This is a genomic window from Pseudomonas syringae pv. cilantro, assembly GCF_001293775.1.
Taxonomy (GTDB): domain Bacteria; phylum Pseudomonadota; class Gammaproteobacteria; order Pseudomonadales; family Pseudomonadaceae; genus Aquipseudomonas; species Aquipseudomonas syringae_P.
Genome location: NZ_LGLN01000086.1, coordinates 57,672 through 159,335, shown reverse-complemented (window position 1 = coordinate 159,335; position 101,664 = coordinate 57,672). Strand labels below are relative to the sequence as shown.

Genomic DNA, 101,664 nt, shown 5'->3' with positions numbered 1-101,664 from the left:
GAGCCACTGCCAGTGGTGCGCTGGCCGAAACCGCTCCAGTCATCGATAACCGTCGGCCCCTCGCTGTCATGCGGGACAAACGCCAGTTGCTGCACGCCGTTGTCGTCAACCACCGAGGTGGGGATACGTTGCGCGTACAGCGCGCCGGTTGCGTAAAACTTGCGGCCGTTGATGCGATAGCCGTCGCCATCGCGGGTCAGGCGCGTGGTACGGTCATGTGCCGTTTTAGTGCCCAGTTCGGCCAGCGCATTGCCGAAACGCACGCCCGCCAGCGCCTCGGCATACAGCCGCGCCTGTTGCTGTGGGCTGCCGTTCACGCGCAGCACTTCAAGGGCGTAAAAATGGTTCTGCGGAATCTGCCCCAGCGAGCCGTCGGCTTCGGAAATCAGCTGGATCACCCTGCTCAGCGTCACGTTGGAGACGCCTGCGCCGCCAAAGGCTTTCGGGACGCTGATGCCCCATAAACCGGACTGACTGAACAGGTCGAGTTCAGCATGGGGCAAACGGCGCTCGCGGTCGCGCTGGGCGCTTTGGGCCCTGAACTGCAGTGCCAGCTCGCTCGCCACCTGCAGGGCCTGAACGTCACTGGTAATCAGCGCAGCATGGTCGCGCGCCTGTGGGTTGAAACTCATGAAAAGTGTTCTCCAGTGGTCTGGTTCAGATCCAGGAATGGCGAGCGGGCAGGGTGCCGTTCAGGTGCCAGGTGCCGACCGCGTGATATTTCCAGCGCACCGGGTCGTGCAGGGTGTGAACGCGTGCGTTACGCCAGTGGCGGTCGAGATTGAACTCGGCAAGCGTTGCGCGGCTGCCCGCCAGCTCGAACAGCTTCTCGCTGGCCAGCAGGGCGATTTCGGTGGTCAGCACCTTGGCGCGTGCCACGGCAATCGACGCGCGCGCGGCCGAGTGTTCATCGATGGGCGCAGCGTTGATCTCATCCAGTTCCTGACCCGCCTTGCGCAACAAGGCCTCAGCCGCATGCAGTTCGAGTTTCAGCTTGCCGATGTCGGCGATCACGTACAGGTCGTCGCTGGCGCGCTCGACTTTGGCATCGATCCACGGACGGGACTTCTCGCGGACAAAGGTAATCGCATCATCGATCGCGCCGCGAGCAATGCCCGCATCGATGGCCGCCTGAATCAGCTGCGACACCGCGCCCTGTATGTTCGGTGTCAGCGCCAGACGCCAGTTATCGACGACCTGCTCGGCATCTACTGCCACATTGTCGAGCAACACCGTGCCGCTCGCCGTGGTGCGTTGCCCGAAACCCGACCAGTCATCGACAATGCGCAGCCCCGGCGTGCCGCGTTTGACGAAGGCCATGACCTGCCGACCTTGATCGTCCAGCGCCTTGACCGCTACCCAGTGCGCAAACAAGGCGCCGGTGGAATAGAACTTCTGGCCATTGATGATGAAACGGTCGCCGTCGGCGGTGATCCGTGCTTTGAGTTCCAGGGTGTTTTTTGTGCCGCGTTCAGGCCCGGCATTGCCGATCCGCCAGCCGTCCAGCACGCTCTGGAACAGCGTACGTTTCTGCTGCTCGGTGGCGCTGCTGTGCAGCAGGTGCAGAATGCCGAACTGGTTTTGCGGGATCTGCCCCAGCGCCGGGTCGGCCGCGGAGATGATCCGGAAGACCTCTGCCACGGTGACGAAGGACACTTGTGGCCCGCCATAGGCCCGCGGGATGGAAATACTGCCCAGGCCGCTGCGGGTGAACTGTTCGATTTCAGCCCACGGCAACGCGCGTTGCCGGTCACGATGGGCGGCATTGAGCCGCGCTGTTGCGGCCAGTTGATGAGCTGCTGTTATGGCCTCGGCATCGTTTTGCAACACCGAGGCCGGTAGCAGGCGAGGAGCGACGTCTGGCTCTTGTGAAGCCGTGACGGTGTGGGCCGTTACGTTCGCCGGATCAGACTCGCGTCGCTCACCGGCATTCGATGTAGCCCTGGGCTTATCCACGGGGGTAGTTGTGAAAGGGACCATCGGAACCTCGGAGAAATAGGCCGCAGTGAATGCGGCTGGAAAATCACGATGTCCGGTGGTCCGGTCTATATACCCTAAGCGTGTATCAAATTTTTTAAAACGCGATTTTTGGAATAAGCATAGACAGCATTTGTCATCCGCCGATTCAGCACCTGAGTGGCAGTGCTGCGTTATTCATCGGGCCGGGCCACCCGGTAGCTGGATTCTTATTTCCCGTGGCGGTGCCCACAGCGAGTTGTTTCCGACCCGGTCGATGATGCAGTAAGTCACTTCCAGCAGTTGCTCGTCACCGCCCTCCATGATCAGCGCGGGTGGTATGACCAGGTCGACAGGCTCGCCTACGTCCTCAGCGGTCAGCGGGGGCAGGTCCATGCGCACATCCCCCCAGCGCACTGTGATTTCGTCATGGACCGCCATGTTCAGGTAGGGCTCGATGGCCATTGGCAAACCTGCATCCAGATGTCGTTGAGATAATCCGCGTCGCACTACCGAAGGCGCGACATGCAAGGGGGCCAGGCTCTGATTTTCTTCCGCATTCGCGCTGACCAGTCGACCGCCGGGTGCATCCAGTTTGACCCATAGTTTGCGGCACGGTGATGTCAGCGGTGTTCCACCCACTTTCATGATTCTGTAGTAAGTTCGTGCCTTGCCATTTTGAAGAAAACTTTCTGGCACACGTAGGACAATAGCGTTGTAAATGTCGGATGCTGTTAAAATTTTCGACGCCACGTAACAGCCGTCCCAGAACAATTCGATCAGGTCGCCTTCATCCATATTGCAGTACGGCTCGACATGAACCATGAGGTTAGAAGCGATACGTACACCGATGCCGTGCCGGCTGGCCTGTGGCAGGGAAGGGGGTAGCAGGTCCGAAGGGCTGTTTTTGCAAGTTGTGCGACTCATATCAATGTGCTCCTGCTAATCAATAATCAAAGTAAAGAATCGTCATAAGTTGCCATGTTTAACAAAAAATAAAGCCCGTTTAAGGCTGCGAGATAAGTACCTTAAATGTTCAAGTCATGGCAAACATTACAAACTGTCAGGGTTTTAAGCTTGAAGTTTTGGCGATGTGCAAAATGAGCGATTAGAGTGAGCTAATGTGCTTTGAGTGCACTTGTCAATATAAGGCGACGACTTAATAACGTTTTACTGAAAAAACGGATAATTCCTACATGTTATAGTTGGAGCTGTTTACTGCCGGGTAAACGACTGTCCTACTACAAAGTGTCATGCGTGATGAATCTGCGTCTCTACGGATAAACGCACTGCGCAAGCAGCCTTCCGGCAAGCGTTGCAAACGTCTGGCGCGAATTACCCAGACGAGAGGGCACCCTTGTCGGGTTTCATTAATTCGATGATTTTTCCGAAAATTTCGCAGGAACTCAGCAAGGATTCTGAACGATTAGTCCTTTCTGAAATGTAAGAAAAAAGCAGCGCCGACGAATCGGGGCTGCTTTTTGTAAGAAGAATGTAGGATCAGGCCCGCGTGCGCTCCAGAAACTGCCTGGTCCGTTCTTCTTGCGGATGGGCAAATAGCGCCTTGGCTTCGCCTTGCTCCACGATCACGCCCTTGTCGATGAAGATCACCCGGTTGGCGACCTCTCGTGCAAAGCTCATTTCATGGGTGACGATCACCATGGTGCGTTTTTCTTCTGCCAGCGAACGGATGGTGGTCAGTACTTCGCCGACCAGTTCAGGGTCCAGCGCCGACGTTGGTTCGTCGAACAGAATCACCTGCGGTTCCATCGCCAGCGCCCGGGCAATCGCCACGCGCTGCTGTTGTCCACCGGAAAGTCGGCGCGGGTAGGCGTCTTCTTTGCCGGTCAGGCCGACTTTGGCGAGTAATTGCCGACCCCGCGCCTCTGCTGTTTCGCGAGCGATCTTCTTGACCACCAGTGGGCCCTCGATGACGTTCTCCAGCGCAGTGCGGTGCGGAAACAGATTGAAGTTCTGAAACACGAACCCGACCTGCTGGCGCAACTGGCGGATCAGGCCTTGCTGCTGGCTCACAGGCCGCGCGCCATCAATCTCGATGTCGCCAACCTTGATCCTGCCGCTGTCAGGCGTCTCCAGCAGGTTCAGGCAACGCAGCAGGGTGGTCTTGCCCGAGCCGCTGGGGCCGATGATGGCAACGACTTCGCCAGCCTCGATGCGCAGATCGATGCCCTTGAGCACCTGATTGCCTTTGAATGACTTGGTGAGTTTTTCAACCACGATCATGTGTCAGGACTCCAGATCATGCCGGTTGACCCTCGCTTCGAGCCTGTTTTGCAGGTACGAAAGCGCAGTGGCAAGGATCCAGTAGATCAGTGCGGCGGCCAGGTACATGGTGAAAATTTCCAAGGTGCGTGCGGTGATCAACTGCGCCTGGCGGAACAGCTCGGGCACCTGAATGGTGGCGGCCAGCGCGGTGTCCTTGACCAGCGAAATGAAACTGTTACCCAACGGCGGCAGCGCGGTGCGTGCCGCTTGCGGCAGGATCGCCCGACGCAGGGTCTGCCAGCGGGTCATGCCGATACTTGCAGCCGCTTCCCACTGGCCGCGCTCGATGGAGCTGATGGCGGAGCGGAGAATCTCGCAGGCGTAGGCGGCCATGTTCAGCGAAAAGCCGATCAGCGCTGCGGTCAGTGGATCAAGTTCGATGCCCAGTTCCGGCAGCCCGTAATAGATCAGGAACAGCTGCACCAGCAACGGCGTGCCGCGAAAGAATGACACGTAGATACGCGCCAGCCAGTTCAGCGGTTTGAAACGCGACAGGCGCATCAGCGCCAGGCCGAAGCCCAGCACCAATCCGCAAAACATCCCGCCCAGGCTGAGGAATACCGTGTAGTACGCGCCCTTGAGCAGAAAGGGCGCGGAATCCAGCGCGAGCTGAAGGCTCTCTTCGATCATTGGGTGACGTCAGCGTTGAAGTACTTCTCCGACAGTTTTTTCAGCGTGCCCTCGGCGCGCAGCTTGTCGAGGGCCTGGTTGATGGCAGCCTGCAACTCTGGCTCGCCTTTACGCAGAGCAATGCCGGACTCCTGGCGGGAGAATGCAGCGCCAGCGGGTGCAAGCTTGCCTTTGGTCTTGGCTGCGATTTCCAGGGCGGCCAGTCGGTCAACGAGGATCGCGTCGATACGGCCTACGCTCAGGTCCTGAATCTTGGTCGGGTCATCTTCGTAGGTTTTTACCACGGCGCCCGGTACGTTTTCCTTCAACCACTGCTCATAGTTGGTGCCCAGGCCCACGCCGACCTTTTTGCCGGTCAGGTCCTGAGCCGATTTGATAGCGTCTGCATTCTTCTTCAGAACCAGTGCCTGAATGCCGGAAACGGTATAGGGCTGGGAGAAATCGTATTTTTTCTTGCGCTCGTCGGAGATCGTGACCTGGTTGATCACCACGTCCAGACGCTTGGAATCCAGCGCGGCCAGAATACCGTCCCATTTGGACGGTTGCACCTTGGCTTTCACACCCAGCTCTTTGGCCAGCGCTTCGGAGAGTTCAACCTCAAAGCCGGTGAGCTTGCCTTTCTCGTCAACGAAGCTGAACGGTGGATAAGTGCCTTCGAGGCCCACATTCAGCGTGCCGCTATCCTTGATTTTCTGCAGTTGCTCACCGGCCACGGCTTGCCCGGCGATACCGGAACCGAGCATCAGGCTCAGTGCCGAAAAAAGAAACGTGCGACGAATGGCGGAAATGTTCATGCGAGCCCCTGTTGGTGTGGAGGTGTCTGGTCATCTCTGACCGGACCGAAGCGACTTGGTGCTGATTATTCAGCTCTTTTCAAGCAATTACGGCAGTGACGCGCGCCGCCGGGCGCGACTATATCGCCAACTGCTTATGAAGAAAAATAACTAAAAGAGCGTTTTCTGTATGGGTTTGGCATAACGGGAGCGTCAATGACTGAACGCGTCCGGGTACGCAAACAACGCAGGCGCGCCGCCGGTGTGCAGGAAGATCAACGGCCCGTCATTGAAACGCTGACGGCCGATGCCATCCAGCAAGCCGGACATGGCTTTACCCGTGTAGACCGGGTCGAGCAGCAAGCCTTCATGGCTGGCCACCAGCTTTATCGCCGACAGCGTACCGGCGTTCGGCTCGCCATAGCGCGGCGCGAAATATTCGTCCCACAACTCGACTTTGAAGCTTTCCGGCAGCGCGATGTTCAACAGCTCGGCGGTGCGCTCGGCCAGGCCTTGTACTTTTGGCAACTGGGCTTCTTCACTGCGCGACACGGTGACGCCGATGACCGGCAATTGCGGCAGCTCGTGCGCCAGCGCCAATGCCAGACCGCTGTGCGTGCCTGCGCTGCCGGACGCCAGCACAACCGCGGCGAAATCGATGCCGGTCTGCTTGATCTGCTCGGCCAGTTCCAGACCAGCGCGCACGTAACCCAAAGTACCGATCGGGCTAGAGCCGCCGATCGGCACCAGGTAAGGATTTTTGCCGCTGGAGCGCAGGCGAGCGGCCAGTGCGTGCAACTGGTCGTCGGCATTGTCGAGGTTTTCGACCAGCTCTACCCGCGCATCGAACAGCTCCAGCAGCAGGCGGTTGCCGTTGTGCAGGTAGTTGGGGTCTTCGGTGCCGATGGGATTTTCCAGCAAGGCCACGCAGCCCATGCCCAGTCTGGCCGCCAGCGCAGCGGTCTGGCGCACGTGGTTGGACTGGATCGCGCCAGCAGTGATCAACGTGTCGGCACCCTGGGCCAGCGCGTCGGCGGCCAGGTACTCGAGCTTGCGGGCCTTGTTGCCACCCAGCGCCAGGGTCGTGGTGTCATCGCGCTTGATGTAAATATCGCGGTCGGCCCACGTCGACAGGCGTTCGAGTTTCTCCAGGGCCGTCGGCGCGCTGATCAGGTCCAGACGATTGAAGCGGGCGAGCTGATGTTTGATCATGGTGATAGGTAAGCCGTGTAAAGAGTCATCGGACTATAGGCAGACGTATCCTGCACGGCAACTTCTCTGTGCTTATGGTCTGATCAGGCTGCTCCTACAGAAATTGTTGTTCTTTCCGTCTGAATGTTTGCCGTAGAGTGAGGGCATCAATGGCCGTACTGTCGGTCGACACCCTTTGCATCAAGGAGAGATCAGCGTGAGCGATATTCCACAAGCCTCCGCCGACGGCCGTTCCAGCCATTGGCAGTTGCAGCGGATCGTCAGCCAGCTGCGCGGTGCGCGTGAAGACTGGCGCGCGCGCAACCGGCGCGTGAGCGGCGAACACGGCGGGCGCGAGCTGCCATCGCGCGCGGCGATGGGCGATATTCTCGAAGCCCTGAGCGGGGCGTTATTCCCGATGCGCCTGGGGCCGGTCGACCTGCGCGAAGAGAGCGAAGATTTCTATGTCGGGCACACGCTGGACGTCGCGCTCAACGCGCTGCTGGCCCAGGCGCGCCTTGAGTTGCGCTACGTCGCCCATCAGCAGGGTGGAGACCTGAAGAGCATCGATGCCCATGCGCTGGAGCTGATTCAGGATTTCGCCACGGCCTTGCCGGGCATTCGTCTGCTGCTGGACACCGACGTGCTGGCCGCGTATCACGGCGACCCGGCGGCGCGCAGTGTCGATGAAGTGCTGCTCTGCTATCCGGGCATTCTGGCGGTGATCCATCATCGTCTGGCGCACCACCTGTACCGGGCCGGTTTGCCATTACTGGCGCGCATCAGCTCGGAAATCGCCCACTCGGCCACCGGCATCGACATTCACCCCGGCGCGCAGATCGGGCCGAGCTTCTTTATCGATCACGGGACCGGCGTGGTGATTGGCGAAACCGCCATCATCGGCGAACGCGTGCGCATCTATCAGGCCGTGACGCTGGGTGCCAAGCGCTTCCCCTCAGACGAGGACGGCCAGTTGCAGAAGGGCCATGCACGGCATCCGATTGTCGAAGACGACGTGGTGATCTACGCCGGGGCGACCATTCTGGGTCGCATCACTATTGGCAAGGGTTCGACCATCGGCGGTAACGTGTGGCTGACCCGCAGCGTACCGGCAGATTGCAACCTGACTCAGGCCAACCTTTTGCAGCAGGACCACTGCTCGAAAAAGTGATAGCTGGCTGAGTGTCAGATGACCTTGACCGCCCGCCCGATGAACTGAATCGGGCCTGTCGGTTTGCCGATTGGCGAGCCGGTGGATTTTTCCAGTGTCAGCTCGAACAGCTGGTTGGCCTGTAGCGGCGGCAGCTTGTCCAGCGCGATCTTGAGGCTTTGCCCCGGTTTGACCAGCCCGAGGGACACCGGGCCTTGCCAGTCGTCACCCTTGGTCCAGAATTCCAGCGCCTTGTCCGCCGGGACTTCGGTCACGCCCAGCGGAATCAGCTGAATTTCCTGCGAATTGCCGGCCTGCACGACCCAGCCGGGCGACTTGTCTTGCGGTCCGACCAGAACCACCAGGTAGGAAGGCTGCGCAGGTGCGCGGGTCAACAACGTCATGCCCAGCACCAGCGACGCCGCCAGTCCGGCCCCGGCCAGCCCGCGCCAGACCGACAGATTGTCCCACCAGCGCACGCGCTGCCGGTGTGCAGGTTTGGCGGGCGCGGTCATCTCCAGCAGGTTGCGTTCAATGCGCCCCCACAAGCCGGGCGATGGCGTGACCGGCTCAGCCAGTTCGGTCAGGGGCAGCAGGCGCTGCTCCCAGGCGTCGATGGCTGCCTGCAAGTCAGGCTCGCGGGACAGGCGACGCTGTACGTGGAGCCTTTCCTGCGCCGACAGGGTGCCGAGCACATACTCGCCAGCCAGATCGTGAATGTTGTCGTCTAAAGGCCGGGTCATCCCATGCACTCCCGCAAAGCCGTCAGGCTGCGCTTGATCCAGGCTTTGACCGTACCCAATGGCGCGCCGATTTTCTGCGCGATTTCCTGATGCGAATAACCGTCCACGTAAGCATGAAGCACACAATTTCTTCTGACCGGCTCCAGTTGCTCCATGCATGCCGTAATCCTTCCTGGATTGACCCGCCAATCGAAGGCATCACTGGTTTCCTGCCAACCTTCCAGCGTCGCCGGTGGGTGATGATCCTGGTTTTCATCATCGTCGACCCGCACTTCGCGCGCTGTGTTGCGCAAGCGGTTGAGCGCCAGGTGTCGGGTTACGCTGAATATCCAGCCGCGTGCCGAGCCACGAGCGGCATCGAAGCTGGACGCATGCGTCCAGATTTTCAGAAAGGCATCGTGCACGATGTCCTCGGCCAGCGCGCTGTCACGCACCAGTCGCTGGGCAACGCCGAGCAATCGGGCGCTTTCCTGTTGATAGAGACGCTGCAGCGCCTGCTTCTCACCGCGAGCGCAGGCCTGCAACGTAGCTTCGTAATCAAAGAGAGATTCGTGCGAGGACAAGATGATCCGCCATCAATGGAAGATTACTGCCCCGCTGATAGTGCGAGGCTCCCGCGCAGCAGCATAGCTCACTGTTGCGCGGTCACCTGATTAATGCCGCGATCAGCTTGCGGTCCAGAACAGGTAGTCCGCCTGATACTTGACCACTTCCTTCGCGCCCTTGTTGCTTTCTGCGCAGGCTTTGGCCGGTGCCACTCCGCCTTTCAGGGCGACACGCTGAATGTACGTCACGCCAGTCATTGCGCCTTTGCCTTCGGCCGGGTTGGCCTTGACCAGTTGATAAGGCAGGTTGCCAGCGCTCGACGGAGCCACCGCAACCTGAGTGCCGGTCACTTTGGAGCCGTCTTTGGCTTCCCAGGTAGCAGGCGGGCCGTAGTAGGTGCCGACCTGCTTGCCGGTCTTGTCATTGAGCACGGCTTTGGGGCCGACAAAAGCCCACTCCATTTCGTTAGGCATGTTGGCTTTGGCGCGGCACTCGTAGGTAATTTCGCCAACCCCGGTGGTCGTCATGCCGACTTTGTTGCCGGCCGGCACACGGACGCTCTCGGGGAGGTCGGTCTGAGCCATGGCAACGGACGACAGGCAAGTGAAGGCCAGGGTAGTACCTGCAAGGCAGAGCAAGCGTTTTGCGTTCATGCAGAAATCTCCAGATTGTTTAACCGCGCTCAGCAACTCGAAGTGGCTGCTGACTGTACTACCCGCGAGAAATGCATCTGGATGCAGTGATTTGAAAATATTTTTTCAGTGCCGGCTGAAACGGCTGCGCAGCAGCACAATCCCGGCAATCGCTGCCAGGCCCGAACCGATCAGCACGCCGACTTTTACCTCGTCGATCAGGTGTTGATCGCCGGGGAAAGCCAGGTTGCCGATGAACAGGCTCATGGTGAAACCGATGCCGCAGAGGATCGCCACGCCATACAGTTGCACCCAGTTGCTGCCTTCCGGCAAGGTCGCCAGCCCGGCACGAATCGCCAGCACGGCGGCGAGGAACACGCCGATCTGCTTGCCGATGAACAGGCCCAGTGCAACGCCCAGCGGCACCGGGTCGATCAGGTTGCCCAGGGTGATACCGGACAGCGACACGCCGGCATTGGCAAAGCCGAAAATCGGCACCACCGCGAAGGCCACCCAGTAATGCATCTTTTCTTCAAGGAACAGCAGCGGCGAGCGGGCTTCCTCTTCGGGCTTGCCCATCGGGATGCACAACGCCAGCGCAACACCGGCCAGCGTGGCGTGAACGCCGGATTGCAGGACAAAAAACCACAGCAGCGCGCCGAGCAGCAGGTAGGGCAGCAGGCGGCGGACGTTCAGACGGTTCAACGCGATCAGCACGGCCAGGGTCACGAACGCCGCAGCCAGCATCGGCAGGTTCAGGCCGGAGCTGTAGAAGAACGCGATGATGGTCACCGCGCCCAGGTCATCGAGAATCGCCAGTGCCGCCAGAAAGACTTTCAGCGACGTTGGCACGCGATTGCCCAGCAGCGACAGCACGCCGAGGGCGAACGCGATGTCGGTGGCCGCCGGGATCGCCCAGCCGCTGAGGGTCTGCGGGTTGCCCAGGTTGATGGCGATGTAGATCAGCGCGGGCACCAGCATGCCGCCCGCCGCTGCGAAGCCGGGCAAGGCGCGTTGCCCCCAGGTCGCCAGGCCACCGGCCAGCACTTCGCGTTTGATTTCCAGGCCAACCATCAAGAAGAAGATCGCCATCAAGCCGTCGTTGATCCACAGCTCGACCGACAGGCCCAGCCAGACGCTGTGCAGCATCGAGAAGTAATCGGCAGAAAGCGCAGAATTGGCGACGATCAGCGCGGCCAGTGCCGCTGCCATCAAGACAATACCGCCTGCTGATTCAGAGGCCAGAAAACTGGCGAGAACGGCAATGGCGCGGGGTGTTTCCCGGTGTGGAGCTTGAGTCATGGTCGTCCTTGAAGCGGAAAGCTGTTTTTTGTTGTGGCATCAGGAATGCGTTTACTGCCCCGTGGGGCTGAGTTCGATCAGGCAGCAACGGCTGACGCGGGGTGATTGCAGTTCGATTTCCAGCAAGCCGTCGGGGTTGTCCACCTGCGCGCAATCATGTTTGCCGAGGACCTCCCACGCTTGACCGTTGACGCTGATCGCCACCTGCTCGGCCACGCTGAACAGCACGAAGGTGCTGGCTGAGCTGAACAGCCGTTGCGGATGGCGCACATCGATCCAGTGCAGGCGTGCAGTATAGCGGTGTGCAGCATAGATCAGGTTGAAGTCGCGAATCGGCCCGTCGAGCAGTGTACAGTTGACTTCACTGTCGCCACTGAATGCAAATGGATCGGACGGCAACAGCGGGCGACTGGCCATACCGTCCACGGTCAGCGTCATGCCCGCTCCCTGCAGCACAGTAATGATGCGTTGATAACCCGCAAACACCGAGAAGCTGCCTGAGGTCTCGATGTCGGCAATCGACAGCCGCCAGCCGAAGCCGTCCATGTCCTGACCCGCATCGCGAGCGATCTCTTCAGTGCTGCCACCACCGTTCTTCCACGGCATGCGCGGGTAGTCGGCAGCACGCAAAATACGGGTCTGGCTCATTTGGTAAAACGTCCTTCGAGGCGATGACGGGAACCGGGGTGGATCAGGCGCGCCGCAGTGACGGGCTGGCGGCCGGACCAGGTGCGGCGGCGAATCAACAGGCAGGGTTCACCCGCATCGATCTGCAGCAGCCTGCACTCGTCGGCTTCGGCCAGAATCGCTTCAACCACGTGCTCGCCCTCGGTCAGCGGTGCGACTTGTGACAGATAGGCGTAGGGCGTCTGCAAGGTGAAATCCTGCTTGAGGTAGTCCGGCGCGACCTGAGCGTTCACGAACCGGTCTTCGATCTGCACCGGAATGTCATTTTCGAAATGCACGATCAGCGAATGAAACACCTTCTGGCCTTCACGCATGTCCAGCGCCAGTGCGCGCTCCGAGCCTGCGGCTTCCTCTTTGAGCACCATTACCTTGCAGGTATGGCGATGGCCGCGCGCGGCAATTTCGTCCGCGATGTTATGCACCTCGAACAGCGCCGACTGGCTCTTCGGTTCGGCGACAAACGTGCCGACGCCCTGCATGCGCACCAGCAGGCCTTCGGCGGTCAGCTCGCGCAGCGCCCGGTTGATGGTCATGCGGCTGAAACCCAGCTGCGTCACCAATTCGCTTTCCGACGGCACGCGGTGGTGCGGCGGCCAGGTGCCGTTTTGAATCTGCAGGGCAATCATGTGTTTGACGCGGGCGTACAAGGGTGCGGGACTGTCGCCCATCTGGGCTGCCAGGGGAGATGCGGCGGGCGGAGTCGACACGGGTGAGTCCTTGTTCGAGATGATTCAAATGCAGCAAAGCGTCAACGCTAACCATTAAGCAGGGACTCGGCAAGCGTGCGAACGGTTTACCGGTCGCTTGAACGTCTGTATATGTATATACAAATTACAGTGATGAGGTGTGAAGTCAATGTCAGCCTTCTTTGCCGAGCGTGCGTTACTCCCCGACGGCTGGGCCAGCAATGTGCGTCTGGAGGTCAGCCAGGAAGGTCTATTGACCCGCGTTGAAGCCCATGCAGACCGGCAGGGTGCTGAAACCGTCAGCGGTCCGTTGTTGCCCGGCATGCCGAACCTGCATTCGCATGCGTTCCAGCGGGCGATGGCCGGGCTGGCCGAAGTCGCGGGCAACCCCAACGACAGCTTCTGGACCTGGCGTGACTTGATGTACCGCCTTGTCGGACGCATCAGCCCGCAGCAACTGGGAGTGATCGCGCGTCAGCTGTACATCGAGATGCTCAAGGGTGGTTACACCTCGGTGGCGGAATTTCATTACGTGCATCAGGACCTGGACGGCAAACCCTACGCAGACCCTGCCGAACTGGCCCTGCAGATCAGCCAGGCGGCGGGTTCGGTGGGTATTGGCCTGACCTTGCTGCCAGTGCTTTACAGCTACTCCGGGTTTGGCGGGCTGGCGCCGAATGAGGCTCAGCGCCGGTTTATCCACAGCACCGACAGTTATCTGGAGTTGCAGGCGCGTTTGCGACCGCTGTTGGCGGCGCAGCCTGCTCAGAGGCTTGGCCTGTGCTTTCACTCGTTGCGCGCGGTCACTCCGCAGCAGATCAGTGAAGTGCTTGTCGCCAGCGACCCGCAGTGCCCGGTGCACATTCATATTGCCGAGCAGCAGAAGGAAGTGGACGATTGCCTGAGCTGGAGCGGTCGGCGTCCGTTGCAATGGTTGTATGAAAATATTTCTGTGGATAACCGCTGGTGCCTGGTCCACGCGACGCACGCGGACGCGGATGAAGTGCAACTGATGGCGCAGAGCGGCGCCGTCGCGGGATTGTGTCTGACCACCGAGGCGAATCTCGGGGACGGGATCTTTCCGGCAGTGGATTACATTGCGCAGGGCGGGCTTTGGGGGATCGGTTCCGACAGCCACGTGTCGCTCCGCGTGGTCGAGGAACTGCGCTGGCTGGAATACGGGCAGCGCTTGCGTGACCAGCGTCGTAACCGGTTGTATCGCAGTGACCAGCCCATGGTCGGCCGCACGCTGTACGACGCCGCCCTGGCCGGGGGCGCGCAGGCGCTGGGTCAGCCGCTCGGCAAACTGCAAGCCGGGCAACGCGCCGACTGGCTGGTGCTGGATGGCAACGACCCGTACATCGCCACGGCTTCCGGCGACGCAATCCTCAACCGCTGGCTATTTGCCGGCAGCGACCGACAGATTCGCGACGTGGCGGTAAACGGGCGCTGGGTCATCCGCGAAGGAAGACACGCCGCAGAAGAACAAAGCAACCGCGAGTTTGCGCAAGTGCTGAGGGAATTGCTGGGCTGATGCGAGAGAGGACGCCGAGCGTCCAGAACGGCATGCGACGCAGGGCGTCGCACGATGATCAACTGAGTGTTCGCTTACTTTTCAGCCTTGCCAATCTTCGAGTCATCCTCGCGCCAGATCAGGCGTGAGGTGTCGTAGCCTTGCTGGCGGGCTTTGCTCAGCATGTTTTCCTTGTCTGCCTGAGACACGACAGGCGTGCGCGACAGCAGCCACAGGTATTTGCGATCCGGGTTGCCGACCACTGCGGTGCGGTAGCCTTCGCTGACGTCCAGAATCCAGTAGTCACCCTTGGCGACGCCCGGCAGCAGGCGCGAGAACCAGTTGTCAAACACTACCCACAGCTTGTCGGTCTTGCCCGGAACCTGCGGCGACGCTGTGCCGGTGGCTTCTTCCCACTTGCCTTCAATCGTGCGGCAGCGGTTGGTTACCGCAATATTGCCGTCATCCTTGAGCGCATACAGCGCTTCGGACTGGGCACACTTGCGCTGGAAGAACATCGGCAAACGGGCGATCTCGTACCAAGTGCCCTGATACTGTTTGAGGTCGACGCCATCAACCGTCTTCGGCTCGAGGTTGTCAGCCGAGTGGGCGAAACCGATGGCCAGAAAGCTGGCCATGACAAAAATGCCGAAACGTACCAATACCTTGATCATGTGTTATTTCAGACCCTGACCCGAGAACAGTACAACCTTGTCTGCCGCGTACTGCACGCTGATAAAGGTGTTCTGGTCGCCCCATGTGCAACTGGACATTCCCAGTGCGCCGGAACATTCGGTCGGGCTGCCCAGCAAAGACTCAACCTGAGCCTTCGGCATGCCAGCGGAAATCTTCGAATAGTTTTCTTGAGTGATCTTGCTGCAGGCAGCCAGCAGCACGCAGAACGAAAGTAACGCGACAGAGCGCAAGGACATGGATGTAACTCCTGAACGGAAGGGGGTCGCGTCGCAATGCAGGCTGATTCAGTCTGGCGCTGGCGCAATACCGCAAGCTTAGAAGATGAAAAGGGGATCTGGTTCCCGAGTCGGGAAAGGATTTGTGCCGTGTAGCAACCCGATGGCCCGCAGCCTTGCGCTGTGGGCACGGCCAGAATGCTCATTTACCTGAGTATTCGCTGGCTTGCAGGCGATTCGACCAAGCCGAATCGCCGTTCATGCATGAGCAGACGCTATTACTCTTTGTGATAGGCCGTGACGCGTTCGACTTCCTGTTTGGAGCCCAGGTAAACCGCCACACGCTGGTGCAGGCCCTCCGGCTGGATGTCGAGAATACGCTGGTGGCCATCTGTCGACGCGCCGCCTGCCTGTTCCACCAGGAACGACATCGGATTGGCTTCGTACATCAAGCGCAGTTTGCCCGGCTTGGACGGTTCGCGGCTGTCGCGCGGGTACATGAACAGGCCGCCACGGGTCAGGATGCGATGCACATCGCCAACCATCGCTGCTACCCAGCGCATGTTGTAATTCTTGTTCAACGGACCGTCTTCACCGGCCAGCAACTCGTTCACGTAGCGCTGCACCGGAGCTTCCCAGTGACGCTGGTTGGACATGTTGATGGCGAACTCCTGAGTGGCCTCAGGGATTTTGATGTCTTCGTGAGTCAGCACGAAGCTGCCCATTTCGCGGTCCAGCGTGAAGCCTTTGACGCCGTCGCCCAGGGTCAGCACCAGCATGGTTTGCGGGCCGTAGATCGCGTAACCGGCAGCCACCTGCTCGGTGCCGGGCTGCATGAAGGCTTTTTCGTTCAGCGGCTCGTTCTGGGTCAAGTACTGGTTAGGGCAGCGCAGAACCGAGAAGATGGTGCCGACCGGTGCGTTGATGTCGATGTTCGACGAGCCGTCCAGCGGGTCGAACACCAGCAGGTACGCGCCTTTCGGGTATTTGCCCGGGATCTGGTAGGCGTTGTCCATTTCTTCGGACGCCATGCCGGCCAGATGACCGCCCCATTCGTTGGCTTCGAGCAGGATCTCGTTGGAGATCACGTCGAGCTTCTTCTGCACTTCACCCTGTACGTTTTCGGTACCCATGCTGCCCAATACGCCACCCAGCGCGCCCTTGGAGACCGCGTGGCTGATTTCCTTGCAAGCGCGCGCCACAACTTCGATCAGGAAGCGCAGATCGGCAGGGGTGTTGTTGCTGCGGGTCTGCTCAATCAAGTAACGACTTAGTGTGACGCGGGACATGGATAGCTCCGAAAATAGGGGGTATGAAAACCCGGGCAGTTTAACGCGAGTGGCGACGTAATACTGCTATCAGACTGGTTGATGACTGTTTCAGTTCAGATGTCGGGCAAACCGAAGCAGACGAGCCGTGCGTTTCAGCGTTTCGACGCACGCAAGGTGCTCAACGCCATCCAGCCCAGAAACAGCACGCCCACCACCAGAATCGCCCACAGCCCCATGCGTTTGAAGTCAGCACTTTGCTGCGCCGCTGGCGGTGCCGCTGTCATGTCGGCGACGGCTGCCGCGGCGGGTTGCGCGGTGCCGATCAGGGCAAGCTTTTGCGGGCTGAAATCAGGGATCAGAGTCGCTAGCGACAGGTTCACCGCCTTGGCCGTCGGGTTGCCGACCGCCAGTGTGAACGGTCCGTTGCCGCGTGCCAGAAATACCACCTCGGTCGCCGGTACGGCCACGCTCAACAGCGGAGCCTCGCTGCCCAGACCGCCACCGCGGTCATCCACCACCAGCTTGAGCTGCTGGACGATCCGCCCGGACAGTTGCAGTTGATCCTGCAAGACATCGCTGTTGTTTTGTGACAGGCGATACAACAGACCGCTGCTGACCGGTTGCCATGGCTGTCTGGCATCGACACGTCCATAAAGAATTGCAGGCGCCAGGCTGTTGGGCTGGGCAATATCGACTTTCACGCGCCCTATCGGCAAACCTGCCGGCAACTGCCAGACGTATTCGTTGGGGCTTTCGACAGTGCCTTTGACCGGCGGCGACCAGGTCAGTGGCGGTGTCGGGTTGTCGCTGCTGGCGCTCAGCAGGTGGGCAGAAATCAGCAGTGGCGCACTGTGCGTCGCGCGCCACAGCAGGCGCAGATAACGCGCACTTTGACCAGGCAGGCCAACTTCGCGCTGCTCGACCACTTCATCGGCAAACGACAGGCGTGCAACTTGCCCCTCGCCCCAGTCGCGCCAATGCTGCAGGTCGTCGCTGGCCTCGATGCTGAAGTGCTGGAAGCCTTCGCGCTCCGTGCTCCAGTCGATAATCAGTTGTTCCAGTGGCGCCTTGATGGCGCTGGTGTCCAGCAGCCAGCCGCGCAGCACTTCTTCGCCGGCCTCGATGTCGCTCTGCGGCTGGACTTCGATCACGCTGCCGTTGCTCGAGCGTTCGATGCGAATCACCGGCACAGCGTCGCCTGCTTCCTGAGTGCTGTACAGCGCAAACCATTTGACCTCGATGGGCGCGGGCTCTTGCTCGCGCGCAGGCTCACGCGGCGTGATCGCGTAGGCCTGCGGCTGTCCCTCGGCGTTGAACACGCGAACGTCACCCAGATCAGCCTGTCGCGCATTCAGTTGCACGGCAAGCGGCAATTCAATGCGATACCACGGCCCCTCGCCGCTGAGTGTCAGCGGTGTCTGACTGGCAAAATCCGCCGGTTTGTCCTGAGCGCTGGCGCTGATCGCCGCACACAGGGCAAGGCCAAGCACGGCGACTTTCATGGCAGGATGACTCAAGAACGGCTTCCTCATGGTGTATCAGGCGCGGCAGTCGGGCCGGGCCCTGGATCTGCGCCAACGTTATGCGCAGGACGTTTCGGCGGCAAGGGTGCGAAATATCCCACCACCAGTAGCAAAATGCCAACACCGATGAACGAGACGATGCGCTCCATGCCGCCGCGATTGCTCAGTTCGACGAAGAACAGCTTGATCACCACCACCCCGATCAACGCTGCGCCGCCCAGCCACAACTCGCGGTTGGCGCGCACATGGCCGCCGATCATCAAGGCCAGCGCCATCAGCGTCCAGACGATCGACAACCCGGCCTGAACGCGCATCGACGCCAGCAGATCCTCGCTGGACCACGCTACATCGGCCCAATGCCGGGCGGTGCGCATGACCATGGCCGTGACCAGTGCGAACAGCGATGCGCCTGCCAGCAACAGGGTGTGATTGCGCTGGTGCGTCAGGTACTTGCGCATCCACAGGCACACGCCGGCCAGCGCCAGCAACAGGCCGATTTCCAGCGGATTGAGCAGCGGCACATAAGGCAGCGGGTCGGCCGCGCCATCGCTGAACAGGTTCGCCAGCCAGAACCACGCCAGCATCAGGATCGCCAGTGGCGCAGCAGCGCCGACATGATAGGCCTCGGGGCAGGCTTTCACCGGCCATGGCCAGTTACGGCCGGAACTCATCGCCAGCAGGAACAGGCTTGGCAGAATCGCCCAGCCCAGCCAGCGCCAGGCGTTGTAGTACTCGGACAATTGCAGCAGGCCAAAACGCAGCTCCAGCGCCAGTACGCAGAGCAACAGCAGGCAGCCAGCGGTATGGGCGACCCGTTTTGCAAAGAGCGATTGCAGGTCTGCCAGGTGGCGCAGGGTCAGCAGATGCACGATGAACACCACGCTCCACGCCAGCCAGCCGCCGCTGGCCGCCGGGTTGTCCTGCCTGTCGAGCGAGAACAGCAGCAGCGGTGCGCAGACGGGCGTGAGTACGCTGCACAGTGCGGCCAGGTCAGTCCAGCGCAAACGCCTGGCGAGTGCGGCCCAGAGCGCCACGCTGAGTGCGAGTGCGATCAGCAGCGCTGCGGTCTGGAAGTGCGCTGGCGCGTACAGATCCACAGCGCTGACCAGCGACACCATCCACCAGAGCGTGCCCCAGATGACCAGCACTGCTCTGGCGCGGTTGGGCGCCATCAGCGTCATAGCGTTGAAATGGAACACGCACCAGGCGCTGATCAACGCCGCGACAGCCAGAATCATCGGTGTCCAGTAGTCGCCCGCGAAGGCCTGCGTCGAACTGTCGCTGATCAGAATGGCGCTGGCCCCCAGTTGCAACAGCAGGCCGAACACCTGAGCCAGCCTGCGTTGCTGGCGCAAGCCCAGCCAGAACACCGCTGCGCCTTCCACCGCCCAGGCACTGGTCGTCCATTGCGAGCCGAGGCCTAGGGGGATGGCCAGCGTTGCAAACACCACGCCCAGCGCCAGGCAGGTTTCCATCAGTAAAACGGTGCGGCCGGGCGCGCGCGTGGTCAGCCAGCGCGCCAGCGCCATGTAGATCAGGCCCAGCGTGAGCGCGCTGAATGCGGCGCCAAACTCAAGGTGCTCGACCAGCGCGTATTGCAGGCCGAAACCGACGATCGGCGTGCCGAACAGCAGTGTGCCGTCGACGTAATCACCTTGGCGCGCCGACCAGCGCAGCAGGTTTTTGCGGGTCCCGTCTGGCGGCGGGTCGCCGAGCTCCAGTAGCGTGCGGCGGGCGAACAACAGGCCGATGGCCAGGTACATCAGGAAAAACAGAATCAAGAACGGTTCGGTGCTCCAGAACAGTTCGGGCGTATAGGCGCTGATGCCCCAAGCAAAGCCGATGCCGAACGTTCCGAAGAAGCCGATCAGGTTAAGGATGCGCCAGGCCTTGAACCAGGCAATGGCGATGATGCCGACGTTGAGCAGGGCAAAGTAGCTGAACAGCGAAACGTGGCTGCCTTGCCCGGTCGAGGCCAGAAGCGGTGCCGCAAATCCGCCGAGCGCGCCAGCGCAGGCCAGTGCCAGGGAATTCTGGGTCAGCGCGAGAATGGCCGAGAAGGTGGTGATTGCCACCAGCAGGACAAAGCCCGGTGCAGGGTCCAGCAGGGCATGCAGTTTCATCGCGGCAAACACCGTCAGGTACAAAACGCCGATGCCGGTGCCTTGCAGCATCAATGCGTAAGGCCCGTTGCGCAGCCGCAGCCACCACCCCAGCCCGAGCAATGCCAGCGCACTGGCGGCGACCCCGGCATAGCGCGCTTGAATCGGCACGACCAGGCCTTCGGTGGCGTAACGCAGCAGAAAAGCCAGGCCGAGAAACAGCACGACCACGCCGACCCGCAGGACCGTGTTGCCGCCCAGCAACCAGTTCCTGGCGCGCTCGATGGCACTGTCCAGCAGATTGGGTTTTGCCGGGCGTGATGGCTGAGCAATTGCTGTGGCAGGTTCGGCAGCAGGCGTTGCCTGTGGCTCGTCCGGCAGGTCCCAGATCAGCTCGGGACCTTCGGTGGGTGCGGCGAGAATGACGGCGTCCAGCGGCAACGGCGCGTTGTCCCGAGCCGGCGGCACGCCAGGCACTGACTGACGTTCGAGCGCATTCAGGCGCTGCTGGAGGGTGTCGATGTCTTTGCGGGTGGCGAGTAGCTGTCGCGACTGGTCAGCAGCCTGGCTGCCCAGCACGCGCATGCGAATGCCCGCCCAGACTGCCCCGCCCATGAGCGCGCCAATCAGCGCACCGGTCCACTCGTCGTAACTCAACGAGTAGCCCAGCAGCGCACCGCCCATCACCAGACAAATCCAGAGCACGCGACGACATCCTTTTCGAGGGGTGAATGTTTATCGTCGGCAGTATATAGGGGCGGGCGGACATCGTTTGTAATGTTTTATGTGGCCCGCAGGCACGAGAGTTTTGGCAGGACGAAGACCCTTGTGGGAGTGAGCCGGACGACGCTTCGCTCCCACAAGACTTGCGTATAACGCTCAGCGCTGGGTCAGTCCAGCGCCTTCCAGATATCCCCGGCGTATTCACGAATGGTCCGGTCCGAGGAGAACCAGCCCATGCGTGCGGTGTTTAGCACCGCCGAGCGCCACCATTCCTTGGAATCGTGCCAGCGTTCTTCGACCTTGGCCTGAGCGGCCCAGTACGAATCGAAGTCAGCACAGACCAGGAAGCGGTCGTACGCCAGCAACTGATCGACCAGCCCGACATAACGGTTCGGATCATCCGGCGAGAACACCCCGCCACGAATCGCCTGCAATACGTCGTTCAGGCGTCCCGATGCAGCCACGTCGGCATATGCACTGAAGTCGCCGGCCTGCTTGCGGGCTTCGACCTGTTGCGAGGTCATGCCGAAGATGAACATGTGCTCCAGCCCGACCTGCTCGCTCATTTCCACGTTGGCGCCGTCCAGCGTGCCGATGGTCAGCGCGCCATTGAGGCCGAACTTCATGTTGCTGGTGCCCGACGCCTCCAGGCCCGCTGTGGAAATCTGCTCGGAAAGGTCGGCGGCCGGGATGATGCTCTCCGCCAGGCTGACGTTGTAGTTGGGCATGAACACCACTTTCAGCAAACCACGCACCGTCGGGTCGCTGTTTACGGTCCGCGCGATGTCGTTGGTCAGCTTGATGATCAGCTTGGCCGAGTGATAGCTGGCTGCCGCCTTGCCCGCGAAGATTTTCACGCGCGGTACCCAGTCCGTACCCGGCTCGGCACGAATGGCCTGATACAGCGCCACGGTGTGGAACAAGTTCAATAGCTGGCGCTTGTATTCGTGGATACGTTTGACCTGAACGTCGAACATCGCCGCCGGATTGACTGCGATACCCAGGCGTTCGTGAATGATCGCGGCCAGTGCGCGTTTGCTGTGCAAGCGCTGATCAGCCATCTGCTTGCGGAACGACGACTGTTCGGCGAACGGTTCGAGTTCTTTGAGACGGGTCTCGGCGTTGTCCAGCACATCTTCACCCAGCGCCTCGACAAGCATTTCGGTGAGCTTCGGGTTGGCCTGGAACAGCCAGCGGCGGAAGGTAATGCCGTTGGTTTTGTTGTTGATCCGGTCCGGGTAGATCTTGTGCAGCTCGGCGAACACGGTCTTGCGCATCAGTTGCGTGTGCAACGCCGAAACGCCGTTGACGCTGTGCGAACCGAGAAACGCAAGGTTGCCCATGCGCACGCGGCGGCCGTTGTCTTCTTCGATCAGCGACACCGCACGCAGCACGTTGACGTCGTCGACACCTTTGGCGCGCAGCGTATCGATATGTTGCGCGTTGATCAGGTAGATGATCTGCATGTGGCGCGGCAGCATGCGCTCCATCAGGCCGACCGACCAGGTTTCCAGTGCTTCCGGCAGCAGCGTGTGGTTGGTGTAACCGAGGGTGCCGACGGTGATTTTCCAGGCGGTGTCCCACGGAATATTGTGGTTGTCGATCAACTGACGCATCAGCTCGGCCACGGCAATCGACGGGTGCGTGTCGTTCATCTGGATCGCAGCGTGCTCGGCCAGGTCGGTCAGCGTCGCGTGCTGGTTCAGGTGGCGACGCAGCAAATCCTGCAGCGATGCCGAAACGAAGAAGTACTCCTGACGCAGGCGCAGTTCCTGACCGGCCTCGGTCGCGTCGTTCGGGTACAGCACGCGGGAAATACTTTCTGCACGGACCACTTCGGCAACGGCGCCAAAGTGGTCGCCCGCGTTGAAGCGTTCCAGGTGCAGGTCTTCTACCGCGCGGGCGCGCCATAGACGCAGGGTGTTGACGCTCTTGCCGCGCCAGCCCACCACGGGAGTGTCGTAAGCAATGGCCCGCACCGTTTCGCCCGGACGCCAGACCTGACGCGATTCACCGGTTTCGCTCGGAACGGTATCGACGCTGCCGCCGAAGCCGATGGAGTACACCACTTCCGGACGCTCGAATTCCCACGGGTTGCCGAAGTCCAGCCAGTTTTCGGTCTGCTCCTGTTGCCAGCCGTCGACGATGCCCTGACGAAACAGGCCGTGCTCGTAACGAATCCCGTAACCGTGACCGGCAATGCCGAGGGTCGACATGCTTTCCATGAAGCACGCCGCCAGGCGACCCAGGCCGCCGTTACCCAATGCTGCGTCGGGCTCGAGCAAGCGAATACGCTCAATGTCCACGCCCAGCTCGGTCAAGGCTTCGCGGGCGATCTCCAGCAGACCGAGGTTGCTCAGGCTGTCGTACAGCAGCCTGCCGATCAGGAATTCCAGCGAGAGGTAGTAAACCCGCTTCTGAACCTTGCGATAGATATGGCGCGTGTGATCCATCCAGTGCTCGACCATGTGGTCGCGGGCAGCAAGGGCGGTCGCTTCAAACCAGTCATGCTCAAACGCATGGTCGGGGTCCTTGCCCACCGAATAGGTGAGTTTGGCGAGCACAGCGGCGCGAAAAGCAGCCACATCAGCGTCACGAACAAGTGGTTCCTGAGACATCGATACAACCTCAAGTAGTCTGACGAATGGGAGATGGGATTCTTAGACTGTAGGCGTGTCGTCAGTTATTTCCTGTAAATAAAGAAATAATTCGGTTTACGACTCACGCTTCGACCCAGCCTGACTGTTCTGGTTCGCTATTCGGGCAAATTGGCAAAACGCTTGCATTGATTGTTCCATGTTAATCAATGACGTGCAGCATGCTGATTCTTCGTTTCGGGTTTATGATGCCCGACGGCAGGACATCAGAAGCCTCTTGACTGGACTTATGGAGCACTTATGCAGACTTTGTACCCGCAGATCAAACCCTACGCCCGGCACGATCTGGCCGTGGAACAACCGCATGTGCTCTACGTCGACGAAAGCGGCTCGCCTGAAGGTCTGCCAGTGGTGTTTATCCACGGCGGCCCGGGTTCCGGGTGCGATGCGCACAGCCGCTGCTATTTCGATCCGAATCTATACCGCATCGTCACGTTCGACCAGCGCGGTTGCGGCCGCTCCACGCCGCATGCCAGCCTGGAAAACAACACCACCTGGAAACTGGTCGAAGACCTCGAAGTGATTCGCGAGCACCTGGGCATTGAAAAGTGGGTGCTGTTCGGCGGTTCGTGGGGCTCGACCCTGGCGCTGGCTTACGCTCAGACTCATCCGGATCGCGTGCATGCCATGATTCTGCGTGGCGTGTTTCTCGCCCGTCAGCAGGAAATCGACTGGTTCTATCAGGCCGGTGCCAGCCGCCTGTTCCCGGATTACTGGCAGGATTACGTCGCGCCGATCCCGGCCGATGAGCGCCACGATCTCTTGTCCGCCTTCCACAAGCGCCTCACCGGCCCGGACCAGATCGCCCAGATGCATGCCGCCAAGGCCTGGTCTACCTGGGAAGGCCGTTGCGCAACCTTGCGCCCCAACCCACAGGTGGTTGACCGCTTCACCGATCCGCATCGGGCGCTGTCCATCGCGCGCATCGAATGCCACTACTTCATGAACAAGGCGTTTCTGGAAGAAAATCAGCTGATTCGCGACATGCCGAAAATCGCCCACCTGCCGGCGATCATCGTCCACGGGCGCTACGACGTCATCTGCCCGCTTGATAACGCCTGGGAACTGCACCAGAACTGGCCTGGCAGCGAGCTGCAAGTGATTCGCGAAGCGGGGCATTCGGCGTCCGAGCCAGGTATCGCCGACGCGCTGGTGCGTGCCGCAGCGCAGGTGGCGCAGAATCTTCTCGATTTGCCTCCTGAAGAAGCCTGATCGCTTTACTGGGTTGTTTGTTTACCAAGTCTGGAAGTCTTTATGAAAGGTTTGTTGCAGCGCGTGCGCAGTGCGCGCGTCGAGGTCGGAACGGAGGTGGTCGGCGCTATCGATCAGGGCATTCTGGTGTTGGTGGGCATCGAGCCTCAAGACACCCGGGCCAGTGCCGATAAGTTGCTGCACAAGCTGCTCAATTATCGGGTGTTCAGCGACGCCGACGGCAAGATGAACCTGTCGTTGCGTGATGTGAACGGCGGATTGCTGCTGGTTTCGCAGTTCACACTGGCTGCTGACACCAAAAGCGGATTGCGCGCCGGGTTCTCGAAAGCTGCTGCTCCAGCGCTGGGTGCCGAACTGTTCGACTATTTACTGAGCCAGGCCAGAATTGCGCATCCGGTCGTGGCGGCGGGCCAGTTTGGTGCAGATATGCAGGTGCACCTGATAAATGATGGCCCTGTGACATTCCTGTTTGAAACATAAGCTACGATTTCATCGTTACACCGGGCGAATTCATCGTTCGTTCAGGAAATAAATACTTTGTCATACCTGATGCGTTGTAACGCGAGCTACTGGATAATCGCGCGCTGCGGGGACCGACACTGGTTGGTCCATTTGGTATGACAAAAGCGGTTCTGACGCCGGTTGGGGAATCATTAAGCCCATTTGGAGTCGGAACAATGCTCGCCAACCCGGCATTCGATAGCTGGCCGTTGGTTTTTTCATCTGTTTTCGGCGAGGGTTGCTCGTGATTGTTAGTCCCTGTGATGCTCCAAAGACACCCGTCAAGCGGTTGCGCAGTGCGCTTCTGGCAAGCTCTGCCCTTGTCTGCCTGTTCAGTGCAGGCCAGCTCTGGGCGTTCAGTCTTGATGATGTAGCGGCGAAGGCCAAAGAAATGGCCGGGCAGAAGTTCGAGGCTCCGAGGAGCAATCTCCCGAACGAACTGCGCGAAATGAAATTCGCTGACTATCAGAAGATCCGCTTCCGTGATGACAAGGCCGAGTGGGCGGGCGACAAGACGCCGTTCAAAGTGTCTTTCTACCACCAGGGCATGCATTTCGACACGCCGGTCAAAATCAACGAAGTGACCGCGACCAGCGTCGACGAAATCAAATACGACGCGAACCGTTTCGATTTCGGCGATCTGAAAATCGACCCGAAATCCACCGAGAAACTGGGTTACGCCGGTTTCCGTGTCCTGTATCCGATCAACAAGGATGACAAGCAGGACGAAGTCATGACCATGCTGGGCGCGAGCTACTTCCGCGTGATCGGCAAGGGGCAGGTCTACGGTCTGTCTGCGCGTGGCCTGGCAATCGACACTGCACTGCCGTCCGGCGAAGAGTTCCCGCGCTTCAAGGAATTCTGGATCGAGAAGCCTGGCCCGGATGACAACCATCTGGTGATCTTCGCACTGCTCGATTCGCCGCGTGCCACCGGTGCGTACCAGATGACCCTGCGTCCGGGCACCAACACCCTGGTTGACGTAAAATCGCGCATGTTCCTGCGTGACAAGGTCACCAAACTGGGTGTGGCGCCACTGACCAGTATGTTCCTGTTCGGTGCCAACCAGCCTTCGCGTGTGCCTAACTTCCGCCGCGAGCTGCACGACTCCAGCGGCCTGTCGATTCAGGCAGCCAATGGCCAGTGGCTGTGGCGTCCGCTGAACAACCCTAAACACCTTTCCGTCAGCAGCTTCTCGGTCGAGAACCCGCGTGGTTTCGGTCTGCTGCAACGCGGCCGCGACTTCAGTCAGTACGAAGACCTCGATGACCGCTACGACAAGCGCCCAAGCGCCTGGATCGAGCCAAAAGGCGACTGGGGCAAAGGGACTGTCGATCTGGTCGAGATTCCGACTGCCGACGAAACCAACGACAACATTGTTGCGTTCTGGAAGCCTGACACTCTGCCTGCTCCAGGCGAGCAGATGAACTTCGATTACCGTCTGCACTGGACCATGCAGGAAAACTCGATCCACTCGCCGGATCTGGGCTGGGTCAAGCAGACTCAACGCTCCATCGGTGACGTGCGTCAGTCCAACCTGGTGCGTCAGCCGGACGGCAGCCTCGCGTTCCTCGTCGACTTCGTCGGCCCGGTACTGGCAGCCTTGCCGGAAGACAAGACCATTCGTAGCCAGGTGACTACCGACGACAACGTCGAGCTGGTTGAAAACAACCTGCGTTACAACCCGGTCACCAAGGGCTATCGCCTGACCCTGCGGGTCAAGGTCAAGGACGCTGGCAAGCCCACCGAGATGAGCGCTTACCTGCTGCGCGAGATCCCTGCCGAACCGGGCAAGGAACCTGCGCTGCTGGTTGCTGATAAAGCCGACGACAAGAAAGCCGCTTCCAGGGAAGCCGCCAAGCCGACTGCGGTCAAGGAAGCTGCTACCAAGGAGACTGCCAGCAAGGAGTCCGCCAACGACCAGGTAGAAATTGCCAAGGCCGATGCGCCGAAGTCTGAAGCCGCCAAGTCCGAGACCACCAAAGCTGAAGCGGGCAAGGCTGATGCAGCCAAAGCCGACGCAGCCAAGGGTGATGTTGCCAAGGCTGATGTAGCCAAGGACAAGGACGGTAAAGAGATCCAGCAGCCTGAAACCGAGGCCGCGCCCACCCATCCAGAACCGGCCAAGACGTTGCAAGTCATGACCGAGACCTGGAGTTATCAGTTGCCGAGCGATGAGTAATTCTCTACCGGTGCCAGTGTCTCTGAACGAGTACCTGGCGCATTTACCGATGAGCGACGAGCAGCGGGCAGAACTTGCCGGCTGCAAGACCTTCGCCGAGTTGCATGAACGCCTGTCGGCACAGCCGCTGAACGACCCGGCCGAGGCCGCTCAGGCTTCGGTGGGCCGTCGCCTGCTGTTGTCCACAGCGGACGAGTTGCAGGACGCCGAGATGCTCGACGTCGATGCGAGCGGGCGTTTGCGCCTCAAGGCCACGCCGCCGATCAACCGGACCAAGGTTGTGCCAGAGCCATGGCGCACCAACATTCTGGTGCGCGGCTGGCGGCGCCTGACTGGCAAGAAAAACCCGCCCAAGCCGGATCACAGCGATCTGCCTCGGGATTTGCCGAAGGCTCGCTGGCGTACCGTCGGTTCGATCCGTCGCTATATTCTGCTGATCCTCATGCTGGGTCAGACGATTGTGGCGGGCTCGTACATGAAAGGCATTCTGCCGTATCAGGGCTGGTCGCTGGTTTCGCTGGATGAAATCACCCGTCAGACCTTCGTGCAGACTGCTTTGCAGGTCCTGCCTTATGCCTTGCAGACCAGTATTCTGTTGCTGTTCGGCATTCTGTTCTGCTGGGTATCGGCCGGTTTCTGGACTGCGCTGATGGGCTTTCTGGAATTGCTTACCGGGCGCGACAAATATCGCATCTCCGGTGCCAGCCCCGGTAACGAGCCGATCGAAAAGGGCGCACGTACCGCGCTGGTCATGCCGATCTGCAACGAAGACGTACCCCGGGTGTTCGCCGGTTTGCGCGCGACGTTCGAATCGGTAGCGGCCACGGGTGACCTGGATCGTTTCGATTTCTTCGTGCTCAGCGACACCAACGAAACCGACATCGCCGTTGCCGAGCAACAGGCCTGGCTGGACGTATGCCGCGAGACCAAGGGCTTTGGCAAGATCTTCTATCGCCGCCGCCGTCGTCGCGTAAAACGTAAAAGCGGCAACCTCGACGACTTCTGCCGTCGCTGGGGCAGCGAATACCGCTACATGGTCGTGCTGGATGCCGACAGCGTCATGAGCGGTGAATGCCTGACCAGCCTGGTTCGTCTGATGGAAGCCACGCCAGACGCCGGTATCATCCAGACTGCGCCGCGCGCGTCGGGCATGGACACGCTGTATGCTCGTATGCAGCAGTTTGCGACCCGCGTCTACGGTCCGCTGTTCACGGCCGGTCTGCACTTCTGGCAGCTGGGTGAATCCCACTACTGGGGTCACAACGCTATCATTCGCATGAAGCCGTTCATCGAGCACTGCGCCCTGGCGCCGCTGCCCGGTAAAGGTGCGTTCGCCGGTGCGATTCTGTCTCACGACTTCGTCGAAGCTGCGCTGATGCGCCGTGCCGGCTGGGGCGTGTGGATTGCCTACGATCTGCCGGGCAGTTACGAAGAACTGCCACCGAACCTGCTGGACGAACTCAAGCGTGACCGTCGCTGGTGCCACGGTAACCTGATGAACTTCCGCCTGTTCCTGGTCAAGGGCATGCACCCGGTTCACCGTGCGGTGTTCCTGACCGGTGTGATGTCATATCTGTCGGCGCCGTTGTGGTTCTTCTTCCTCGTGTTGTCCACAGCCCTGCTGGCAGTGAACACCCTGATGGAGCCGACCTACTTCCTTGAGCCGCGCCAGCTGTATCCGTTGTGGCCACAATGGCATCCGGAACGAGCCGTTGCATTGTTCTCGACCACCATCGTTCTGCTGTTCCTGCCTAAACTGCTCAGCGTCATTCTGATCTGGGCGAAGGGCGCGAAAGGCTTTGGTGGCAAGTTCAAGGTTACTGTTTCGATGCTGCTGGAAATGCTCTTCTCGGTGCTGCTGGCCCCGGTACGCATGCTGTTCCACACCCGTTTCGTACTGGCTGCCTTCCTGGGCTGGGCCGCGACCTGGAATTCGCCGCAACGCGACGATGACTCCACGCCGTGGACCGAAGCGGTCAAGCGTCATGGTCCGCAAACATTGCTGGGTGCATGCTGGGCACTGCTGGTGTTCTGGCTGAACCCGAGCTTTCTGTGGTGGCTGGCGCCAATCGTGGTGTCGTTGATGCTGTCGATTCCTGTGTCGGTGATTTCCAGCCGGACCGGTCTGGGCCTCAAGGCGCGTGACGAGAAATTCTTCCTGATTCCTGAAGAATTCGAGCCACCGCAAGAGCTGATCTCCACCGATCAGTACACTCACGAGAACCGTTGGCACGCGCTGAAACACGGCTTCATTCGGGCGGTGGTCGATCCTCGTCAGAATGCGCTGGCGTGCGCTCTGGCAACCTCGCGTCACCGTCAGGCTCAGCCGATTGAAGTGGTGCGCATGGAGCGCGTCGATCATGCGCTCAAGGTCGGCCCAGAAAAACTCGATAATCAGGAACGCCTGATGCTGTTGAGCGACCCGGTGGCCCTTGGCCGCCTGCACGAGCGCGTCTGGAGCGAAGGTCATGAAGAGTGGCTGGCCGCGTGGAGAGCTTCCATCGAAGCCGATCCGCACGCGCCACTGCTGCCGTTGCAGCCTTTCGACAAAGCCTCAGAGCCGGCACTGGCCTAAAAACCGTCCGGCAACGAAAAACCCTTGAAGCACTGCTTCAGGGGTTTTTTATTGGGCTCGTCACGGTGATTGGCGTCGCACGATAGTCGAGTGATCGTTTCTCCCTCTCCAGTGGGAGCGGACTTGTCCGCGAAGACGGTCGTGAATGACGCTCTGCCTCATAGCCCCATCAATTCACCTTGAATTTCCCCACCAGTCCTTGAAGATGTGTGCCCAGTCGGGCCAGTTCGACGCTGGATGCTGCGGTTTGTTCGCTGGCAGCGGCGGTCTGATCGGAGATGTCGCGCACGCTGATGACGTTGCGGTTGATCTGTTCGGCGACCACGCTTTGTTCTTCGCTGGCGGTGGCGATCTGTTCGTTCATGTGCTGAATGGTCGCCACCGTGCGGGTAATTTCCTCCAGGGCACTGCCCGCGCGGCGGCTCAGTTCGACCGTGCTGTCGGTCAGGCTGCGGCTGCTGTCCAGGGTGCTGGCAACCTGCTGGGTACCGGTCTGTAGCGTGGCGATCAACTCCTCTATTTCCTCCGTGGATTTCTGGGTTCGCTGTGCCAGCCCGCGCACCTCATCGGCCACCACGGCAAACCCCCGCCCGGCTTCACCCGCTCGGGCTGCTTCAATGGCCGCATTCAGGGCCAGCAGGTTGGTTTGCTGTGAAACCGACTTGATAACGTCAAGAACGCCAACGATCTTGCCGCTTTCCTGCTTGAGCTGATTCATGGACTGGGTGGAGTTGACCATCTCGCGCGCCAGTTGCTCGATCTGCGTGATTGCGCGTCCGACCACTTCATCGCCGCTGCGCGCCTGTTGGTCTGCCTGAACAGCCGCCTGGGATGCCTCCTGTGCACTGCGCGCCACCTCTTGCACGGTTGCGGCCATTTCATTCATGGCGGTTGCCACCAGATCCGTTTCGTCCTTCTGGCTGTTGACCCCCGAACAGGTCTGTTCAGTGACGGCTGAAAGCTGCTCGGCTGCGCTGGCGATCTGCGTGACGCCATCACTGATGCCACCAATCAACTCGCGCAGGCTGACCGTCATGGTCTGCATACTGCGCTGCAACTGACCCATCTCGTCGCGACGCTCTACTGACATATCCCGGCTCAGGTCGCCTTGAGCGATACGTGCTGCGGCAATCAGTGTTTGTTGCAGCGGAACGGTGATTTGTCGGGTCATGACCCATGCCGCCAGCAATCCGATCAGCAATGCCAGGCTTGCCACACTGGTCAGCATCGTTCTGGAGTTTGCCGCTTCGCTGTCACGTTGCGCGGTTTGCAGAAGGGTCAGCGCGGCCACAGATTCCAGCAGCTTTTCACCGAGGTTTTCCATGGACTCCTGATCCGCCTCGGCCTTGGTCTGTATCTGTTTGAACTCGCTCAGGCTGTCCCGATAACCTTTAAGCGCCTCGGTGGCGGGTATCAGCCCTTGAAGCGGATCGTTACCCTGGTTTTGAGCGATCTGCTCGACCTCCTTGAGCGCTTCGTCGATGGCGGTAATGGCGGCGGTTTCATCTGCATCTTTGGTGGTAAAGGTGTAAGCCTGCACCTGATAACGCGCGACCTGAATCTGCTGCCTCAGTTGCGAAATATTGGTGAATTCTTCCATGCGCTCGCTGCTGTCCTGCTCCTGGCTCACGCTCTTGAGCACTTCGGTTTCGACCTGCGCGACAGCCTGCAAGGCTTGCTCTGACTTTTGATCCAGGCGCTGACGTATCTTGTCGCGGGTTTGCCGATTGCTGCGAACGTCGGCGAAGGATTTCTCCAGTTCGCTCACCGCCTGAAGCTGCCCATTAAGCAGGGTGATGGTTGCCTGCTCCGTGCTCAGTCGGTGCAGCGATGTCAGGTGGGTTTTCATTTCGTCGAGTTTTTTTATCACCTGCGCTGTCGTCTCCGGGGTTTTTTGCACCCGATCAGTGATCCTGTCGGCGCGCAGGTCTTTGGTGAGGCTGGTGAGTTGTGAGACGTCCGAAAGCGACTCGGAGCGGTCGATCATGGTGTACAGGCCATGCCAGCCGGTAAGTGTGATGATCAGCGTCAGTAACAGCACCAGGCCGAAACCCAAGGCCAGTTTGAATCTGACGTTCATGTTGCCGAGCGCGTGATTGATCAGTCGGAACATTGGAATCTCCTGCAATGAGCGAACGAAAGCAGGTCCCGTATGAGTCAGGACGTGCGTTGTGAGCGCATCGGCATGGCGATCCATTGTTTGACCTGAGAAGGTCGTAGGAGATTTCCGAGAAGAAACGAGGGGTGACAGGCGTCACATTTAGCGAAGGCAGTCAGGCCCGTGCTCGCAAATAGCACGGGCCTGATGCGCTTGATCAGACGGTAAAGCGGCTCACCAGGATTTGCAGATGGTTGCCCAAGCGTGCCAGTTCGACGCTGGACGCGGCGGTTTCTTCGCTGGCTGACGAGGTCTGTTCCGAAATGTCGCGCACATTGATGATGCTGCGGTTGATCTCTTCGGCCGTGGCGCTCTGCTGCTCGGCGGCGGCAGCGATTTGCTGATTCATCGACTGGATCGCCGAAACGGTTTTGGTGATGTTTTCCAATGAGCTACCGGCCCGACGGGTCAGTTCCACGCTGCTGCCGCTCAGTTCACGGCTGCTGTCCATGACCGTTGCGGCCTGCTGGGTGCCGCTTTGCAGGCTGGCAATCAGCGCCTCGATCTCTTCAGTGGACTTCTGAGTGCGTTGCGCCAGGCTACGTACTTCGTCGGCGACCACGGCAAACCCGCGACCCGCTTCGCCGGCCCGGGCAGCTTCAATGGCGGCGTTCAAGGCCAGCAGGTTGGTCTGTTGTGCAACTGACTTGATAACGTCCAGCACGCTGCCGATCTTCTCGCTTTCCTGTTTCAGAGCGCCCATCGCTTCGCTGGAGTTGCCCACGGCTACCGCAAGACGTTCGATTTGCGCAATCGCCTCATTGACCACTCGTTCGCCATCACGAGCCTGCTGGTCAGCGGCGACGGCTGCTTCAGAGGCCTCTTCGGCGTTGCGCGCGACTTCCTGAACCGTTGCGGTCATTTCATGCATGGCCGTGGCCACCTGATCGGTCTCGACCTTCTGGCTGTTGACCCCGGCACTGGTCTGCTCGGTCACGGCTGACAGTTCTTCTGCGGCGCTGGCGATCTGCGTCACACCATCGCGAATCCCGCCGACCAGCTCACGCAGGCTGACGGTCATGCGTTGAATGGTGCTTTGCAGCTTGCCCAGTTCGTCTTTGCGATCAACTTGCAGGTTGCGACTCAGGTCGCCAGACGCGACGCGCTCTACCACCTCAAGGGTTTCCTTGAGCGGCGTGGTGATCTGGCGAGTGATGATCCACGCCGCCATAATGCTCAACACCAGCGCGAGAAGGGTAGCCACGGCGATCATCATGACTGACTGTTCGCTGTCGGCATCCCGGCTTTTGTTTTGTCGGGTGATCATGTCATTGCTGATCGCCAGCATGTCTGCGCCCTCGGCAGTCATCCTGTCCAGTGCGGCCTTACTGGCGGCCTGCGCGTCGCGATATTGCCCCATGGCTTCGCGATAGCCCTTGAGCCCGGCCACCGCCTGCTGCAGCAGTGCCTGGTATTCAGCAGCAAGGTCACTGGTCAGCGTATTGATTCCGGTGACCGCATCATCGATGGCCTGATTGGCATTCTTTTCAAAGTCGGGACGGCCGCTGTAGGTGTAACCGCGGACCTGGAAGCGCGCTTGTTGAATCAGCTTGCTGACGCCGACGATGCGATTGAAGGCGAGGATGTTGTCCGCTTTGAGCAACTCCGCTTCGACCTTGTCGGCCTGATCCACCGCTTTGTCGGCGTTGGCGCCCATCCGGGTGCGGCTGGCCTCGCGAGTGTCGATGGCGTCGGTCATGTCCTTGAACGACTGGCGATACTCGCGGGTGGTCTGAATCTGGCGATCCAGAAGCTGAATGTTTTCAGGAGAGCGCAACAGGTTTCGGGCGACCAGCAGGGCGGCGTCGAGTTGGTCGAGCGTGGTTCTGACGGTGGCTGCGGTCTCTGTGTCATACAGATCCTCATAGCGCATGCGGTCGATGCGCAACTGAAGTGTCAGCTCGTTGATCTCGGCAATGGCCGTCACGCGATCACCCCGATCGATCAGCGCCTGGTTGCTGAACCAGGCGGTGGCAGAAATCATCAGGGTCATTGCCAGCACCAGGCCAAAGCCCACTGCCAGTTTCAGGCTGACGCTCGCATTAGCGAGACTTCGAGATAACCCACGAGACATGACTGTTCCTTTGTCTGTTATTGATTCATTCCATCTGCATCGGCCGCGCGCCCTCTAACTGAAGCGATTTAGTCGATGTAAAAGAACTCAGAACAGACGCGCGAGAAGGGCCGTGACAGCGGTTTCGACACGCAGAATGCGTTCGCCCAGTTGCACGGGTTGTAATCCGGACTGACGCAACAGGTCGACTTCATATGGAATCCAGCCGCCTTCGGGGCCGATCGCGAGGGTAACCGGGCCCGTGACCGCACGTGGGCAGGCAGGGAAGTCACCCGGATGGCCGACCAACCCCAGCGTGTCAGCAGCCAGTTGTGGCAGACGGTCTTCGACAAAGGGTTTGAAGCGCTTTTCGATGATGATGTCGGGCAGTACGCTGTCGCGCGCCTGTTCCAGACCGAGAATCAACTGCTCGCGGATGGCAGCCGGTTCCAGGAAGGGCGTCTGCCAGAAGCTTTTTTCAACCCGATAACTGTTCAGCAGCACCACTCTGGGGACGCCCATGGTCGCGACGGTCTGAAACACCCGACGCAACATCTTGGGACGCGGCAGCGCCAGCAGCAGGGTCAGCGGCAGTTTTACGGGCGGCTCGCTGTCCAGCACCACGCGCAGTTCGGCTTCATGGGCTTCAAGGCGCAGCAGTTCGGCATTGCCCAGCAGGCCGTTGATGCGGCCGACCCGCACGCTGTCGCCGACCTCGGCGCGATGCACCTCTTGCATGTGCTTGAGGCGCCGGTCGCGCAGGATTACCCGGTCGGCCGCAATGAAGTCGGCCTCTTCGAGCAACAGCAGGTTCACGGCGTGGTCGCGGGTGGCTGATCTGGCTTGTCAGTGTCTTCTACTTCATCGTCCGGGTGCTCGCCGCGCTTCTTGATCATCGTGCTGCACAAGATGCCCAGTTCGAACAGTAACCACATCGGTACGGCCAGCAGGGTCTGCGAGAAGATGTCCGGCGGGGTCAGAATCATGCCGACCACAAAGCAGCCAATGACCACGTAAGGACGGATCTTCTTCAGGTATTTCACGTCGACAATGCCGATCCACACCAGCAACACCACGGCCACCGGGATTTCGAAGGCCACGCCAAAGGCGAAGAACAACGTCATTACGAAGTCAAGGTAGCTGGCGATATCCGTCATCATCGACACGCCTTCCGGGGTAACGCTGGCGAAGAAGTGGAAAATGATCGGGAAGACCAGAAAGTAGGCGAATGCCATGCCCGCGTAGAACAGGATGATGCTGGAGACCAGCAGCGGAATGGCCACACGCTTTTCATGCTTGTACAGGCCCGGCGCGATGAAGCCCCAGATCTGATGCAGGATGACCGGCATCGACAGAAACAGCGCGACCATCATGGTCAGCTTGAACGGCGTGATGAACGGTGAGGCCACGTCGGTGGCGATCATCGTTGCGCCTTCAGGCAGGTAGACGCGCAGCGGGGCCGACACCAGGGTGTAGATCTTCTGTGTGAAGTAGAACAGACCGGCAAAAATCAGGAACACTGCCGCAACACAACGCAACAGACGTGTACGCAGCTCGGTGAGGTGCGAGATCAGCGGCATTTGCTGATCGTTTTCCGGGATATCAGCGCTCATGGGGCTCGCGGTGGCAATGACGAATCGTGGACGGGAGGCGTCGGAGGCGGCGCAGAAGCGTCAGTCGGCGTCGCGGTTTTCTCCAGCGACAGCCCTGCTTTCGGTGCCGCAGGTTCTGCGGGACCGACCTCGTGGTGAGCGGTGGCTGCGGGTTCCGCCGGTGCTGACGATGCTGGTGCTGGTGCTGGCGCCGGGCTTACCGGTTCGTAAGGGGTCTCGGGGTGCTGATTCTGAGCGAACATTTTTCGCGCTTCATCTTCAAGCGAAAGAATGTGCTCGTTGTGCAGCTGCCGACGAATTTCGTCGGCACCGATTTCACGTTCAACTTCCTGTTTGATCGCATTGAAGCTGCGCTTCAGGCGGCCGATCCATAAGCCTGCGGTGCGTGCCGCACCCGGCAGACGCTCGGGACCCAGCACCAGCAAGGCAACCAGGCCGACAAGCAGCAGTTCAGAGAAGCTGATACCGAACATGGGCTTAAACCTGGTCTTTGCGAATCGGCTCGTCGACTTTGTGCGCTTGCGCGTCGATGGTGTGCGGCTGATTCAGAGGCGAGCCCTGAGGAGCCGGTTGGGCCTGCTGCGGCTGGGGAGCCGGTTGCTCTTCCGGTTTGTCATCGTCGTGCATGGCCTTGCGAAAGCCTTTGATCGACTCGCCGACGTCACTGCCCAGGCCCTTGAGTTTCTTGGTCCCGAAAACCAGTACTACGACGATCAGGATGACGATCCAGTGTTTCCAGTCAAAAATACCCATGAAACAGTCCTCGTAGAAGATTTCAAGCTTGAAAGGGGTAAGCGTTATTCTGCCGTGCGAGCGGCTTTTTCGGCGTGTCCGGACAGCCCGAACCGGCGATCCAGCTCATCGAGCACGGCCTGCGGATGCTGACCCAGTGCGGCGAGCATCACCATGCTGTGAAACCACAGGTCAGCCGTTTCGTAGATCACGTCGCTGCAGTCACCGCTGACCGCAGCGTCTTTGGCGGCGATGATCGTTTCAATCGACTCCTCGCCCAGCTTTTCCAGAATCTTGTTGAGGCCCTTGTGGTACAGGCTGGCGACGTAAGAGCTGTCGGCGGCTGCATCTTTGCGCGATTCCAGCACCTCCGCCAGGCGGGACAACGTATCAGTCATGTTCAGTGGCCTGCAGGGTAAATAGCATCAGGATCTTTCAGGACCGGGTCTACGGTCTTCCAGCCTGAGTGTTCATAAACACGGTAGAAGCAACTTTCGCGGCCGGTATGGCAAGCGATGCCGCCGATCTGCTCGACCATCAGGATAATGACGTCGGCGTCACAGTCGAGGCGCAGTTCATGCAGCTTTTGCACATGACCCGATTCTTCACCCTTGCGCCAGAGTTTGCCACGCGAACGCGACCAATAGATTGCACGATTCTCGGATGCCGTCAGGCTCAGCGCCTCGCGGTTCATCCAGGCCATCATCAGTACCCGGCCGGTCTTGTGATCCTGAGCGATTGCAGGCACCAGACCGTCGCTGTTCCAGTGAATCTCGTCCAGCCAGTCTTTCATATCTACTCCGGCAGCCGGACTTCAGGCCCGGCGGATTGAACAGTGTGCCAGCGCCATACGCTGCTGGCTATCGGCGAACGATCAGATACAGCCCGGCGATCAACATGATCGCGGCCGGCCAGGCAGCCAGCGTCAGCAACTGCGTGGCGGCCTCGCTCATCACCCAGCCCTGTATCGCGCCACCCACCAGCAATCCCGCACCGATCAGCCGCAAGACCGGCTCGTCCTTGCGCTCGTGCCAGGGGCGTGGCGGGTCCGAAGCATGTGGGCGGGACATGCGCTCCAGCAGGTCGCGCGTCATGCCCGCAATGTGCGGCAGTTGCTCGACCTGCGATTGCAGGTTGCCCAGCAGCGTTTTCGGACTGACCCGCTCACGCATCCAGCGCTCCAGATACGGCTGCGCGGTGCTCCACAGGTCCAGCTCCGGGTACAGCTGACGACCCAGCCCTTCGATGTTGAGCAGGGTCTTTTGCAGCAGCACCAGTTGCGGCTGGACTTCCATGTTGAAGCGGCGCGCGGTCTGGAACAGGCGCATCAGTACCTGACCAAAGGAAATATCCTTGAGCGGCTTCTCGAAAATCGGCTCGCAGACCGTGCGGATGGCCGCTTCGAATTCGTTGAGCTTGGTCTCGGCCGGGACCCAGCCCGAATCGATGTGCAGCTGCGCGACCCGACGATAATCGCGTTTGAAGAAGGCAAACAGGTTACGCGCCAGATAATCCTGATCTTCCGGGGTCAGGCTGCCGACGATGCCGCAGTCGATGGCAATGTATTTCGGGCTCCACGGATTCACCGTGCTGACGAAAATGTTGCCGGGGTGCATGTCGGCGTGGAAGAAGCTGTCTCGGAAAATCTGCGTGAAAAAGATCTCGACGCCACGTTCGGCGAGCATTTTCATGTCGGTGCGCTGATCGGCCAGCCCGGCCATGTCGGTCACCTGAAGGCCGTAGATGCGCTCCATGACCAGCACTTTCGGACGGCACCAGTCCCAATAGACCTGCGGCACGTACAGCAGATCGGAACCTTCGAAGTTACGCCGCAACTGGCTGGAGTTGGCCGCTTCGCGCAGCAGATCCAGCTCGTCGTAGATGGTCTTTTCGTAGTCCATCACCACCTGCACCGGGTGCAGCAGGCGTGCATCGGCGGATACGCGTTCCGCGATGCGGGCGAGAATGAACAGCCACGCCATGTCCTGGCCGATGATCGGCTTGAGCCCCGGCCGCACGACCTTGACCACAACCTCTTCGCCGGTCTTCAGGCAGGCCGCATGCACCTGTGCCACCGACGCCGACGCCAGCGGTGTTTCGTCGAAACGGCTGAACACGTCGCAGATCCGCGCGCCCAGCTGCTCTTCGATCAGCTTGATCGCCAGTTGCTGGTCGAACGGCGGGACGCGGTCCTGGAGCAGCATCAGCTCGTCGGCAATGTCTTCGGGCAGCAGATCGCGCCGCGTAGACAGCAATTGCCCGAACTTGATGAAGATCGGCCCGAGGTCTTGCAGCGCCAGGCGGAAACGCACGCCACGGCTCAGCTCGGACTTGCGCCGCGGCAGCCAGCGCCAGGGCAGCACGAAGCGCACCGCGAGCATCCACCACGGCAGGGGCAGGGCGAACAACAGGTCATCGAGACGATAGCGGATAACGACACGTTGAATGCGAAACAGACGGCGTACGGCAAGCAGCTTCATGCGTTATCGCTGGTGTTGAGGGAGTGGGCAAGGCGTGCAAAGCGCGCCTCGAGACGTTCCAGATCCAGTTTGATCTGATCGAGTTCGGCAAAACGTGCTTCGGCTTCGTGCTTGCCTACCAGCGTGCGCGATTCTTCGCTCAGGTAGTCGGCCACATTCTGCCTCAGGCTGGCAGCACTTTCACGTGTCCAGCGGCTGCTGTTGCGCAAGTGGCTGCTGAATACCTGACTGGCCACCGGGCCCATCCATCTGGAGAGTTCGTGCTCCCAGTCAAGTTCGAGGTCTTGAAGAATGCCCACCAGTTCCAGCAGCACGCCGCTGTCCCCGTCGAGCTCGACGTCAGGGCCGTGCAACACCGCCGTCTTGTCCTTGCTCAAGGCCAGACGCAGCAGGCTGGAAGCGGGGGCGCGCAGGGTGCAGTCGGCATCGGCCGCCCATTCAGGGGCCAGCAGCAGGCCTTCATCGCTCGGCAGGATAAACAGTTTCAGGGACGGATCGCGGCAATCGACCGCAATGACGTGCCCGGTCAGGCGCGCCATCCGCGGCAGCGCGGTGCTGTCAAGGCGCAACACCCGATTGATCCCGTGCTCGATGCTGGCGAGCAGCCCCCGAAGCAACATCAGGGTTTGATACCGCGATGCAGGGCGACGATGCCGGAAGTCATGTTGTGATAGGTCACACGGTCAAAACCGGCTTCGACCATCATCGACTTGAGCGTTTCCTGATTGGGATGCATGCGAATCGATTCGGCCAGATAGCGGTAGCTTTCTGCGTCATTGGTGACCAGCTTGCCCATCAACGGCATGAAGGCGAACGAGTAGGCATCATAGGCCTTGGTCATCAGCTTGTTGGTCGGCTTGGAAAACTCCAGCACCAGCAGGCGGCCGCCTGGCTTGAGCACGCGTAGCATGGAGCGCAGCGCGTCTTCCTTGTGCGTCACGTTGCGCAAGCCGAAGGCGATGGTCACGCAGTCGAAGTGGTTATCCGGAAAGGGCAGCTTTTCGGCGTCTGCCTGGACGAATTCCACATTGCCAGCAACGCCGAGGTCGAGCAGACGGTCGCGACCGACCTTGAGCATGGAGGCGTTGATGTCAGCCAGCACCACATGGCCGGTCGGGCCGACCAGCTTCGAGAACTTGCGGGTCAGGTCGCCTGTGCCTCCGGCGATGTCCAGTACACGGTTGCCGACGCGAACGCCTGAAAGCTCGATGGCAAAACGTTTCCACAGGCGGTGCATGCCACCCGACAGAAGGTCGTTCATCAGGTCGTACTTGGCCGCAACCGAGTGGAAAACCTCAGCGACTTTTTCTGCCTTCTGGCTTTCCGGCACATGTTTGTAACCGAAGTGAGTCGTAGGTTCGGCATCGCTGCCTTTGCGCTGATCGTTCATATCGCTTCACCGGAATAGAGTGCGGATCATTCTAATCGCCAAGGCCGGCTTTGTCTTGACAAGGCTCACCAGCAACGCTTTCTTGGATGCGGGCGGATGTATATAGTTGCGCCGCATTTCATCCGACGATCAAGGAACTCCCCATGGCCAAGATAACCGTTGAACGCCCGCATACGCTGGGCCTGGAAAAGGCCCGTGAGAAGGCCGATCAACTGGTCGAGAAGCTGGCGGAAAAATACGGCCTGGCCCACGAATGGGCCGGCGATACAGTGAAACTGGAAGGCAAGGGCGCCAAAGGCCGGGTCGATGTCGAAGAAGCGCTTATTCGCATCAACATCGAGCTGAACTTCATCCTTTCGACGATGAGCGGTTCGATCAAGACCGAAGTCGAGCGCGTGCTGGACAAGGCACTGGCTGCCTGAGCCCGGCTCTAGGGTCTGTTCCCGTTTCATCGCGGCTCGCGATGAAACGGGAACAGACCCTAGGGTGAGCATTCTAATTTTTCTCCGTAGCGTGGTGCTCATGCCCTTTGCAAGGGCGGTTCCTTCAACTTTCGGGCATGAGGTGCACCATGGCCAACGCGAACACGAAGAAAAAAATCGAAGACGAGCAGGCATCCACGCCCACTGATGTGCGGTTGTACGCGCGCAAGATATGGCTGGGGGGGGGGGGGGGGGNTACGCGCGCAAGATATGGCTGGCCGGGCTCGGTGCCTATGCCCGGGTCAATGAGGAAGGCTCGCAATACGTCAAAGAGCTGATCAAGGCTGGCGAAGAAACCGAGAAAGACGTCCGCAAAACCGTTGACGCACAAAGGCTTGCCGCCAACAGCGATATCGATTCGGTCAAAGGCGAAGTGTCTTGCGCCAAGGGGCGTGTCGAGGCTCGACTCGACAGAATCGAGAGCGCTTTCGACCGTCGCGTCGCAAAGGCCTTGAACCGGATCGGTATCCCGTCTAAACATGATGTAGACACGCTCTCTGCCAAGCTCGACGAGCTCACGGCATTGCTTGATCGTGTCGGGCCTAAAAAGCTCGAACGCGCCGGGCCACAACGGCTCAAACGTTCCGAGTCTGGACAATAAGGAGAGCAGGATGGCTGGCAAGAAGAAGATCGACAAAGAAGGCAGCTCATGGATTGGCGAGGTTGAAAAATACTCTCGGCAGATCTGGCTGGCGGGGCTGGGTGCTTATTCCAAGATAAGCAACGACGGCAGCAAGCTGTTCGAGACGCTGGTCAAGGACGGTGAAAAGGCCGAGAAACTGACCAAGGTCGAAGCGCAGAAGCAGCTGGACGATGTCAAGGACACGGCCAGGTCGGCCAAATCCCGCGTCGGCGATGTGAAAGACCTCGCGCTCGGCAAGTGGAGTGAGCTGGAAGGGGCGTTTGACAAACGCCTCAACAGCGCGATTTCGCGCCTGGGTGTACCGAGCCGCAATGAAGTTAAATCGTTGCACAGCAAGGTCGATCAGTTGACCCGGCAGATCGAGTTGTTGACCGGCGAGAAAGCCAAGCCTGTTGCATCGAGCACGCCAGCCGCCAAACCGGCGCCGAAATCTGCGGCCAAACCGTTGGTCAAGGCCGCCGCCAAAAGCGTCGCTAAAACAGCGGACAAGGCAGCAGCTAAAACCGCAGCGGCCAAACCTGCTGTGAAGAAAGCAGCGGCCAAGCCGGTAGGCGCGGCCAACAAGGCGGCGACGGCAACCGCCAGTAAAGCCAAGGCAGCAGCCAAACCTGCCGCCGCTAAAAAACCTGCGGCCAGAAAACCGGCTGCCAAGCCAGCCGCATCGGCAACTCCGTCCACCAAACCGACTGCCGCCCCCGCGCCGTCGGCGGCACCGGAAACGCCAGCCAGCCAGTCCTGATAATCGGCTGCAACATCGAAGCCCGGCCTTTCAAACAGGCCGGGCTTTTTATTGTTTCAGACGTACACTCAAGACCGGACGCTCCGCGTCCGATCTTGAGCAGGCGGCGCGGCGCGAGATGTGTCCAGGAGAACGCTTGTGGTACCCACCTCTACCCACTCAGATACTCCATCGCCAACCGCTCCGCCGTATGCCTTGAAGCCGGCAGCAGGTGTGGCGTCACCAGCATCATGATCTGGTAAACCACGACTCGCACTTCACCCTCACGGCCCAGAATGCGCTGGTAGTCCAGGGAGAACAGCAGGGTCATGGTGATCTGTTCCACCAGTTGCCCCAGCGCCTGCGTTTCGCTGACCAGCTGCCCTTGGGATTTCAGGCGCGCCAGCAGCGAGGCCAGGGTGCGTTTGAGTGAGTTGAGCAGATTGCGGATGCCCCGCGCCAGTTTGGGCAGCCGCCCCGCGAGATTGGACAGGTCTTGAAACAGAAACCGATAGTGCGCCAGCCGCTCGACGATCAGGTGCAGGAACATCCAGTAATCTTCGGCCTCGAGCCGGGCATCCGATGGCGGGTCGAGCAGCGGCGCCAGCTCGCTCTGAAAGCGCTCGAACAGCCCCAGAATCAAAGGCTCTTTGCCATGAAAGTGGTAATACAGATTGCCGGGGCTGATGCCCATTTCATTGGCAATCTCCAGCGTCGACACGTTGGGCTCGCCCTGCTGATTGAACAGTGTCAGTGCACATTCAAGGATACGGTCGCAGGTCTTCATCCGGTCTTCTTGTTCGAGAGTCTGAGATCCGTGAGCCGGGCCAGGCCCGGGTCATCGGGTTCTGGGTGGCACGGGCTGCGGGTGCATGACCGCGCGCTGCCGCTCCTGCTGTAAAAACCCCATGATGATCGGCGCCACGGCCTCGGCCCGAGTGATCAAAAACAGATGCCCGTCATCAATGATGTGCAGCTCGGCATTGGGTATTCGCCAGGCCAGCAGGCGCATGTTGACCAGCGGGATCAGCGGATCATCATCGCCGGCCAGCACCAGCGTTGGTTGATGGATCTTGTGCAGCCAGTGCACGCTGGTCCAGCCCATCCCCGCGAACAGTTGCCAGTAATAACCCAGCTTGCCGGACGAGCGCACCTTGGCCGCATGGTTGGCGGCCAGATGGGGATCACGTCGAAACGCCCCGCCATAGATTTCCGGCGCGATGCGAATCACATGCGACGGCTGGATATAGCGCCGAGGGCTGGCCATCAGCCACAGCACTCGTGGCTTGCCCGGCACCATCGCCATGCCCGCAGAAGTCGCCGCCAGCACCAGTTTCTTGCAGCGCTCGGGGTAGTCATGGGCGAACTGCTGAGCCAGCGCACCGCCCCATGACACGCCAATGGCGTTGACCTGTCCGTAATTCAGGTAGTCGAGCATGCGCGCTGCCAGCTTCGCCAGGCCGGGAAAACGGTAGGGACGCCGGGGCGTCGATGAGCCGCCCACCCCGGGCACATCGAACGCGATGACTTCCAGGTCCGGGTCCAGCGCGTCGACAAACGGAAACACCAACTCCAGGTTGGCGCCGATGCCGTTGAAGATCAGCAGGGGCGTCAGATGATTCTTGCCCGGACGCACCGCCGTACGGATGGTGTGCCCGTTCAGATCGATGGAGCGAAACACAAACGGTTGCGACATGCGTGAAGCCCTGTTGGTTAACCCGCTGAAAACGCAGCCTAGCGTTCGTGAACATAAGTCCCGGGCGCTGCCTGGGCTGGCGGGAACGCCTTGTTACCGAGCGCGGCCGGGGCCTTTTTCAGTTTGCCCGAGCGCGCGGCCAGCCAGTCTTGCCAGTGCAGCCACCAGGAATCCGTGTGTTTGGTGGCGTTTTCCTGCCAGACCGCCGGATCTTCAGGCAGCTCGTCGTGGGTCATGTAACGCGATTTTGGGTTGCCCGGCGGGTTGAGGATGCTCTGGATATGGCCGCTGCTGGACAGCACGAACTCCGTCTTGCCGCCAAACAGGCGCGCCGATTTGTAACAGGACACCCACGGCGTGATGTGGTCGTTGGTGCCTGCCAGACAGAACACATCGGCCGTGACCTGCTTGAGATCGATGGGCGTGCCGCAGACCTCCAGCGCATTGGCGCGGGTCAGCGGATTATTCTTGAACATCTCGATCAGATCACCATGAAAAGCGGCGGGCAGGCGCGTGGTGTCGTTGTTCCAGAACAGGATGTCGAACACCGGCGGCTCGTTGCCCAGCAGGTAGTTGTTGACCCAGTAATTCCAGATCAGATCGTTGGGGCGCATCCAGGCGAACACCTTGGCCATGTCGCGACCTTCCAGCACGCCAGCCTGATAGGAGTGGCGCTTGGCGCTCTCCAGCGTCTGCTCGTCGACGAACAACGCCACTTCGGTGTCCAGCGTGGTATCGAGCACGCTGACCAGCAGCGTCATGGCATTGACCTTCTTTTCGCCCAGCGCGGCGTAATGCCCCAGCAGCGCCGTACAGGTGATGCCGCCCGAGCAGGCACCGAGCATATTGATATCTTTGCTGCCGGTGATCGCCAGCACTACATCGACCGCTTCCTTGAGCGCCTCGATGTAGGTCGACAGTCCCCATTCACGTTGCACCTTGGTCGGGTTGCGCCAGCTGATGATGAACGTCTGCACGTTACTGCGCAGGCAAAACCGCGCCAGGCTCTTTTCCGGGCTAAGGTCGAAAACGTAAAACTTGTTGATCTGCGGCGGGATCACCAGCAGCGGACGCTCGTGGACCTGTTCGGTGATCGGTGTGTACTGAATCAGCTCCAGCACCTCATTGCGAAACACCACCGAACCTTCGGTGATACCCAGGTTCTTGCCGACCTCGAAGGCATCCATATTGACCTGGCTCGGCATTCCGCCGTTATTGACCATGTCCTTGGCCAGGTTCGACAAGCCATCAAGCAGGCTTTTGCCGCCGGTGTCGAAAAAGCGCTTCACGGCTGCCGGATTGACTGCGGAATTGGTCGGCGACATGGCTTCGGTCATCAGGTTGATGACGAAGTGCGCGCGGCTGATGTCCTGCGGGGTGAGGCTGCTGCCGCCGATCCAGTCATGCAGTTCCTTGCGCCAGGCCAGGTACGTCTGCAGATAGCGACGATACAGCGGGTTCTGGCTCCAGGCCGGATCATTGAAGCGACGATCTTCCGGGGTCGGTTGCAAGGCCGACTTGCCGAACAGCACGCTTCTGAGTTCGGCGCCCAGATGCGCTACGTGCCTGATGCTATGGATGGGTTGTTTGAAGGCTTGGCGCAGCACCATGCGGGCGGTGCTCAGCAGATCCTTGCGCTGCAGGCCCACCACCGGGTTAAGACCCAGGGTGTGCTCGGATGCCTGGCGTTGCAGGTCATCGTCTTTCGGGTTACTCATCTACGACGCTCCGTTGTCTTGAGACGAACACTGACATTCCTTGCCTGTGAACCAGTGACACAGGCGTGTTAGCCGGTACTACTGCTCGTGTGACTTGCCGACAGCCTTTGCATCAATCCGATGCAGGCGCTTGCCACACCTATTGGTTACGCGAGATTTCAGAAAATCGCAAGCAGCGTCGATCATTGACCGCTGCGAGGATCAGAGCATCAGCTTGATGACGTGCTCGGAAGGGTCGCGGGATTTGCCGGCTTTCTCGAGCGCCTGCAAGTAGTCGTCCCACAGAGAAGCCTGGCGTCTGGCCAGTTGGTACAGGTAATCCCAGGTAAACAGGCCGCTGTCGTGGCCGTCGTCGAAGGTCAGCTTCAGCGCGTACTGACCCGCAGGCTCGACCTTGGTCAGCCCGACGCCCAACTTGCCGAATTGCAGAATCGGCTTGCCATGCCCCTGAACCTCGGCAGACGGCGAATGCACGCGCAGAAACTCGGCAGGCAGGTGATATTCCTCATCCGGCGCGTATTTCAGGGTCAGGGTCCTGGAGGCTTTGTGCAACTGAATGGCGGTGGGGAGCATTGGTAACTGCCTCAAGTTTCAAGGGGCGAGCTTCAGGCTTCAAGCAAAAGCAAAAGCAAAAAAGCTGCAAGAGTGAAAGACTCTTGCAGCTTGCAGCTTGCAGCTTGCAGCTTGCAGCTTGCAGCTTGCAGCTCTAGAGAATATAGCGCGACAGGTCTTCGTTTTCCGCCAGGTCGCCCAGGTGGCTGTTGACGTATTCGGCGTCGATTTCGATCGGTGCTGCGTCCGGGCTGATGGCCAGGTCGCCTGCGCTGAACGAGACTTCCTCCAGCAGACGCTCAAGCAGCGTGTGCAGGCGGCGAGCGCCGATGTTTTCGGTCTTTTCGTTGACTTGCCAGGCGATCTCGGCCAGGCGCTTGATGCCTTCCGGCTTGAACTCGATCTGCAGGCCTTCGGTTTTCAGCAGTTCGCGATACTGCTCGGTGAGCGAAGCGTGCGGCTCGCTGAGAATGCGTTCGAAATCCTGCGGCGACAACGCCTTGAGTTCGACGCGGATTGGCAGGCGGCCTTGCAACTCAGGCACCAGATCGCTCGGTTTGCTCAGGTGAAACGCACCGGACGCGATGAACAGGATGTGGTCGGTCTTGACCATGCCCAGCTTGGTGTTCACGGTGCAACCTTCGATCAGCGGCAGCAAATCACGCTGTACACCCTCGCGCGACACATCGACGCCGCCCGAATTGCCGCGCTTGGCGACTTTGTCGATCTCGTCGATGAACACGATGCCGTGCTGCTCGACAGCTTCCAGTGCCTTGGCTTTCAGTTCTTCTTCATTGACCAGACGGCCAGCTTCTTCTTCGCGCACCAGCTTGAGCGCTTCCTTGACCTTGAGTTTGCGGCTCTTGGTCTTGCCCTTGCCCATGTTGGCAAACAGGCTCTGCAGCTGATTGGTCATTTCTTCCATGCCGGGCGGCGCGGAAATATCGACACCTAGGGTCTCGTTGATGTCGATCTCGATTTCCTTGTCATCCAGCTGGCCTTCGCGCAGGCGCTTGCGGAACAGCTGACGTGTATTGGAATCGCTGCTCTGTGCCGGGTCTTCGTTGAAACCCACTCGCGCAGGCGGCAACAGGGCATCGAGGATGCGTTGTTCGGCCGCATCTTCAGCGCGGTGTCGAACCTTGACGATTTCCTGCTCGCGCAGAAGCTTGATCGCTGCATCAGCCAGATCGCGGATGATCGACTCTACATCGCGGCCAACATAGCCCACCTCGGTGAACTTGGTCGCTTCGACCTTGATGAACGGCGCGTTGGCGAGTTTGGCCAGGCGACGGGCGATTTCGGTTTTGCCGACACCGGTCGGGCCGATCATCAGGATGTTCTTGGGTGTCACTTCAACGCGCAGTTCTTCGGGTAACTGCATGCGCCGCCAGCGATTGCGCAGAGCAATGGCGACGGCGCGCTTGGCATCGTCCTGGCCGATGATATGGCGGTTGAGTTCGTGGACGATTTCGCGGGGAGTCATGGACATGGTTATTCACGGTCCTCTGGCACAGCAAAGCCGATGGGGCCGCAACGCGTGCGGCCCGGCAAGGGCTCAGCCGGCGAGGTCCTGCTCCTCAATGGTGATGTTGTGGTTGGTGAACACGCAGATATCGCCGGCGATATGCAATGAAGTTTCGGCGATTTCGCGGGCTGACAGATCGGTCTTGAGCAGCAGGGCGCGCGCGGCGGCCTGAGCAAATGCTCCGCCGGAACCCATGGCAATCAGGCCATCCTCGGGTTCGACGACGTCACCATTGCCGGTGATGATCAGCGAGGCGTCCTTGTTGGCCACCGCCAGCATGGCTTCAAGACGGCTCAACGAGCGATCGGTACGCCAGTCCTTGGCCAGTTCGACAGCTGCACGAACCAGATGCCCCTGGTGTTTTTCCAGCTGGGCCTCAAAGCGCTCGAACAGCGTGAATGCGTCGGCGGTCGCGCCAGCAAATCCGGCGATCACTTCACCGTGATACAGGCGGCGCACCTTCTTGGCGTTGCCTTTCATGACGGTGTTGCCCAGGGAAACCTGGCCGTCGCCAGCCATGACGACTTTGCCGTGACGGCGCACTGATACGATGGTGGTCAAGGGGAGAGTCTCCACACTGCGGGGCGAAAATGCCCTGATGCAAACTCATATGGGGGTGGGGGTGGGGATTTCAACCGTTGGGGTGAAGTTGGGAATGATTGGGCGCGGTGCTGCGCAGCCTTAAGGTTATCGCTCCCACGCTGCGCGTGGTAGCGCCGTTCTGGACGCTCTGCGTCCGCTTCACACGCTCTTCGATCAGCCCGGTTTCCCGGGCTAACCCACAATTGCGTTACTTGAGCTTCTCGTCCGCGCGGAACATGGTGCGTATCCCGCGCACGGCCTGGCGGATGCGGTCCTGGTTTTCGATCAGCGCAAACCGCACATGATCGTCGCCGTATTCACCAAAACCGACACCTGGTGAAACACAAACCTTGGCCTCGGCCAGCAATTTCTTGGCGAACTCCAGCGAGCCCAGGTGCGCGTAAACTTCCGGAATCTTTGCCCAGACATACATCGACGCCTTGGGGTTCTCGACCATCCAGCCCAGCTCATGCAGGCCCTTGACCAGCACGTTGCGGCGCTGGCGATACTGTTCGGCGATGTCGAGCACGCATTGCTGATCGCCTTCCAGCGCGGCAATCGCGGCGACCTGCAGCGGCGTGAAGGTGCCGTAGTCGTGATAACTCTTTATACGCCCCAGTGCGTTGACCAGTTCCGGGTTGCCGACCATGAAGCCAATCCGCCAGCCCGCCATGTTATAGCTCTTGGACAGGGTGAAGAACTCGACCGCAATGTCTTTGGCGCCCGGCACCTGCATGATCGACGGGGCTTTCCAGCCGTCGTAGACAATGTCGGCATACGCCAGGTCATGCACCACCAGCACGTCGTACTGCTTGGCCAGCGCCACCACGCGCTCGAAGAAATCCAGCTCCACGCATTGCGCGGTCGGGTTGGACGGGAAGCCCAGAATCATCATTTTCGGCTTGGGAATCGAGCCGCGAATGGCTTTTTCCAGTTCAGCGAAGAAATCCACGCCCGGCACCAGCGGCACCGACCGCACTTGGGCGCCGGCAATCACGGCACCATAGATGTGGATCGGGTAGCTCGGGTTCGGCACCAGCACCGTATCGCCCTGATCCAGCGTGGCAAGCATCAGATGCGCCAGGCCTTCCTTGGAACCGATGGTGACGATGGCTTCGCTTTCGGGGTCGATGTCGACCTCGTAGCGCTTCTTGTACCAGTTGGAAATGGCCCGGCGCAGGCGTGGAATCCCGCGCGAAGTGGAGTAACCGTGGGTGTCTTCGCGCTGGGCGACGGTGACCAGTTTTTCGACAATGTGCGGCGGCGTCGGCCCGTCGGGGTTGCCCATGCTCAAGTCGATAATGTCCTCACCACGGCGTCGAGCAGCCATTTTCAGCTCGGCGGTGATGTTGAACACGTAAGGGGGGAGTCGATCGATGCGCGCAAAGCGGCGCGGCGAACCTTGGTCGGCCATGGTTATCTCGCAAACGTAAGCGCCCGGAACCGTCCGAGCGACGCGGCCACATGAGGCGGCCTGGCGAAGAAGATAAAGGCGCGGCGCGCATTTTGTCCACCGCGATTTACAGCGTATTGCCGGTGGCGATATTCGGACCCCATCGAATGACCCGGCGGTGTAGAATCGGCGCTATTCATCGCCAGTCATCCCCCGGCGGGTTTATGAGCTCAGGCCGAGTACACGGTGATCCCGTGGCGTTCGGTTTCTTCGCTGCCTGCGGTCACTGCCGCACGCCCGCGACGTCAATAGAAGCTCACTCCCTTCCTGATCAGCCTTATTTTTGCCGGAGTGCTCCAATGCCTGATTACCGCTCGAAAACGTCTACCCACGGCCGCAACATGGCCGGCGCCCGTGCCCTGTGGCGCGCCACGGGCATGAAGGACGAAGATTTCAAGAAACCGATCATCGCCATCGCCAACTCCTTCACCCAGTTCGTACCGGGCCACGTCCACCTCAAGGACATGGGCCAGCTGGTCGCCCGTGAAGTCGAACGCGCCGGTGGCGTGGCCAAGGAATTCAACACCATTGCGGTCGACGACGGCATCGCCATGGGCCACGACGGTATGCTCTATTCGCTGCCAAGCCGCGAGATCATTGCCGATTCCGTGGAATACATGGTCAACGCGCATTGCGCTGATGCCATTGTGTGCATTTCCAACTGCGACAAGATCACCCCCGGCATGCTGATGGCGGCCCTGCGCCTGAATATCCCGGTGGTCTTCGTGTCTGGCGGGCCGATGGAAGCAGGCAAGACCAAACTGGCCAGCCACGGTCTGGACCTGGTCGACGCGATGGTCATCGCTGCCGACTCCACCGCCAGTGACGAAAAAGTCGCCGAGTACGAGCGCAGCGCCTGCCCGACGTGCGGTTCGTGCTCGGGTATGTTCACCGCCAACTCGATGAACTGCCTGACCGAAGCGCTTGGCCTGGCCTTGCCGGGCAATGGTTCGGCACTTGCCACCCACAGCGACCGCGAGCAACTGTTCCTGCAGGCCGGCCGCACCATCGTTGACCTGTGCCGGCAGTACTACAAGGAAAACGACGAGTCGGTGTTGCCGCGCAACATCGCCAACTTCAAAGCGTTCGAAAACGCCATGACGCTGGACATCGCCATGGGCGGCTCGACCAACACCATCCTGCACTTGCTGGCTGCCGCTCAGGAAGCCGAGATCGACTTCGACCTGCGCCACATCGACCGTCTGTCCCGCAAGGTTCCGCAGCTGTGCAAAGTCGCGCCGAACATCCAGAAATACCACATGGAAGACGTACACCGCGCGGGCGGGATCTTCAGCATCCTCGGCGAGTTGGCGCGTGGCGGCTTGCTGCATACCGACCTGCCGACCGTGCACAGCAAGACCCTGGCCGAAGGCATCGCCAAATGGGACATCACCCAGACTGACGACGAAGCGGTGCATACGTTCTTCAAGGCAGGCCCGGCCGGCATCCCGACGCAGACCGCGTTCAGCCAGTCGACCCGTTGGGAAAGCCTGGATGACGACCGTGAAAACGGCTGCATCCGTAGCGTCGAACATGCCTATTCGCAGGAAGGTGGGCTGGCCGTGCTGTACGGCAACATCGCGCTGGATGGCTGTGTGGTGAAGACTGCGGGTGTCGACGAGTCGATCCATGTCTTCGAAGGCAATGCCAAGATCTTCGAAAGCCAGGATAGCGCCGTGCGCGGGATTCTCGCTGACGAAGTGAAGGCGGGCGACATCGTCATCATCCGTTACGAAGGTCCGAAAGGCGGTCCAGGCATGCAGGAAATGCTCTACCCGACCTCGTACCTGAAGTCCAAAGGGCTGGGTAAAGACTGTGCGTTGCTGACTGACGGCCGTTTCTCGGGCGGTACGTCTGGCCTGTCCATCGGCCACGCCTCGCCGGAAGCCGCGGCGGGCGGTGCGATTGGTCTGGTCCGCGATGGCGACAAAGTGCTGATCGACATCCCCAATCGCTCGATCAACCTGCTGATCGACGACGCAGAGATGGCCGAGCGTCGCGCCGAACAGGACAAGAAAGGCTGGAAGCCGGTCGAGTCGCGCCCGCGCAAAGTGACCACCGCCCTCAAGGCCTACGCCCTGCTGGCGACCAGCGCCGACAAGGGCGCGGTGCGTGACAAGGCGTTGCTGGACAAACTGGTGCCATAACGTTCGGCGACGCAGCGAAAACACCCCGCCAGTCGGGGTGTTTTTTTGTCTGAAGAGTGTGAGCGGCGGATAGGCGCAGTGGTATTTCTGACAGGTGCCAGGCGCGTTTCAGCGCTATACAGTGGACCAATACCTGCGGACGACTTATTGCCGTGAACTGCTATCAGTTGTTATGGAGAGCGCTATGAAAGTGTGGCTAGTGACACCGATATTGTTCATGAGTATTTGCCTCGGCGCATACGCACTCGATTCAACAGACGCTGTCCAGAACGAAACAGCGCCGCCCGCCGATGATACTGCTCAAGTTGCGCCGCCTCAGGACGTGGATACGGCGGTACAGGTACGCAATAACAGTACGTTCGCGATCTACGTCATACAGAAGGGCGTGAAGCAGGAAGTGGCGAGCAAAGGCACCTACATCGTCAGTAGCGCCGCCACTTACCCACTGAGTATTACGCCTGTCTGTGGCACACCGAGCATAAAGTTTGTGACATTTACCGGAAAATCCGGCGCATGCACGTTTGCCAGTTGCCTCATCGTTCAGTAGTGCGACAGAAGGTTGATCCAGGTAAGGCTCACTTCCTGTCAGCAATCACCCCGATCAACACCAGCACCACCAACAGCACCGGCGCCAGGCTGTAGTTGTTGAACTGGCTGAGGCCGCGCACGACCCAGGGCGTGGCGTAGATCAGTGCTGCGCCGCTGCCGACCGCGCAGAGCAGGGCGATGAGCGGGATGCGCAGGGCGCCGGTCATGCTGCTGATGCGCTGTTCGATCCAGCCTTTGATGTCTGCGCCGAACAGCACCAGCAGGCAGCCCACCAGTGCCAGGGCGATTTCCGAAAGATTGCTGCGACTCCAGCGCGAAACGGTGGCGAGCAAATCGAGTACGAAATCCATGCAGGGTCCTTAGATCAGAAAGTATTGCAGCAGGTCGTTGAGGAACAGTTGGCCTTGTGGCGTCGCGGCCAGGCGTGCCGGATCTTCATGCAGCAGGCCTTTTTGTTCGGCTTGCCGGCGTGCCTCGGCGAGCGAATCGAGGCTTAGACCCGTTCTTTCCCGAAATAACGCAGCGTCCACACCATTTGTCAGTCGTAACGCGTTCATCAGGAATTCGAACGGCAATTCGTCCAGCGGCAACAGCTTCGAGCCCGCCTGAAACGGCTTGTCCGGATTCAGGTAATCCTTCGGTAAGCGGGTTTTCCAGGTGCGAATAATGCGCCCGTCCGGGTGGCTCAGTTTGCCGTGTGCGCCTGCGCCGATGCCGATGAAATCACCGAACGCCCAATAGTTGAGGTTATGCCGCGCCGGTTTACCGGGTTGCGCATAGGCCGACACTTCGTACTGCGCGTACCCCTGAGTGGCCAGCAACTGCTGTCCGGTTTCCTGAATATCCCAAAGAATGTCGTCTTCCGGCAAAACCGGCGGCTGATTCCAGAAGACGGTGTTGGGTTCCAGCGTCAGTTGATACCAGGATAAGTGTGTCGGCGCGAGGGCGATGGCCTGGCGCAGATCTTCCAGCGCTTCGTCCTGAGACTGGTCTGGCAAACCGTGCATCATGTCCAGGTTGAAATTGTCGAAACCGGCCTGGCGCGCCATGTCGGCGGCGCGAATCGCCTCGTCGCCGTTGTGGATACGGCCCAGCGCCTTGAGTTTGGATTCCTGAAAGCTCTGAATGCCGATCGACAGCCGATTGATCCCCAGACCGCGATAGGCGCTGAACTTGGCCTGTTCGAAAGTGCCGGGGTTGGCTTCCAGCGTGATCTCGATATCGCTGGCAAAGCGGATGCGCTGTTCGACGCCTCGCAGCAGACGGCCCAGCGCGTCGGCGCTGAACAGGCTCGGCGTGCCGCCACCGAAGAAAATCGATTGCAGTTCGCGGCCGTAGAGGTGCGGCAGGTCCAGGTCCAGGTCGGCGAGCAGCGCGTCGACGTATTCCTGCTCTGGCAGCACCGGGCTGGCAGTGTGCGAGTTGAAATCGCAGTACGGGCATTTGCGCACGCACCACGGGATATGGATATACAGCGACAACGGAGGCAGGTGCGGCAGTGCAGGGCGCGGGCTCTCTGACGAGAAACCGTTCTCGCCGAGAAACAGCGGCTGCGCAGGCGAATCGTCGGTCATTGCAGACCCAGGCGTTCGCGCAACAGGACCATGGCGCGGGCACGATGGCTCAGCTGGTTTTTCTCGCTCGGACCCAGTTCGGCACTCGAGCAGTTACGCTCCGGCACCCAGAACAACGGGTCGTAGCCAAAACCGTGCTCGCCGCTGGCAGCGTGCAGAATGCGCCCGTGCCACAGGCCTTCACAGAGGATCGGCAATGGGTCGTCGGCGTGGCGTACCAGCGCCAATACGCACACGAACTGCGCACCACGCTGGTCGTCCGGCACGTCTTTCAGCGCCTCCAGCAGTTTGGCGTTGTTGGCGGCATCGCCCTGGCCGTCGGCATAGCGAGCGGAATAGATGCCCGGTGCACCGCCGAGAAAGTCCACCGCCAGCCCCGAGTCGTCGGCCAGCGCAGGCAGCCCGGACAGACGCGAAGCGTTGCGCGCCTTGAGGATCGCGTTCTCGACGAACGACAGACCGGTCTCTTCCGGCTCCACGAGGCTGAACTCGCTGACCGAGCGCAGCGTGACACTGCCGCCGAGCATGGCCTGGAGTTCCTTGAGTTTGCCGCCGTTGTGGCTGGCCAGTACGAGTTGAGTGAGGTTCATCATTGGCCTGTCGTGGTGCGTGAAAACGATCGGTTAAATGGCAATCTGGTGGTCCGTCAGCCCTGGGCTGGTGACCCGGTAGATGCCGATTTCGCCGAGCAGATTGGGCCACAGTTTGCTGGCCCAGCCGTGACGGTGTTGCTGATCGACCGCCAGCCTGTCGAGCACCTGAGCATCCCGCTCGCGGCACAACTCTTCAAAGTCGCCGAAGGTGCAGAAGTGAATGTTCGGCGTGTTGTACCAGGTGTAAGGCAGGAACTCGGACACCGGCATGCGGCCTTTGCTGGCCAGATACCAGCGGCAGCGCCAGTGGCCGAAGTTCGGGAAAGTGATGATGCACTGGCGACCGACGCGCAGCATTTCGTCGAGAATTCTGTCTGGGTAATGCACAGCTTGCAGGGCCTGGGTCATGACCACCACGTCGAAGCTGTTGCTGGCAAAATTGCCCAGCCCCTTGTCGAGGTCCTGTTCGATGACATTGATGCCTTTGGCCACGCATTCGGCGATGTTCGCCGCGTCGTTTTCCAGCCCGTAGCCGGTGACTTGCTTGTTATCACGCAGCCAGGTCAGCAATTCGCCGTCGCCGCAGCCCAGATCGAGCACGCGGCTGCCTGCGGGAATCCATTCCTGGATGATTTCCAGATCGGCTCTCATGACGTCCTCACAACGAAATTCGGTTCATGTAATTACCGAAAGCCTGCAAGTAGCGCGGAATCGGGATCAGGAAGGCGTCGTGCCCTTGAGGCGCGTCGATTTCCAGGTAGCAGACGTCCTTGCGGGCCGCCATCAGCGCGTCCACCAGCTCCCGCGAGCGGGCCGGCGAGAAGCGCCAGTCGGTGGTGAACGACATCACGCAGAACTTCGCTGTAGCATTGGCGAATGTCTTGGCCAGGTCGTCGTTGAAGTTGGCGGCCGGGTCGAAGTAATCCAGCGCTTTGGTCATCAACAGGTAGGTATTGGCGTCGAAACGCCCGGAAAACTCTTCACCCTGATAACGCAGGTAGCTTTCGACCTGAAACTCGACGCTGTGGAAATCGTAATTGAGCTTTTCGCTCTTCAGGCCACGGCCGAATTTCTCGCCCATCGAGTCGTCCGAAAGGTAGGTGATGTGCCCGACCATTCGCGCCAGCATCAGGCCGCGTTTGGGGATCACGCCGCGCTCCTGAAACGAGCCGCCGTGGAATTCCGGGTCGGTGAGAATCGCCTGGCGCGCCACTTCGTTGAAGGCGATGTTCTGCGCCGAGAGCTTGGGTGCCGAGGCGATTGCCAGACAGTGACGCACGCGGTCCGGGTAGCTGATGGTCCATTGCAGCGCCTGCATGCCGCCCAGACTGCCGCCGATCACCGCTGCCCATTGCTCGATGCCCAGCACATCGGCCAGCCGGGCCTGACTGTTGACCCAGTCTTCCACGGTCACGACCGGGAAATTGGCTCCGAACGGCTTGCCGGTGTCCGGGTCGATGCTGCTCGGGCCGGTGGAGCCATTGCAGCCGCCCAGATTGTTGAGGCTGACGACGAAAAATTTGCGGGTGTCGACCGGCTTGCCTGGGCCGATGCAACTGTCCCACCAGCCGGGCTTGCGGTCATCGGCGCTGTGAAAGCCTGCGGCATGATGATGCCCTGACAGCGCATGACAGATCAGCACGGCATTGCTGCGTGCGGCGTTGAGTTGACCGTAGGTTTCGTAAATCAGGTCATAGGCTGGCAACGAACGACCACAGGCCAGCGCCAGAGGCTCGCTGAAATGCGCCGTTTGTGGTGTGACCAGTCCGACAGAATCGTGGGGGAATACCGTGGGCATCGACCCTGCTCTCGCGTGAATGAGGCGTAAGTCTAAAGACCGCAGGGTGCAGCGGCAATAAGGGATGTTGTGAGGCGCAAATCAACGGCACGATAATTGAACGCCTTCGCGGACAAGTCCGCTCCCACGGCCTTCGGCCAGAATCAAAAGCAAACGTGTGTCTAGCGCTGAGCGTGAGAGCGAGATATACGTTTACATCAACAACCGCAACACATCCGGCATGCCGCTCATGGCAGCCAGGTTGTTGATGACCAGCATATCCAGCAGTTTGAGCACCAGGAACGCGAGGATCGGCGAGATATCCAGGCCGCCCAGATTCGGGACGATCTTGCGGAACGGCGCCAGCGCGGGTTCGCAGATCTGGTTGATCAGCTCTGCGCCGGGATTGTGGCTGGCCGGGGCGACCCACGACAGGATCACGCTGATAATCAGGGCAAAGAAGAAGATCTTCAGGAACAGCGCGGTCACGCCAATGATCGACCAGATCAGCAGAGACAGCGGGTCACCGGTGGTACCGAACATCAGCAGCAAGGTCAGCGCCATCAGGATCATCTGCACGATGATTGCCAGCACCAGCGAAGACATGTCCAGCCCGAACAGGCTGGGAATGATCCGGCGTAGCGGCTTGAGCAGCGGTTGCGTGGCGCGCACGATGAACTGGCACAGCGGGTTGTAGAAATTGGCCCGTACCAGTTGCAGCACGAAGCGCATCAGAACGATCAGCAGGTACAGACTGCCGAGCGTTTGCAGGACGTAAATTGCAGCGGTGTTCAATCCGATCATCAATCTGCTCCAGAAAAAGCCTAAATTATTTGCCCAGTTGTTCAGCCAGTTCGGCTGCACGGTGATCGGCGGCGCTCAGCGCGGTTTCCACCAGCTGTTCAAAACCGCCCGCCTGGAATGCTTTGATCGCAGCTTCCGTGGTCCCGCCCGGCGAGGTCACACGGCGACGCAATTCTCCTGCACCCAACTCACTGCCGGAGGCCATCAAGGCCGAACCCAGCGCCGTTTGCAGGGTGAGTTTTCTGGCGATGTCTTCCGGCAGACCCAGCTTCACGCCCGCTGCCGTCATCGCTTCCATCATCAAAAAGAAATACGCAGGACCGCTGCCGGACACCGCCGTGACCGCATCCACCTGTTTTTCCTGCTCGACCCAGACCGCCACGCCGACCGCCGACAGCAACTGCTCGGCCTGCTCATGTTGCGCTGACGTTACGTTGTGGGTCGCGTACAGCCCGCTGGCACCCTGGCGCAGTAGTGACGGCGTATTGGGCATGCAGCGCACAACGGGGCGCTCGCCCAGCCATTGGGTCAGGCTGGCGCAGGTGATCCCGGCCGCAACCGACACGATCAACTGATCAGGCTCAAGGCTGGATTTCAGCGCCTGGCAGACGTTTTTCATCATCTGCGGCTTGACCGCCAGCACCACGACGTCGGCGCCTTTGACGGCTTCGGCATTGTCAGCGAATACCTTGATGCCGTGCTCGGTGGTAATCCGCTCGCGGGTTTCGGCGCCCGGCGCGCTGGCGCAGATCAGTGACGCTTCGACGCCTTGCGCGCGCAGGCCGCCGATCAGGCTGGCAGCCATGTTTCCGGCGCCGACAAAGGCGATACGAGTCTTGCTCATGACAGGTTCCCTGTGTGCAAATTCGGTGTGTGCAACGTTACGGCTGCCCATAGTCGCGGGCGCCAAAAAGGGCAGTGCCGATGCGCACCCAGGTTGCGCCTTGTGCGATGGCGGCTTCCAGATCGTGGCTCATGCCCATGGACAGTGTGTCGAGCGGCAAACCCAACTGCGCCTGCAAGGTGCGCACAGCGGCAAACGAAGCTGCCTGCTCGTCAGGGTCATCCGTCGGTTCGGGAATCGCCATCAGCCCGCGCAGCTTCAGCCGCGGCAGGGCGCTGATGGCGGCGGCCAGATCCGGCAGGTCCTGAGGCGTACAGCCCGACTTGCTGGCTTCGCCGCTGACATTCACCTGAATGCAGATATTCAACGGCTCAAGCCCCTCGGGGCGCTGCTCGGACAGGCGTTGCGCGATTTTCAGGCGGTCCACTGAATGCACCCAGGCGAAGTTTTCGGCGATAGCGCGCGTCTTGTTCGATTGAATGGGGCCGATGAAGTGCCAGCACAAGGGCAAGTCGCTCAGTTCTGCCTGTTTTGCCAACGCTTCCTGCAAATAATTTTCGCCAAAGTCGCGCAGGCCTGCGGTGTAAGCTTCACGCAGGTCGCTGGCAGGCTTGGTTTTACTCACCGCCAGCAGGCCGATGGACGCCGGATCGCGGTCAGTTGCGAGGGCGGCGTCGCGAATTCGTTGTTCGAGCGTTGAAATGTTCGCTGCTATCGTGGACATTGATTTGCGCCAGTCAGGCTAAGGTCTGCGGCATTCTATGTGATTGAGGAGCTGTATGGATATTACCGAGCTGCTGGCCTTCAGTGCCAAACAGGGCGCGTCGGACTTGCACCTCTCTGCAGGTCTGCCGCCGATGATCCGCGTCGATGGCGATGTGCGGCGTATTAACCTGCCCCCGCTGGACGCGAAGGAGGTCAAGGCGCTGATCTACGACATCATGAACGACAAGCAGCGTCAGGATTTCGAAGAGCGCCTGGAAACCGACTTTTCCTTCGAAGTGCCGGGTGTGGCGCGGTTCCGGGTCAACGCGTTCAACCAGAATCGCGGTGCCGGCGCGGTATTCCGGACCATTCCCTCAAAAATCCTGAGCATGGAAGACTTGGGCATGGGCAATGTGTTTCGGAAGATTACCGACGTGGCGCGGGGGCTGATTCTGGTCACCGGGCCGACCGGTTCGGGCAAGTCGACGACCCTCGCGGCGATGATCGACTACCTCAATTGCAACAAGCATCACCATATCCTGACCATCGAAGACCCGATCGAATTCGTTCACGAGTCCAAGAAATGCCTGGTCAACCAGCGCGAGGTGCACCGCGACACACTGGGCTTCTCGGAAGCCCTGCGCTCGGCCTTGCGCGAGGACCCGGACGTGATTCTGGTCGGCGAGATGCGCGATCTGGAAACCATTCGTCTGGCGTTGACCGCTGCGGAAACCGGTCACCTGGTGTTCGGTACGCTGCACACCACCTCGGCGGCGAAGACCATCGACCGGATCGTGGACGTCTTCCCGGCCCAGGAAAAATCGATGATTCGTTCGATGCTGTCTGAATCGCTGCACGCCGTGGTCTCCCAGGCACTGCTCAAGAAGGTTGGCGGCGGACGCGTGGCAGCGCATGAAATCATGATGGGTACCCCGGCGATTCGTAACCTGATTCGCGAGGACAAGGTGGCGCAGATGTATTCGTCGATCCAGACCGGCGGCTCATTGGGCATGCAGACGCTGGATATGTGCCTGGCAGATCTGGTCAAGAAAGGTCTGATCACCCGCGAAAGCGCACGCGAGCGGGCCAAGGTGCCGGATAATTTCTGACTGAAGCCAGCCGCAATGAAAAAAGGGGTCCTGAACGAATTCAGGGCCCCTTTTTCTGGTGCGTCAGCCTGGTCAGGCGATCAGCGCTGGACGACGCGCATCTGCCCCGGCTGCTTCGGCAACACGCGCTTGGCGATCTTGTAGTGACTGTTCCAGTACGGTTTGTTCAGCGTATCGACAGTCACGGCCTTGCCATGGCGCGGCGCATGAACGAACTTGTTGTCGCCCAGGTAAATGGCGACATGGTTGATGTTGCGGCTCTTGATGTTGAAGAACAGCAGATCACCCGGTTTCAGGTCCTTGCGATCCACCGTCTGACCGTGGCCTTGGGCCATGGCGTTGGAGGTGCGCGGCAGATCGACTTCACGCACGTCCGTGTAGGCATATTTGACCAGACCGCTGCAATCCAGCCCTTTGCCGGGCGTGGTGCCGCCCCAGCGATAAGGCGTCCCGACAGCCTGCAAGGCGCGTTTTACAACCGCATTGCCCTGTTTGGCCGGGGCAGAGGTCTGTAAGGCAGCCTTGTTGGCGTTCTTGCGTGACAGTGGCTTCTGCAGGGGGTGCGTGCTGTCAGTCTGGATACGGGGGGTTGTGGCTTCCTGAGGTGCATTGCGAGTCGCGAGTGCCGGTGAAGAATGACTTTTGGCGGTGTAGCCCGTGAAGCTCGCAGGAAGTTGTTGCTCACGATTGGTGGCGTGGGCGGCCAGTGGCATAAATAGGCAAATGGTTAGCCATGTCTTGAAGAAAGGACGCATTTGGCAAGGCTCATAGTGGTCAGCGCGCAACTTTATAACAGCTTTTTCGGAAAATCTGACCCCATTTGTCGAGTGCGTCACACTGGCATCGTTACGTTTTATGCGACAGACTCTTTCTCTTTTGCCGCTAATCCCTTTAGCGACAAGGGTTTGGCGGCGAAAAACTGCCTCGACTGCCATACGTCGGAATGGCGAAACCAAGTCACAAATTTGTTATGTATTTTTTTCTATCAGCGCAAAGAGGGTAAAAATGAACGGCTATCGATCTGATACACACAGCAAGGTGATGGGGTACCTGATGTGGATTTTCGGGTTTCTCGGGGCGCATCGTTTCTACTATGGCAAGCCGGTAACCGGGACTATCTGGTTCTTCACCTTTGGTCTGTTCGGCATAGGCTGGCTGATCGATCTGTTCCTGATCCCGTCGATGGACCGCGAAGCCGACCTGCGCTTCACACCGGGCGCCACCGATTACAGCGTAGCGTGGGTGCTGCTGACCTTCCTCGGCCTGTTCGGCGTCCACCGCATGTACCAGGGCAAGTGGATCACCGGCGTGATTTACCTGTTTACCGGCGGGTTGTTTCTGCTGGGCATCCTGTATGACTTCTGGACAATGAACGACCAGATCTCGATGAAGAACGCCCGACGCGGGTGAGGCTTGCTCAGGGGCGGATGTAGGAACAACTGGCTTTAAACCACCCCTGAAACCGATCACCTCGGCTGTGTCTGGTGCACCGAGGCGGCTGGTTTTGCTGCCGGTTCCCGGCAGTTCGCGGACAAGNTTCGCGAAGGGGTCTTTATGATCGCCGAGAATGCATCGAATGCATCACCGTCTTCGCGAACAAGTTCGCTCCCACAGAGGCCTCGCCCGCCGCTGGTCAGAGCGTGGAGGGCGGTGGCTTGCCTCAACGGCTGTAGCTGATTCGTCCATCCACCAGGGTGTAGCGCACCGAGCCCGGCAGGCAGTGGCCGATGAAGGGGCAGTTCTCGCCTTTGGAGAGCCAGGTTTCTCCGGCCAGGGTCGAGGCGGCAGGATCGAACAGCACGATGTCCGCTGGCGATCCGGCGCTCAGTTTGCCGGCTGGCAGGCGCAGGGCGTCAGCCGGGCCGCTGCTCAGGCGGGCGAGCAGGGTCGGCAGGTCCAGCAAGCCGTCTTCGACCAGCGTCATCGCCAGTGGCAGCAACAATTCCACACTGCTGATGCCCGGCTCGGTCGCGCCGAACGGGGCCAGCTTGGCGTCGCGTTCGTGGGGCTGGTGATGACTCGATATCGCCTGAATGACCCCCGATTTCACCGCCTCACGCAGGCCTTCGCGGTCAGCGCGAGTGCGCAGCGGCGGCTGGACGTGATACAGGCTGGAGAAATCGATCAGTGCTTCATCGGTCAGGATCAACTGGTACAGCGCCACATCTGCCGTCACCGGCAGCCCACGTGCCTGTGCCTGGGCGATCAGCGCTGCACCGCGTGCGCTGGTCAACTGGCTGAAATGCGCGCGCACGCCGCTTTGCTCGACCAGCAACAGGTCGCGAGCCAGCGCCACGGTCTCGGCCGTTTCAGGAATGCCCGCCAAGCCCAGAAAGCTCGCGGTCGGGCCTTCATGGGCCAGGCCGCCTTCGGCCAGGTCGCGGTCTTGCGAATTGAAAATCACGGTCAGGTCGAACGTCGCCGCGTACTCCAGCGCCCGGCACAGTGTGCGGGTATTACTGAAGCTGTTCAGGCCGTTACCGAATGCCACGCAGCCTGCGTCGCGCAGGGCGATCAGTTCTGCCAGCTGTTCGCCTTCCAGGCCCTTGCTCAGCGCGCCGACCGGGAACACCTTGCTGAAACCGGCTTCGCGCGCGCGGTCGAGGATCAGTTCGGCCACCGCCGAGGTGTCGAGCACCGGCTTGGTAAGTGGTGGGCAGCACACGCTGGTCACGCCGCCTGCAGCTGCAGCGCGGGTTTCGCTGGCGATGCTGCCTTTACGGCTGTAACCCGGCTCGCGCAGCGAAACGTTGAGGTCGACCAGCCCGGGGGCGGCCACCAGCCCGCTGGCGTCGATAGTCTGAACCGGTTGAAAACCGGTCGGTGCCGCGCCAATGGCGGCAAGTTTGCCTGCTTCGATGTGCAGGTCGGTAATCTGATCCAGCCCGCTGACCGGGTCGATGACGCGAGCGCCGAGGATGCTGAGCTTCACTGGGCGTTCTCCTGCTCGAATTGTCGTTGTGCGTTTTGCCCGCTCATGGCCATGGACAGCACTGCCATGCGCACGGCAATGCCGTAGGTCACCTGATTGAGAATCACCGAATGCGCTCCATCGGCCACCGCCGATTCAATTTCCACGCCGCGGTTGATCGGGCCGGGGTGCATGACAATCGCGTCCGGCCTGGCCACGGCCAGCCGCGCGGTGGTCAGCCCGAACAGGCGATAGAATTCGCCCTCGCTGGGCAGCAGGCCGCCGGTCATGCGCTCGCGTTGCAGGCGCAGCATGATCACTACGTCGACGTCCTTCAAGCCTTCGTTGAGGTCGGTATAGACCTTGACGCCGTACTGCTCGACGCCGACCGGCAGCAAAGTTTTCGGCCCGATTACGCGGATGTCCGGGCAGCCCAGCGCCTTGAGCGCGAGCATGTTGGAGCGCGCTACACGGGAGTGCAGGATGTCGCCGACGATGGCCACCGAGAGGTTTTCGAAGCCGCCTTTGTGGCGACGAATCGTCAACATATCGAGCATGCCCTGGGTCGGGTGCGCATGGCGGCCGTCACCGCCGTTGATGATCGCCACGTCCGGGCACACGTGCTCGGCAATGAAATGCGCTGCGCCCGAATCGGCATGGCGCACGACAAACATGTCGGCAGCCATCGCTTCTAGGTTGCGCAGGGTGTCGAACAGCGTTTCGCCCTTGCTGGTGGACGAGGTCGAGACGTTCAGGGTGATCACGTCGGCCGACAGGCGCTGGGCCGCCAGTTCGAAGGTGGTGCGGGTGCGTGTGGAGTTTTCGAAGAACACGTTGCACACCGTCTTGCCGCGCAACAGCGGGACCTTCTTCACCGCTCGGGCGCCGACCTCCAGGAACGAGTCAGCCGTGTCGAGGATTTCGGTAAGCAGCTCGCGGGGCAAGCCGTCCAGAGACAGAAAATGGCGCAGCTGGCCCAGATGGTTGAGCTGCAGCGGGCGCTTGGCGTCGAGAGGCGTCATCGCAATGGACTCTTTAAAGGGCGGTGGAGAGGTCTTGAAGCTCGAGCGCCATTGGCTCGGGGCCAGACAGCTTGATGCGTTCGTGCGGTGCCAGCGACAGTGTCGCCCCGACCACATTCGGGCGGATCGGCAGTTCCGCGGCGTCCAGGTCCAGCAGGCAGACCAGCATGACGCTGGCCGGGCGGCCGTAATCGAACAGTTCGTTGAGCGCGGCGCGAATGGTCCGGCCGCTCATCAGCACGTCGTCGATCAACACCAGATGCTGCCCTTCGATCTCGAACGGCAGTTCCGACGGGCGCACTTGCGGGTGCAGGCCGTTCTGGCTGAAATCATCGCGGTAGAACGAGACGTCCAGGGTGCCGAGCGGCGAAGGGTTGTCCAGCTCTTTGAGCAGCGCCTGAGCGACCCACACGCCTCCCGTGCGAATACCAATGAAACGAGGGTCGCTGATGCCGCGCTTGCTCAGGTGAGCGTTCAGGTCAGTGGCCATCTGACGAATCAGTTCGGCGGGATTGGGCAGGCTCATGGTTGCTCCTCTGAGGCTCGGGCAGCGTCCGTCCCAGACTGTGTAAAACTACTGCGCTTGGCAATGCTGCGTTAAAAACAGGCGAAAAATGCTCATTTGGAACACCTGGTGTCGGTCGCGACCCCGGCCGTTTTTCGCCTGTTTTTGCCTTGTCTTGCCTTCGCTCGTGACGTTTTTACACAGTCTGGTCCTTGGCGCGTTGCTCAAGCGATAACGTCTGATCCGGATATCTCGAAGCGACAGGGACTGTAAAAGTCACACATTCAATAATTCTGGGTGCTCGTCGAGCCAGCCTTGCAGCAGCAGTGCAGCGGCGATGGCGTCCACCGGATTGTCCCGGTAACTGCCTTTCTGACCGCCGCGTGCCATGCGCTCGCCTTTGGCCTCGAAGGTCGTCAGGCGCTCGTCGTGGGTATAGACCGTGACGCCGAAGCGCCCGTTGAGTCTGCGCGAAAACTTTTCTGCGCGCGCGCTCATCTCGCTGGGCGTGCCGTCCATGTTCAATGGCAGGCCGACAACGATGGCGTCAGGTTTCCATTCGGTAATCAGCGCCTGCACCTTGTCCCAGTCCGGCACGCCGTTCTGCGCCTTGAGCGTGCAGAGCTCGCGTGCCTGACCGGTGATCGCCTGGCCGACGGCAACGCCGATCTGTTTGGTGCCGTAATCAATCCCCAGCAGTAAGCGCAAAGCGGCCATCAGGCGTGACCTGCCTGGGTCGAGATCAGGCTGAGATTGACGCCGAGACGTCTGGCGGCGGCATCGAGACGTTGCTCGCTGTTGACATCGAACAGAATCGCCGGGTCGAACGAACAGGTCAGCCAGGCGTTGTCGGCCATTTCGGCATCCAGCTGGCCGGCGTCCCATCCGGCATAGCCGAGGGTGATCACATTTTGATCAGGCCCGTAGCCGTCAGCGATGGAAAACAGCACGTCCTGCGAGGTGGACAGCGAGATTCCGCCGGGCAGCGCGACCGTGGCCTGAAACAGCTGGCCGCTGGGGTGCAGGACGAAGCCGCGATCAGTCTGCACCGGGCCGCCGGAATGGATGACGATTTCCTCGCAGCGTTTCGGTGCTGGCAGCTCCGGTCGCAGCTGTTCGAGCACATCCGCCAGGGTCAGGCTTTGCGGGCGGTTGATCACCAGCCCCATTGCGCCATTGGCGTTGTGCTCGACAACGTAGGTCAAGGTCTGAGCAAAGTTCTCGTCGTGCATGTGCGGCATGGCGATCAGGAACTGGTGCTTGAGATAACTCGGGGAGACGTTTTTCATGAGTCCTAGTGTGGCGTCGTGTTACTGACCTGACAACTGGCACTTATACGTGTAGAGCACCGGTTGGCAAAAATGTCAGTTGCTGGAGAGCTTGTCGCCGCGTGCAAATTTCCAGGTGCGAATGATCTCGAGCCGATCGATGTCTGCCAGATCGCCGGTGAACGGCGCAAAAGGCGCAGCCAGACGCACGATTCGCTGTGCGGCTTGATCCAGCAGCGGTTGCCCGGAGGATTCCAGCACCAGCACTTCGTACAGCGAGCCGTCGCGATTGATCGACACAAGAAGTCGCAAATTGCCGTAGATCTGCTGGCGGCGAGCTTCCTCAGGATAGTTCAGGTTGCCGACCCGTTCGACCTTTTTGCGCCAATCGTCCTTGTACCAGGCGCCTTTGTCGCGCATGGTCGAGGCTGCATTCAGCCGGTGGATCTTCGGCCGCTTGGCGTAAGCCTGCTGCTCGTTCGAGAGTTCGGCTTCAAGGCTGGCGATCTCGTTGCTCAGCTCCGAGCTGTCAAACGTCGGCGCAGCCTTGGTGGTCGGGTCGGGCTTGACCTCTTCGCGCTTGGCGACGGTTTTCTGCGGGCTTGGCGCGCTGGTGGAAACCGCAGTCTTCGGCGCTTCCTGCTTGACCACCGGCTTGCTGGCCGGTGGCGGGGTGACCTTGTTGACCTTGGTGTCCTGATACGGTGCCAGCTCGGTGGTCTTGAGCGTTTCGGCCTTGTCCAGCGTGCCGCTGCCCTGCTGATCGTCCTGCGCCAGATAATCCGCCTGTTTGGGCTTTTCGTCGCTTTTGAACGTGGCGAGGGTGATTTCCAGCGTCTGCGAGATCTGCTCCGGCTTGACGTAGGTAAAGCCCACGCCAAGGATGATCACCAAGTGGATCAGCGCCGCGATCAGCAGGGTAAAACCCAGGCGATCAGCGGGGCGCACACCGACGTTGGAGAGTTCGAGGGGAAGCTCGTTTCGGGCCATGGATGTCATCGGCGGTTCAGCATCTCGTCAGCCTGCATGTCAAAATCCGTGTCGTGTCACAGGTGGCGCATGATAACGCAATGTGCGGTTTGGCTTCTGACGAAGGAACGCCGCTCGTCTTCGCGGACAAGCGAAACGTCGCCCTGTCCGCTCCCACAAAAGCCCCATCTCCTGGGGCTTAACCCTTGCGCGCTTGCAGCTTCTTGTCGATTGCATCCATCAGCAGGCCGCCGATGTTGGTGCCGAATGCGTTGTCGATTTCGCGAATGCAGGTCGGGCTGGTGACGTTGATTTCGGTCAGGTGCTCGCCGATCACGTCGAGGCCGACGAACAGCAGGCCTTTTTCACGCAGGGTCGGGCCAATCTGTTCGGCGATCCAGCGATCCTTGTCGGTCAACGGGCGGGCTTCGCCACGGCCGCCAGCGGCAAGGTTGCCACGCGTCTCGCCGGCCGCGGGGATGCGCGCCAGGCAGTACGGCACCGGCTCGCCATCGACCATCAGGATGCGTTTGTCGCCGTCCTTGATGGCCGGCAGGTAACCCTGCGCCATGATCTGCTGGGTGCCGTGGGCGGTCAGGGTTTCGAGGATCACCGAGAGGTTCGGGTCGCCCGCGCGATGGCGGAAGATCGACGCGCCGCCCATGCCGTCCAGCGGCTTGAGGATCACGTCACCGTGCTGTTCGGCGAATTCACGGATGATGTCCGCGCGGCGGCTGACCAGCGTCGGCGGCGTGCACTGCGGAAACAGTGTGGCGAACAGCTTCTCGTTGCAGTCGCGCAGGCTCTGCGGCTTGTTGACCACCAGCACGCCAGCGCGCTCGGCCTGCTCCAGCAGGTAAGTGGTGTAGACGAATTCCATGTCGAACGGCGGGTCCTTGCGCATCAGGATCACGTCCAGATCGTCGAGACCTGCGTCGACTTCGGCTTCGAATTCGAACCACTTGGCCGGATCGGCAAACACCTTGAGCGGCTTCATGCGCCCGCGGGCCTGGCCGGCGTTCTGGTAAAGGTCTTTCTGTTCCATATAGAACAGCGACCAGCCGCGTTCCTGTGCGGCAAGGAGCATGGCCAGCGAGCTATCCTTTTTATAGGAGATGCGCTCAATGGGGTCCATGACAATCCCTAGGCGAACGCTCATGGGCAATATCCTCTGATCGGTAAGGGCCGCAACGGCCATAAAATTGGCATCAGGGTGGCGCTCCGAGTGCTCCCGGTCAAGAGGCAGGCCTGCCACGGTGCGCTTTATGGATTGCGTCTGGAGAGTGTGCTAAAAAGGCTCGGCATCCGGTCTTCGGTCCCTGTGGATCAATGAAGCGATACCGTCAGGCTCTCAGTGCCTCGCAGAATGCGCAAAAAATTCGCTGCGGCGATGGAAGAGCAGCTTATGGAACAACACGCCTCCGCCTTGAAAGTCATGGTCATCGATGACTCGAAGACCATCCGCCGCACCGCCGAAACGCTGCTCAGAAACGCAGGCTGCGAAGTCATCACTGCGATAGACGGTTTCGACGCGCTGGCCAAGATTGCCGATAACCACCCGCGAATCATATTCGTCGATATCATGATGCCGCGTCTGGACGGCTATCAGACCTGCGCGCTGATCAAGAACAACCGGGCATTCAAGTCGACGCCGGTCATTATGCTGTCGTCGAAGGACGGGCTGTTCGACAAGGCCAAGGGGCGGATTGTCGGTTCCGATCAGTTTTTGACCAAGCCTTTCAACAAGGAAGAACTGCTCAGCGCCATCAAGGCTCATGTGCCGGGTTTCGTTGCAGCAGAACAACATCTATCGTGACGCCCGCGCCTGATGTCGCGCGCTCGTAATCTGACGGGGAACACCCATGGCTCGAATATTGATCGTCGATGATTCGCCGACTGAAATGTACAAACTCACCGGCATGCTGGAAAAGCACGGTCACGAAGTGCTGAAAGCCGAGAACGGTGCTGACGGCGTGGCGCTGGCCCGTCAGGAAAAGCCTGACGCTGTATTGATGGACATCGTCATGCCGGGTCTCAACGGCTTTCAGGCCACGCGCCAACTGACCAAAGATGCCGACACCAGCAATATTCCGGTGATCATGATCACCACCAAGGATCAGGAAACCGACAAGGTCTGGGGCAAACGCCAGGGTGCGCGGGATTACCTGACCAAGCCGGTGGATGAAGAAACCCTGATGAAAACCCTGAACGCGGTGCTGGCCGGCTGATTGCCGGGATTACCATGGCTGAGCCTCGTACCGCCTTTGAACTGCTGCTGGACATGGATCGGCGTTGCCGTTCGCTGGCGGCCGGGCTGCCGTTGCAGGAAGCCCATCAGCAGGACTGGATCGGCATTGGTTTTCGCATGGGCGAGCAGCGTTTTGTGGCGCCTATCGGCGAAATCGCCGAAATTCTCCATGAACCCCGTTATGCCGCCATGCCGGGCGTGAAACCCTGGGTGGTAGGCGTCGCCAACCTGCGTGGCCGGCTGCTGCCGATCATGGACCTGTGCGGCTTCTTCGGTCATGAGATGGTGCCGGTCCGCAGGCAGCGGCGGGTACTGGTGGTCGAACACAGCGATGTGTTCACCGGCTTGCTGGTGGATGAGGTGTTCGGCATGCAACGCTTCAGTCAGCCGAGCCTCATACCCCAGATACCGCAAGACGTGGAACAGCGCATGGTGCCGTTTCTGCGCGGGCAATTCATTCGCGAGCAGGTCTGGCAGGTGTTCAGCCCGTGGGCGGTCGTGCAGTCCGAAGATTTCAGGGATCTGGCGTCCTAGAGTGTGGCACGGTTTGTTTTATATGATTTAGGCGGGGGCCTGATTGATGGGTAATACAGGCAGGTCATTGGAAGGCGCACGAAGCCGGACGCAGATTATTCTGCTGTTCGTCGCGCTGATTGTTTTCATCATGTTGCTGTTCGCCAACTTTGCTTACCTCAATACTCAGTCGAATTACGACAAGCAATACATCGGGCATGCTGGCGAACTGCGCGTTCTGTCGCAGCGCATTGCCAAGAACGCCACCGAAGCAGCTTCGGGCAAAACCCCGGCGTTCAAATTGCTGGCCGACGCCCGCAACGATTTCGACGTGCGCTGGGGCTACCTGAGAAAAGGCGACCCCGCCACCGGGCTCCCCGCCGCACCGGATCTGATCCGCGACGAGCTGCGCACCGTGCAGAAAGATTGGGAAGGGCTGCGCAAGAGCACCGACGTGATTCTGGCCAGCGAACAGACGGTGCTGTCGCTGCACCAGGTGGCGGCAACCCTGGCGGAAACCATCCCCCAGTTGCAGGCCGAATACGAGAAAGTCGTCGAGATTCTCCTGCAAAGCCGTGCGCCCGCCGCGCAAGTGGTGGTCGCCCAGCGTCAGGCGCTGCTGGCCGAACGGATTCTCGGTTCGGTGAATACCGTGCTGGCCGGTGATGAAACCGCCGTTCAGGCTGCCGATGCCTTTGGCCGCGACGCCAGCCAGTTCGGCCGCGTGCTGAACGGCATGCTGGAAGGCAATGCGACGCTGCGCATCTCGCAGGTCGAAGACCGCGACGCGCGCGCGCGACTGGCGGAGATCGCCGAGCTGTTCGAGTTCGTGTCCGGTTCGGTGGACGAGATTCTCGAAACATCGCCCGAGCTGTATCAGGTGCGTGAAGCGTCCGGGAACATCTTCAACACCTCGCAAACCCTGCTCGATGAAACGTCGATGCTCGCCAACAGCCTGGAAAACCTTGCCAAACGCCGCACCATGAACACCGTCGGTGGCTACGTGCTGGGTTTGCTTGCGCTGATGTCGATCATCCTGATCGGCCTGATAATGGTCCGCGAGACCAATCGACAGCTGCGTGAAACCGCGCAGAAGAGCGAGCGCAACCAGAACGCGATCATGCGTCTGCTCGATGAGATCGAAAGCCTGGCGGACGGCGACCTGACCGTGACGGCCTCGGTGACCGAGGATTTCACCGGCGCGATTGCCGACTCCATCAATTACTCCATCGACCGGCTGCGCGAACTGGTAGTGACCATCAACCTGACGGCTGAACAGGTCGCTTCTGCAGTCACCGAAACCCAGGCCACGGCCATGCAACTGTCGGCGGCGTCCGAGCATCAGGCGTTGCAGATCAGCGCGGCGTCGACTGCCGTCAACGACATGGCAGCGTCCATCGACCAGGTGTCGGCCAATGCGTCGGAGTCCTCGGCGGTGGCAGAGCGTTCGGTGGCGATTGCCAACAAGGGCAACGAAGTGGTGCACAACACCATTCACGGCATGGACAACATCCGCGAACAGATTCAGGACACCTCCAAGCGTATCAAGCGGCTGGGCGAGTCTTCGCAGGAAATTGGCGACATTGTCAGCCTGATTGACGACATTGCCGACCAGACCAACATTCTGGCCCTCAACGCAGCGATTCAGGCCTCCATGGCCGGTGATGCCGGGCGAGGCTTTGCGGTGGTTGCCGACGAAGTGCAGCGGCTGGCCGAGCGCTCGTCGTCCGCCACCAAGCAGATCGAAACCCTGGTGCGCGCCATTCAGAACGACACCAACGAAGCGGTCATCTCCATGGAGCAGACAACTAGTGAAGTGGTGCGCGGCGCGCGGCTGGCGCAGGACGCTGGCGTAGCGCTCGGCGAAATCGAAGGGGTTTCCAGGGTGCTGGCCGAACTGATCGAAAGTATCACCGACGCCGCCCATCAACAGGCCGAGTCCGCCGGGCAGATTTCTAAGACCATGACCGTGATTCAGCAGACTACCTCGCAGACGACCTCGGGCACCGCCGCGACGGCCGAGAGCATCGGTAACCTGGCAAAAATGGCCAGCGAAATGCGCCGCTCGGTCTCGGGATTCACCCTGCCACCCTCGAAGAAGATCGGATGATGTTCAAAAAATGAACACTCTTCATGGGATAACAGGCGGAAATCGTCATGGCTGATCGTCACGATTACGTGGCCCTGGAATGGCTCAAGGGCGAGATTGCCGAGACGCTGCGTCAAGCTCGCCAGGCGCTCGACGCGTTCATCGAAGACCCGGCCGACAGTGCGGCGATGGCCCGCTGTCTGGACCTGGTGCACCAGGTTCACGGCAGCCTGCAAATGATCGAGTTCTATGGCGCCGCGCTGCTGGCCGAGGAAATCGAGCAACTGGCGCTGGCAGTGCAGCAGAATCGCGTCAGCCATCCTGTGGAGTCCGAGCAACTGCTGATTCAGGCCATGAGCCAGCTGCCGATTTATCTGGACCGCATACATTCAGCCCGTCGCGACCTGCCGCTGGTGGTTTTGCCGCTGCTCAACGACCTGCGCAGTGCGCGGGGCGAAAGCCTGCTGTCGGAAACCAGCCTGTTTGCCCCGCAACTGGTCAGTGTCCCGCCACTCGACGACGAAGCACTGGCGCGGCGCAACACGCCTGAACTGCTCAACCTTTTGCGCAAACTGCGCCAGACGTTACAGGCCGCACTGGCCGGCCTGATGCGCGAGCAGGGCGTGCAGACCCAGCTCGGTTACATGGCAAAAGTCTTTGCCCGGCTGGAACAGTTGTGTGAAGACGCGCCGCTGGGGCCACTCTGGCGAATCGCCACGGCACTGGTCGAAACCATGCTCAATGGCAATTTCACCAACAGCCCGGCGCTGCGCAGCCTGCTGAAGGATGCCGACAAGGAACTCAAGCGTCTGACCGAACAGGGCGTGGCGGGGATCAATCAGCCCGCGCCTGAAGAATTGCTGAAGAGCCTGCTGTTCTACATCGCCAAGTCCGACAGCCTGGCGCCGAAGATGCTTGATCTCAAGGATCAGTACGCGCTGGCGGATGCCTTGCCCGGCGACGACGTGGTCGATGAAGAGCGCGCTCGGATGGCCGGGCCTGACCGCGATGCCATGCGCTCGGTCATCGTGGCCTTGTGCGAAGGGCTGGTGCGGGTCAAAGAGCGGCTCGATGTATTCGTGCGTGGCGACCGTCAGCACGTCAGCGAACTCAACGCGTTACTGCCGCCGCTGCGGCAGATTGCCGATACCCTGGCGGTGCTGGGTTTTGGCCAGCCGCGCAAGGTGATCATCGATCAACTGACCGTCGTGCAGGGTCTGGCGCAGGGCCAGCGCGAACCCAGCGATGCCGCGCTGATGGATGTGGCGGGGGCCTTGCTGTATGTCGAATCGACCCTCGCCGGCATGGCCGGCAGCAATGAGCCGTCCAGCCTTGAAGAAAGCCGCCTGCCGACCACCGATCTGACCCAGATCCATCAACTGGTGATTCGCGAAGCGCGCATCGTGTTGCAGCAGGCCAAGGACGTGATCGTCGATTACATCGACGGCGAGTGGGACCGCCAGCGGCTTGACTCGCTGTGTGCCCTGCTGGTGCAGGTGCGCGGTGCGCTGGCGATGATTCCGCTGGCACGCGCGGCGAGCCTGCTTGCGGCCTGCAACGAATACATTCAGGAGCACCTGCTGGTCGACGACACCCGGCCAGGCTGGGTGCAGCTCGATTGTCTGGCCGACACGATCAGCGCGATCGAGTACTACCTGGAGCGCCTGCTCGAAGACCACGAGGCACCGGGCGATCAGATTCTCGACATGGCCCGGCAAAGCCTGGCGCGGCTGGGCTATTCACCCGCAGCGGACACCCTGGAAGTGCCGCTGCTCGACGAAATCATCACTCAGGACGAACTGCTCGAACTGGACGACCGCAAAGCGCTGGTCAGCCCGACACAGACGATCGCTCAGGTGCTCGCCAGCCCGGTGTCTGCGGTCAATCCGCCTGCTCGCAACGTCCCGACCAGCTTGCTGCCGCCCGCCGCTGACGAGGAGAAGGTCGACGACGAGTTGCGCGATGTGTTTCTCGAAGAGGCCGACGAAGTACTCGATGCACTGCGTGAATACCTGCCGCGCTGGTTTGCCTCGCTGAGCAGCGGCGGCCATTGGGACAGCACGGCGCTGACCGAAGTGCGCCGGGCGTTCCACACGCTCAAGGGCAGCGGGCGGATGGTGCGCGCGCTGATCCTCAGCGAACTGGCCTGGGCGGTCGAAAACCTGCTCAATCGGGTGCTTGAAGGCAATGTGCTGCCGGGCCTTGAGGTGCAACAGCTGATGCACGAGGTGCTGGCGCTGCTGCCGTCGGTGATCCGCGATTTTGCCGATGACGCGCAGCGCCAGCGCAACGATGTCGACCTGCTGGCGGCCCGCGCCCACGCGCTGGCCAACGGTCTTGAGCCGGCGCCGCTGGCGAGGTCTGCCGATCCTGCCTCAGGCGAACCGCTCGATCCGCAGTTACTGGAGATTTTCCGTCAGGAAGCGCAGGGCCATCTGGGCACCTTGAGCCGCTTCCTCGACACTGCCGAGCGAGCGAGTTCGCCGTCGATCAGCGACAGCGTGCTGCGCGCCCTGCATACGCTCAAAGGCAGCGCACACATGGCCGGCGTCTTGCCGATTGCCGAACTGGCGAGCCCGCTCGATCAACTGGTTCGCGAGTACAAGGCCAACCTGATCGACATCGGCACGCCTGAACTGAACCTGTTGCGCAGCGCCGAGCCGCTGTTGCGCCTCGGTCTGGAACAGCTGGACACCACCCCGCTGGGCGAAATACCGGGTGCGGCCGAGTTGATCGAGGCGGCCAGCATGCTGCTCAACGACCGGCTTACCGCAGTGCTGCGCGAGTCGGACAACGGGCTGCGCATCAAGCGTAATCCCCAGTTGATTGCCAGCTTTCTGGCCGAAGGCATGGACATCGTCCTCGACGCTGAAAACCTGCTGCGGCGCTGGCGTCAGCATCCTGGAGAGCGTCAGGAGCTGAGCGCGCTGCTGGATGAATTGACCACCTTGGGGCATGGCGCGCATCTGGCCGATCTGCCCCAGGTGGATGAGCTGTGCGAGGCCTTGCTTGACCTGTATGGCGCCGTCGAAGAAAGCAGTCTGGCGGTCAGCGAGCGGTTTTTCGATGAGGCGGAGCACGCCCATGAAGCGTTGATCAACATGCTCGATCAGGTGGCTGCCGGTCAGGATGTCGAACCTCGTCCGGAGTGCGTGCGCGCGCTGCACGAACTGCTGGCCGAGGCACTGGACCCGTCGGCGACCGGTCTGATCAAGAGCGATGGCCAGCACACCTTGAGTGTGACAGAGCTCAACACGGCGACCGAACAACTGGCCCGTGAGGCCGTGCAGCCCGAGGTTCCCAGCCCGGACGACGAGATCGTCGAGATATTTCTGGAAGAAGCCGTCGACATCCTCGACAGCGCCGGACAGGCCCTGCAACGCTGGCTGGCAGACCCGGAAAACCCGGCGCCGTTGGGCTCGCTGCAACGTGACCTGCATACCCTCAAGGGCGGCGCACGGATGGCCGAAGTGGCCGAGGTCGGCGACCTGGCTCATGAGCTGGAAAATCTTTACGAAGGCCTGATCGACCGGCGTATCGGCTTCTCTCCGGCGCTGGCCGATCTGCTGCACCAGAGCCATGACCATCTGGCAATCCTGCTGGAGCAACTGTATCGGCATGAAGCACTCAGCGACCCTTCGGCGCTGATCGCGGCGCTGGGTCGCTGTCGGCACATTGCAAAGCCTGACGCGTCGGCGCTCTCTCAGGCGAGCGAAGAACCGCCCGAGCATGACACCGAGCTGCGTGAAATCTTCCTCGAAGAAGGTTTTGACATTATCGAGAGCTCAGGCGCAGCGCTGGTCCGCTGGCAGGCCGATCCGCACAACATGCTGGAAGTCGAGAACCTGCTGCGCGACCTGCACACCCTCAAGGGCGGCGCGCGCATGGTCGAGATCGCGCCAATCGGCGATCTCGCGCACGAGCTGGAAACCCTTTACGAAGGGCTGTCCAGCGGCAGCATGCAGCCTGATTCACTGATGATCAGCCTGCTGCAGAGCGGTCATGACGTGTTGGCCGACATGCTGGATGCGGTGCGCACTGACAAGCCGATGCCCGACGCCACCTTGTTGATCGACAAGATTCGCGCCCTGGCCAGTCTGGAGCCGGGTGCCAGAGTGGCGGTTGCGTCTACGCTGGAGAGCACTCCGGAACCCGTCGTGACGGTTGCGCCGGTTGCAGAGCCCGACGCCGAACGTGGCGGTCCGGAAATGGTCAAGGTGCCCGCCGAGCAGCTGGAAAACCTGGTCAACCTGGCGGGCGAGACGTCGATTTTTCGTGGGCGAATCGAACAGCAGATGCTCGACGCGCAGGTTGCGCTGGTGGAAATGGAAACCACCATCGAACGTATGCGCGATCAACTGCGTCGCCTCGATATGGAGACGCAAGGCCGGATTCTCAGCCGCGAACAGGTTCAGGCCGAGCGTTTGGGCTATGAAGAATTCGATCCGCTGGAAATGGACCGCCATTCCCAGTTGCAACAATTGTCGCGCGCGCTGTTCGAGTCTGCGTCCGACCTGATGGACCTCAAGGAAACCCTCGGCGCTCGCACCCGTGACGCGGAAACCCTGCTGTCGCAACAGGCGCGGGTCAACACTCAGTTGCAGGAGGGTCTGATGCGCACGCGCATGGTGCCGTTCGAGCGACTGGTGCCGCGCTTGCGCCGCGTGGTGCGTCAGGTAGCGTCAGAGCTGCACAAGAAAGTGCATTTCGAGGTCGGCAATGCCGAGGGGGAAATGGACCGCAACGTGCTGGAACGCATGGTCGCGCCGCTGGAGCACATGCTGCGCAACGCCGTCGATCATGGCCTGGAAAGCACTGAGAAGCGCATTGCTGCTGGCAAGCCGGAGCAGGGCCGGATCAGTCTGGAGCTGATGTACGAGGGCGGCGATATCGTCATCGAACTGAGTGATGACGGCTCGGGCGTCGATCTGGCGGCAGTGCGGCGCAAGGCCATCAAGCGCGGCATGATCGACCCGGACGCCGACCTGTCCGATCACGAGGTGCTGCCGTTCATCCTTCAGGCCGGATTTTCCACCAGCGAGATCATCACCCAGATTTCCGGGCGCGGTGTCGGCATGGACGTGGTGCACGCCGAGGTCAAGCAGCTGGGTGGCTCGATGGTCATCGACTCGGTGCCCGGCAAAGGCACGCGCTTTCGTATCCGGCTGCCGATTTCGGTGTCGGTCAACCGTGCGCTGATGGTGACCTGTGGTGAAGAGCAGTACGCGGTGCCGCTCAATACCGTCGACGGCATCGTGCGCGTGATGGCCAACGAGCTGGATGCCTATTACCAGACCGTCCCGCCGCGTTATCAATACGGCGGCCGCAGCTATGAGTTGCGCTATCTGGGCGAACTGCTGGGCAACAGTCCGCCAAGGCTGGTCGGCCAGTTGCAGCCGCTGCCGGTTTTGCTGGTGCATTTGCAGGATCAGTGGGTGGCTGTGCAGGTCGATGCGCTGGCCGGTTCCCGGGAAATCGTGGTCAAGAGCCTTGGGCCGCAGTTTTCCGGCGTGCAGGGCATTTCCGGCGCGACAATTCTGGGCGATGGCCGGGTGGTGCTGATTCTGGACCTGATGGCGCAGATCCGTACCTTGCAAGGCCTGCCGTTCAGAGGCCTGACACCGGTCTCGTACAGCGAGGTCGAGCACGCCAGGCCGCTGCTGGTGATGGTCGTGGACGATTCGGTGACTGTGCGCAAAGTGACCAGCCGCCTGCTCGAACGGCACGGCATGCACGTGCTGACGGCCAAGGACGGGATAGACGCCATGAGCCTGTTGCAGGAACACACCCCTGACATCATGCTGCTGGACATCGAAATGCCGCGCATGGACGGTTTTGAAGTGGCCAGTCAGATTCGGCAGGACGAAGAACTCAAGGGTCTGCCGATCATCATGATCACCTCCCGTTCTGGCCAGAAACACCGCGACAGGGCCATGGCCTTGGGTGTCAACGAGTACCTGAGCAAGCCTTATCAGGAAACCGTGTTGCTGGAGAGCATCGCCTACTGGAGTCAGGTTCATGTCTGAAGGTACGTTCCAGACCAGTCGCCTGACCAGCCTGACTGGTCTTTTGTTACCGCTGAGCGACCGCCATCTGCTGGTGCCGAACGTTGCGGTGGCCGAGTTGATCGACTATCAGGATTGCAGCGCCGGGCCGGACGCGCCTGAGTGGTACCTGGGGCCGATCAGCTGGCGCGAACTGACGTTGCCGCTGCTCAGCTTCGAAGCTGCCTGCGGAGGACGCACACGGGTCGGAGGTCGCGCCCGAATCGTGGTGCTCAACGCGCTGGGCGCCCGTAACGACGTGCGCTTCATCGCTATGCTGACCCAAGGCATCCCGCGCTCCTGCAAGGTCGACAGCCAGCTGAGCTACGTCGACGTCCCGCTGGCCGAACTGGAACTGGCCGCCGTGCAGATCGGCGAAACCGTCGCCCGCATCCCTGACCTGGAGGGGCTGGAGCAGTGGCTGGTGGATGCGAAGGCTAAGGGCGTAGGAGCGTCGCCCGGTCCGCTCCTCCGGCCTCCGGCCAAAATCTAAAGCAGACTTGTGTACAACGCTGAGCGCAGGAATGCCTCGGGTGACGCTCTGCGTCACAAATCTGCGTATCACCCCAGCCCTCACGACGTGCAGATGGGCGCAGGAGGAATGGGGCTGTGAGAGCGGACTTGTCCGCGAAAGGGTCGTTATAATCGCCGAAATTGTAGCGTTTGATCCTCCGCCTTCGCTTGTCCTCGAAGGCGTAATGCTTGGCATCATCTGATACTCGGCATACACAAATAATGTATTTTTAAATGATACCTGGGCGGTTTTTCAACGATGTATTCGGTGTTTGATAATCAGTCTTCGTGGACAAGTCCACTCCTACAGGGCTTTTGTATGTTGTTGAAAGCGGAGCGCTGGCACGAGGATCAAAAGCCTTACGACGAGCAACTGATCTCCAGGTGCTTGCCCCAGTCCGGTGGACGTTGGGCATAGCCTTCCATATCGGGTTGTTCGGTGAAGGGGGTGCAGAGCACTTGGTGCAGGCGGCGAACTTCTGCGTAGTCGCCCTGTTCTGCTGCTTCGATGGCGTTTTGCGCCAGGTAGTTGCGCAAAACGTACAGCGGGTTTACCGCGTGCATGCGGGTCTGGCGATCTTGCTCGGTGCCATTGTCTTCGCGACCGATACGCGCCAGGTACGCTTCTGCCCAGCCATCGAAGCCCTTGATGTCGACAAAGTCGTCGCGCAAGGTGCGTAGCGCTTCTGCGGCCGGTTGATCACCCAGGCGGCGGAAGAACAGTGTGTAATCCACCGCGCTGTTCTGCATCAGTTGCAGTAACCGACTGACCAACTGGTCATCCTGCTCCTCGGCCACCGTCAGCCCCAGGCGACGACGCATCAGGTCCAGGTAGTGCGCCTGATACAGCGGCAAGAACAGGCCAATCGCCTCGCGCAACGCCTCCACACTGATGAACGGCGTCAAGGCCTGTGCCAGCGCGCTGAGGTTCCACTGCGCAATGGGCACCTGATTGCTGAAGGAGTAACGGCCTTCATGATCGGAATGATTACAGATGAAGTGCTCGTCGAAATCATCCAGAAACGCAAACGGCCCGAAGTCGAAGGTAATGCCTAGAATCGACATGTTGTCGGTGTTCATCACCCCATGGCAGAAACCATAAGCCTGCCACTTGGCGATCAGTTCAGCGTTACGCTCGACGATCTCGCGAAACATCGCCAGATACGGCTCCGGCTGCTCCTGACAGTGCGGGTAATGCAGTGTCAGCACGTGCTCGGCCAGCGTCTTCAGCTGTTCCGGCTGTTTGGTGTAGAACAGGTATTCAAGACTGCCGAAACGCACATGGCTCTGCGCCATACGCAGCACCATGGCGGCATATTCCTGGGTTTCGCGCCACACCGGTGTGTTGGAGCTGATCACACAGCCAGCGCGGCTGCTCGGAATGCCCAGCGCATGCAGCGCTTCGGAAGCCAGAAACTCGCGAATCGAAGACCTCAGCACCGCACGCCCATCGCCCATTCGCGAATACGGCGTGCGGCCGGCGCCCTTGAGGTGCAGGTCCCAATGCTCGCCCGCGTCGTTGTAGACCTCGCCCAGCAACAAGCCACGGCCATCGCCCAGACGCGGGTTATAGGAACCGAACTGATGGCCCGAATAAACCATCGCCCGTGGCTCTGCCTCGGCCCATAGTTTGTGACCGCTGAAAATCTCCGCGAACAGCGGCAGATCGGCCTGCTCAGGGTCCAGGTCCAGCAACGCCAAGGCTGATTCGCTGGCGACTACCAAACGTGGCGCATCAATAGGTTCGGGCAAGACGTGGGTAGAAAACGCATCGCCCAGGCGGGCAAAGCGGTTGTCGAAAACGAGTTCGTCGAGGGCTTTCAAAGCGTTTCGCCTCCAGAGGGGGAGTGTCAGGCGTGTCATGGAACGGCGGGCGGGTGCCATCGATCAGAACCCGTAGACCCATGCCATCAGCGGGAGTTCTGGCAATCAGGCGTCAGGTCTGACTGCCGGTCCGGCTGCGCTGGAAAGCGGCCAGCACCGTGCGTTCCGATTGCACCAGATAATCTTCCAGCATGCGCGTCGCTTCATCGGTCTGGCCAGCGTCGAGAAGGCCCAGAACCGCGGCGTTCATGTCGAGATAAGGCGAGTGAAGCAGTTCGGGATTGTTCAGCAGCCCGAACGCCAGGCGCAATTCGGCTGAGATCTGCCCGTAAAACGTGACCAGTCGCGGGCTGTCCGCCAGTTCGACGATCGCCTTGTGGAACATCATGTTGGCAGTGCCGACCGCCACCCAGTCACGGGCTTCGCGGGCCTTGATGCCGGCGTCGACCGCTTCACGCATGTGTTGCACGCCCGGATGCTGCGGGTAGCCCTGGGCAATGGCCGTGCATTCGATGAAACGGCGCACGCGGTAGATGTCGATGATCGACGCCATATCCGGTTCGGCCACCGTCACGCCACGGTTGGGTTCGTGCTTGAGCAAGCCCTCGCGGGTCAATACCCGAAACGCCTCTCTCAGGGTGTTGCGGGAAACTTGCAGGCTGTCCGCCAGTGCCGCCTCCGACAGGCGTTGCCCGGGGACCAGCTCGCCCTCCACCAGCATTTTGCGCAGTTCCTGGGTGAGGGATTCTCCACGCGTTCGGGGCACGGAGAGCGGGACGTCGTTCATAAAGGATCCAGTCAGAGAAAAGCGGCTTTGATATTCCACGAGAGCTTGGTGGCTGGCAAGGAAGATGGGTGAAATGTGCTTCATCAAGTAGCACCCATGAGGGGAAGCGTAACAACGTGGTGCATTTGAAGGGCGTATAGAGATTGGATTGTTCAACAATATTTTCTTTATGCATCTACAGCTTGGCGCTGCTGAGTGACCTTTGGCATGCTCATTGCTCAGGCAGAGTATCTCTCACCTCAGGAATGCCGCCGTGACACAGACTGCCAATGAGTTCACCAAGGCGCGACGCGCCTCATTGATTGCCGCAATCTTCATGATGGCGACTTCTGCCATCGGCCCCGGTTTTCTGACCCAGACCGCCACGTTCACCGCGACGCTTGGGGCCGCATTTGCTTTCGGCATTCTGGCGTCGATCCTGATCGACTTTGTGGTGCAACTGAACGTCTGGCGCATCGTCACGCTGACCAAAATGCGCGCGGCCGACCTGGCCAACGCAGCGATTCCGGGCAGCGGCTACTTGCTGGCGGTGCTGGTGATCTTCGGTGGGCTGGTGTTCAGTCTGGGCAACATTGCCGGCGCGGGTCTGGGCCTCAACGCGCTGATCGGCCTCGACCCCAAGTGGGGCGGTGCCTTGAGTGCATTGATTGCCATCGCGATCTTTTCCTCGCATCGCGCAGGCATTGCGATGGATCGCATCATGATGGTGTTGGGCACTCTGAAGGTCTGCCTGATCCTCTTCGCTGCCTTTGCCTCGCATCCGCCGCTGGGTGAGGCGTTGCGCCAGACTATCCTGCCGGATCTGGTCGATTTCGCCGCCATTACCACCATCGTCGGTGGCACGGTCGGCGGCTACATCACTTACGCCGGTGCTCACCGCTTGCTTGATCGCGGCACGGTCGGAGTCGAGAACATCGACGTGGTGTCCAAGGCGGCGCTGACCGGTATTCTGGTCACCGGGATTGTTCGTTACGTGTTGTTTCTGGCAATTCTCGGCGTGGTCGCCAGCGGCGTCGTCATCGATGTGTCCGGCAAAGGCGCCAACCCTGCGGCTCAGGCGTTCACTGCGGCGGCTGGCAACTTCGGCCTGATCATGTTCGGTCTGGTGCTCTGGGCAGCGGGTATCAGCAGCGTGATCGGCGCGTCCTACACGTCGATGTCGTTCATCACGGTGTTCTCCAAACGCATCACCGAGCGGGCGCGCAATCTGGCGACGGTCGGCTTTATTCTGATCACCGTGGTCGTATACGTATTGTGGGGCAAGCCACCGGCCGCATTGCTGGTGTTCGCGGGCGGTTTCAACGGCCTGATCCTGCCGCTCGGCCTGAGCATTTTCATGTACGTCGGCTGGCGCCGGTCCGACATGATGGACGGCTATCACTACCCGCGCTGGCTATTGGTGCTGGGCGTGCTGACCTGTCTGCTGTCGTGGTACATGGCGTTCAAGTCAGTCGGTCCCATCTTTGCCTTTATCAATGCAGCCTGATTCGGAGAACAAGAAATGCCTGCGATAGACCTGAACAGCGACCTCGGCGAAAGCTTCGGCGCCTGGAGCATGGGCGACGACGAAGCGATTCTCGACGTGGTCAGCAGCGCCAACGTTGCCTGTGGCTTCCATGCCGGCGACCCGGCCGGCATCCTGCGCACCCTTGAAGCGGCTGCCACGCGGGGCGTCTCGGTCGGTGCGCACGTAGCGTATCCGGACCTCGTCGGGTTCGGCCGGCGCAACATGGACATTCCGACTGATCAGTTGATGGCCGATGTGATTTATCAGATCGGCGCACTGCAAGGCCTGGCCCGCAGCGCCGGGACGTCCGTCAGTTACGTCAAACCCCATGGCGCGCTGTACAACACCATCGCAGGCGACCCGCGTCAGGCCGCGGCGGTCATTCAGGCGCTGTTGCGCATTGATCCCACGTTGAAGCTGGTGTGCCTGGCCAACTCACCGCTGCTCGGCTGGGCATGCGAGGCCGGGTTGTCCTGCGTCGCCGAAGCCTTCGCCGACCGCGCCTACACCGCTGAAGGCACGCTGGTGTCCCGCTCGCGGCCCGGTGCCGTGCTGCACGATGCCGAACTGATCGCCGAGCGCATGCTGCGGCTGGTGCGCGAAGGCGTGATCGAAGCAGAGGACGGCCGCGAGATCAGCCTGCAAGCCGATTCGATCTGCGTCCACGGCGACAGCCCGGGCGCGGTGAACATCGCACGCATCCTGAAAAGCCGCCTGCACGAAGCAGGTGTCACCGTCCGCGCATTCAGTCGAGGCTGATCATGAACAGCACACTGCAACACGCCCGCCAGGCGGCTATCGAAGCCCGCGCTCGCTATCGCGAAGGCTTTGTCTCGCCGACCGCTGGCCAGGCGCCCGGTCTGACCCAGTGCAACATGATCACGCTGCCCCGCGACTGGGCGTATGACTTCCTGCTGTTCGCCCAGCGCAATCCGCAGGCCTGCCCGGTGCTGGATGTGACCGAGCCGGGCAGCTACACCACGCTGCTGGCCGAACAGGCCGACTTGCGCACCGACCTGCCGCTGTATCGGGTCTGGCGCGACGGCCAACTGGCCGAAGAAATCAGCGACGCTCGCGAAATCTGGGCACAGCACAGCGATCTGGTGAGTTTTCTGATCGGCTGCAGCTTTACCTTCGAAACTGACCTGATGAACGCCGGGATCGATGTGCGGCATATCAGTGAGGGCTGCAACGTGCCGATGTACCGCAGCAACCGAATCTGTCGGCCGGCCGGTCGTCTTCAAGGCGAAATGGTCGTGTCGATGCGGCCCATCGCGGCAGACCGGGTCGCTGAAGCGGCGCGGATCACCGGGCGCTACCCCGGTGTACATGGTGCGCCGGTGCACGTCGGTGAGCCTGAACTGCTCGGCATCAAAGACCTGGCGCGTCCGGACTTCGGCGATGCGGTGACCATCAAGCCCGGCGAGATTCCGGTGTTCTGGGCCTGCGGTGTGACGCCGCAAGCGGTGGTCATGGCCTCCCGCGTGCCGTTTGCGATTTCCCACGCGCCGGGCCACATGTTCATTACCGATATTCCGGACAGCTACTACCACGTATAGGAGAGGCTCATGCGTTTCTACCCGGCCAACCTGGATGCGCTCCTGGTTGAACTGTCGAATCTGGACGAGACCCTGGCCCTGTTCGAATCGTTACAGCAGCAGCCCATCGCGGGCGTGGAAGAAATCGTTCCGGCCGCACGGACACTGCTGGTGCATTTTCGCCCGTCCGCTATCGGTTCCGGCGCGTTGGCGGCGCAGATTGCCTCGCGTGACATTCGCGGTATCGCTCGCGAGCCCGGCAAGCTGGTTGAAATACCCGTGCATTACAACGGCGAAGACCTGGCCGATGTCGCCCGCGAGCTGGATATCAGCATCGACGAAGTGATCAAGCGCCACACCGGCAGCGACTACAACGTTGCCTTCTGCGGTTTTGCGCCCGGTTTTGCCTACCTCAGCGGCGGTGCCGGTTTTGTGGTGTCCCGGCGCAGCACGCCACGCACGCGTATTCCGGCTGGTGCAGTGGCGCTGGCCGGTGGTTTCAGTGGCATTTATCCACAGGCCAGCCCCGGCGGCTGGCAAATCATCGGCGTGACCGAAACCAGAATGTGGGATTTGCAGCGCGACGAGCCCGCGCTGCTCCAGCCGGGTTATCGCGTGCGCTTTCAAGACGCCGGTCCGCTGCCGGCGACCCGCGTTTCTGTGCCTGCACCCGCTCGTCAGCAGGCTTCGACGGTCACCGAGGACTATTTGCAGATCGTTACACCGGGCCTGCAAACCCTGTTTCAGGACTTGGGCCGACCCGGTCAGGCCGGGCAGGGCGTTTCTGCTTCCGGCGCGCTGGACCGTGGCGCATTACGTGCGGCCAATCGCGCAGTCGGCAACGATCCGGGCACGGCGTGCCTGGAAATTCTCATGGGCGGCCTGACGTTTAGCTGTCAGGGCCAGACTGTGGTGGCGATCACCGGCGCCGAGGTGCCTGTCGAGGTGCTGACAGCTGACGGCCAGCGACTACACCCAGCGTTGTATTCGCCGTTCGTTTTGCAAAACGGCGATCAGGTCAGCGTCGGTTCGCCGACTGCCGGGCTGCGCAGCTATCTGGCGGTTCGCGGTGGTTTCGTGCAGGCGCCCGTGCTTGGCAGCCTGTCGACTGACACGCTTGCCCAGGTTGGCCCCGTAGCGCTGGCGGCCGGTGACCGGCTGGGCTTCAAGCGCAGAACCGGCGGCCCTGCGGTGTCGACTGCCGAACAACCGGCGTTCGACATGCCGCGTGCCGATCAGGTCATCACGCTGGATGTGATCATGGGCCCGCGCAGCGACTGGTTCACCGCCGAGGCGCAGCAACTGCTGGCACAACAGACCTGGCTTGTGACGCCGCAGTCGAACCGGATCGGTATTCGCCTGGCGGGCGAACAGTCACTTACCCGCGCCATCACTGGCGAACTGCCCAGCGAAGGCACCACGGTCGGCGCGATTCAGGTGCCGCCGAGTGGTCAGCCGGTGCTGTTCCTGGCCGATCACCCGCTGACCGGTGGCTACCCGGTCATCGGCGCAGTTGCCACCTACCATCTGGACAAGGCCGGGCAGATTCCGGTCAATGCCCGCATTCGCTTCAACCCGCTGGGTGCCTTCGAGCCAGTGTGCCCCGCCACTTCAGACGAGACCCATAACAGATGAAGAAGGTTCTGATTGCCAACCGTGGCGAAATTGCCGTTCGTATTGCCCGTGCCTGCCGTGACTACGGGGTCGCTTCGGTGGCGGTGTATGCCGATGCCGACATGGATGCGCTGCACGTGCGCCAGGCCGATGAAGCGTATGGCTTGCAGGGCGAGCGCCCGACCGACACCTACCTGAACATCGAGAAACTGCTGGCGGTGGCTGCGCGTGCAGGTGCCGACGCGGTTCACCCCGGCTACGGCTTCCTCTCGGAACGCGCCGAATTTGCCCGTGCGGTGATTGACGCCGGTCTGACCTGGATCGGTCCTGATCCTGCGACCATCGACGCCCTGGGTGACAAGGTTCAGGCCCGGCGTATCGCGCTGAAAGTTGGCGCGCCGCTGGTGGCGGGCACTGAAAACCCGGTGAGCGACGCCTCTGAAGTGATCGCCTTTGCCGAGCAGCACGGCCTGCCGATTGCCATTAAAGCGGCGTTCGGCGGGGGCGGTCGTGGCTTGAAGGTCGCCTGGAAGCTCGATGAAGTTGCCGAGCTTTACGAGTCCGCAGTGCGCGAAGCGGTGTCGGCGTTTGGCCGTGGCGAATGCTTCGTCGAGCGCTTTCTGGACCGTCCACGGCACATTGAAGCGCAGATCATCGCTGACCGTCACGGTCGGGTCGTGGTTGTCGGCACCCGCGATTGCTCGCTGCAACGTCGTAACCAGAAGTTGATCGAAGAAGCGCCAGCGCCTTACCTGAACGATGAGTTGCGCCAGCGTATCCACGAATCGGCCCGTGCGGTGTGTGCCGAAGCCTGTTATGTCGGTGCCGGGACGGTGGAATTTTTGCTCAGCGGCGATGGCACGCTGTCGTTCCTGGAGGTCAACACCCGCTTGCAGGTGGAGCACCCGGTCACCGAAGAAACCAGCGGTATCGATCTGGTCATCGAGCAATTGCGCGTCGCTGATGGCTTGCCGTTGTCGTTCGACGGCACGCCTGTACCGCGCGGCCACAGCTTCGAATTCCGCATCAACGCCGAAGATGCAGGCAACGGCTTTTTGCCGACGCCGGGCAGCATCGACGTATTTCAGCCGCCATCCGGGCCGGGCGTGAGGTTGGACACCGGTGTAACCGAAGGCTCGCGGGTATCACCGAACTTCGATTCGATGATCGCCAAACTGATCGTCACCGGCGCAACCCGCGAACAGGCCATCAGCCGCGCCCGTCGCGCCCTGGCCGAGTTCAAGGTGGAAGGCGTCGCCACCGTGCTGCCGTTCCATCGGGCGGTCATGGATCACGCTGACTTCACCGCTGCCGACACCTTCGCCGTCCACACCCGCTGGATCGAAACCGACTTCGCCGAACAGGTCACTATCGCGCCACGCACCAGCGCGCCAGTCGATCCCGGCGTGCTGCGCACTTTCGTCGAAATCGACGGCAAACGCCACGAACTGGGCCTGCCCGCTGCGCTGCTGGCTGGCATGAGCCTGAACGCTGCCGCACCGGCTGACGCCAGCCAGCCAGCTGCCGATGCCCCGGACCCGCGCGCAGTCCTGACCCCGGTAGCGGGCAACCTGCATGCCTGGGCGGTTGAAGACGGTGCGACGGTAGAGGCCGGTCAAGTGATCGCGATCATGGAGGCGATGAAGATGGAAACAACGATACTGGCACCGTGTGCCGGAAGCGTGCAGATCAGCAAGGAGCCTGGAGGGTATCTGGAGGCGAAGGTGGTGATTGGGCGGGTTGAGGCCTGATTTAATCGCTAGTGCGCGTCGAACGGGCGGTAGCCCGGTCGACGCACACTGTCAGTCTTCTCAATCCAGCCGCAACTCCGGCGGCTCTGGCGCATCTTTGGTCGCCGGGGCCACTTTGGTGTCCACCGGTTGCAGCGTCGTTTGCCCGGTCGGCGCACCGTTCTTGTCGCTCGGCTCGGCGGGCACCAGTTTGTATTCCAGGCCCTGGGTGTTCTTGAGGTAGATCTCCATCTGGCGGAACGAGATGTTGATGTGCTGCTTCTTGAACTCGCGATTGATGAAGCGGTTGATCTCATCCAGCACCGGGTTGCGGTCGCCCAGATCGCGTACGTGCATGCGCAGTTCGTGGTCGAGGGTGCTTTCGCCGAAGTTCAGGAAGTAGACGATGGGCTCAGGGTCCTTGAGTACCCGGGGGTTTTCTCGTGCGGCTTGCAGCAGCAGGGAGCGCACCAGTTCCAGGTCCGAGCCGTAATCCACGCCCAGCTTGAGCGTCACGCGGGTCACGGTGTCGGTCAGCGACCAGTTGATCAACTGGCCGGTGATGAAGGTTTTGTTCGGGACAATGATGTCCTTGCGGTCAAAGTCGGTGATGGTCGTGGCGCGAATGCGAATCTTGCTGACCGTACCCGACAGCGCGCCAATGGTGATGGTGTCGCCGATCCGTACCGGACGTTCGAAGAGGATCATAATCCCGGAGATGAAATTGGCGAAGATCTCCTGCATGCCGAAACCCAGACCGACCGACAACGCGGCGACCAGCCATTGCAACTTGTCCCAGCTCACGCCCAGCGTCGACAGCGTGGTCACAAAACCGATGCCGGCGATGGTGTAGGACAGCAGCGTGGTCGTGGCGTAGGCGCTGCCCTGCGCAAGGTTCATGCGTGACAGCACCAGCACTTCGAGCAGGCCGGGCAGGTTGCCCGCCAGCACGAAGGTGATAACGATGATCACACCGGCGCCCAGGAAATCGCTCAGGCTGATCGGCACCATGCTCATGTTGGCGCCGGCGCCACTGGTGTATTCGTAAAGGATGATGTTGTCGAGGTAGGCGAATACGGTGATCAGTTCGGCCCAGACCAGATACAGCGCGCCGACGAAACCGGCCAGCAAGGCCAGTCGAATCAGGCGCAGCGACTGCTGGTTGACCTGTTCGATGTCCAGTTTCGGCTCTTCGACCGGAATATCGCTGTCGCCGCTTTCTCTCGCCGCCTGACGTTTGGCCAGTGCGCGCTGATAGGCCAGGCGCCGTGCCGCGACGCCAAGGCCACGGACGAAGGTCGCTTCGACCATCAGCCAGATCATCATCAGGTACAGCGTGTCGATCAGCCGGTCGCTGAGCTTGAGCGCGGTGTAGTAATAACCGAAGCACACCGCCAGAAACAGCGCCACAGGCAATGCCGTGAACGCCACACCGATGGCCTTGCGGAACAGCGAAGCGTTGTGGTGCGTGGGGCTTGAGATCAGCAGGCGGCCGAGCAGCCAGGTCATCAGCGCGTAACAGGTCAATACCACGCCGATCCCCAGTACATCGTCGGCCAGTGCCGCAGGCTGGTGTTCGGCAACTGCGACCACGGCCACCAGCGCCAGCACCACCAGGCCCAAACGACGAATCCAGCCACGCAGGAAGGCGACCTGCGCCGTCTCCCAGCGGAAGTGCAGTTGCGCGACGCCTTGCGGCGCCAGCACACGATAGGCGGTATAAAACACCAGCCAGGCCAGGGCGATTTGCAGCAAGGCCTCGCCCAGGTTGGCGTTTTGCCCGCGTGCGTCGATTTGCAGGGCGTAGCCGCACAGCGCCAGCCCCAGCGCGACCGGCATCGCCAGCAACACGTTGATCAGCAGGGCCAGTGGTGTTTTCCACTGGCTGTCACGCTTGAAGTGGCCGATGTCGGCATGCAGCCGGTTGAGCTTCTGGTACAGCGCCTTGCGCCGCCAGGTCAGCACGCCGATCAGCAGCAACAGCGGCAGAAACAGCAAGGGCCGCTGGGTCAGGCCGTCCGACAGCTCGCTGAGGCTCGACGTCCAGGGCAGGGTGGCGACCTGTTTTTCCAGGCGCGGCCAGATGTTCTGGAACCACTCGAGATCCAGCGGCTTGTTGCTGGGAATCCAGAACATCTGCTCGTCCAGCGTGGCACGCAGGCCCTGCGCGGTGCTGGTCAGTTGTTTCTGGTTCAGTTGCAGGGTGATGGATTCGTTGAGCAGCGCGCTCAGTTCGCGGTTCAGGCGCTCCAGCAGGTCGCTGCGGGTAATCGCCAGATCCAGCAGGGTCTTGCGCAGTTGCGGCGTGACGTTCTCGGGCGGTTGCGTGGCCAGCAGGCGTTCGACGTAAGCGTTCGGCGTGCTCATCTGCTCGCGCTTCTGATTGATATCGAACTGATACAGACGGATGTTGGCGATTTCGTCGGCCAGGCCTTTGTCCAGTTCCAGATGCGGCAGGGACTGCTTCTGTTTGTAGAGAATCTTCGACAGCAGCAGGCTGCCGCTCAGGACGTTGATCTGCTCGCTCAAGGCCTGATCGGTCTGGGTCAGGTTGTCGAGCTGCTGTTTGGTCTTGAGATTTTGCTGGGTCAGTTCGTTGAGACGATCGGTGCCGCGCAGCAGGTAGTCGGAGAGTTTGAGGTTTTCAGCGCTTTCGGTCGCCAGCAGGCTGCTGCCGCCGGACTTCTGCGCTTCAAGCGACAGTTCGGCCACGGTTTTCTGCGACTGGGCGCGGCGCTTGTCGTTGATCAGGGTTTGCAGGTCCTGAATTTCCTGTTCCTGGCGGGTGATTTTCTCCGTCAGCAGGTCATGCTGGCTACCGCCCAGGTCCTGCAACTGGCTGTTGCCGGCCAGCTCCTGGCGACGCAGCAGGTTCAACGCGTTGATCGACGCCAGTTCGGCATTGAGCAGGTTGCGCTGGTCAGCGTTAAGGGTCTTGCCGTTATCCTTGCCGCTCTTGAGGATATTGTTGATCTGCTGGATGCGCGTCTGGTTGGCGCTGATTTCAGCCTGCGCTCGCTCCGGCCGGGTCTGAGCGGTGATGGTCAGGCTGTTGGCGTCGTTGAGTTCTTTCTGCAGGTCGCTTTGCTGGGTGCTGCGCTGGCTGAGCAGTTGCTCCAGCTGCGGCACGTCGAGGCCGCCGTAACGTTGCGCGACAGGCACGACCTTGCTTTCCTTCAGACGGGCCAGCTCGCGCTGGTTCTCGGCGGTCTGTTTGGGCGCTTCGTTGAGCTGTTGCTTGAGTGCCTTGAGCTTTTGCTCGCTGTCTTCCTTGCTGGTCAGGAATCCGAGCGTTTGCTCGAGCACCTGCTGCAAGGCCTTCTGATCGGCATCCGACAGCTTGCGGTCGGCAATCTTGTCAAGGCTTTGCTGTACCGACTGAGCGGTGGGCGGGTCGGCGGCCAGCGCCGGGAACGTAGACAGACAGAGCGCAAACAGTGCGGCAGCACAAATGGAACGCAGGGAAAACATAGACACCGGTCGCATGATGGTACGTGTGGATTGGCAGTTTAAAGGAACAGTCCGGGAGTCGGGCGGGTTCCTTCGGGGAATTTGACGCCGACTTTCTGGATCTTGTTCCCGTCCATCACTGCAACGGTCCAAATAGTTCCATTCCATTCAATCTGGTCGCCCACCACCGGCTCGCCACGGTTTTTCTGCACGATGAACTGACTGAGCGGCATATTCGGGTCAATGCCGTCGAGTTTCAGGCCATACAGCGCCGCGACTTCACCCAGTCGCGCGTCGCCTTCGAGGACGAAATCGCCGAAGAAACGCAGGTCCAGGCCACGTTGCGGGGCCTGGCTGAACAGTTTGCCCAGCGCCGGAAGGTCATGTTCATGGCCGATCACACACAGCAGGTCGCCGACTTCCAGGGTTGTACTGCCGGACGGGTGGAGCAGTTGCTGGCCGCGGAACAACGCCGCGATACGCGTGCCCTCGGGCATTTTCAACTCGCGTAGCGCCGCGCCGATGCACCACTTTTCGGCGCCCAGGCGGTAAACGAACAGCTCCCACTCGCTGGTGACATGCACTTCCAGCGCGGCCCGGGAAATGGGCGCCGGATCAGGCGGAACCGTGACCTTGAGCAGCTTGGCCATCCACGGCAAGCTGGTGCCTTGCAGCAACAGCGAGACCAGCACGATAAAGAACGCCAGGTTGAAATACAGCTGCGCATTGGGCAGCCCGGCCATCAGCGGGAACACCGCGAGAATGATCGGCACCGCACCGCGCAGGCCGACCCAGGCGATGAAGGCCTTCTCGCGGCCATGGAATGCCTTGAACGGCAGCAGCCCGACCATCACCGACAGCGGCCGTGCGACCAGGATCATCCACAGCGCCAGGATCAGAGCCGGTATCGCGATCGGCAACAGGTCGTGGGGCGTGACCAGCAGGCCCAGCACCAGAAACATGCCGATCTGCGCCAACCAGGCCATGCCGTCGAGCATATGCAGGATGCCGTGGCGGCTGCGGATCGGCCGGTTGCCGAGTACCAGACCGCACAGATAAACAGCGAGGAAGCCGCTGCCGTGGATGGCGTTGGTCAGCGCGAAGATCACCAGACCGCCGGCAATCACCAGAATCGGGTACAGACCCGCGGCTAGATTGATGCGGTTGACCAGTTGCAACAGAATCCAGCCGCCGCCCAGGCCAATGAAACTGCCGATGCCGAATTCCTGAATGAGATGCCCCAGCAGCCCCCAATGCAAGCCGGTCTGGCCGCTGGCAATCATGGCGATCAGGGTTACGGTGAGGAACACCGCCATGGGATCGTTGCTGCCCGATTCGATTTCCAGGCTGGCGGTCACCCGCTCGTTCAGGCCTTTGCCGCCGAGCAGGGAGAACACCGCGGCGGCGTCCGTGGAACCGACGATCGCGCCGATCAGCATCCCCTGAATGATGCTCAGATTGAACAACCAGGCGGCCATCATGCCGGTCAGCACGGTGGTGATGAGTACGCCGACCGTTGCCAGCGACAAGGCTGGCCACAGCGCCACCCGAAAACTGGACACCCGCGTGCGCAGGCCGCCGTCGAGCAGAATCACTGCCAGTGCCAGGTTGCCGACCAGATAGGCAGCAGCGTAGTTGTCGAAGATGATCCCGCCGCCATCGACGCCTGCCACCATGCCCACGGCGAGGATGATGACCAGAATCGGGATGCCGAGGCGCGACGAAAGAGAACTGACCAGGATGCTTGCGGCTACCAGCAACGCGCCGATCAGGAACAGGCTGTTGATGGTGGTGGCGTCCAAGGGCGGTACTCCGTAGAAAACGAAAGTGAAGCGAAAAGAGCGAGAACTGACCATGCAGTCCGCGTGCCAAGCGATTTAACCTGTTGAATTGCTTGGCTGTCAAAGTGCAATTTCGAGCGACTGACCCCAGACCGGCACTCCTGGGCTCACGATTGGTTGCAATCCAGCGGCTGACTTATACCTATATACCGCAGACCAAGCGTTCATGTTCCCTAATGTCGGGTCTTCAGCCGTTAATAAGGTTTCTCATCATGGACGATGAATTTGCAGCACATTACGACGTTGACGATAACAATGGTGACCCTGACGCAGAGTTCTGGGCGCGGGTGCGCGAGGACTTTTCGATCAGCGATTACTTCCGCCTCAACCCGATCAACCTGCAGTCACCTGCCGCCCTTGCTGCGCGGGATGTGGCACAGGAATGCCAGTCGAGGTGGGGTGTCGAGATTGACCCGGACGACACGCTGATCGCCACTCTGTATATCGAAGACCCGAAGCTCTATCCGGCACCTCACCGGGCCAATCTGGCTCACTCGATGACGCTGACCGAGGCGCTGCTGCGCAACTGGCAGCAAAAGGGCAATGGTGACTGGTTTGATCACCTCGGGCATCTGCAACCCCACAGTGACGACGGTTTCAACTGCCAGGTCGTGGACGAAAAACTGCCGTCCTATGACTGCGTCGCTTATGAAGCGGTGTACCGGAAATCCGATCCGCAGCACTACGATTCGACGACGCAACTTCGCCTGACGGCCGAGGCGTTCAAGCAGTACATCTGGGATCACAACCTGCAAGCCGGCTATCTCGCCTACCTGAAACAGTTCTGGCAGGCGCACGCCGACGATTACAACCTGATGCTCAAGGCAGGTCTGTTCAGGGCGGCCTGGCTGCAAGCTGAGGAAAACACGCTCAAGGCCGAGCACAAGGACATGGTGCTGGAGGCGCTCGGGTTGCCTGCCGATCAGGGTTGGCAACAGCTGAGTTTCGACGCTTTTGTCGCCGCCCCGATTTCCACTCGCGTGACGATTTCCGAATTGCAGGTGCATGGTTACAGCGCGGTCGACATCATGGTCATACGCAGTGCCGATTCGCCGACCGTGCTGCTCTACATCCCCGGCAACTCGTCACCGATTCATACCTTCGCCAACGCCGATGCGCTCAAGGACTGGGTCGCGCTGATGTGCAAGGATCCAGGCAAACGCCGTTCTTTCGAGGGGCATTTCAATGCTGCGGATGACGTCGATGGCTTTTTCTACAGTGGCGTTGCCACCGCCCTCAGAGGCTTCGCTGTCTACCCGAAACTGCTGGACGCGGCGACCGGCGCCTGGAACCCGCGCAAGCAGGTGCAGTTTGGCGAACCTTTGCAGCCCTGGCCTTTCTCGCACTTCAAGGATCGGATCAAGGCAAAGTCTGAAGCGGACGCGCTGCAAAAAATCCGCAACCATGACGATTACTGGAAAGAGGAAGTCAGCAGTGGCTTGAGCGAGTGCGTGTCTGTCCTGGGCGGCGTCGCTATTGTCTTTCCTGAACTGATTCCGGTCATCGCGGGGCTGTCTCTCGCGCTGGTCGGGCTGGGCGTCGACGCGGCGGTCAATGGCCGCACGCTGGACGAGCGCCAGGCGGGGCTTGGGCGAATTGCCTTCGGTGTATTGAACGCACTGCCGATCCTTGCCGAGGAGGGCGCTGCGGTCGAAGCGGGTGCCGAAACCGGGCTGATTGACGAGGCGGGAGGCGGCTATGAGGTTTCTGGCCCAACCACCCCGATAGACCCTGCTGTAGAGATCGAGCCGATTCCGGCGTTCAGGGAAGAGCCACCGGCCTTGCGTTCGCTCGATTTCAAAATGCGCCGTCTGTTGCGTGCGCTTGAAGCGCCTCAAGAGCTGCCGGGGCTGGCGTCGGGCGAAGTGGCGGGCATCTATCCGCTGCAAGGCAAAAGTTACATCGAACTGCATGATCAGGCTTTTCGGGTCGAGTGGGTGCCGCAGGAAAAACAGTACCGTATTCGCTCTGATTCTGATCCGCGTGTCTGGGGCCCCTATGTGAAGACGATCGACACCGGCTATTGGGATCTGGACCTCAGGCTTGGTTTGCGTGGCGGGGAAAGCTTCGATGGCTCGCGATTACCGCCGACCAGTGAGGCAGACAGCGCCGTGGTGGCGGTTATGCCTGACGAGCCCGCAATCAAGGTGCAGCGCTGGGGACCCAAGGTGCAGGTCGAGTTGCCACTGGATCAGATCATGGTCGAGAACGTCCTGAGCCAGGCAAAAGGGACGGTCGTCGAGAAGTACTTCATTCAGATTGAAGGGGTCAGGAAGGGCGTCTATTACGATGCCGATATTCCGTGCTGGCGAACTGATCCGTCGTCAAGCGGCCTTGTCTGGCTGGACCGCAACGGGGTGTGGAGCAACGGGTCGGCAGATGCATTCAGGAAGGTAGAGGCAAGACTGCCACAGAGCCGCCGCTTTGAAATCTACGCGTTCCCTCGCGTGCCCACGCTACCTGCAGATGCCGAGCCCGTCAGCCGTGTGGTTCATCACATATGGCTGGGCGAACGCATGCCGGGCGATAACCTTCTGCAAAAGATGCTGGACAACATGCGCACCAGTCCGGACTTGCGCTTCGAGCTGCATATCGATATCAACCACCCGACGGCGCATCAGCAGTTGCTGGATTACTTCAGCGAACATCCGCAGATGCATATTTCCAGACTCAAGGAAGAACCGTTCTTTCCCGCGTTCTTGAGTGGCGAAAATGGCGAGGCGTTCAACTATTTCATGCATTCGGATAATCGTAATTACGCGGCCGCTTCGGATATTCTGCGTTATCGGCTGATCAACGAATACGGCGGCATTTATCTTGATTGCGATGACATCATTGATGTTCCTTTCGCACGCACGCCATTGAAAGCAGGGCCCAATGATGTACTGCTGGGAAGGCGCCTGGATGCGCCGCAATTAAGTTACAGCGGGCCGGGTAACAGCCATTTCGCCAGCCATCCGGACAACCCGGTCCTGAAGAGGATGCTGAAAGAAATAAACACGCGCTTTCAGAATGAAAAGCAGACCAACAAGGCGTTTTTCAGTACGCGCAGACCCTTCATCGACCACAGCAGCGAAGCCCTGCGTAGCGCCTCTAGAGACCGAATGACACCGTACATGACGCGCATTTCCGACTTGACCGGTCCCAAACTCATGTCAGACGTCTTGAGAAAGCTGCGGCCAGATTATTTTGATCTGCTGGAGCGTTCCTATTTGCCGGTCGACGAGGTCTTGTCCGTGTTGTACATCGAACACCTGAACGAGGCCGTGGACTTTTATTTTCCATTCAAGGGCAGGGCGAAAATTACACCAGGCTCCGAGAATGGTTGGTAAAGCGCTCGGTTTCTGCAGCGGCGCGGCGCCCTTACAGGTCCGTGACGGTATAGATAGTTAGTGCCACGCACGCTCCAATGAGTGATTACGTGCATGACTTCTCTCCTACAGGAAGACGTCATGACATCCATAACCTTGACAGCACATATGACCGATCAACAACTGCTGCGTGAACGCGCGCGGCAGTTTGTTCTCGATTATCCCGATCTGCACGATCTGGCTTATAACGCAGCCACCAAGATCATGCTTCAGCATACGCAGAAGGTCTTCAACCCTGACCAGGTGTACTGGCATCGTTTCGGCAGCGCAAGCAGCAGCCCGCGTACGTTTACCGGTTGGCAGCATTCTGGAAAACCGCTGCAGTCGATGACATTGATCGAGCTGCTGATGCGGCACTTCAGTGTTCACGACCAGGAAGCCAGCGACGAACTTTCGCTCTATGGCGGGTTTTATACCGTCGGCCCGGAACACGAGTTTTTCGACGAGCGCAATGAAGTGCCGATGCTCCCTGAGGATGTACTCAGGGACATGTGGACGCTCGACTTCAGCGCGCTCTATACCCGCCGCATGGAGCATTTCTGGAAGGCTCACAGTGAGAACTTCTGCATGCTGGCCAAAGCGCAATATCTGGTTGCAGCCACCCACTGCCTGCGCAAGAGGCAGCTGTCGCCGGCGGATTTCAGACTTGTTACCCGCATCGCCACTGCTGATCCATTGCAGCCGCTGACTCTGAAAGCGCTGCAGGACCCGCTTCCAGTCGCCGCCGGACTTTCGGTGCATACGCTGGACATCAACGGTATCAAGGCCCACGACATATTGCGTATTGTTATTTCGGACGGACGGGAAGTGATTTATCGGCCTGACGCCGAGCAGCCTTTTCTGGTGTTCGAAAGCGAACGCGCTGTGTACACCTGGCTTAAAGGTCAGTTCGCAGGCGGGCGTGCCGATGAAGCGATAAAACGCCACTTCTTGCGTGGCGAAGTCTCCCGGGCAGAAGACAGCGCCCGTTTCTATCGCGGGGTGAGCGATATGCTTGCACACGATTGGCGTGCCGATGTTCGCATCATCAATCAGTCTGCAACGCCTGTTGCGGGTGACTCTTTTGTTTATTTGCGTGACGTCGCCCGGCAAGTAATGAACGCCGACGCCCATCAGTTGCTGACGTCCAACGCCGATCTGCGCAAGCAAATGTGGATCGGTTACCTGAGTGCGTTTATTCAGGCATTCGGCGGGCTTGCTCCGCTGGGCTGGCCAATCACGTTGACGCTGGTTGGAGCGAGCCTTGCCAATACCGGTTTGAATATCGATCAGGCCGTCAATGGCAAAACTGCCGCGCAGCGCAAGGCCGGTGTGCTGGGCGCCATCATCAACACGGTTTATCTGCTCTTCAATCTGCCTTTTTTGATGGCGGTACGCGTCACGCCCGAGCCGTCGCTGGTAACGCCGCTGGACGGTATGACGATTCCTGGTGACGTTGCGGTGAGCGGCAGCGTGCCTGTCGACCCGCTGGATAATCTGGAAGGTAATCTGCTGCTGGACAGCCTCACGCCTTCAGCCGAAGAAGGTCGACTGCATGGCGTCTACACGCTGGGTAACGGTGAAACCTGGATCAAACTTGCGGAACTGCCCTATCGCGTGATGTTCAATGAGCAGCAGCAGTGCTGGCTGATCGTCAATCCGGATAACCCGTTTGCGTTCGTGGGCGGCAAACCCGTTCGCCTGAATGCCGAAGGAAGCTGGACGCTGATGAAGATGCCCGGCTTGCAGGGCGGCTCGCCGATGGATGGACAGGCCCTGTCGAGCAGCACATCGGCTCCGGTTGGCAAACCTTACGTGACAGTGCGCTCCACATTTTGGGACCGGTATCTGCAAACGGATATCTTCAACGAGCAGGATTACGCAGAAGCAGCCCTGGCTCGGCAGAAGCAGGCGATGGCAATCTGGGAACCCACCCCGGACGATGTTTTAGAGTCTGACTCGTCGCCTGATGGCGACCAGGTATACCGGGACCCCTGGCACGGCAAGCACCGCGTATTCAAGCTGGGCGAGGACGACTATTGCGCCGCCAATATCATGCTTTACACTCAGGAAGACGCTGAATTCAATCAGTTCCTGCGCACCGGCGAGCACAAGGGCCGAAACCAGATCAACGCCATCGAGCGGCTGGCCGATGATGTCAGCGTGGTGGGCTACAACAATGACGTCGAGCTGTACCGTGGCGGCAGCGGCGAGCGGGGCACCTCGGGTGCGGTATTCCGCAGCGGGCGGATCAAGGTGGGCGATGTGCTGGTCAATACCGATGTCACCTCGTTCAGCGAAAACCCTTACGTGGTGGGTACTTTCGCCAGCAGTCGGGCCGGCGCGCCCACCGCTGCAATCGCCGCGCCGGTGACGTTCGATGACACCTCGGTGGTCTTCGTTCTGCCCAAGGGGCAATATCTGAGGGCCACGCCGATTGCGCCCTTCTCGGCGTCACCCGAGGAAGCCGAGTCGATCTTCCTGCCGGGCTGCTATTTCCAGATTGACAGTATCGAGGAAGTGGTCGGCGAGTTTTATCGCATCATGAAAATCCAGCTGCAGGAGGTCGATCGCCCACTCGAGGGGCGGGTACTTTACGATCTGCGTACCGGCGAGCCGTTCAGCCGAGAGCAATACGCGCTCAAGCTAGGGGCAGATGCCAACGTACTGGTCGACCGGTTTTTCCCGCAGGACTCACTGACTGACTTGTTCAGTCCTCACTGATCAAGCGCCTGTCAGGTTTTCATCAGAACCAGTCATCGCGCATGGCCAGGCACGTGTCATCGCGGTTTTCCAGAATCGCCAGTTCGTGATGGCAGCCCGGTATTTCCCACGTCAGGAAGTACCGGGCGGCTTGCAATTTGCCGTGGTAAAAATCGCTGTCGGCCGGATTGCCCTTGCTCAGACCCTGTTCGGCACGCAGCGCCTGCTCCAGCCAGCGCCAGCCGATGATCGTGTGCCCGAATACCTTGAGGTACAGCGCCGAGTTGGCGAGCGTGCTGCTGATTCTGCCTTGCGCCAGATCCGTCAACAGCCCGAGGGTGACCACTTGCAAACGCGCCACCAGATGCTCCAGCGGTTGGCGCAGTTCATTCAGGGACTCGTGCGCGTGCGCTTGCTCGCAGGTGCCAGCAATCAGGCGCAGCAGTTGCTTGAGGCTGGTGCCGCCGTTCTGCGCCAGTTTGCGTCCCAGCAGGTCCAGTGACTGAATGCCCTGCGTGCCCTCATGAATCGGGTTGAGGCGGTTGTCGCGGTAGTACTGTTCGACAGGGTACTCGCGGGTGTAGCCGTGACCGCCGAGCACCTGAATCGCAAGCTCGTTGGCCTTCAGACAAAACTCCGAGGGCCAGGATTTGACCACCGGGGTCAGCAGGTCGAGCAACTCGTGTGCCTGTTTGCGCACGTCGTCGGTTTCGCCGGTCTCGGTATCGTCAAACAGCCGCGAGGCATAAAGGCACAGGTCGAACGCGCCTTCCACGTAGGCTTTCTGAGTCAGCAGCATGCGTCGCACGTCCGCGTGTTGAATGATCGGCACGGGCTTGCTGTCCGGGCTTTTGCTGTCTGGCAAGCGTCCCTGAGGCCGGTCGCGGGCGTACTCCAGCGAATAAAGGTAACCCGAGTAGCCGAGCATAGTGGCGCCAAGGCCCACGCCGATGCGTGCTTCATTCATCATCTGGAACATGTAACTCAGGCCATGGTGCGGCTTGCCCACCAGATAGCCGACACACTCGCCGTTATCACCGAAGTTGAGCGCGGTGGACGTGGTGCCTTTCCAACCCATCTTGTGAAACAGCCCGGCCAGCAACACATCGTTGCGTTTACCCAGACTGCCATCAGCGTTGACCAGAAACTTGGGCACGATGAACAGCGAGATACCTTTGACCCCGCCGGGCGCATCCGGCAGTTTTGCCAGGACCATGTGCACGATGTTTTCCGACAGCGCATGATCGCCCCCGGAAATGAAGATCTTGTTGCCGCGCAGCCGATAGGTGCCGTCGGCTGCCGGTTCGGCACGCGTGCGAATATCCGAGAGGGACGAGCCCGCATGCGGCTCGGTCAGCGCCATGGTGCCGAAAAAACGACCCTCGATCATCGGTTGCAGAAACTGCTGCTTTTGCTCGTCGTTGCCGAAACTCTCGATCAGGTTGGCGGCGCCCATGGTCAGGAACGGGTACGACGTGGTCCCGACGTTGGCCGCCTGAAAGTGTGCAAAACAGGCTTGCGACAGCAGGGTAGGCAGTTGCATGCCGCCTGATTCGAAATCACGCGACGCATTGAGAAAGCCCGCCGCGATGAATGCATCCACTGCAGGCTTGACCTCCGGAATCAGAATCGCCTCGCCATTTTCGTAGCGCGGTTCGTTCTCGTCAGCCTTGCGGTTATGCGGTGCAAAGTACTTTTCCGCGATGACGCGCGCGGTCCCCAGCGCTGCGTCAAAGGTTTCCCGCGAGTGCTCGGCAAAGCGCTCGCGACCCGTCAGACCTTCGGCGTCCAGCACTTCATACAGCTCGAAAGCCAGGTTTCGGGAACTGAGCAGCGACTCGGACATGATGGCGTACCTGATTTTTGGAATGGATCGAGTCTAGGACGGGTTGAAGAGGGAGGGTAGCAAGATTGATTCGGGTGATAGGCGGGCGTGGTGGCGCGGCATTGTGAAACGTGTGCGAAAGCGCGGACGCAGAGCGTCCAGAGCGGCATGCGACGCGGAGCGTCGCACGATATTCGGGATTATCGTTCCTCACGCTCCGCGTCACAGGTCTGCGCTATGTATTCGAGAATCTACAAAGAGCGTCCAGAACCACGTTGCCCCGCTGGCGCGCGGCAACGTGAGAGCGTGGAGCATCACCCGATCGTCATCAGACTCGCATTGCCCCCCGCCGCTGCCGTGTTGACGCTCAGTGCGCGTTCGATCACCAGACGCTCCAGCGGGACGCTGGTTTCGCCGTGGGACAAGCCGTTGACGCCGACGATTGCGCCGTTGCGTCGGGCGATCTGCTGGCAGATGGTGCGCAACTGGTCGGAGTCGCCGTGGTGCAGGACGGCGTCGATGGCAACTTCGTCCTTGTTCCAGTCCGGCACCAGGGTAATGCGTGCCTGCACGTCCTTCGGCAAGCGGGCGCGCAGCGGTTTGCTGACGTCGCTTTCCGGCCAGATGGCCGCGCCGCCGACCGCCAGCACTGCAGCCAGTTGAATCAGCAGGTCGTTTTCGTCGTCAGCCAGGCACAGCACGTGTTCGCGCGGCAGGATGGCGTAACTGTTGCGCTCACCGGTCGGGCCGGCCAGTTGGCGGGTGATGCCGCTTTGCGATTGCTCGGCGTACTGGCTGCACAAGGCCTCCAGCTCCGCATGCTGACCGCTGGCGGCCCAGGTTTTCAGCGCTTGCAGTGGTTTGCCGAGCACGTCACGCAGGCGAGTGTCCGGCGCAGACAGCGCGTCGCTGCGCACGAAAGACTTCTCGATGGCGTCCTGCGGACGCGTCGACAGCAGGCGGTACAGGTACAGCGGGCCACCGGCTTTAGGACCGGTGCCGGACAGCCCTTCGCCGCCAAACGGCTGGACACCGACCACTGCACCGACAATGTTGCGGTTCACGTAAACATTACCAGCGTTGACAGTATCGACGACCTTGGCGATGGTCTCGTCGATACGGGTGTGTACGCCAAGGGTCAGGCCGTAGCCGGACGCGTTGATCTGCGCCAGCAACTGGTCCAGTTCCTTGCGCTTGTAACGCACCACATGCAGCACCGGGCCGAAGATTTCGCGTTGTAGTTCATCGAAGCTTTCCAGCTCGATCAGCGTTGGCATCACATAAGTGCCGCGCTTGAGTTCGGCGCTGTCGGCAATTGCCACCTGATAGACCGTGCGGCCCTTGTCGCGCATGGCCTGGATATGTTTTTCGATACCGGCCTTGGCTTCGGCGTCGATCACAGGTCCGATGTCCACCGACAGACGCTCCGGGTTGCCGAGACGGTTTTCCGCCATCGCGCCCTTGAGCATTTCGATGACGCGATCCGCAGAGTCCTCTTGCAGGCACAGCACGCGCAGTGCCGAGCAGCGTTGACCGGCGCTGTCGAAGGCCGAGGACACCACGTCGATGACCACTTGTTCGGTCAGCGCCGAAGAGTCGACGATCATTGCGTTCTGACCACCGGTTTCAGCGATCAGCGGAATCGGGCGGCCCTGCGAGTCAAGACGACCGGCCACATTGCGTTGCAGCAGACGGGCGACTTCGGTGGAACCGGTGAACATGACGCCTTTGACGCGTTCATCGCCCACCAGACCGGCACCG

Annotated in this window: 84 protein-coding genes and 2 pseudogenes (1 of these 86 cut by a window edge); 26 read left to right on the top strand and 60 right to left on the bottom strand. The window is 60.6% G+C overall.

All coding sequences use genetic code 11. From position 1 onward, the window contains the following. The 7 genes from ABJ99_RS24555 to ABJ99_RS24525 form a co-directional block, all read right to left on the bottom strand. The coding region (locus ABJ99_RS24555; RefSeq protein WP_195842917.1) for an acyl-CoA dehydrogenase family protein at positions 1-632 on the bottom strand (632 nt) is incomplete at its 3' end. Positions 633-657: 25 nt separating this feature from the next. Further along, positions 658-1,830: an SfnB family sulfur acquisition oxidoreductase gene (locus ABJ99_RS24550; RefSeq protein ID WP_230081083.1), complete on the bottom strand. Its 1,173-nt coding sequence runs from the start codon at positions 1,828-1,830 to the stop codon at positions 658-660. Between the two features lie 324 nt (positions 1,831-2,154). Then, a complete protein-coding gene (locus ABJ99_RS24545) occupies positions 2,155-2,883 on the bottom strand; it encodes a hypothetical protein (protein ID WP_054088004.1) in 729 nt (242 codons plus the stop codon). Positions 2,884-3,456: 573 nt separating this feature from the next. Next, positions 3,457-4,200, bottom strand: coding sequence for an L-cystine ABC transporter ATP-binding protein TcyN (tcyN, locus tag ABJ99_RS24540; protein WP_054088003.1), 744 nt, complete (start codon positions 4,198-4,200; stop codon positions 3,457-3,459). A 3-nt stretch (positions 4,201-4,203) separates the two neighbouring features. Beyond that, entirely contained in the window at positions 4,204-4,872 is a 669-nt protein-coding gene (tcyL, locus tag ABJ99_RS24535) for a cystine ABC transporter permease (protein WP_080378307.1), read from the bottom strand. Further along, positions 4,869-5,666 carry a cystine ABC transporter substrate-binding protein gene (gene tcyJ / locus ABJ99_RS24530; protein WP_054088002.1) on the bottom strand — a complete coding sequence of 266 codons (798 nt, stop codon included), beginning with the start codon at positions 5,664-5,666 and terminating at the stop codon, positions 4,869-4,871. The genes tcyL and tcyJ overlap by 4 nt, the downstream gene beginning before the upstream one ends. A 192-nt stretch (positions 5,667-5,858) precedes the next feature. Then, positions 5,859-6,857, bottom strand: coding sequence for a D-cysteine desulfhydrase (locus ABJ99_RS24525; protein WP_054088001.1), 999 nt, complete (start codon positions 6,855-6,857; stop codon positions 5,859-5,861). A gap of 196 nt (positions 6,858-7,053) precedes the next feature. Between ABJ99_RS24525 and epsC the strand changes: the two genes are divergently transcribed. After that, complete coding sequence (gene epsC, locus ABJ99_RS24520) at positions 7,054-8,007, top strand: serine O-acetyltransferase EpsC (protein WP_054088000.1); 954 nt, start codon at positions 7,054-7,056, stop codon at positions 8,005-8,007. A 14-nt stretch (positions 8,008-8,021) separates the two neighbouring features. Here epsC and ABJ99_RS24515 read toward each other — a convergent pair whose 3' ends face one another. The 6 genes from ABJ99_RS24515 to hutC all read right to left on the bottom strand — a co-directional run bounded on the left by ABJ99_RS24515 (position 8,022) and on the right by hutC (position 12,564). After that, the gene (locus tag ABJ99_RS24515) at positions 8,022-8,729 is read right to left on the bottom strand and encodes an anti-sigma factor (RefSeq protein ID WP_054087999.1); all 708 of its coding nucleotides are present in this window, start codon (positions 8,727-8,729) and stop codon (positions 8,022-8,024) included. Next, positions 8,726-9,292: a sigma-70 family RNA polymerase sigma factor gene (locus tag ABJ99_RS24510; RefSeq protein ID WP_054087998.1), complete on the bottom strand. Its 567-nt coding sequence runs from the start codon at positions 9,290-9,292 to the stop codon at positions 8,726-8,728. Before ABJ99_RS24510 ends, ABJ99_RS24515 begins: the two co-directional genes overlap by 4 nt. 102 nt (positions 9,293-9,394) lie before the next feature. Next, positions 9,395-9,928, bottom strand: coding sequence for a DUF3455 domain-containing protein (locus ABJ99_RS24505; protein WP_054087997.1), 534 nt, complete (start codon positions 9,926-9,928; stop codon positions 9,395-9,397). Positions 9,929-10,033: 105 nt separating this feature from the next. Next, the gene (gene nhaA, locus ABJ99_RS24500; protein WP_054087996.1) at positions 10,034-11,209 is read right to left on the bottom strand and encodes a Na+/H+ antiporter NhaA; all 1,176 of its coding nucleotides are present in this window, start codon (positions 11,207-11,209) and stop codon (positions 10,034-10,036) included. A 51-nt stretch (positions 11,210-11,260) separates the two neighbouring features. After that, complete coding sequence (locus ABJ99_RS24495) at positions 11,261-11,857, bottom strand: HutD/Ves family protein (protein ID WP_054087995.1); 597 nt, start codon at positions 11,855-11,857, stop codon at positions 11,261-11,263. After that, a complete protein-coding gene (gene hutC / locus ABJ99_RS24490; RefSeq protein ID WP_162839085.1) occupies positions 11,854-12,564 on the bottom strand; it encodes a histidine utilization repressor in 711 nt (236 codons plus the stop codon). Before hutC ends, ABJ99_RS24495 begins: the two co-directional genes overlap by 4 nt. A 187-nt stretch (positions 12,565-12,751) precedes the next feature. On the opposite strand from hutC, the gene ABJ99_RS24485 reads away from it, so the two are divergent. Then, positions 12,752-14,116, top strand: coding sequence for a formimidoylglutamate deiminase (locus ABJ99_RS24485; protein WP_054087994.1), 1,365 nt, complete (start codon positions 12,752-12,754; stop codon positions 14,114-14,116). Positions 14,117-14,190: 74 nt separating this feature from the next. On the opposite strand, the gene ABJ99_RS24480 is transcribed toward ABJ99_RS24485, so the two are convergent. The 6 genes from ABJ99_RS24480 to ABJ99_RS24455 form a co-directional block, all read right to left on the bottom strand. Then, positions 14,191-14,769, bottom strand: coding sequence for a lipocalin family protein (locus ABJ99_RS24480; protein ID WP_054087993.1), 579 nt, complete (start codon positions 14,767-14,769; stop codon positions 14,191-14,193). A 3-nt stretch (positions 14,770-14,772) separates the two neighbouring features. Then, positions 14,773-15,027 (bottom strand): outer membrane protein assembly factor BamE domain-containing protein, encoded by a 255-nt coding sequence (gene bamE / locus ABJ99_RS24475; RefSeq protein ID WP_024675475.1) that lies wholly within the window; start codon positions 15,025-15,027, stop codon positions 14,773-14,775. A 257-nt stretch (positions 15,028-15,284) separates the two neighbouring features. Then, positions 15,285-16,295: a class 1 fructose-bisphosphatase gene (locus ABJ99_RS24470; RefSeq protein WP_007252848.1), complete on the bottom strand. Its 1,011-nt coding sequence runs from the start codon at positions 16,293-16,295 to the stop codon at positions 15,285-15,287. A 134-nt stretch (positions 16,296-16,429) separates the two neighbouring features. Continuing rightward, complete coding sequence (locus ABJ99_RS24465) at positions 16,430-17,779, bottom strand: DUF3999 domain-containing protein (RefSeq protein WP_054087992.1); 1,350 nt, start codon at positions 17,777-17,779, stop codon at positions 16,430-16,432. Between the two features lie 26 nt (positions 17,780-17,805). Continuing rightward, on the bottom strand, positions 17,806-20,607 hold the full coding sequence (locus ABJ99_RS24460) for a DUF2339 domain-containing protein (protein WP_054087991.1): 2,802 nt from the start codon (positions 20,605-20,607) through the stop codon (positions 17,806-17,808). A 185-nt stretch (positions 20,608-20,792) separates the two neighbouring features. Then, on the bottom strand, positions 20,793-23,243 hold the full coding sequence (locus ABJ99_RS24455; RefSeq protein WP_054087990.1) for a glycogen/starch/alpha-glucan phosphorylase: 2,451 nt from the start codon (positions 23,241-23,243) through the stop codon (positions 20,793-20,795). A gap of 279 nt (positions 23,244-23,522) precedes the next feature. Here ABJ99_RS24455 and pip point away from each other — a divergent pair, with 279 nt between their 5' ends. The 4 genes from pip to mdoH all read left to right on the top strand — a co-directional run bounded on the left by pip (position 23,523) and on the right by mdoH (position 29,752). Continuing rightward, on the top strand, positions 23,523-24,494 hold the full coding sequence (gene pip / locus ABJ99_RS24450; protein ID WP_054087989.1) for a prolyl aminopeptidase: 972 nt from the start codon (positions 23,523-23,525) through the stop codon (positions 24,492-24,494). Positions 24,495-24,536: 42 nt separating this feature from the next. Continuing rightward, a complete protein-coding gene (dtd, locus tag ABJ99_RS24445; protein ID WP_054087988.1) occupies positions 24,537-24,974 on the top strand; it encodes a D-aminoacyl-tRNA deacylase in 438 nt (145 codons plus the stop codon). A gap of 265 nt (positions 24,975-25,239) precedes the next feature. After that, positions 25,240-27,177: a glucan biosynthesis protein G gene (locus ABJ99_RS24440; RefSeq protein ID WP_054088051.1), complete on the top strand. Its 1,938-nt coding sequence runs from the start codon at positions 25,240-25,242 to the stop codon at positions 27,175-27,177. Beyond that, positions 27,170-29,752, top strand: coding sequence for a glucans biosynthesis glucosyltransferase MdoH (gene mdoH / locus ABJ99_RS24435; RefSeq protein ID WP_054087987.1), 2,583 nt, complete (start codon positions 27,170-27,172; stop codon positions 29,750-29,752). Before ABJ99_RS24440 ends, mdoH begins: the two co-directional genes overlap by 8 nt. A 169-nt stretch (positions 29,753-29,921) precedes the next feature. Here mdoH and ABJ99_RS24430 read toward each other — a convergent pair whose 3' ends face one another. The 12 genes and pseudogenes from ABJ99_RS24430 to ubiE all read right to left on the bottom strand — a co-directional run bounded on the left by ABJ99_RS24430 (position 29,922) and on the right by ubiE (position 40,178). Next, positions 29,922-31,865 (bottom strand): methyl-accepting chemotaxis protein, encoded by a 1,944-nt coding sequence (locus ABJ99_RS24430; RefSeq protein WP_054087986.1) that lies wholly within the window; start codon positions 31,863-31,865, stop codon positions 29,922-29,924. A gap of 202 nt (positions 31,866-32,067) precedes the next feature. Then, positions 32,068-32,772, bottom strand: a complete 705-nt coding sequence (locus ABJ99_RS30080) for a methyl-accepting chemotaxis protein (RefSeq protein ID WP_459426209.1) — start codon at positions 32,770-32,772, stop codon at positions 32,068-32,070. Between the two features lie 198 nt (positions 32,773-32,970). Further along, positions 32,971-33,894, bottom strand: a pseudogene (locus tag ABJ99_RS30075) (methyl-accepting chemotaxis protein); the annotation flags it as partial. Positions 33,895-34,071: 177 nt separating this feature from the next. After that, complete coding sequence (locus ABJ99_RS24420) at positions 34,072-34,779, bottom strand: 16S rRNA (uracil(1498)-N(3))-methyltransferase (RefSeq protein WP_054087984.1); 708 nt, start codon at positions 34,777-34,779, stop codon at positions 34,072-34,074. After that, a complete protein-coding gene (gene tatC, locus ABJ99_RS24415) occupies positions 34,776-35,576 on the bottom strand; it encodes a twin-arginine translocase subunit TatC (RefSeq protein WP_054087983.1) in 801 nt (266 codons plus the stop codon). Before tatC ends, ABJ99_RS24420 begins: the two co-directional genes overlap by 4 nt. Beyond that, positions 35,573-36,049: a Sec-independent protein translocase protein TatB gene (gene tatB / locus ABJ99_RS24410; protein WP_054087982.1), complete on the bottom strand. Its 477-nt coding sequence runs from the start codon at positions 36,047-36,049 to the stop codon at positions 35,573-35,575. Before tatB ends, tatC begins: the two co-directional genes overlap by 4 nt. A gap of 4 nt (positions 36,050-36,053) precedes the next feature. Beyond that, on the bottom strand, positions 36,054-36,329 hold the full coding sequence (locus tag ABJ99_RS24405; protein WP_024645017.1) for a twin-arginine translocase TatA/TatE family subunit: 276 nt from the start codon (positions 36,327-36,329) through the stop codon (positions 36,054-36,056). A 44-nt stretch (positions 36,330-36,373) separates the two neighbouring features. Further along, positions 36,374-36,706 (bottom strand): phosphoribosyl-ATP diphosphatase, encoded by a 333-nt coding sequence (locus ABJ99_RS24400; protein ID WP_002551631.1) that lies wholly within the window; start codon positions 36,704-36,706, stop codon positions 36,374-36,376. Between the two features lie 2 nt (positions 36,707-36,708). Beyond that, a complete protein-coding gene (hisI, locus tag ABJ99_RS24395) occupies positions 36,709-37,101 on the bottom strand; it encodes a phosphoribosyl-AMP cyclohydrolase (RefSeq protein WP_005739553.1) in 393 nt (130 codons plus the stop codon). A gap of 67 nt (positions 37,102-37,168) precedes the next feature. After that, positions 37,169-38,788, bottom strand: coding sequence for a ubiquinone biosynthesis regulatory protein kinase UbiB (gene ubiB, locus ABJ99_RS24390; RefSeq protein ID WP_054087981.1), 1,620 nt, complete (start codon positions 38,786-38,788; stop codon positions 37,169-37,171). Continuing rightward, the gene (locus ABJ99_RS24385) at positions 38,785-39,408 is read right to left on the bottom strand and encodes a ubiquinone biosynthesis accessory factor UbiJ (RefSeq protein WP_054087980.1); all 624 of its coding nucleotides are present in this window, start codon (positions 39,406-39,408) and stop codon (positions 38,785-38,787) included. The genes ubiB and ABJ99_RS24385 overlap by 4 nt, the downstream gene beginning before the upstream one ends. Beyond that, the gene (gene ubiE / locus ABJ99_RS24380; protein WP_054087979.1) at positions 39,408-40,178 is read right to left on the bottom strand and encodes a bifunctional demethylmenaquinone methyltransferase/2-methoxy-6-polyprenyl-1,4-benzoquinol methylase UbiE; all 771 of its coding nucleotides are present in this window, start codon (positions 40,176-40,178) and stop codon (positions 39,408-39,410) included. The genes ABJ99_RS24385 and ubiE overlap by 1 nt, the downstream gene beginning before the upstream one ends. Before the next feature lie 143 nt (positions 40,179-40,321). On the opposite strand from ubiE, the gene ABJ99_RS24375 reads away from it, so the two are divergent. The 3 genes and pseudogenes from ABJ99_RS24375 to ABJ99_RS24365 all read left to right on the top strand — a co-directional run bounded on the left by ABJ99_RS24375 (position 40,322) and on the right by ABJ99_RS24365 (position 42,042). Then, a complete protein-coding gene (locus ABJ99_RS24375; protein ID WP_007252831.1) occupies positions 40,322-40,600 on the top strand; it encodes a polyhydroxyalkanoic acid system family protein in 279 nt (92 codons plus the stop codon). A 149-nt stretch (positions 40,601-40,749) separates the two neighbouring features. Next, a pseudogene (locus ABJ99_RS24370) lies at positions 40,750-41,261 on the top strand (phasin family protein). Between the two features lie 10 nt (positions 41,262-41,271). Beyond that, entirely contained in the window at positions 41,272-42,042 is a 771-nt protein-coding gene (locus ABJ99_RS24365; RefSeq protein WP_054087978.1) for a phasin family protein, read from the top strand. 151 nt (positions 42,043-42,193) lie between these two features. Here ABJ99_RS24365 and ABJ99_RS24360 read toward each other — a convergent pair whose 3' ends face one another. From ABJ99_RS24360 to alaC, 7 genes are all read right to left on the bottom strand, one after another. After that, entirely contained in the window at positions 42,194-42,808 is a 615-nt protein-coding gene (locus ABJ99_RS24360) for a TetR/AcrR family transcriptional regulator (protein WP_054087977.1), read from the bottom strand. 51 nt (positions 42,809-42,859) lie between these two features. Continuing rightward, positions 42,860-43,717: a poly(3-hydroxyalkanoate) depolymerase gene (gene phaZ, locus ABJ99_RS24355; RefSeq protein ID WP_054087976.1), complete on the bottom strand. Its 858-nt coding sequence runs from the start codon at positions 43,715-43,717 to the stop codon at positions 42,860-42,862. A 38-nt stretch (positions 43,718-43,755) separates the two neighbouring features. Next, positions 43,756-45,435 (bottom strand): class II poly(R)-hydroxyalkanoic acid synthase, encoded by a 1,680-nt coding sequence (phaC, locus tag ABJ99_RS24350; RefSeq protein ID WP_054087975.1) that lies wholly within the window; start codon positions 45,433-45,435, stop codon positions 43,756-43,758. A 201-nt stretch (positions 45,436-45,636) separates the two neighbouring features. Continuing rightward, the gene (locus ABJ99_RS24345; RefSeq protein WP_007252826.1) at positions 45,637-46,008 is read right to left on the bottom strand and encodes a gamma-butyrobetaine hydroxylase family protein; all 372 of its coding nucleotides are present in this window, start codon (positions 46,006-46,008) and stop codon (positions 45,637-45,639) included. Positions 46,009-46,141: 133 nt separating this feature from the next. Further along, a complete protein-coding gene (hslU, locus tag ABJ99_RS24340) occupies positions 46,142-47,479 on the bottom strand; it encodes an ATP-dependent protease ATPase subunit HslU (protein WP_054087974.1) in 1,338 nt (445 codons plus the stop codon). A gap of 66 nt (positions 47,480-47,545) precedes the next feature. Next, positions 47,546-48,076, bottom strand: a complete 531-nt coding sequence (gene hslV, locus ABJ99_RS24335; RefSeq protein WP_003392345.1) for an ATP-dependent protease subunit HslV — start codon at positions 48,074-48,076, stop codon at positions 47,546-47,548. A 229-nt stretch (positions 48,077-48,305) separates the two neighbouring features. Continuing rightward, entirely contained in the window at positions 48,306-49,511 is a 1,206-nt protein-coding gene (gene alaC, locus ABJ99_RS24330) for an alanine transaminase (protein ID WP_054087973.1), read from the bottom strand. A 338-nt stretch (positions 49,512-49,849) separates the two neighbouring features. On the opposite strand from alaC, the gene ilvD reads away from it, so the two are divergent. Both ilvD and ABJ99_RS24320 read left to right on the top strand, forming a co-directional pair. Then, complete coding sequence (ilvD, locus tag ABJ99_RS24325; RefSeq protein ID WP_054087972.1) at positions 49,850-51,697, top strand: dihydroxy-acid dehydratase; 1,848 nt, start codon at positions 49,850-49,852, stop codon at positions 51,695-51,697. A gap of 184 nt (positions 51,698-51,881) precedes the next feature. Beyond that, positions 51,882-52,244: a hypothetical protein gene (locus tag ABJ99_RS24320; protein WP_054087971.1), complete on the top strand. Its 363-nt coding sequence runs from the start codon at positions 51,882-51,884 to the stop codon at positions 52,242-52,244. Positions 52,245-52,272: 28 nt separating this feature from the next. Here the strand turns inward: ABJ99_RS24320 and ABJ99_RS24315 are convergent, their stop codons facing one another. The 8 genes from ABJ99_RS24315 to ABJ99_RS24280 all read right to left on the bottom strand — a co-directional run bounded on the left by ABJ99_RS24315 (position 52,273) and on the right by ABJ99_RS24280 (position 58,562). After that, complete coding sequence (locus ABJ99_RS24315) at positions 52,273-52,596, bottom strand: DUF3392 domain-containing protein (protein WP_005888321.1); 324 nt, start codon at positions 52,594-52,596, stop codon at positions 52,273-52,275. Positions 52,597-52,605: 9 nt separating this feature from the next. After that, a complete protein-coding gene (gene hemW, locus ABJ99_RS24310; protein WP_054087970.1) occupies positions 52,606-53,820 on the bottom strand; it encodes a radical SAM family heme chaperone HemW in 1,215 nt (404 codons plus the stop codon). Further along, on the bottom strand, positions 53,817-54,413 hold the full coding sequence (rdgB, locus tag ABJ99_RS24305; protein WP_054087969.1) for an RdgB/HAM1 family non-canonical purine NTP pyrophosphatase: 597 nt from the start codon (positions 54,411-54,413) through the stop codon (positions 53,817-53,819). The genes hemW and rdgB overlap by 4 nt, the downstream gene beginning before the upstream one ends. A 30-nt stretch (positions 54,414-54,443) precedes the next feature. Then, positions 54,444-55,064 (bottom strand): methionine biosynthesis protein MetW, encoded by a 621-nt coding sequence (metW, locus tag ABJ99_RS24300; protein ID WP_054087968.1) that lies wholly within the window; start codon positions 55,062-55,064, stop codon positions 54,444-54,446. Positions 55,065-55,071: 7 nt separating this feature from the next. Then, positions 55,072-56,211 carry a homoserine O-succinyltransferase MetX gene (metX, locus tag ABJ99_RS24295; RefSeq protein ID WP_054087967.1) on the bottom strand — a complete coding sequence of 380 codons (1,140 nt, stop codon included), beginning with the start codon at positions 56,209-56,211 and terminating at the stop codon, positions 55,072-55,074. Positions 56,212-56,403: 192 nt separating this feature from the next. After that, positions 56,404-56,994, bottom strand: a complete 591-nt coding sequence (locus ABJ99_RS24290) for a YggT family protein (protein WP_054087966.1) — start codon at positions 56,992-56,994, stop codon at positions 56,404-56,406. 25 nt (positions 56,995-57,019) lie between these two features. Further along, positions 57,020-57,838 carry a pyrroline-5-carboxylate reductase gene (proC, locus tag ABJ99_RS24285; RefSeq protein WP_054087965.1) on the bottom strand — a complete coding sequence of 273 codons (819 nt, stop codon included), beginning with the start codon at positions 57,836-57,838 and terminating at the stop codon, positions 57,020-57,022. A gap of 37 nt (positions 57,839-57,875) precedes the next feature. After that, on the bottom strand, positions 57,876-58,562 hold the full coding sequence (locus ABJ99_RS24280) for a YggS family pyridoxal phosphate-dependent enzyme (protein WP_054087964.1): 687 nt from the start codon (positions 58,560-58,562) through the stop codon (positions 57,876-57,878). Between the two features lie 55 nt (positions 58,563-58,617). On the opposite strand from ABJ99_RS24280, the gene ABJ99_RS24275 reads away from it, so the two are divergent. Next, entirely contained in the window at positions 58,618-59,652 is a 1,035-nt protein-coding gene (locus ABJ99_RS24275) for a type IV pilus twitching motility protein PilT (protein ID WP_054087963.1), read from the top strand. 80 nt (positions 59,653-59,732) lie between these two features. Here ABJ99_RS24275 and ABJ99_RS24270 read toward each other — a convergent pair whose 3' ends face one another. Then, positions 59,733-60,407: a C40 family peptidase gene (locus tag ABJ99_RS24270; protein WP_054087962.1), complete on the bottom strand. Its 675-nt coding sequence runs from the start codon at positions 60,405-60,407 to the stop codon at positions 59,733-59,735. A gap of 250 nt (positions 60,408-60,657) precedes the next feature. Here ABJ99_RS24270 and ABJ99_RS24265 point away from each other — a divergent pair, with 250 nt between their 5' ends. Next, on the top strand, positions 60,658-61,062 hold the full coding sequence (locus tag ABJ99_RS24265) for an NINE protein (RefSeq protein WP_054087961.1): 405 nt from the start codon (positions 60,658-60,660) through the stop codon (positions 61,060-61,062). A gap of 250 nt (positions 61,063-61,312) precedes the next feature. Here ABJ99_RS24265 and ABJ99_RS24260 read toward each other — a convergent pair whose 3' ends face one another. The 7 genes from ABJ99_RS24260 to gshB form a co-directional block, all read right to left on the bottom strand. Then, positions 61,313-62,584, bottom strand: a complete 1,272-nt coding sequence (locus ABJ99_RS24260; protein ID WP_054087960.1) for a dihydroorotase — start codon at positions 62,582-62,584, stop codon at positions 61,313-61,315. Beyond that, positions 62,581-63,585, bottom strand: coding sequence for an aspartate carbamoyltransferase catalytic subunit (locus ABJ99_RS24255; protein WP_007252036.1), 1,005 nt, complete (start codon positions 63,583-63,585; stop codon positions 62,581-62,583). Before ABJ99_RS24255 ends, ABJ99_RS24260 begins: the two co-directional genes overlap by 4 nt. A gap of 13 nt (positions 63,586-63,598) precedes the next feature. Then, entirely contained in the window at positions 63,599-64,111 is a 513-nt protein-coding gene (gene pyrR, locus ABJ99_RS24250; protein WP_054087959.1) for a bifunctional pyr operon transcriptional regulator/uracil phosphoribosyltransferase PyrR, read from the bottom strand. Positions 64,112-64,366: 255 nt separating this feature from the next. Further along, positions 64,367-64,807, bottom strand: a complete 441-nt coding sequence (ruvX, locus tag ABJ99_RS24245; RefSeq protein ID WP_007252034.1) for a Holliday junction resolvase RuvX — start codon at positions 64,805-64,807, stop codon at positions 64,367-64,369. After that, the gene (locus ABJ99_RS24240) at positions 64,807-65,379 is read right to left on the bottom strand and encodes a YqgE/AlgH family protein (RefSeq protein WP_054087958.1); all 573 of its coding nucleotides are present in this window, start codon (positions 65,377-65,379) and stop codon (positions 64,807-64,809) included. Before ABJ99_RS24240 ends, ruvX begins: the two co-directional genes overlap by 1 nt. A gap of 75 nt (positions 65,380-65,454) precedes the next feature. Beyond that, positions 65,455-66,357: an energy transducer TonB gene (locus ABJ99_RS24235; protein ID WP_054087957.1), complete on the bottom strand. Its 903-nt coding sequence runs from the start codon at positions 66,355-66,357 to the stop codon at positions 65,455-65,457. Between the two features lie 169 nt (positions 66,358-66,526). Next, the gene (gene gshB / locus ABJ99_RS24230) at positions 66,527-67,486 is read right to left on the bottom strand and encodes a glutathione synthase (RefSeq protein WP_054087956.1); all 960 of its coding nucleotides are present in this window, start codon (positions 67,484-67,486) and stop codon (positions 66,527-66,529) included. A 246-nt stretch (positions 67,487-67,732) separates the two neighbouring features. Between gshB and pilG the strand changes: the two genes are divergently transcribed. Genes pilG through ABJ99_RS24200 form a run of 6 tightly spaced genes read left to right on the top strand, consistent with a single transcriptional unit; the run spans position 67,733 to position 77,714 of the window. Further along, positions 67,733-68,143, top strand: coding sequence for a twitching motility response regulator PilG (pilG, locus tag ABJ99_RS24225; RefSeq protein ID WP_007252030.1), 411 nt, complete (start codon positions 67,733-67,735; stop codon positions 68,141-68,143). A 46-nt stretch (positions 68,144-68,189) separates the two neighbouring features. Continuing rightward, on the top strand, positions 68,190-68,555 hold the full coding sequence (pilH, locus tag ABJ99_RS24220) for a twitching motility response regulator PilH (RefSeq protein WP_003377196.1): 366 nt from the start codon (positions 68,190-68,192) through the stop codon (positions 68,553-68,555). Between the two features lie 14 nt (positions 68,556-68,569). After that, a complete protein-coding gene (locus ABJ99_RS24215) occupies positions 68,570-69,109 on the top strand; it encodes a chemotaxis protein CheW (RefSeq protein ID WP_054087955.1) in 540 nt (179 codons plus the stop codon). Between the two features lie 46 nt (positions 69,110-69,155). After that, a complete protein-coding gene (locus ABJ99_RS24210) occupies positions 69,156-71,198 on the top strand; it encodes a methyl-accepting chemotaxis protein (protein ID WP_054087954.1) in 2,043 nt (680 codons plus the stop codon). A gap of 47 nt (positions 71,199-71,245) precedes the next feature. Next, complete coding sequence (locus ABJ99_RS24205; RefSeq protein WP_054087953.1) at positions 71,246-77,203, top strand: Hpt domain-containing protein; 5,958 nt, start codon at positions 71,246-71,248, stop codon at positions 77,201-77,203. Then, the gene (locus ABJ99_RS24200; RefSeq protein WP_054087952.1) at positions 77,196-77,714 is read left to right on the top strand and encodes a chemotaxis protein CheW; all 519 of its coding nucleotides are present in this window, start codon (positions 77,196-77,198) and stop codon (positions 77,712-77,714) included. Before ABJ99_RS24205 ends, ABJ99_RS24200 begins: the two co-directional genes overlap by 8 nt. A gap of 380 nt (positions 77,715-78,094) precedes the next feature. Here the strand turns inward: ABJ99_RS24200 and selO are convergent, their stop codons facing one another. Both selO and ABJ99_RS24185 read right to left on the bottom strand, forming a co-directional pair. Then, entirely contained in the window at positions 78,095-79,558 is a 1,464-nt protein-coding gene (selO, locus tag ABJ99_RS24190; protein WP_054087950.1) for a protein adenylyltransferase SelO, read from the bottom strand. Between the two features lie 112 nt (positions 79,559-79,670). After that, positions 79,671-80,345, bottom strand: a complete 675-nt coding sequence (locus tag ABJ99_RS24185; RefSeq protein ID WP_080378305.1) for a GntR family transcriptional regulator — start codon at positions 80,343-80,345, stop codon at positions 79,671-79,673. Positions 80,346-80,598: 253 nt separating this feature from the next. Here ABJ99_RS24185 and ABJ99_RS24180 point away from each other — a divergent pair, with 253 nt between their 5' ends. Genes ABJ99_RS24180 through ABJ99_RS24160 form a run of 5 tightly spaced genes read left to right on the top strand, consistent with a single transcriptional unit; the run spans position 80,599 to position 86,755 of the window. Further along, positions 80,599-81,831 (top strand): NRAMP family divalent metal transporter, encoded by a 1,233-nt coding sequence (locus ABJ99_RS24180; protein ID WP_007252022.1) that lies wholly within the window; start codon positions 80,599-80,601, stop codon positions 81,829-81,831. A 15-nt stretch (positions 81,832-81,846) separates the two neighbouring features. Beyond that, a complete protein-coding gene (locus tag ABJ99_RS24175; protein ID WP_054087949.1) occupies positions 81,847-82,611 on the top strand; it encodes a LamB/YcsF family protein in 765 nt (254 codons plus the stop codon). A gap of 2 nt (positions 82,612-82,613) precedes the next feature. After that, complete coding sequence (locus ABJ99_RS24170) at positions 82,614-83,411, top strand: putative hydro-lyase (protein ID WP_054087948.1); 798 nt, start codon at positions 82,614-82,616, stop codon at positions 83,409-83,411. 9 nt (positions 83,412-83,420) lie between these two features. Next, complete coding sequence (locus tag ABJ99_RS24165) at positions 83,421-85,025, top strand: 5-oxoprolinase subunit B/C family protein (RefSeq protein WP_054087947.1); 1,605 nt, start codon at positions 83,421-83,423, stop codon at positions 85,023-85,025. Beyond that, positions 85,022-86,755, top strand: a complete 1,734-nt coding sequence (locus ABJ99_RS24160) for an acetyl/propionyl/methylcrotonyl-CoA carboxylase subunit alpha (protein WP_054087946.1) — start codon at positions 85,022-85,024, stop codon at positions 86,753-86,755. The genes ABJ99_RS24165 and ABJ99_RS24160 overlap by 4 nt, the downstream gene beginning before the upstream one ends. Before the next feature lie 60 nt (positions 86,756-86,815). On the opposite strand, the gene mscK is transcribed toward ABJ99_RS24160, so the two are convergent. Together mscK and ABJ99_RS24150 are read right to left on the bottom strand one after the other, a co-directional pair. Then, positions 86,816-90,205, bottom strand: a complete 3,390-nt coding sequence (gene mscK, locus ABJ99_RS24155; RefSeq protein WP_054087945.1) for a mechanosensitive channel MscK — start codon at positions 90,203-90,205, stop codon at positions 86,816-86,818. Between the two features lie 38 nt (positions 90,206-90,243). Next, positions 90,244-91,986, bottom strand: a complete 1,743-nt coding sequence (locus tag ABJ99_RS24150; protein WP_054087944.1) for a potassium/proton antiporter — start codon at positions 91,984-91,986, stop codon at positions 90,244-90,246. A 251-nt stretch (positions 91,987-92,237) separates the two neighbouring features. Between ABJ99_RS24150 and ABJ99_RS24145 the strand changes: the two genes are divergently transcribed. Both ABJ99_RS24145 and ABJ99_RS24140 read left to right on the top strand, forming a co-directional pair. Continuing rightward, positions 92,238-95,357 (top strand): dermonecrotic toxin domain-containing protein, encoded by a 3,120-nt coding sequence (locus tag ABJ99_RS24145; RefSeq protein WP_054087943.1) that lies wholly within the window; start codon positions 92,238-92,240, stop codon positions 95,355-95,357. Positions 95,358-95,450: 93 nt separating this feature from the next. Continuing rightward, positions 95,451-98,099: a dermonecrotic toxin domain-containing protein gene (locus ABJ99_RS24140; protein ID WP_080378303.1), complete on the top strand. Its 2,649-nt coding sequence runs from the start codon at positions 95,451-95,453 to the stop codon at positions 98,097-98,099. Between the two features lie 22 nt (positions 98,100-98,121). Here ABJ99_RS24140 and ABJ99_RS24135 read toward each other — a convergent pair whose 3' ends face one another. Next, positions 98,122-99,924: an acyl-CoA dehydrogenase gene (locus ABJ99_RS24135; RefSeq protein WP_054087941.1), complete on the bottom strand. Its 1,803-nt coding sequence runs from the start codon at positions 99,922-99,924 to the stop codon at positions 98,122-98,124. A 293-nt stretch (positions 99,925-100,217) separates the two neighbouring features. Beyond that, positions 100,218-101,664: the 3' portion of a trifunctional transcriptional regulator/proline dehydrogenase/L-glutamate gamma-semialdehyde dehydrogenase gene (gene putA / locus ABJ99_RS24130; protein ID WP_054087940.1), read on the bottom strand. The gene runs 2,507 nt beyond the window's last position; 1,447 of the gene's 3,954 nt are visible here — the last part of the coding sequence; its start codon lies beyond the right edge, outside the window; its stop codon occupies positions 100,218-100,220.

What these genes read in the sequence shown, in the direction of transcription:
- ABJ99_RS24545 (WP_054088004.1), bottom strand. Translation starts at nt 2,883, where the DNA reads ATGAGTCGCACAACTTGCAAAAACAGCCCTTCGGACCTGCTACCCCCT.
- tcyN (WP_054088003.1), bottom strand. Translation starts at nt 4,200, where the DNA reads ATGATCGTGGTTGAAAAACTCACCAAGTCATTCAAAGGCAATCAGGTG.
- tcyL (WP_080378307.1), bottom strand. Translation starts at nt 4,872, where the DNA reads ATGATCGAAGAGAGCCTTCAGCTCGCGCTGGATTCCGCGCCCTTTCTG.
- tcyJ (WP_054088002.1), bottom strand. Translation starts at nt 5,666, where the DNA reads ATGAACATTTCCGCCATTCGTCGCACGTTTCTTTTTTCGGCACTGAGC.
- ABJ99_RS24525 (WP_054088001.1), bottom strand. Translation starts at nt 6,857, where the DNA reads ATGATCAAACATCAGCTCGCCCGCTTCAATCGTCTGGACCTGATCAGC.
- ABJ99_RS24515 (WP_054087999.1), bottom strand. Translation starts at nt 8,729, where the DNA reads ATGACCCGGCCTTTAGACGACAACATTCACGATCTGGCTGGCGAGTAT.
- ABJ99_RS24505 (WP_054087997.1), bottom strand. Translation starts at nt 9,928, where the DNA reads ATGAACGCAAAACGCTTGCTCTGCCTTGCAGGTACTACCCTGGCCTTC.
- nhaA (WP_054087996.1), bottom strand. Translation starts at nt 11,209, where the DNA reads ATGACTCAAGCTCCACACCGGGAAACACCCCGCGCCATTGCCGTTCTC.
- ABJ99_RS24495 (WP_054087995.1), bottom strand. Translation starts at nt 11,857, where the DNA reads ATGAGCCAGACCCGTATTTTGCGTGCTGCCGACTACCCGCGCATGCCG.
- hutC (WP_162839085.1), bottom strand. Translation starts at nt 12,564, where the DNA reads ATGGGCGACAGTCCCGCACCCTTGTACGCCCGCGTCAAACACATGATT.
- ABJ99_RS24485 (WP_054087994.1), top strand. Translation starts at nt 12,752, where the DNA reads ATGTCAGCCTTCTTTGCCGAGCGTGCGTTACTCCCCGACGGCTGGGCC.
- ABJ99_RS24480 (WP_054087993.1), bottom strand. Translation starts at nt 14,769, where the DNA reads ATGATCAAGGTATTGGTACGTTTCGGCATTTTTGTCATGGCCAGCTTT.
- bamE (WP_024675475.1), bottom strand. Translation starts at nt 15,027, where the DNA reads ATGTCCTTGCGCTCTGTCGCGTTACTTTCGTTCTGCGTGCTGCTGGCT.
- ABJ99_RS24470 (WP_007252848.1), bottom strand. Translation starts at nt 16,295, where the DNA reads ATGTCCCGCGTCACACTAAGTCGTTACTTGATTGAGCAGACCCGCAGC.
- ABJ99_RS24465 (WP_054087992.1), bottom strand. Translation starts at nt 17,779, where the DNA reads ATGAAAGTCGCCGTGCTTGGCCTTGCCCTGTGTGCGGCGATCAGCGCC.
- ABJ99_RS24455 (WP_054087990.1), bottom strand. Translation starts at nt 23,243, where the DNA reads ATGTCTCAGGAACCACTTGTTCGTGACGCTGATGTGGCTGCTTTTCGC.
- pip (WP_054087989.1), top strand. Translation starts at nt 23,523, where the DNA reads ATGCAGACTTTGTACCCGCAGATCAAACCCTACGCCCGGCACGATCTG.
- dtd (WP_054087988.1), top strand. Translation starts at nt 24,537, where the DNA reads ATGAAAGGTTTGTTGCAGCGCGTGCGCAGTGCGCGCGTCGAGGTCGGA.
- mdoH (WP_054087987.1), top strand. Translation starts at nt 27,170, where the DNA reads ATGAGTAATTCTCTACCGGTGCCAGTGTCTCTGAACGAGTACCTGGCG.
- ABJ99_RS24430 (WP_054087986.1), bottom strand. Translation starts at nt 31,865, where the DNA reads ATGTTCCGACTGATCAATCACGCGCTCGGCAACATGAACGTCAGATTC.
- ABJ99_RS30080 (WP_459426209.1), bottom strand. Translation starts at nt 32,772, where the DNA reads ATGACCGCAACGGTTCAGGAAGTCGCGCGCAACGCCGAAGAGGCCTCT.
- tatC (WP_054087983.1), bottom strand. Translation starts at nt 35,576, where the DNA reads ATGAGCGCTGATATCCCGGAAAACGATCAGCAAATGCCGCTGATCTCG.
- tatB (WP_054087982.1), bottom strand. Translation starts at nt 36,049, where the DNA reads ATGTTCGGTATCAGCTTCTCTGAACTGCTGCTTGTCGGCCTGGTTGCC.
- ABJ99_RS24405 (WP_024645017.1), bottom strand. Translation starts at nt 36,329, where the DNA reads ATGGGTATTTTTGACTGGAAACACTGGATCGTCATCCTGATCGTCGTA.
- ABJ99_RS24400 (WP_002551631.1), bottom strand. Translation starts at nt 36,706, where the DNA reads ATGACTGATACGTTGTCCCGCCTGGCGGAGGTGCTGGAATCGCGCAAA.
- hisI (WP_005739553.1), bottom strand. Translation starts at nt 37,101, where the DNA reads ATGAAAGACTGGCTGGACGAGATTCACTGGAACAGCGACGGTCTGGTG.
- ubiB (WP_054087981.1), bottom strand. Translation starts at nt 38,788, where the DNA reads ATGAAGCTGCTTGCCGTACGCCGTCTGTTTCGCATTCAACGTGTCGTT.
- ABJ99_RS24385 (WP_054087980.1), bottom strand. Translation starts at nt 39,408, where the DNA reads ATGTTGCTTCGGGGGCTGCTCGCCAGCATCGAGCACGGGATCAATCGG.
- ubiE (WP_054087979.1), bottom strand. Translation starts at nt 40,178, where the DNA reads ATGAACGATCAGCGCAAAGGCAGCGATGCCGAACCTACGACTCACTTC.
- ABJ99_RS24375 (WP_007252831.1), top strand. Translation starts at nt 40,322, where the DNA reads ATGGCCAAGATAACCGTTGAACGCCCGCATACGCTGGGCCTGGAAAAG.
- ABJ99_RS24365 (WP_054087978.1), top strand. Translation starts at nt 41,272, where the DNA reads ATGGCTGGCAAGAAGAAGATCGACAAAGAAGGCAGCTCATGGATTGGC.
- ABJ99_RS24360 (WP_054087977.1), bottom strand. Translation starts at nt 42,808, where the DNA reads ATGAAGACCTGCGACCGTATCCTTGAATGTGCACTGACACTGTTCAAT.
- phaZ (WP_054087976.1), bottom strand. Translation starts at nt 43,717, where the DNA reads ATGTCGCAACCGTTTGTGTTTCGCTCCATCGATCTGAACGGGCACACC.
- phaC (WP_054087975.1), bottom strand. Translation starts at nt 45,435, where the DNA reads ATGAGTAACCCGAAAGACGATGACCTGCAACGCCAGGCATCCGAGCAC.
- ABJ99_RS24345 (WP_007252826.1), bottom strand. Translation starts at nt 46,008, where the DNA reads ATGCTCCCCACCGCCATTCAGTTGCACAAAGCCTCCAGGACCCTGACC.
- hslU (WP_054087974.1), bottom strand. Translation starts at nt 47,479, where the DNA reads ATGTCCATGACTCCCCGCGAAATCGTCCACGAACTCAACCGCCATATC.
- alaC (WP_054087973.1), bottom strand. Translation starts at nt 49,511, where the DNA reads ATGGCCGACCAAGGTTCGCCGCGCCGCTTTGCGCGCATCGATCGACTC.
- ilvD (WP_054087972.1), top strand. Translation starts at nt 49,850, where the DNA reads ATGCCTGATTACCGCTCGAAAACGTCTACCCACGGCCGCAACATGGCC.
- ABJ99_RS24320 (WP_054087971.1), top strand. Translation starts at nt 51,882, where the DNA reads ATGAAAGTGTGGCTAGTGACACCGATATTGTTCATGAGTATTTGCCTC.
- ABJ99_RS24315 (WP_005888321.1), bottom strand. Translation starts at nt 52,596, where the DNA reads ATGGATTTCGTACTCGATTTGCTCGCCACCGTTTCGCGCTGGAGTCGC.
- hemW (WP_054087970.1), bottom strand. Translation starts at nt 53,820, where the DNA reads ATGACCGACGATTCGCCTGCGCAGCCGCTGTTTCTCGGCGAGAACGGT.
- rdgB (WP_054087969.1), bottom strand. Translation starts at nt 54,413, where the DNA reads ATGATGAACCTCACTCAACTCGTACTGGCCAGCCACAACGGCGGCAAA.
- metW (WP_054087968.1), bottom strand. Translation starts at nt 55,064, where the DNA reads ATGAGAGCCGATCTGGAAATCATCCAGGAATGGATTCCCGCAGGCAGC.
- metX (WP_054087967.1), bottom strand. Translation starts at nt 56,211, where the DNA reads ATGCCCACGGTATTCCCCCACGATTCTGTCGGACTGGTCACACCACAA.
- ABJ99_RS24290 (WP_054087966.1), bottom strand. Translation starts at nt 56,994, where the DNA reads ATGATCGGATTGAACACCGCTGCAATTTACGTCCTGCAAACGCTCGGC.
- proC (WP_054087965.1), bottom strand. Translation starts at nt 57,838, where the DNA reads ATGAGCAAGACTCGTATCGCCTTTGTCGGCGCCGGAAACATGGCTGCC.
- ABJ99_RS24280 (WP_054087964.1), bottom strand. Translation starts at nt 58,562, where the DNA reads ATGTCCACGATAGCAGCGAACATTTCAACGCTCGAACAACGAATTCGC.
- ABJ99_RS24275 (WP_054087963.1), top strand. Translation starts at nt 58,618, where the DNA reads ATGGATATTACCGAGCTGCTGGCCTTCAGTGCCAAACAGGGCGCGTCG.
- ABJ99_RS24270 (WP_054087962.1), bottom strand. Translation starts at nt 60,407, where the DNA reads ATGCGTCCTTTCTTCAAGACATGGCTAACCATTTGCCTATTTATGCCA.
- ABJ99_RS24265 (WP_054087961.1), top strand. Translation starts at nt 60,658, where the DNA reads ATGAACGGCTATCGATCTGATACACACAGCAAGGTGATGGGGTACCTG.
- ABJ99_RS24255 (WP_007252036.1), bottom strand. Translation starts at nt 63,585, where the DNA reads ATGACGCCTCTCGACGCCAAGCGCCCGCTGCAGCTCAACCATCTGGGC.
- pyrR (WP_054087959.1), bottom strand. Translation starts at nt 64,111, where the DNA reads ATGAGCCTGCCCAATCCCGCCGAACTGATTCGTCAGATGGCCACTGAC.
- ruvX (WP_007252034.1), bottom strand. Translation starts at nt 64,807, where the DNA reads ATGGCCGCTTTGCGCTTACTGCTGGGGATTGATTACGGCACCAAACAG.
- ABJ99_RS24240 (WP_054087958.1), bottom strand. Translation starts at nt 65,379, where the DNA reads ATGAAAAACGTCTCCCCGAGTTATCTCAAGCACCAGTTCCTGATCGCC.
- ABJ99_RS24235 (WP_054087957.1), bottom strand. Translation starts at nt 66,357, where the DNA reads ATGACATCCATGGCCCGAAACGAGCTTCCCCTCGAACTCTCCAACGTC.
- gshB (WP_054087956.1), bottom strand. Translation starts at nt 67,486, where the DNA reads ATGAGCGTTCGCCTAGGGATTGTCATGGACCCCATTGAGCGCATCTCC.
- pilG (WP_007252030.1), top strand. Translation starts at nt 67,733, where the DNA reads ATGGAACAACACGCCTCCGCCTTGAAAGTCATGGTCATCGATGACTCG.
- pilH (WP_003377196.1), top strand. Translation starts at nt 68,190, where the DNA reads ATGGCTCGAATATTGATCGTCGATGATTCGCCGACTGAAATGTACAAA.
- ABJ99_RS24215 (WP_054087955.1), top strand. Translation starts at nt 68,570, where the DNA reads ATGGCTGAGCCTCGTACCGCCTTTGAACTGCTGCTGGACATGGATCGG.
- ABJ99_RS24210 (WP_054087954.1), top strand. Translation starts at nt 69,156, where the DNA reads ATGGGTAATACAGGCAGGTCATTGGAAGGCGCACGAAGCCGGACGCAG.
- ABJ99_RS24205 (WP_054087953.1), top strand. Translation starts at nt 71,246, where the DNA reads ATGGCTGATCGTCACGATTACGTGGCCCTGGAATGGCTCAAGGGCGAG.
- ABJ99_RS24200 (WP_054087952.1), top strand. Translation starts at nt 77,196, where the DNA reads ATGTCTGAAGGTACGTTCCAGACCAGTCGCCTGACCAGCCTGACTGGT.
- ABJ99_RS24185 (WP_080378305.1), bottom strand. Translation starts at nt 80,345, where the DNA reads ATGAACGACGTCCCGCTCTCCGTGCCCCGAACGCGTGGAGAATCCCTC.
- ABJ99_RS24175 (WP_054087949.1), top strand. Translation starts at nt 81,847, where the DNA reads ATGCCTGCGATAGACCTGAACAGCGACCTCGGCGAAAGCTTCGGCGCC.
- ABJ99_RS24170 (WP_054087948.1), top strand. Translation starts at nt 82,614, where the DNA reads ATGAACAGCACACTGCAACACGCCCGCCAGGCGGCTATCGAAGCCCGC.
- ABJ99_RS24165 (WP_054087947.1), top strand. Translation starts at nt 83,421, where the DNA reads ATGCGTTTCTACCCGGCCAACCTGGATGCGCTCCTGGTTGAACTGTCG.
- ABJ99_RS24160 (WP_054087946.1), top strand. Translation starts at nt 85,022, where the DNA reads ATGAAGAAGGTTCTGATTGCCAACCGTGGCGAAATTGCCGTTCGTATT.
- mscK (WP_054087945.1), bottom strand. Translation starts at nt 90,205, where the DNA reads ATGTTTTCCCTGCGTTCCATTTGTGCTGCCGCACTGTTTGCGCTCTGT.
- ABJ99_RS24145 (WP_054087943.1), top strand. Translation starts at nt 92,238, where the DNA reads ATGGACGATGAATTTGCAGCACATTACGACGTTGACGATAACAATGGT.
- ABJ99_RS24140 (WP_080378303.1), top strand. Translation starts at nt 95,451, where the DNA reads ATGACTTCTCTCCTACAGGAAGACGTCATGACATCCATAACCTTGACA.
- ABJ99_RS24135 (WP_054087941.1), bottom strand. Translation starts at nt 99,924, where the DNA reads ATGTCCGAGTCGCTGCTCAGTTCCCGAAACCTGGCTTTCGAGCTGTAT.